This is a genomic window from Pseudomonas sp. YL2, assembly GCF_023063025.1.
Lineage (GTDB): Bacteria > Pseudomonadota > Gammaproteobacteria > Pseudomonadales > Pseudomonadaceae > Aquipseudomonas > Aquipseudomonas putida_A.
The window spans coordinates 16,305-128,919 of the sequence record NZ_JAJSLU010000020.1 but is presented as its reverse complement, the minus strand read 5'-3'; the positions used below and the strand labels follow the sequence as shown (position 1 = coordinate 128,919).

Here is a 112,615-nt window from a genome sequence, read left to right as displayed (position 1 = left end):
CCGCCTCTTCGCTCTGCCCCCCCCCCCCCCACAGGGGGATTGTGAAAGCCAAAAAAACCCCCGGCCTGACCACGGGGGCGGGGCTTTTGCGTTAGCGCGTGTTGCTTAGTTCGAGCTGACCGCCGAACGTGGCATCACTGGCTGGTTGTCGTTGGAAATGGTCACTTCCACACGACGGTTCATTGCACGACCGGAAACGCTGCTGTTATCGGCAACCGGGTATTCCTTGCCATAACCTTGAACCACGATGCGCGAAGGATCTACGCCCATCTTGATCAGAGCGACTTGTACCGAGGTGGCACGACGCTCGGACAGCGACTGGTTGTACGAAGCCGCGCCGGTGCTGTCGGTGTAACCCTCGACGATCACTTTGCGATCAGGGTTTTCCTGAAGGAATTGCGCCAGTTTGTTGATGTTCACCAGACCGCTGGATTTCAGGTCAGCCTTGTTGGTGGCGAACAGCACGTCACCGAAAGTCACCAAGGTGCCGCGATCGGTCTGCTTGGCGTTAAGGCTCTGCTGCAGTTGTTTGATCTGCTGATCACGAGCGTCCAGACGCGCTTGGGCACGTTGCGCGGCAGCGTTTTTCAGGTTGTTTTCAGCGGTGCGCAGGGCGATGGTCTGCTTGGCCACTTCCACGCGCTGGTTGGTCAGGTAGGCCAGTTGGTCAACCTTGGCTGCGTCTTGCTTGTCCAGATAAGCCTTGTCGGCCTTGTCCAGGTAGTCGCTGGCGTCCTTGGTTTCCAGGGCAGCGACTTTGCTTGCCTGTGGGTTGGCCTGCAGGCCGGCGTAGTTGGTGCGTGCCTGTTCCAGGTTCGGGTTAGGCGGAGTAGAGCAGGCAGCCAGGGCAACGCTTGCGGCCAGAAGAGCGGGGATCATCAGTTGCTTACGCATAATTTGTCGTCCTTTCTATCGATAAAAGTTTCAGCTTTGCGATTCGGGATGCGCGCTTACTGCACGGTGCGCTGACTTTCCTGACGCAGTTCCTGAACACCTTTCTGGGAATCCTTCACAGCCTGTTCGGCCTTGGCAGCCTGAGCCTTGCGTTCTGCTACGCGAGCGTCCCATTCGGCTTGCTCGGCGAGGGTGCGAGCCTGTTCATACTTCTTGTCGTGCATGGCAATTTCGGCTTGCTTGAGCTTGTCCTGAGCCTGCTTCATTTCCACTGCAGCGAACTCGGTACCACCGGCGCTGACGGCGCTGTTGACGGCCGATTGAGTCACGGCGTACTGCTCGGTCGGCGGGTTACCGGCGCAACCGGCCAGAACGAAGCTGGTACCGATAGCCAGAGCAGCCAGTTTCAGACCGCGCAGGTGGGAGAACGAGGTTTGGGTCTTCATGGTCTTCAACTCCATTGTTTAACTCCTGATAAAACCGAAAATCCATCCTGGTCGAGGAGCCGCAAGCGTCGTGTAAAAGCGCGTTTTTGAAACGCTCGTTCCAGGCGTGGTTACAGCTTCCGACCGGAGGCGTTTTTCAAAAGTTCAGAAAAGATGGCCTATCGCCAAATTTTTTTTTGACCAGACGGACAAGGCTCTAAACCGGGAACTTTGGAGGCGGGGAGAGGTACGCGCGGGGAAAAGTCAGACAACTTTTCAAAAGGAAACACGACCCTGTAGGAGTGAGCCTGCTCGCGATAGCATTGTGTCAGTCAGCATCAAAAGCTACAGATACACCGCTATCGCGAGCAGGCTCACTCCTACAGTTTGATCTTTGTTGTGTCAGTGCTTTTGCTTGCCGGCAGCGGCGGATAAATCCTGCAGATGCCGCCTCGACAGCGCCAGAAACCGCGGTGTCGGCCCGACATCTTCATACAGCGGATCACCTTCCTCATCAGTCGCCACCACCGTCGAGCCTTTCACATACGGCAGGCTCGCCTCGAACTCTTCGAGCGCGGCGCCGATCAGTTCGCCGAGCAGTTCTTCCGGGTGGCGTTTGGGGTACATCTCGGCGATCGCCGCCAGTCGCGCAGCGGCCTCGACGTCCAGATGAATCGTGTAGCCGGTGTCGGTCAGGCGACCCTTGGCGTTTTCTTCCCAATGCTGGGCGAGTTCACGAATTTTCATGATGACCTCATTTCGCGCCTGCTCGTGGCAGGCCTGGGTGAGTGTCCGGCGGGGCCGGCGGCAAGCCGTTGTACGGCTTACTGTTGAGACTAGCTTCAAGCCACAAGGTTTAAAGTCCCTTCGTCGTCTGCTTGTAAGAAGCGCCGTAGAGCGGCACTCTCTGGGCAAAGCATTCGTTTCTGCGCCGTCCCGATTACCGCTGGAGAACTGCTGATGACCGATATTGATGCACGCTTGCGCGAGGACGTTCACCTGCTCGGTGAGCTGTTGGGCAATACCATCCGTGACCAGTACGGCGAGGAATTTCTCGACAAGATCGAGCAGATCCGCAAGGGCGCCAAGGCCGACCGCCGTGGCTCGATGGACGCCGAACTCAGCGCCAGCCTCAATCAGTTGAGCGAAGACGAACTGCTGCCGGTGGCGCGGGCGTTCAACCAGTTCCTCAACCTGGCGAACATCGCCGAGCAGTATCAATTGATTCATCGCCGCGAAGAGTCGCAACCGGCGCCGTTCGAGTCTCGCGTACTGCCGGAACTGCTAGCGCGCCTGCGCAATGAAGGCCACAGCGCCGAATCCCTGGCGCGGCAACTGGCGCGCTTGGAAATCGAACTGGTGCTGACTGCCCACCCGACCGAGGTGGCGCGGCGCACGTTGATCCAGAAGTACGACGCGATCGCTGCGCAACTGGCCGCGCAGGATCATCGCGATCTGACCAGCGCCGAACGCGAACAGATCCAGAACACCCTGCAACGACTGATCGCCGAAGCCTGGCACACCGAAGAAATCCGCCGCACCCGGCCGACTCCGGTCGATGAAGCCAAATGGGGTTTTGCGGTGATCGAGCATTCGCTGTGGCAGGCGATTCCCAACCATATGCGCAAGGCCGACAAGGCGCTGTATGAAGCGACGGGCCTGCGCTTGCCACTGGAGGCGGCGCCGATTCGCTTTGCCTCGTGGATGGGTGGCGACCGCGACGGCAACCCGAATGTCACGGCCGCAGTGACCCGCGAAGTGCTGTTGCTGGCGCGCTGGATGGCTGCCGACCTGTATCTGCGCGATGTCGATCACCTGGCGGCCGAGCTGTCGATGCAGCAGGCGAGCGATGCGCTCAAGGCCAAGGCCGGCGACAGCGCCGAACCTTACCGGGCGGTGCTCAAGCAATTGCGCGAACGCCTGCGCGCCACGCGCAACTGGGCGCACGCCTCGCTGAGCGCAACAACGCCACCGCCAGCCGACGTGTTGCACAACAACCGCGATCTGCTCGATCCGCTGGAACTGTGTTTCAACTCGCTGCACGAATGTGGCATGGGCGTGATCGCCGATGGGCCGTTGCTCGATTGCCTGCGTCGGGCGGTGACCTTCGGCCTGTTCCTGGTGCGCCTCGACGTGCGCCAGGATTCGACGCGGCACAGTTCGGCAATGACCGAAATCACCGATTACCTCGGCCTCGGTCGCTACGAAGACTGGGACGAAGAGCAGCGCATCAGCTTCCTCACCCGCGAATTGAGCAATCGTCGCCCACTGCTGCCGGCGCATTTCAAACCGTCCGCCGACACCGCTGAAGTGCTCGCCACCTGCAAGGAAATCGCTGCCGCACCGGGCGCCTCGCTGGGTTCCTACGTGATCTCGATGGCGGGCGCCGCCTCCGACGTGCTGGCGGTGCAACTACTGCTGAAAGAGTCCGGCGTGCTGCGGCCGATGCGCGTGGTGCCGCTGTTCGAAACCCTCGCCGACCTCGACAACGCCGGGCCGGTGATGGAGCGTCTGTTGCTGCTGCCGGGCTACCGCGCGAGGCTGCAAGGCCCGCAGGAAGTGATGATCGGTTATTCCGACTCGGCCAAGGACGCCGGCACCACCGCGGCGGCGTGGGCGCAATATCGCGCGCAGGAGCGGCTGGTGGAGATCTGCCGCGAGCAGCAAGTCGAACTGCTGTTGTTCCACGGTCGCGGTGGCACCGTGGGCCGTGGCGGCGGTCCGGCGCACGCGGCGATTCTGTCGCAGCCGCCGGGCTCGGTGGCGGGGCGCTTCCGCACCACCGAGCAGGGCGAAATGATTCGATTCAAATTCGGCCTGCCGGACATCGCCGAGCAGAACCTCAATCTGTATCTGGCTGCCGTGCTCGAAGCGACGTTGTTGCCACCACCGCCACCGACGCCCGAATGGCGACACCTGATGGATGAACTGGCCGCCGATGGCGTCGCCGCGTACCGCGCCGTGGTGCGTGAAAATCCGCAGTTCGTCGAGTATTTCCGCCAATCGACGCCGGAGCAGGAACTGGGGCGCTTGCCCCTTGGCAGCCGTCCGGCCAAGCGCCGTGCCGGTGGGATCGAGAGCCTGCGGGCGATTCCGTGGATCTTCGGCTGGACGCAAACGCGGCTGATGCTGCCGGCGTGGCTCGGCTGGGAAACTGCGTTGAGCAAGGCGCTGGAGCGCGGCGAAGGCGAACTGCTCGGGCAGATGCGCGAACAGTGGCCGTTCTTCCGCACCCGTATCGACATGCTGGAAATGGTTCTGGCCAAGGCCGACGCTGACATCGCGCTGTCGTACGACCAGCGTCTGGTCGAGCCGGACTTGCTGCCGTTGGGCGCGCAGTTACGCGACCTATTGTCGCAGGCGTGTGCGGTGGTGCTCGGCTTGACCGGGCAGTCGCAGCTGCTGGCACATAGCCCGGACACCCTGGAATTCATCCGTCTGCGCAACACTTATCTTGATCCGCTACATCTATTGCAGGCCGAGCTGTTGGCCCGATCACGGCAGCAAAATGTCGAGCAGGGCAGCCCGGTGGAGCAGGCGCTGCTGGTGTCTGTGGCGGGGATTGCCGCCGGGTTGCGCAATACCGGCTAAGGTTTTTGCGGTGGCATCAGGCACCCGGTGCACAGGCCGGGTGCCGCTTTGTACACAGAGAGAAAGTGCGGTCAGGCGACAGTTAGTGATGGGGTTGCGACTTGGGTTACCGCGTCGCGAGGTCGCGGCGGGCGCCGGTTTCTCCGACTTTTGGCGTCTTGTGTGGGCGCAGCCTGCTGTGTATCTTGATCAGCCTTTGGCCGTTTGTGCGGCCACGACCCGTTTTTTAAGATTGGCCCAAAGAGGCGAATCCCGTTGTTTTCTATATAAAAAATTGAGGAGCACATCGATGCGCGTCATTCTGCTGGGAGCTCCCGGGGCCGGTAAAGGTACTCAGGCTAAGTTCATCACCGAGAAATTCGGCATTCCGCAAATCTCCACCGGCGACATGCTGCGTGCAGCGGTCAAGGCTGGCACTCCGCTGGGCGTTCAAGCCAAGAGCATCATGGATGCCGGCGGCCTGGTGTCGGATGACCTGATCATCGCGCTGGTGCAGGATCGCATCGCTCAACCAGACTGCGCCAACGGCTTTCTGTTCGACGGTTTCCCGCGCACCATTCCACAGGCCGAAGCGCTGGTAACTGCCGGTGTCGAGCTGGACGCCGTGGTTGAAATCGCGGTTGAAGACGAAGAAATCGTTCAGCGTATCGCCGGTCGTCGCGTTCACGAGGCCAGCGGCCGCGTTTACCACATCGTCTACAACCCGCCGAAAATCGCTGGCAAAGACGACATCACTGGCGAAGAGCTGGTGCAGCGCAAGGACGACACCGAAGAAACCGTGCGTCATCGCCTGTCGGTCTACCATTCGCAGACCAAGCCGCTGGTGGAGTTCTATCAGAGCCTGTCCGCCAAAAACGCTGGCAAGCCAAAGTACAGCCACATTCCGGGCGTTGGTTCGGTTGAAGCGATCACCGCCAAGGTGCTTGAAGCGCTGAGCTGAAAAAGCTGATTGGCTGCATCATCCACGGCCCGCTTGCGGGCCGTAGTTGTTTATACTGACGCACTTTTTCCCTCACCTGTTTTGGATACATCGATGAGCACCTTGCTGGCCCTGGACACCGCGACCGAAGCTTGCTCCGTTGCCTTGCTGCATGACGGCAAGGTCACGAGTCATTACGAGGTGATCCCGCGTCTGCACGCGCAGAAGCTGCTGCCGATGATCCAGCAACTGCTGGCCGATGCCGGCACCACGCTGCAAGCGGTGGACGCCATCGCGTTCGGTCGCGGGCCGGGTGCGTTTACCGGTGTGCGGATCGCAATCGGTGTGGTGCAAGGTCTGGCGTTCGCGCTGGATCGTCCGGTGCTGCCGGTGTCCAACCTCGCCGTCCTGGCGCAACGTGCGTATCGCGAACACGGCGTGAGCCAGGTCGCGGCGGCTATCGATGCGCGGATGGATGAAGTGTATTGGGGCTGCTACCGCGAAACGGCTGGCGAGATGCGTCTGGTCGGCGTCGAGGCGGTACTGCCGCCGGAAGTCGCGGCGCTGCCGGGCGATGCCAGCGGTGAGTGGTTCGGTGCAGGTACCGGTTGGGGCTATGGCGAGCGGATCGCGGTCAACCTCACCGGCTCCGATGCCGGCATGCTGCCTCACGCCGAAGACCTGCTGACCTTGGCGCGGTTTGCCTGGGAACGCGGCGAGTCGATCCCTGCCGATGACGCGCAACCGGTTTACCTGCGCGACAAAGTCGCCACCCCCAAGGCTCGCTGATTCACCACAAAACCTGTGGGAGCGGGCTTGCTCGCGAAGAGGCCATGTCAGTCTCTATCCAGGTGCCTGACACACCGATTTCGCGAGCAAGCCCGCTCCCACAGGTCCGGTGTTCACTTAAAGTCACTGCCAATCGTCAGTTTCCAACCCCGGGCTTTAAACCTTTTGCGCTTTATGTGTTCTAGTTATCACTCGGCAATTTGCTAAGTCGGTCAAGTGCCGCTAAATTGCCATCATCGATACCGAGCATGAAATTATGCGTATAGACGGCCTTTCCTCTCAGTCCTACCCCATCAAGCGCAAGCCTCGCAAAGGCAATGTGGCGCTGGATGAGTCCGTCGACGATATCGATGGCGAGCTGGAATTCCCGACTGAAGAGCAACTGGCCGCCCGCGCTGCCAAAGCCTCCGCACAACGCCTGGCCAATCTGCCCGCCCGTCAGCAAGACATGATTTATCACCGCGCCATGAGCAAAAGCGTAGCGATGGCCTTGGCCAGCTACCTGAGCACCGCCGGTTTTGTCGATTGGGATGCGGACGTGCTGGGCCTCGATCTGTACATCTGATGGATCTGCCTTACTACCTCGGTTGTCCGTCCTGGAGCGAAAACGCCTGGCGCGAGTATCTGTACCCCGAAGACGCCAAGACCTCCGACTTCCTCGCTCTCTACTCCCAAGTATTCAATGCCGTCGAAGGCAACACGACCTTCTACGCCAGCCCCTCGCCGGCCACCGTGCAGCGCTGGGCCGAGACCATGCCCGAACACTTTCGCTTCACCGCCAAGTTTCCCGGCGACATCAGCCACAGCGGTGATCTGCGCGATCAACTGACCGCCGCCGAAACGTTCGTAAACCTCCTCAGCCCGCTCGGCGAACGTGTTTCGCCGCTGTGGCTGCAATTGTCGAAAAGCTTCACCCCGCATCGTCTGCCGGAGCTGACCGCGTTCATCGACGCGCTGGACCGGCCACTGGCGGTGGAAGTGCGTCACGAGCAGTTCTTCGCCAAGGGCGAGAGCGAACGCCTGCTCAATCGTCTGCTGCTCGACCGTGGCGTGGAGCGCATCTGCCTCGATCCACGGGCGCTGTTCAGTTGCCTGTCGACCGAGTCTTCGGTGATCCACGCGCAATCGAAAAAGCCGCGGGTGCCGACGCGGCCGGCGGCGTTTACCCAGTTCCCGCAGGTGCGCTTTATCGGCCACCCGGAGCTGGAAGCCAATGATCCGTTCCTGGTGCCGTGGGTGACGAAAATCGCCGAGTGGATCGAAGAGGGCCGCACGCCGTACATCTTCCTGCACACCGCCGACAACGTCATGGCGGCGAAGCTGGCGCAACGTTTTCACGCACAATTGATGCAACGTTTGCCTGGCCTGCCATCCCTGCCTGAGCTATACAGAGAACCCGCCGCCGAGCAACTCGGCTTGCTCTGAAGGCGGATTTTTCCCCTGCCCAGGAGCCTGCCGATGGACGCCCACGCCCTTCAAGAACAAACCCGCAAAGCCCAGGCCTTCAAGGCCCTGCATGAAGGTGCGGGGATTTTCGTGATTCCCAACCCGTGGGATGCCGGCTCGGCGAAGATGCTCGCCAGTCTGGGCTATCAGGCGTTGGCGACCACCAGCGCCGGTCACGCGTTTTCCCAGGGCAAGGCTGACGGCGCCCTGAGTCTCGATGACACTTTGGCCAACGTCCGGGCGATTGTCGCGGCGACCGATCTGCCAGTGGCGGTGGACCTGGAAAACGGTTTCGCCGATGACCCGGCCGAGTGCGCCAAAAGCTTGCTGCGTGCGGCCGAGGCCGGCGCGGTGGGCGGTTCGATCGAAGATGCCACGGGCCGTGCCGACGCACCGATCTACTGCTTCGGACACGCCGTTGCACGCATCGAGGCCGCCGTCGCTGCGGTGCGCACGCTGCCATTTCCCTTCATCCTGACTGCCCGCGCGGAAAACTACCTGCACGGCAATCCCGATCTCAACGACACCATTCGCCGCCTGCAAGCCTTTGCCGAGGCGGGTGCCGACGTGCTGTATGCGCCGGGTCTGCGCAGCGCCGAAGAGGTGTTGGCGGTGGTGCGCGCAGTGGCGCCGAAGCCGGTCAATGTGTTGATGTCCGGCGGTTTGAAACTGACCGTACGGGAGTTGGAAGAAATGGGTGTGCGCAGGATCAGCACCGGCTCGGCGCTGGCCTTGGCAGCGTTCGGCGAGTTCTTCCGCGCGGCTGAAGAGATCCAGCAGCGCGGCACCTTCGGCTTTACGTCGCAGTCGATGCCGTACGCCAAGGCCAATCAGTTTTTCAAAGGCTGAGCATGGGTCGCTGGATCGCGCTGTCGCTACTGCTGATCATCGCGGGTGCCGTGTTCAGCGTCTGGCGCGGCTGGCTCGATGTGCCGGCCGAGTGGAACCCGTGGGCGCCGCTGGACGTGAAGGCCGCGCCGAACTGGCTGACCGGTTTCAAGCTGATGCGCCTGCGCGGCAATCCCGAATTATGCGCACAAGTCCTGAGCAACTCGGGTCTGCGCGTCACCGCGCAAGCCGACAGTCCCGATGCCAAGTGCCCGCTGATCGGCACCGTGCGCGTGCAGGGCGGCGAGGTGGCGCTGAGCGGCAGCTTCCTCGCCAGTTGCCCGCTGGCGGTGGCTTACGCGATGTTTGAACGGCATAGCCTGCAACCCGCCGCGCAATCTGTTTACGGGCAGAGGGTGGCGCGCCTTGATCACCTCGGCAGCTTTGCCTGTCGCAATGTCTATAACCGCGAGAGCGGGGCGCTCAGTCGGCATGCCAGTGCCGATGCGCTGGACATTGCCGGTTTTCGTCTGGCGGACGGGCGCAGCATCAGCGTGCTCAAGGACTGGCCGAAACAGAATCAGGATGCGCAGTTTCTGCGTCAGGTGCGCGATGGCGCCTGTGAGGCGTTCAGTGTGGTGTTGAGTCCGGATTACAACGCCGCCCACCGCAATCACTTTCATGTCGATGTCGGGCGCTGGAGCGTGTGTCGCTGAGGGATCAGGCGGCGAGGCGCAGGTTCTGCAGGACGATCGGGCGCGCCCAACCGTTATCGAAGTCCAAAGCCTTCTGCTGCTCGACGATTTCTTCCGGCGGGAACGGCGGATAAGGTTTTTGCAGCAGGTCGAGGTCGAATTCGGCAATCGGCAGGTACAGCGGCTTCTTCTGCGGCGCCGGGCCAGGCTCGGGAAGCGGCTGACCGTTGTTGATCACGATCGGGCGAACCCAGCTGCTATCGAAGTCCTGCTGCTCTTGCTGAGCCTTGAGTTCTTCTGGCGGGAACGGTGGGAACGGCTTGTCCAGCAGATCGGTTTCGAACTCGGCGATCGGCAGGAACAGCGGCTCCGGCGGACGCACTTCGGTCTCGACCACGTCGCACTGACGCTGTTCGACGATGTGCGCGTGCAGCTCGCTGCCCAGGGTCGGTTCTTCCGGGCTGTTCAGGTCAACCGGTGGAAAGGTGCCACAGGCTGGCACCACATCACTCGTCTGTTCGGCCAGAGCCTGGGCAAAGAAATCCTGCCACAGGTGACTGACGCCGCCCAATGCTTGAGTGTTATGACGGCTGAAGTCGCCCTTGGGCGAAATGTAGCCAATCGATGTGGGAAGAATGCCTGACATTTTTTTCGGTTGACGCTCAGCTCTGGCAAAATGCGCGTTGATTGGTTTATCGGCCACTTTTTGCCGATCCTTAACTTTTTTGAGCGTGTTTTCATGATTGAGCAACCCGCGGCCTGCCGCATCCATGTCCAGGCCCTCGGCCCGACGTTTGAAGCGCAAGCCGAGCAATGGGCCGAGCGCCTGGGCCTGCCGCTGCAGGAGGACGACGGCGAGTTCGCCTTGCAGGTCGGCGAGCAGGGTTTGCAGCTGCAACAGCTCGGCCCGGATGCGCCGGGACCGGTGCGGGTGGACTTTGTCGAGGGGGGCGCGGCGCACCGGCGTCTGTACGGCGGCGGCAGCGGGCAGATGATCGCCAAGGCGGTCGGCATCGCCCAAGGCGTGCGCCCTCGGGTGCTGGATGCCACGGCGGGGCTGGGCAAGGATGCGTTCGTGCTGGCCAGTCTGGGTTGCGAGATGAGCCTGATCGAGCGTCAGCCGTTGATCGGCGCGTTGCTGGAGGATGGTCTGGCGCGGGCGGCGGAAGATTTCGATGTGGCGCCGATTGTCGCGCGGATGAAGCTGCTCAAGGGCAACTCGATCGAGGTCATGCGCAACTGGGAGGGCGAGCCGCCGCAGGTGGTCTACCTCGACCCGATGTTCCCGCACCGCGAGAAAACCGCGCTGGTGAAGAAGGAAATGCGCCTGTTCCGGCCGCTGGTCGGGGATGATCCGGATGCGCCGGCATTGCTCGAAGCGGCGCTGGCCCTGGCGACACACCGGGTGGTGGTCAAGCGCCCGCGCAAGGCACCGTGCATCGAGGGGCCGAAGCCGAGCCATGGGCTGGTAGGCAAGTCGAGCCGGTATGACATCTACCCGAAGAAAGCGCTCAAGGCTTGAGACCGCGCCGCCCCCTCCGCGAGCAGGCTCGCTCCCACATTGGAATGCCTTTCAAATGTGGGAGCGAGCTTGCTCGCGAAGGGGGTAGACCAATCACCAGGTCTCTAGGGTCTGTAAGCCCGCATGAACAACCCCACCACCTCCTGCACATGACTCTCTGCCGCTTCTTCGCTCAGCGGCTCGCCGCAGCAATACAGCAAACGAAAATTCCCCGCACCCTTGAGCAGGCAGAAGAAATGCTCGGCCGCATTACGCGGCAGGTCGATGCTCAGCGCGCCGGTCTCGTCGATGCGTTTAAGCAGCCGTTCCATGCCTTGCACCATGCGCTCGGGACCGGCGTCGAAGAAAATCTGTGACAACTTCGGATCCTGCGTGCCCAGCGCCATCATCAAGCGATGCAGATTCACCGACTCGTCGCTGTTGATCAGCTGATGAAAGCCTCGGGCAATGTTCAGCAACACATTTTCCACGGGGATTCCGGCGGGCAATTCGAAGAACAACGGCGGTAACTGCTCCTCGCATTTGGCCATCACCGCGGAGGAGAACAGCGTCTCCTTGTCGTTGAAGTGGCTGTAAACCGTCAGTTTCGACACGCCAGCCTCGGCGGCGACTGCGTCCATGCTGGTGTTGGCGTAGCCGTGACTCAGAAACAGGGTTTTCGCCGCGTCGAGGATCGCCCGGCGCTTGGCCGGATCCTTCGGACGGCCCGGGCCGTTTGGAGCTGCAAGATTGTTCGACATTCTTCGCTTTTAATACTGGACTGGTGAGTTTGCTATTAATACCATACCGGCCAGTATAAATATTCCAAGCACCATTAGCGAAAGGTCCGTCACCATGTTCCGCCATGCGTTGTCGTTTGCCGTGCCAGTCAGCCTGGCTGTTTTATTGTCCGCATGCGGTCAGGAAGAGGCGACGCAAGTCAGCGTTCGACCGGCCATGGTGGTGCAGCCAGAGCCTTCGGCGCAGGCGATGGAAAGTTATCCGGGCGAGGTTCGCGCCCGTTACGAACCGGATCTGGCGTTTCGCATCGGCGGTAAAGTCAGCCGACGGCTGGTCGAAGAAGGCCAGCGCGTGAAGGCCGATCAGCCACTGGCCGAGCTCGATCCGCAGGATGTGCGCCTGCAACTGGAAGCCACCCGCGCACAGGTCGCTGCCGCTGAAGCCAATCTGAATCTGGTACGCGCCGAGCGTGACCGCTACAAAACCTTGATGGAACGGCAGATGGTCAGCCGTTCGGCCTACGACAACGCGGAAAACCTCTACCGTTCCGGCGAAGCGCGCCTCAAGCAGATCAAGGCCGAATTCAACGTCTCGACCAACCAGGCCAGTTACGCCGTGTTGCGCGCGCCGCAGGACGGCGTGGTGGCCAAGCGTTCGGTGGAAGTCGGGCAAGTGGTTGCCGCCGGGCAAACCGTGTTCACCCTCGCTACTGATGGCGAGCGCGAAGTGTCGATCAGCCTGCCGGAGCAGAGCTTCGGGCGGTTCAAGGTCGGCCAGCCAGTGACCGTTGAACTTTGGACGCAGCAGAACCAGCGCTTCGCCGGGCAGATCCGTGAACTGTCGCCGGCAGCCGACCCGAAATCCCGCACTTTCGCCGCGCGCATCTCGTTCACCAGCGGCAAAGTCCCGGCTGAGCTCGGGCAGAGCGCCCGGGTGTTCGTGCAATCGGCGGATGCTGTGCCGCTGTCGGTGCCGCTTTCGGCCCTGACTGCCGAGAACGGCGCGACCTACGTCTGGGTCGTCAACGCCAACAACACCCTGAAAAAGACCCCGGTGCGCATCGGCTCGTTCGGCGAGAAAAGCGTGCCGGTGCTCGAAGGCCTCAACGCCAGCGACTGGGTGGTGGCCGCTGGTGTTCACGTATTGCTCGAAGGTCAGCAGGTGCGGCCTGTGGATCGCTCCAACCGTGTGGTCAATCTGGCGGACAAGGAGTAAGTCCCGATGCGCTTCAACCTTTCCGAATGGGCGCTGCGTAATCGCCAGATCGTACTGTTCCTGATGCTTTTGCTGGCCATCGTCGGCGCCTTGTCCTACACCAAGCTCGGCCAGAGCGAAGACCCGCCGTTCACCTTTAAGGCCATGGTCATTCAGACCCGCTGGCCGGGGGCGACCGCGCAGGAAGTCTCGCGTCAGGTCACTGAACGCATCGAAAAGAAATTGATGGAAACCGGCGAGTACGAACGCATCGTGTCGTTCTCCCGCCCGGGTGAGTCGCAGGTCACGTTTATTGCCCGCGACTCGATGCATTCCAAGGAAATCCCTGACCTCTGGTACCAGGTGCGCAAGAAGGTCAGCGACATTCGCCAGACCTTGCCGCCGGATATTCAAGGGCCGTTTTTCAACGATGAATTCGGCACCACGTTCGGCAACATCTATGCGCTGACCGGCGACGGTTTCGATTACGCGGTGCTCAAGGACTACGCCGACCGCATCCAGATCCAGCTGCAGCGGGTCAAGGATGTCGGCAAGGTCGATCTGCTCGGTTTGCAGGACGAGAAGATTTGGGTCGAGTTGTCCAACGTTAAACTCGCCACCCTTGGCTTGCCACTGGCGGCCGTGCAGCAAGCGCTGCAAGAGCAGAACGCGGTGTCCACCGCCGGCTTCTTTGAAACCGGCAGCGAGCGTGTACAACTGCGGGTTTCGGGGAATTTTCAGACGGTCGAGGAGATCAAGAACTTCCCGATCCGCGTCGGTGACCGGACGTTCCGCATCTCCGATGTCGCCGATGTGCATCGCGGTTTCAACGATCCACCGGCGCCGCGCATGCGCTTCATGGGTGAAGATGCCATTGGCCTCGCAGTAGCGATGAAGGATGGCGGCGACATTCTGGTACTGGGCAAAGCGCTGGAAGGCGAGTTCTCGCGCCTGCAGAAAAACCTCCCGGCCGGCATGCAACTGCGCAAGGTGTCCGACCAACCGGCAGCGGTGAAAACCGGGGTCGGCGAGTTCGTCCAGGTGCTGGTCGAGGCGCTGGCGATCGTATTGCTGGTGAGCTTCTTCTCCCTCGGCGTGCGCACCGGCATGGTGGTTGCGCTGACCATTCCGCTGGTGCTGGCGATGACCTTCGCCTGCATGTATTACCTCGGCATCGGTCTGCACAAGATCTCGCTCGGCGCGCTGGTGCTGGCGCTGGGCTTGCTGGTGGACGACGCGATCATCGCCGTGGAAATGATGGCGATCAAAATGGAACAGGGCTTCGACCGGATCAAGGCTGCGAGCTACGCCTGGACCAGCACTGCGTTCCCGATGCTTACCGGTACGCTGATCACCGCCGCCGGCTTCCTGCCGATCGCCACCGCGCAGTCCGGCACTGGCGAATACACCCGTTCGATCTTCCAGGTGGTGACCATCGCGTTGCTCGCCTCATGGGTGGCAGCGGTGATGTTTGTGCCGTATCTGGGGGAAAAACTCCTGCCGGATCTGGCGAAGATTCATGCGGCCAAACATGGCACGACTGACGGGCAAGCCGACCCGTATGGCACGCCGTTTTATCAACGGGTTCGACGTCTGGTGGAGTGGTGCGTGGCGCACCGCAAAACCGTGATTGTGCTGACAGTGGGGCTGTTTATTGCGTCGGTGATGCTGTTCCGTTTCGTCCCGCAGCAGTTCTTCCCGGCCTCCAATCGACTGGAGTTGATGGTCGATCTGAAACTCGCTGAAGGCGCGTCGCTGGCCAACACCACGGCCGAGGTCAAACGCCTGGAGGCGATGCTCAAGGATCACGCCGGCATCGATAACTATGTGGCGTATGTCGGCACCGGCTCGCCGCGTTTCTACCTGCCGCTGGATCAACAACTGCCGGCGGCGAGCTTCGCCCAGTTTGTGGTGTTGGCGAAAAATATCGAGGAGCGCGAGACCCTGCGCACCTGGTTGATCGAGACCCTTAACGAGCAATTCCCGACCCTGCGTTCGCGGGTCACGCGTCTGGAAAACGGCCCGCCTGTTGGCTATCCGGTGCAGTTCCGCGTCACCGGTGAACACATCGAGGAAGTCCGTGCGCTGGCGCGCAAAGTGGCGGCCAAGGTGCGCGAGAATCCGCATGTGGTCAACGTGCACCTGGATTGGGAAGAGCCGAGCAAAGTGGTGTACCTGAACATCGATCAGGATCGTGCGCGGGCGCTCGGTGTGAGCACGGCCAATCTGGCGAAATTCCTCCAGAGTTCGCTGACCGGCTCGAGTGTCAGCCAGTACCGCGAGGACAACGAGTTGATCGAGATTCTGCTGCGCGGCACGGTGCATGAGCGCACCGAGTTGACGTTGCTGCCGAGTCTGGCGGTGCCGACCGATAACGGTCGCAGTGTGGCGCTGTCGCAGATTGCCACGCTGGAGTACGGGTTTGAGGAAGGGATCATCTGGCACCGTAATCGTCTGCCGACCGTGACAGTGCGTGCCGACATTTACGGCAAGGAGCAGCCGGCGACGCTGGTGAAGCAGATCGAGCCGACGCTGGATCCGATCCGTGCCGAATTGCCTGACGGGTATCTGCTGGATGTTGGCGGTACGGTTGAAGATTCGGAGCGTGGACAGAAGTCAGTGAATGCCGGGGTGCCGATGTTCATTGTGGTGGTGCTGACGTTGCTGATGGTGCAATTGCGCAGTTTCTCGCGCACGGCGATGGTGTTTCTGACGGCGCCGCTGGGGTTGATCGGGGTGGTGTTGTTTCTGATGGTGTTCCGCCAGCCGTTCGGGTTTGTGGCGATGCTGGGGACGATCGCGCTGTCGGGGATGATCATGCGCAACTCGGTGATTCTGGTGGATCAGATCGAGCAGGATATTGCCTCTGGTCTCAAGCCTTGGCAGGCGATTATCGAGGCGACGGTGCGGCGGTTTCGGCCTATTGTCTTGACGGCTTTGGCGGCGGTGCTGGCGATGATTCCTTTGTCGCGCAGTGTGTTTTTCGGGCCGATGGCGGTGGCGATCATGGGGGGGTTGATTGTGGCTACGGCTTTGACGCTTTTGTTTTTGCCTGCTTTGTATGCGGCCTGGTTCCGAGTGCGTCGCGACGCTTGATGGTTTTGGACTTGGCGGCCTTTGGGCCGACCAGGTTCTTGGGGTTTTGGGTTTATATCCGTTTCTTCGGGGGTTGCGGCTGGCGGTTTCGCCCTTACGGCGACTCCCTTTGGCAAACGCCCCAAAGGAAGCAAAGGTCTTGGCCCCGGCGTACGGCCCTCGCTTAGGCTCGGGTTCCTTCGTTGCGGGGTTCATCCGGGGGCATCGCCTCCGGTTTGCTTCGCTGCACCTCCTCTCGATGTGTTTGGCTGCGCCAAACGGTCGCTGCGCTCCCACCCCCGGATAAACCCCTCCACTCAGCCTGCCGAAGGGGCCGGCACGGCAAGATCAAGAGCTTTCGGCGAGCTGACACTCGGCCATTTGAGTGGTGAAAAGCATGCGGTTTGTCTGGACTGCTTTGCTTTTCTGTAGGAGTGAGCCTGCTCGCGATGGCGGCCTTCGAGCCGACCAATCTCCAACTGCCTGCACCCAATCCAAATGTGGGAGCTGGCTTGCCAGCGAAGGCGGCCTGACTGCCGACCAATCTCCAACTGCCTGCACCCAACCCCACTGTAGGAGTGAGCCTGCTCGCGATGGCGGCCTGACAGCCGACCAATTTCCCACTGACCGCAGCCAATCCCACTGTGGGAGCGGGCTTGCTCGCGAAGAGGCCCGCCCAGCCACCCAACCTCTTTGGTCTGTTTAAAAATGTTCCAGATAACCAGAACCTTCCCACAAGGTTTTCAGGTTGCCCGTCGGAAGCGCGATCTCTAGCCTGAGTCTGTCGCTGCAAAAATCAGCGACCGGGTTTCGCAGCCCGGTTAAACTTCAGACGCACAGCGTCCATCATCCGAAAGCGGGCGCTTTTTTATGCCTGTGTCATGGCGGTTGTGCGCGGGATACCTTCGGGTATGCCGGGTGCCTGAAGTCCCGGTCTGCGAACCTGCGTACAGCTGCCACCCTACATTCGTTTCGCAGCGAACGGTGGCGGCTCCACTACTTCAGGAGTTCCACCATGTTCAAACACACCCCGAATCCCCCCGAATCCGCACCCGAAACCACCCCCGAACGGCCAACCGACCCCGTCTCGCCCTACGCCTTCCTTGACTCGCGCAAGCTCCACGACGCAGCCCTGCGTGCGCTCGATCACTACCTCCTGCCCCAGCCTGAAAAACAGCCCAAACCCGTCACTCAGCCCAGCACAATCTTCACTGTTCTCCCCGAAGTCGATTCCGAGACCCTGCTGGCCCATGCCTGTGAAACGCTGGCCTCGGCCAATGTCATGGCCAGTGAGTTGGCGTTTACCCTGAGCGGCCCGACGTGCAGTCAGCTTCTCGGTATCCAGCAGATGATTTCGCTCGCGGAGCTGTCGGTTAACCGCGTCCTCGATCAAGTCGATCCGCAAGGCTGACACGCAACAAAAAGCCCGCTGACCTTCACGGGTTCAGCGGGCTTTTGCGTGCAACGGCAAAAATTACAAGGTGCCGAACACTTTCTTCGCCAGCCCCGTCGCTGCAGCAGCCGGATTCTTGCGGATGGTTTGTTCCTGTTTGCCGATCATTTCGAACAGGCCATTGAGCGCTTGTTCAGTGACGTAGTTTTCGACGTTGGCGCTTTTCGCATCCACCACGCCCAAGGTCGCGGCCTGGCCGGCGAAGGCGTTGTACTTTTGTGCGACGCCGACTTTGTCGGTGGCTTGTTTGACGATGGGCAGGAACTTGGCGCGGATCTGTTCGCGGCTGGTTTTGTCCAGGTATTGGGTGGCCGAGTCGGTGCCGCCGCTGAGGATGCCCTTGGCGTCGGCCACGGTCATTTTCTTCACGGCGTCGACGAGGATCGGCTGGGCCTGGGTTACGGCGCTTTCTGCGGCCTTGTTCATCGCGGTTTCGAGTTCGTCGACCTGGGCGCCCATGCCGAAGGCTTTCATCTTGCCGGCGACTTTGCCGAGTTTGCCCGGCAGTTCGATTTTCACTTCCGGGTTGTTGCTGAAGCCGCCCGGGGTGCCGAGTTGTTTGACGGCGATTTGCGCGCCTTGGGTCAGGGCGTCCTTGAGGCCGCCGGTGGCGTCTTGTTGCGAGAGGTCGCTGAGCGACAGTGCCAGGGCGCTGGCAGAGATCATCAAGCCCGCGCACAGGCCGGCGAAGCGAAGGGTAGGGCGGAGCATGGCAGCTTCCTTGAAAGACAATTAGCGAATGGCGTCGACGCGGATTTTCAGCGGCTGCGGATCGTTGCCGTCCAGTTTCACGGCGTGGTTTTCGGTGGTGATGAACATCAACTCGCCGTTGACTTCGATGCGCGCGCTGACCGAGTAGCGGTGGCCGGGTTTGACCTGGGCCGGATCGTAACTCAAGTGGAACGGCAGCGGCACCTGGCCTTTGGCCGGGCCTTTCTGTTCGTCGAGGACCACCGCCGGGGCGTCGGCCAGCGATACGTCCTGCAGGCTCACGCTCAAAGTCGCGCTCGGTGGCAGGGCGATGCGTTGCAGGTAGAACACTTCGCCGTCGAGGCCGACTTTGCCGGCGGGGGTGGTCGACTGGCAGGCGCTCAACAGGGTGGCTGCGGCGAGAAGGGTGAGTTTTTTCATCGGGGCCTCTGAGACGGTTGCGCCGGAAGAATCCCGGCGCCGAAGGAAATCTAGCGGATTTTGGTGCCAGCGTCAGTGAACAAACGTAAGGGTTTTTCCAGCCACTGCATCAATTTATGAAACGACAGCGCGCTTGTGCTGGGCATCGCGGGAGCCAGTTCGACTTGTTCAGGTGAGATCACAAGACGTTGATGGTAGCGGTTTTCAATACCCGTCAGTGCATAGCGTTTACCGGGTATAACGCTGTCAGGATCATATTTCAGATAAAAACCGGAGACTGACTGTTCGTCTTGTTTGACATGCACCAGCTCAACTTCGGGAGACTCTGCTTCATGCAGACTGATGGTGACCGCTTCTTCTGGCGCAACAATTTCGGCTTCTTGAGCCTCGACATATAGAAAACCGATCGGGCTCAGGTGCAGGGTTTGGCGATGGGGAGTGTTGTTGACAGTGACGAAGTAGTCCTGCTCGATCAGCAAGGGTATTTGGTCATGAAGGATCTGCACATTGACTTGGTACCTGACGCCTACATCGCCGTAGTGATGAGGGAAGTCAAATTTCCAGCCGGCGTCGAAGATCGCAGCACGGTGCCAGTCCTTGATGTTAACAGGCGATTGGGAATTGAAAACTTTGACGCTGACAATGGTTTCATTGACACCATCGGCAGGTGCGTGGAATTCGGGCGGTAGACGGAAGTCCAGGATTACTGTGCAAGTTTCTTCGTTTAACAGGCTCATCTCGATATCCGTATCGTGATTGGTGGAGTGAGCCTATTAATCCATGAATCAACTAACGGGGCCATTGAAGTGCGGGCCCGTTAGTTGTCAGCAAGTTTCAGACTTGTGGTGTATCCGCTGTTTCGGCGGCATCTTCACTGCGATGCAAGGCCACTTGACGAATCGACAGACGAATCTCCGCCGGCAACACGCGTTTGGCAGCGCCTTCGGCCAGTTCGCCGAGCAGTTCGTGGTAGCTCAACTTCCCGGCTTCGTCGCGACGCAGCACGTCGAGGTCGAGCAGGGTCTGGATGAAGTGGCGGAACAGGCTCTTGTCGAAGAACTCCGGGGCGTTCAAACCGTGGAGGATCGACAGGCGCTGGGCCATGACCGTGCACAGATCCTCCAGCTCTTCGGCGCTGATGCTGTTCTGGCCGCTGTTGAGCAGCAGGGACACGGTCATGTAGAAGCGCTGCAGGGTCTGCGCGATGCTTTTCGACAGCAGGGTCAGCAGCACAAAGTGCCGCGAACTTGGCGCCGGACGCATGTACACGTCCTTCTCGAAACGCAGCAGGCCTTGCTCGACGAACGCTTCCAGCCATTGCTCGACCACGCCGTCCAGTTCCTCCAGGCTCCAGCGAATGAACAGCTCCGATTGCAAGTACGGATACAATGCGCGGGTGTAGCGCAGGATCTGCTCGCGGCTCATGCGCGAGGTGCTCTGGAAGAAGCTCGCCAGCAGCGCCGGCAGGGCGAAGATGTGCAGCACGTTGTTGCGGTAGTAGGTCATCAGGACGGCGTTCTGCTCGTCCAGATAGAGAATCTTGCCCAACGCATCGTTCTGTTCGGACAGCAGATCCATGTCCTTCACATGCTCGATCAGCGCACGGCCATCGCCTTCCGGCAGGGTCGTGTGCGGCGAGTAAGGGACTTTGCGCAGCAACGCCAGATACAGGTCCAGCACCCGCGCCATGGCTCGATCGTCCAGCGCCAGGCGGGTGGTCGACAGCAGCGCCAGCGCCACCAGGTTGACCGGGTTGATCGCCGCTGCTTCGTTCAAGTGCTGCGCGACTTTCTCGCCAAGGCGGTTGGTGGTCTCGTTGAGCCACGCCGGTTTGTACTGCGGGCCGAGTTCCTGCTGGCGCCAGTCTGGCTGTTCGCTGTCGAGGAATTCCGCGAGTTTGATCGGCTCGCCGAAGTTCACCGCGACCTGACCGAAGCGCTGCTTGAGCGCACCGATGACTTTGAAGATGTCGAAGATCGACTCTTTCTTCTTGCTCGCGCCACGCAGTTCGCCAAGGTAAGTACGGCCTTCAAGAACGCGCTCGTAACCGATGTACACCGGCACGAACACGATCGGCATCCGCGATGAGCGCAGGAAGCTGCGCATCGTGATCGCGAGCATGCCGGTTTTCGGTTGCAGCATGCGCCCGGTGCGCGAGCGGCCGCCCTCGACGAAGTACTCGACCGGGAAACCTTTGGTGAACAGGGTGTGCAGGTATTCGTTGAACACCGAGGTGTACAGCGGATTGCCCTTGAACGTGCGGCGCATGAAGAACGCGCCGCCACGGCGCAGCAGGCTGCCGATCACCGGCATGTTGAGGTTGATCCCGGCGGCGATGTGCGGCGGGGTCAGGCCGTTGCGGAACAGCAAGTACGACAGCAACAGATAGTCGATGTGGCTGCGGTGGCACGGCACGTAGATCACTTCGTGACCCTGGGCGACCTTCTGCACGCCTTCGATGTGGTTGACCTTGATCCCGTCGTAGATCTTGTTCCAGAACCAGCTCAGCACCACTTCGAGAAAACGGATCGCGGTGTAGGTGTAGTCCGAGGCGATCTCGTTGCCGTAGCGCAGGGCCTGGGCCTTGGCTTTTTCCGGGGAGATGTTCTCGCGTTCGGCTTCGTCGAGGATCGCTTGCTTGACCAAGGGCTGGTTGAGCAGGCCCTTGACCAGATTGCGCCGGTGGGAAATGTCCGGGCCGATGACAGCGGCTTTGAGGTTGCGGAAATGCACGCGCAGGATGCGCTGGGCCATGCGTACGGTTCGTTCGTGGCCCTTGTTGTGCTCGATCAGTTCGCGCAGGTGAATCGGCGCGGAGAACTGCACGCGGGTCTTGCGCCCCAGAACGATGATGCTCAGCAGCCGGCGCAGCCGCCCGGTGACCGCCCAGCTGTCGGCGAACAGCAGCTTCCACGGACTGTTTTCGCTGTCCGGCGACTGGCCCCAGAACACGCTGACCGGAATGATCTGCGCGTCTTCGGCGGCGTTCTGGGTCAGGGCGCTGACCAGACGGGTCAGGGTCGGCGGTGCGCCGCGCTTGTCCTGACGACCGAGCCAGTCCGGATCCGGCGTCAGGTAGAAAAACGCCGCCGGTTCGATCAACGGCCCCACCGACACCGGCAGCACCGGACGCGGCAGACCGGCCTTGGTGCACTCGGTGTCGACCACCGCCAGATCGGTGAGCGAAGGGTTTTGCAGGACGTAGAACACCGGACGACTGCGGTCGAGGTTGAGGGTGAACGACGACTGGTTGATCGTCTCCGAGCGAACCCAGAGGTACAACAGTCGGCGCAAGGTGCCAAACACAAGACGGCGGAACGGGGAACGGGTCATACGGCTTCTGCGTGAGTGAATAAAACCGAGCGTTTGCTCGGGAGGTCGACAGTTTGCCGTATTCACCGAAAATCGGCAAAAAAGCGGCGAAGTAATCTCCTGTTGAGACTTTTTGCGCCTGTCATATACTCGGCAATCTGTCGCCGGGGCCCTTTATGGACGTCGGGCGCAGGCTGACGTTCCGCAAAGGCTTTCCTGCGAAAAGCCTGTTCAATAATAAAAAAGGAGTATGAACAGATGGCAACACGTGAAACCGGCAATGTGAAGTGGTTCAACGACGCCAAGGGCTACGGCTTCATTCAGCGCGACGACGGGGTGGACGTGTTCGTGCACTACCGCGCGATCCGTGGCGAAGGGCATCGGTCGCTGACTGAAGGTCAGCAGGTTGAGTATGCGGTGGTGACGGGGGAGAAGGGTTTGCAAGCAGAAGACGTTGTAGGCCTGTAATACAACCCTTCAAAACACCCCAAAACCAAATGTGGGAGCGGGCTTGCTCGCGAATGCGTCGTGTCATTCAGCACATCTGGAGCTGATACACCGCATTCGCGAGCAAGCCCGCTCCCACATGGGATATGTGTTGCCCGGGATTACGCGGTTTTCCAGGTGATCTCTTCTTCACCGTCGGCGCTGATGCGAATCCAGCGATCAGCCGTTTCCTCACCCTCTTCCTCGACCCACGTGCCCGGTGCGCAACGCACCTCGACGTTCAGCGCGGCAAAGGCTGCACGGGCGCAGGCGATGTCGTCGTCCCATGGAGTCGCATCGCTTTCCAGGTACAGGCTGTTCCACTTGCCCACGGCTTTCGGCAACCAGGTCACCGGGATGTTGCCGGCCTTGCACTTGTAGGTCTGACCTTTCTGTACCCAGTCGCTGCACGGGCCCAGAGCCTCACCGAGCCAGGCGGAAATCGCCTTGTGGTCGACGTCGGCGTCTTTCAGGTAAATCTCGATATCCGGTTGGCGCATGGATGTCCTCACTGCGGGTCTGAAAAATCCATTCGCGGATTTAGCCGGCCCCGGGCACTTGCCCGAGACCAAAAGTTATTGAAGAACGAAATAATCGTAGCGCATCGATACGGTGGTCACGAACGGCTCGGCCTGTTCGATCACGGCGGCGCGGCGTTCGGCACTGGCGCGCCAGCCGTGGGGCGTCATCGCCAGCAGGTTGGCGCGATCCTCGGGCTTGTCCAGCGTCAGTTTGAATTCCAAGGTTTCGCTGTGCGCCAGCGCCATGCCTTCGGGCACCAGGGCCAGATGCTTGTCGTCGGTGTACTCGCGCACTTCGTCGTACAGGCGTTCGCGCAGTTCCATAAGGTGGCCGCTGGTCGGACCGACCTTCATCAGGCCGCCGCCGACGCTGAGCAGGCGCTTGGCTTCTGCCCAGTCCAGAGGGCTGAAAACGCTGGCGAGAAACTGGCAACTGCCCGACGCCAATGGCACGCGGGCCATGCTGGCGATCAACCAGGTGATTGCCGGATTACGCTTGCAGGCGCGTTTGACCGCCTCGCGGGAGATGTCCAGTGCGTAGCCATCGGCGTCCGGCAAAGCTTCGGCGATTTGTGCGGTGTAGTAACCCTCGCCGCAACCGATATCGACCCAGCGTGCCGGCGCATAACTTGCCGCCAGTTCGGCCAGACGCTTGGCCACCGGCGCGTAATGCCCGGCATTCAGGAAGTCGCGGCGCGCCTCGACCATCGCCTGATTGTCGCCAGGGTCGCGACTGTTCTTGTGCTGCACCGGCAACAGATTCAGGTAACCCTGACGCGCACGGTCGAAGCGGTGGCCGGCGGGGCAGACCACGCCGTTGTCGACGCTGTTCAGCGGTTCACTGCAGATCGGGCACGCGAGCATCAGGCGAGCAACTTGATCAGGGTCTGGTAATAGATCTCGGTCAGCACGTCGAGATCGGCCGCCAGTACGCGCTCGTTGACCTGGTGAATGGTCGCGTTGACCGGGCCCAGTTCAACCACTTGGGTGCCCATGGTCGCGATGAAACGGCCATCGGAAGTGCCGCCGCTGGTCGACGCCTTGGTCTCGCGGCCGGTGATGTCCTTGATGCTCGACGACACCGCGTCGAGCAGCGCGCCCGGCTCGGTGAGGAACGGCAGGCCGGACAGCGCCCAGTCGATGTGCCAATCCAGATTGTGTTTGTCGAGGATGTCGGCCACGCGTTTCTGCAGGCCTTCGACGGTGGATTCGGTGGAGAAGCGGAAGTTGAACACCGCCACCAGATCACCCGGGATCACGTTGGTCGCGCCGGTGCCGGAGTTGAGGTTGGAAATCTGGAAACTGGTCGGCGGGAAGAAATCGTTGCCGTGATCCCAGTGCTCGGCGGCCAATTCGGCCAGCGCCGGGGCGGCGAGGTGGATCGGGTTCTTCGCCAGATGCGGGTAGGCCACGTGACCCTGCACACCGCGCACGGTGAGCTTGGCACCCAGCGAGCCGCGACGACCGTTTTTCACCACGTCACCGACCAGTGTGGTGCTCGACGGTTCGCCGACGATGCACCAGTCCAGACGTTCCTTGCGCGCCACCAGACGTTCCACCACAGCCTTGGTGCCGTGGTGCGCCGGGCCTTCTTCGTCGCTGGTGATGAGGAACGCGACCTTGCCCTTGTGGTTCGGGTAGTCGGCGACAAAGCGCTCGGCGGCGACGGTCATCGACGCCAGGCTGCCTTTCATGTCCGCTGCGCCACGGCCGCAGAGCATGCCGTGTTCATCGATCACCGCGTTGAACGGGTCGATCTGCCAGGCGGTCACCGGACCGGTCGGCACCACGTCGGTGTGGCCGGCGAAGCACAGCACCGGGCCGTCGTCGTTGCCGTGGGTCGCCCAGAAGTTGTCCACGTCCTCGATGCGCATCGGCTCGAGGGTGAAACCGGCATCGCCCAGGCGCTGCATCATCTGCTTCTGGCAATCGGCGTCGACCGGCGTCACGGACGGACGGCGGATCAGGTCGATGGCGAGTTGAAGGGTCGGCGAAAGGTCGGCGTGGGCCGTCATGGAAAACTCCGGAGTCATGAATGTGGGCGCGGACTGACTGTAGGGGGGGGCACGAGGGAACACTCGGGAGTGGTGATGGGGGGGGCGGCCTGTGGGTGGGAGTGAGCGTGCTCGGGATTGGGGTGTGTCAGTCAACTTAAACATTGATTGTTACACCGCAATCGCGAGCAGGCTCACTCCTACAGGGGATAGTGTTCGGTCAGTCAGACCGTTATCACGCCAAGCCCCGCAAAATGGCGGTTATCTTAAAGCAAAACGGCGACCATTGGCCGCCGTTTAGTGGATCAAAGAGGAATTAGACGACAGGCGCCGGTTCAGGCGCTGTCGCAGGTTTTGGCAGCGACGAGAGGAACGCCATGATCAGCGCGGCCAGGTATGGCAGCGACTGCACCAGCAGCATTGCGACCCAGAAGCGCATGTCGTTGCTCGGAATGCCCTGCACCAGGTAGATCCCCAGCGCCGCGCCCCACAACAGCAGCATGATGAACAGCTCTTCACGCGCTTCGGAAATCGCCACCCAGAAACCATGGTTGTCGGCGTTTTTCGGCGTGCGGAAGAACGGAATGCTGCTGGTGAAGAAGCCGTACAGCACCGCTTTGGCGATGGTGTGCGACAACGCCAGGCCAGCCAGTGCGGCGCAGAACGCATCCTTGAGGTTCACGCCCACGGCGCGACGGTAGAGGAAGATGATCTTGCCGACCTTGAACACGAACAGCGCCAGCGGCGGGATTGCGAAAATCAGCAGCGGCGGATCGACCCGTTGCGGCACGATGATCATCGCCGCCGACCACAGCAGGGCGCCGACGGTGAAGAAGATGTTCATACCGTCCGCGACCCATGGCAGCCACCCCGCGAGGAAGTGGTAACGCTGGCCACGGGTCAGTTCGGTGTCCTTGCCGCGCAGCAGGCTGCGGGTGTGGCGCTTGATGATCTGGATCGCGCCATAGGCCCAGCGGAAACGCTGCTTCTTGAAGTCGATGAAGGTATCCGGCATCAGACCCTTGCCGTAGCTGTCGTGGTAATACGCCGCCGACAAGCCTTTTTCGAACACGCGCAGACCGAGTTCGGCGTCTTCACAGATGCACCAGTCGGCCCAGCCCAGCTCTTCCAGAACCGAACGCCGGGTCATGGTCATGGTGCCGTGCTGAATGATCGCGTCGCGGTCGTTGCGGGTGACCATGCCGATATGGAAGAAGCCTTTGTATTCGGCGTAGCAGAGCTTCTTGAAGGTGCTTTCGTTCTGGTCGCGGTAATCCTGCGGTGACTGCACCACGGCGATTTTCGGATCGGCGAAGTGCGGCACCATGTGCTTGAGCCAGTTCGGATGCACGCAGTAGTCGGAGTCGATCACCGCGATCACTTCGGCGTCCTTGGCGGTGTGCGGAATCAGGTAGTTCAGCGCACCGCCCTTGAACCCGGCCAATGGCGCAACGTGGAAGAACTTGAAACGCGGACCAAGAGTCGCGCAGTAGTCGCGCACCGGCTCCCACACGGCCTGGTCTTTGGTGTTGTTGTCGATGATCAGGACTTCATAGTCCGGGTAATCGAGGGCGGCCAGGGCGTCGAGGGTCTGTTTGACCATCTCCGGCGGCTCGTTGTAGCACGGTACGTGGATCGAGACTTTCGGTCTGTAGTCCGAATCGCCCACCACCGGCAGGAATTCACGCCGGCGCTTGTGGGTCCAGACCGCCTCGGCCAGTTCATGCGCTTCGGTCAGCAACACGATAAACACCCCGAGCGCACCCAGTGCCAGGAGGAAACCCACCGTCAGGCTGAACCACGTGCTGTATTGCTGGCTGTAGTCGTAACCGATCCACACCAGCACCGAACCGCAAAGGAACGCGATAAAGGTCAGGAAGGTGCGGCCACGCTGGCGCAGGGCCGAGCCGTCGATCATCAGCAGGGTCAGCGACAGCAACGCCAGCACCACCGAACCGATGGCCAGCACGCGCCATTGCGGGATGGCGACGACCGGGCCTTCGAAGTTGAATTTCTGCTGGCGCGCGGCGTTGAACACGCCCCAGTAGGCGCCCACCGAACCTTCGTCACTGGCCTTCCACGGCTGGTCGAACGCTTCGATCACGAAGTAGTTGAAGCCTTGGCGGTTGAGCTTGTTGACCAGTGTGCGCAGGTAGATCGCCTGATCCGCTGGCGACGCGTCGGCGCCACCGCGCATGCGCCCGTTGCTCGGCCAGCCGACTTCGGACAGCAGCAGCGGTTTTTTCGGGAACAGCTTTTTCAGGTCGCGGGCGCGGTCGAAAACGAACTGCCCGGCCTTGTCGACCGGAATGAATTCCCAGTACGGCAGCACGTGCGCAGCGATCAGGTCGACGTGCCTGGCCAGTTCCGGGTGTTCTTCCCAGACGTGCCACTGCTCGGAGGTGGTCACCGGCACTTTCACCGCTGCGCGCACCCGATCCAGCAGCACGCTCAGTTGCTCGGCAGTGATTTCCTTGCGGAAGATCGCTTCGTTACCGACCACCACGCGAACCACGCTGCGCGAGGTGTTAGCCAGTTCGATGGCGCGCTGGATTTCCCGCTCGTTGCGCTCCTGATCGGGGCTGATCCAGATCCCGAGGGTCACGCGCAGACCGAACTCTTCCGCCAGTTTCGGGATGTCCTGCAGCGAACCGTCGACCGAGTAGATGCGGATGTTGTCCGTCAGCTTGCTCATGATCTCCAGGTCGCGGCGCATTTCGTCGTCAGTCGGATACTGATCCTTCTGTGGGAATTGGCCCTGCTGGAATGGCGAATAAGAGAAACCGGAGATCTGCTCCGGCCAGTTGGGCGCGGAGACCGGGCGGTTGATCAGCGCCCAGAAACCGGTGAACAGGGCGGCGATTGCCAGAACCACCACCAGGTTGAGACCAAATTTACGCGATGACATAGCTATTTCGGGTTCCAAAGGCTGTGGAACGAAGGAACGGATCGGCTTACGCCAAAAGGGCGCGAATCCTACACCGGCAGTTCACTGCTCGTACACCGGGCAGGGAAATGCCCGACATTGGGCAGTCCAACCTGATTTAAGTTCTTTAGTAACAGCTTGTAAGAGAAAACTTTGTTGCTTAGTTATAGCAATTCCCAGTGGCGAGGGAGCTTGCTCCCGCTGGACTGCGAAGCAGGCCGCTTTCAAAGGGCCGCTTCGCGACCTGGCGGGAGCAAGCTCCCTCGCCACAAGGCTTGCGCAAAACGGCTGCGTTCACCGTTCATAGCGTCAAAGATGCTCTTGGCCGCCGACGGCCCTATAATGCGCGCCGGTTTTTGGGGTAATGGTCATGAGTACAGAAGATCCGCGGTTTGCAGGCATCGCCCGTTTGTATGGCATCGAGGGCCTCGAGCGCCTGCGTGCGGCCCATGTGGCGATTGTCGGCGTCGGTGGCGTCGGTTCCTGGGCGGCGGAAGCCATGGCCCGCTGTGGCGTGGGTGAGATTTCGCTGTTCGACCTCGATGACGTCTGCGTCAGCAACGCCAACCGCCAGTTGCACGCGCTGGACAGCACCGTCGGCAAACCCAAGGTCGAAGTGATGGCCGAGCGCCTGCGCGGGATCAATCCGGATTGCACCGTGCATGCGGTGGCGGACTTCGTGACGCGCGACACCATGGCCGAGTACATCACGCCGAACATCGACTGCGTGATCGACTGCATCGACGCGGTCAACGCCAAGGCTGCGCTGATCGCCTGGTGCAAACGTCGCAAGATTCAGATCATTACCACTGGCGGTGCCGGTGGGCAGATCGATCCGACGCTGATTCAGGTCTGCGACCTCAACCGCACGTTCAACGACCCGCTGGCCTCGAAAGTGCGTTCGACGTTGCGTCGCGACTATGGCTTCTCGCGCACAGTGACTCGCCATTACAGCGTGCCGTGTGTGTTCTCCACCGAACAACTGCGCTATCCGAAGCCGGACGGCAGCATCTGTTTGCAGAAGAGTTTTGTCGGCGACGGGGTGAAGCTCGACTGCGCCGGCGGGTTTGGCGCGGTGATGATGGTCACGGCGACGTTCGGCATGGTCGCGGCGACCAAGGCGGTGGACAAGATTGTGGCGGGTGTGCGGCGCCCGGCGGATCGGGTCAAGCCTCAGGTTTGATGCTGGGGCTGAAGACCTCATCGCGAGCAGGCTCACTCCTACAGGGGGACGCATTCCAATTGTAGGAGTGAGCCTGCTCGCGATGGCTGCGAAGCAGCCGCTTTATTTAGCCAACTTATTCATCCGCTGGAGCACGGCATTCAAGCCATTACTGCGCGACGGCGACAACTGCCGCGAAAGTCCCAGCTGATTGAACCAATCGGGCAGATCCACCTGCTGCAACTCGGCAGCGCTCAAGCCGTTGACTCGCAACAGCAGCAACGCCACCAACCCACGAATCATTCGCGCATCGCTGGCAGCGCTGAACTGCCAGTGACCGTCCTGCAACTCACCCACCAGCCACATTTGACTCTCACAGCCATGCACCCGGTTGGCTTCGCATTTGTCCGCGTCTTTCAGCGGCGGCAGACGATCGCCAAACTGCATCAGCAACCGCGCGCGTTGTTCCCAACCGGCGGCATTCTGAAAGGTCTGCAGCGCTTCGGCGGCGGCGAGCGGCAGGCTCATCGCAGCAACTCCAGGGCCTGATCCAGCGCTTCGAAGAAACGCTCCAGATCCTCGGAGTCGTTGTACAGCGCCAGTGACACGCGAATAGCCCCGGCCAGTTCGAAGCTTTTCAGCAACGGCATGGCGCAGTGATGCCCGGCGCGCACGGCGATACCTTGCTCGGTCAGCAGGTGCGCCAGATCGGCGTTGTGCACGCCCTCGACGACAAAACTCGCCAGCGCCAATTGCGGCTTGCCCAGAAGACGAATGCCGTTGCGCGCGGCCAGGCCTTGCAGCAGGTAGGCGTGCAGCGCCGCTTCATGGGCCGACACCGCGTCCTGATCCAGCCCGGCCAAATAGTCGAGGGTCGCGCCGAGACCGATCACGCTGGCGATCGGCGGCGTGCCCGCCTCGAAACCCAACGGGGCAGGGCGAAAGCGTGAATCATGATAGTTGGCTTCCAGCACCATTTCGCCGCCGAACTGCCATGGCTGCAGTTGCTCAAGCGCCTTGTTGCGCCCGAACAGCACGCCGAGACCATCGGGGCCGTACAGCTTGTGGCTGGAAAACACATAGAAGTCACAACCCAGCGCCTGCACATCGTGGCGACCGTGCACCACACCCTGGGCGCCATCGACCACGGTCAGCGCGTTGTGCGCCTTGGCCATCGCCAGCAGCGCCGGCAATGGTTGCCAGGCGCCGAGCACGTTGGACAGCTGACTGACCGCCAGCAAGCGAGTGCGCGGGGTGATCAGACGCACAGCGGCGCCGAGGTCGATCACGCCGTCGGCGTCCAGCGGCAGGATCACCAGTTTCAGCTCGCGACGCTGCGCCAGTTGCTGCCACGGCAGCAGGTTGGCGTGATGCTCCAGGGCGCTGATGACAATTTCATCGCCCGGGTGGAAAAGATGTTCCAGGCCATAGGCCAGGAGATTCAGCGCACTGGTGGCGCCATGGGTGAAGATGATCTGCCCGCTGTCACCGGCATTCAGCCACTGGGCAACCTTGAGCCGACTGTCTTCGAACGCCTGCGTCGCGTGCGCGCCGGGCAGATGCTGCGCACGGTGCACATTGGCTGCGCCGTTGGCGTAGTAATGCGTCAGTGCGTCGAGCAGGGCCTGGGGTTTTTGCGTGGTGGCGGCGTTGTCCAGATAGGTCTGGTCTTGCCGTTGCAGGGCGGCGATGGCCGGAAAGTCGGCGCGCCACGGGGAGGGAATCATCACAGTTTTCAGCCCTGGTGAAGAGGGGCGGGATGTACGCCGAACCTTGTGGGAGCGGGCTTGCTCGCGAATGCGTCCTGTCAGTCAATAAGTTGCTGAATGACACTACGCCTTCGCGAGCAAGCCCGCTCCCACAGGGGGGGATCATGTGGCTGCTTAGTTGTGAGCGTGCAGCGCTTCGTTCAGCTCGATCGCCGATTTGTGGGTCTTGCACTCCACGGCACCGGTTTCCGAATTGCGACGGAACAGCAGGTCGGTCTGACCGGCCAGCTCGCGCGCCTTTACAACCTTGACCAGATTGTTGTGCTCGTCCAGCAGCGCCACCTTGGTGCCGGCGGTCACGTACAGGCCCGACTCGACGGTGTTGCGGTCGCCCAGCGGGATACCGATACCGGCGTTGGCGCCGATCAGGCAGCCTTCACCCACCTTGATCACGATGTTGCCGCCGCCCGACAGGGTGCCCATGGTCGAGCAGCCGCCGCCCAGGTCCGAACCCTTGCCGACGAACACGCCAGCGGACACGCGGCCTTCGATCATGCCCGGGCCTTCGGTGCCGGCGTTGAAGTTGATGAAGCCTTCGTGCATCACGGTGGTGCCTTCGCCCACGTAAGCGCCCAGACGCAGACGTGCCGCGTCAGCGATACGCACGCCGGCCGGAACCACGTAGTCGGTCATTTTCGGGAACTTGTCCACCGAGAACACTTCCAGCAGCTCGCCGCGCAGACGCGCTTCCAGTTGCAGTTCGGCCAGTTCGCTCAGGTCGATTGCACCCTGGCTGGTCCAGGCCACGTTCGGCAGCAGCGGGAAGATCCCGGCCAGGCTTACGCCGTGTGGTTTGACCAGACGATGCGACAGCAGGTGCAGCTTGAGGTACGCCTCAGGCGTCGAGGTCAGTTGTGTGTCTTCGGCCAGCAGGGTGGCGACCAGTGGCTTGTGGCTCTCGGCCAGACGGGTCAGCAGCTTGCCTTGAACGGCGTCGATGCCTTTGACCGCTTCAGCCAGTTGCGCAGCCTGCGCAGTGGTGAAGGTGATGGCCTGGTTGCCTTCGGTGTAACCGAGGATCGGCGCAACAGCGGCGACCAGTTCGGCCGACGGGTTGAGCAGTGGCTGAGCGTAGAACACTTCCAGCCAGGCGCCTTGACGGTTTTGCGTGCCGACACCAAAGGCGATGCTGAACAGAGAGTTGGACATGTGAATACCTCTAGCAATAAGTGACGGGCTGCTTACTTGAGTGCGGCCGCGTAGATGTCTGGCTTGAAGCCAATCAGGGTTCGGTCACCGAGATCGAGCACTGGGCGCTTGATCATCGAGGGTTGAGCGAGCATCAGTTCGATGGCTTTCGACTGGTCGAGATCGGCTTTACGTTCGTCGTCGAGTTTGCGAAAGGTCGTGCCTGCACGGTTCAACACCGTTTGCCAGCCGTGCTCGTCACACCATTGGGTCAGGTGCTCACGGTCGATACCGGCGGTTTTGTAATCGTGGAAGTCGTAGCTGACAGCGTGTTCATCGAGCCAGGTGCGCGCCTTCTTCATGGTGTCGCAGGCTTTGATGCCGAAAAGGTGCAACGTTTTACTTGAAACGGTCAAGGAATCGCCCCCTTTACAGGTGCTGGAAAAAAATGGTGTCGGATTATGCCATGACCAAAGCGTTTCGTCGGCCACGGTTGTCGTAACGCTGCAAAACCTGTGGGCGCGAGCCTGCTCGCGAAGGGGCCATGACAGGCAATATTTCTGTTGAAGGAGACACCGCATTCGCGAGCAGGCTCGCTCCCACAGGGGTAGTGCGACATAGGTGCAAACGCCAGACGCATCCTAAGCGGCTAATATGGCAGTTCAACGCTGTCGATTGTCTGAGATTTCCGCTTTATGCAAACCGCTTATACCGTCCTGATCCTGCTGATGCTGGTCAGCGTTTCGCGGCTGGTCGGACGGGTCGTCCCGCTGCCGCTGCCCCTCGTGCAAATCGCCGCCGGTGCCTTGCTGGCCTGGCCGACACTGGGCCTGCACGTCGCGCTGGACCCCGAATTGTTCCTGTTTCTGTTCCTGCCGCCGCTGCTGTTTTCCGACGGTTGGCGCATGCCCAAACGCGAGTTCTGGCATCTGCGCGGGCCGATCCTGACGCTGGCGGTTGGCCTGGTGCTGTTCACCGTGGTCGGCGCCGGGTACTTCATTCACTGGCTGTTGCCGAGCATTCCGCTGCCGGTGGCCTTCGCGCTGGCGGCCGTGCTGTCGCCGACCGACGCCGTGGCGGTCTCGGCGATCTCGCAGAACCGCTTGCCGACACCGCTGATGCATATCCTGCAAGGCGAGGCGTTGATGAACGATGCCTCGGGTCTGGTGACGTTCAAGTTTGCCTTGGTGGCGGCGGTGACCGGGGTGTTCTCGCTGGCCAATGCCAGCCTGACGTTCGTACTGGTGGCGGTCGGGGGCTTGGCCGTCGGCGTCGCGCTGAGCTGGCTGGTCGGGCGCTTGCGCGCGTGGATGATTGCCCGGGGCTGGGACGATCCGGCCACTCACGTGGTGTTCATGTTGCTGCTGCCGTTCGCCGCCTATGTGTTGGCCGAGCGACTGGGCGCTTCGGGGATTCTTTCGGCTGTCGCGGCGGGGATGATGCAGAGCTGGCTCGATCTGCTGCCGCGGCAGACCAGCACCCGGCTACTCAATCGCAGCGTCTGGTCGCTGCTTGAGTTTGCCTTCAACGGCCTGATCTTTCTGCTGCTGGGTCTGCAATTGCCGGACATCATCAAGGCCGTGGTCAGCCACGAACCGACGTTGTGGCCGACGCTGATGTACCGTGGCCTCGACGTGGTGGCGATTTTCCTCGCGCTGGTGCTGTTGCGCTTTATCTGGGTGCAGAGCATCTGGCGTTTGTCGGTGCTGCTGCGACGGCTGCGCGGCAAGGGCGACCTGACGCAAGTGCCGACCGCGCGATCCTGCTGGTTGCTGACTGTCGGCGGAGTGCGCGGGGCGGTGACGCTGGCCGGTGTGATGTCAGTGCCGATGTTGATGGGGGCCGAGGCGTTCCCCGAGCGAGATCTGCTGATTTTCATCGCCGCCGGGGTGATTCTGTTGTCGCTGATTTGCGCCTGCATCGCCCTGCCGTTGCTGCTGCGTGGCATCGAGAAAAGCCCGGACGACAAACGTCGTCAGGAAGTGCGCGACGCCTGGCGCAAGACCGCCGAGGCGGCGATCCACGCGCTGGAAACCGAAGAGGTCGGCCCGCAGGATGCGGCGCAGGCCGCGCTCTCGGCGGAACTCAAGGCTCGGATCATGTCCGAGTATCGTCATCAGCTCGACGTGTTCAATGATTCGGCCGAAGCCCAGGCGCTGGCGTTCCAGATGGATCTGCTGGAACGCCGCTTGCGCTTGAAGGCGTTGCGGGCGCAGCGCCTGGAGTTGTATAGCCTCAGTCGTCAGCACCAGATCGGTGATGACGTGTTGCGTGAGGTATTGGGTGAGCTGGATTTGAGTGAGGCGAATCTGGGTCAGGTCAAATAGCCTGACACGGACCTGATGCGCTCACTCACTCGCGGGGCAGGGATAAGCGTTCGCCATGAAGATTTTGTCCTTTTCGCTGAGATCCAGATTAATGAAGAGCTGGAAGTCTCCGATGGTCCAGGACTGGCTGATGCGATAGTGCATGATCGACTTTGGATCGTATTCCGAATAAATGCTTTCGTCGGGATTGCCGCGGTCAAAGTACCAGTCGTGCAGGCGTTTGCGCGTCACGCTGGCCTGGGAGTCGTCTTCTTCCGGGTCGGCGGTGATTCCAAATTGTGCATAAATGGCTGGCTTGTCCCAGGGAATATCTGCCGTGGGATTGGTCTGTTCATGCTCCGCGCCCAGCATGTGACCGAACTCATGCATGACATTGGCTGCGAAGTAACGTGGCAGACTCGGATGCGGCCACAGTGTCATGGTCGGCTCATCGGGGTGTAGCAGAGCATCCGTACCTATCCGGGAGGAAAACGTTCCTTCCTGACTGAGTATGCGGATGTCGCCCACTTCACCTTCGACGAAATCGAATTTCAAGTTGATGTGCGGCAACCAGTTGCTGGCAGCGGCAATGGTCGCGTCCTTGAATTCCTGCGTGCCGTTGAGGAAGGCGATGCGAAGTGTGCTGCCGGGAGTCCAGAATTTTGCCGGATTGTTTTTAGCCCACATTTTACTGAACCTCCGAAGTGCATTTGATGGTGCGGGAGGTGCGTGTGGTTTCGGTTTTTTTGTTTGGTTGAGGCCGGGTTGAGTGCATAACTGAACATCCATGTTTTCGTTCGTTATATGTAACTTCTCGGATTGCTTGTTGTTCCCGGAAAGTCGCTTTGAATGAAGGATGCTAGTTGCTGCGCCTGAGCAAGTAAATTCGATATGTGTACGATTTTATGACGGGTTACCGTGCCAACAGAACTGGCACGGTAAAGATGTGACTCAACGTGGGTAAATCAACCGCATGAGCTGTTTGTCTTTATCACTGATTTCGCGATTGATCGGATTCGCCCAATTGCCAAGCGTCAAATTGTTAGGGATCGGATGGTGCATGATGGATTTTCGATCGTATGGCAAGTAAAGCGCGTCGGCATCGTCAAAAGGCGTAAATATATTGTCGTCAACTTCGCCTCGCGACAGTGGATTCATCGGTCTGTTCTGGTAGTAGTTGTAAACATTTTCTTTGTTCCAGGGGATTTGCGCCTTGGGGTGCTGGTGTTCGTGCATCGCGCCAAGTGCGTGGCCAAACTCGTGAATGACGACCGTCTCGAAGTCTTCGTGTTCGGGGTCGATGCCAAGGTTCATGGTTGGCGTGTCAGGAAACATATCCAGTGCATCGGTACCCAGAAATGAACTGTTCACCACACCCTCGGTGGCGATTCGAATCTCACCCTCTACGCCTTCAACGAACTCAAACTTCAAACTGATATAAGGAAGCCATTTTCCCGCGGCGGCAATGATTTTATTTTTGTGTTCCTGAGTTGGGTTATCCATGAAAGCTATTTTCAGAGTGTGTCGGCTTGGCCAAAGTTTGTCGTAGTGCACCAATGAGCGTTTTTTTCGGCTGTTGTTGAGGGCGCTGGATTTGAGTTCTTTAGCCGGTTTTTGCAGCGTGCAATATTGAAAGTTGTCCATGCTTTGTCTTGCTCCTTGATTTGTCTTTTTAGTTGTTTCGCGCATGCAAAAAACCACTGCGCGAGATTAAGCTTCGGGCAGTGTCTGGAGTAGTCGTAAAGTGGTTTTAAATGTAACTTGAGGGGTATGTCCGTGCCAGATGACTGGCACGGATATTAAAAACTCAGTGTTGGCGGGTGATGAAGTCGCGGATCCGTTCTGCAGCTTCAACACATTCAGCCAAAGGCGCAACCAGTGCCATGCGCACGCGCCCGGCGCCCGGATTCACGCCGTCGACCTCGCGCGACAGATACGAGCCTGGCACGACAGTCACATGTTCCTGCTCGAACAGGTCGCGGCAGAATGCGGCATCGTCACCGGCCACGTTCGGCCAGAGGTAGAAGCTGCCGTCCGGACGCTGTACGTCCATCACCGGGCTGAGAATTGCCAGCACTGCGTCGAACTTCTCGCGGTACAGCGCACGGTTGGCGCGTACATGCACTTCGTCATTCCACGCCGCAACGCTGGCCAGTTGGGTTTGCACCGGCATCGCGCAGCCGTGGTAGGTGCGGTACAGCAGGAAACCCTTGAGGATATCCGCGTCACCGGCGACGAACCCGGAGCGCAGGCCCGGCAGATTGGAGCGCTTGGACAGGCTGTGGAACACCACGCAACGCTTGAAGTCCTTGCGGCCCAGTTCGACGCAGGCGCTGAGCAGGCCCGGCGGCGGGGTCTGTTCGTCGAAGTACAGTTCGCTGTAGCACTCGTCGGCGGCGATCACAAAGTCGTATTCGTCGGCCAGGGCGATGAGTTTTTTCAGTACATCAACCGGGATCAGTGCGCCGGTCGGGTTGCCTGGCGAGCACAGAAACAGGATCTGGCAGCGTTTCCAGATGTCCGGTGACACGGCGTCGAAATCCGGGTTGAAGCCGTTTTCATCCAGGCACGGCAGGTAGTGCGGCTTGGCCCCGGCGAGGAACGCTGCGCCTTCGTAGATCTGATAGAACGGGTTCGGGCTGACCACCAGTGCATCGTCGCCACGGTTGACCACGGTCTGGGTGAAGGCGAACAGCGCTTCGCGGGTACCGTTGACCGGCAGCACATTACGCGCCGGATCGATCCAGCCGCTCGGCACGCCGAAGCGACGTTCGCACCAGCCGGCGATGGCTTCGCGCAGGGCCGGGATGCCGAGGGTGGTCGGATACACCGCCATCTGATCCAGATTGTTCGCCAGCGCTTCGGCGACAAAGCTTGGCGAACGATGTTTCGGTTCGCCGATCGACAGGGCGATCGGGCGTTTGTCCGGGTTCGGCGTGACCGTGCCAAGCAGCGCGCGGAGTTTTTCGAACGGGTAGGGCTGGAGCTGGTTCAGAGCGTTGTTCATGGGGGGCCTCGGTCAATGTGGGAGCGAGCAAGCCCGCTCCCACAGGGGGGAATTGCTGGATCAAATACTGATGCGCGAAAGCTTGATATCCGGTTCCTGATTGACGCTCAGTTGCTCGACGATTGCGTCCTGCAGGCGACTGCACAGCAGCGGGTCGGAGAGCGGCTGGTTGTGAGCGTCGGTGATGAAGAACACGTCTTCTACGCGTTCGCCCAGGGTCGCAATCTTGGCGTTCTGCAGCGACAGGTCGAACTCGAGGAAGATCCCGCCGATCCGTGCCAGCAGGCCCGGGCGATCAGGGGCGGTGAGTTCCAGCACCGTCACCGGACGCTGAGCGTCGTTGTGGATCGTTACCTGCGGCGCGAAGGCGAAGTGCTTGAGCTGGCGCGGCACCCGGCGCTGAATGATTGTCGGGTAATCGTCCGGATTGCGCAGCGCTTCGGTCAGGCCATCGCGAATCTGTTTGACCCGGGCCGGGTTGTCGCCGATCGAGTCGCCGTCGGTGTCGAGCACGATGTAGGTGTCGAGGGTGAACTGGCTGCTCGAAGTGATGACCCGGGCGTCGTGAATGTTCAGGTTGAGCTGGTCCATCGCGGCCACGGTCACGGCGAAGAAGTCGTGCTGGTCGGGGGCGTAGATGAAGATCTGCGTGCCGCCCTCGAACTCGCGCTGGGTGGTTTCCTTGATCAGCACCAGCGGACCGCCATCGGCCGGCTGCTGCAGGATCGCGTCACTGTGCCAGGCCACGTCGCCGGCGGTGTGACGCAGGAAATAGTCATCGCCCAACTGCGCCCACAACTGCTCGACGTCGTCCGGATCAGTGCCGCCGCGCACGAGGATGTCCAGCGCCGCGCTCTGGGTCTGACGGATCTGCTCTTCGCGATCCACCGGATTTTCCAGGCCACGGCGCAGAGCGCGTTTGGTCTCGGTGTAGAGCTGGCGCAAGAGGCTGGCGCGCCATGAATTCCACAGCGTCGGGTTAGTCGCGTTGATGTCGGCCACGGTCAGCACGTACAGGTAATCCAGCCGGGTCTCGTCGCCGACGGCCTGAGCGAAATCGTGGATCACCTGCGGGTCGGACAAGTCCTTTCGCTGGGCGGTGGTCGACATCACCAGGTGGTTCTGCACCAGCCAGACGATCAGGCGGCTGTCCCACAGGGGCAACTGATGGCGCTGGCAGAACGCTTCGGCATCGACCGCGCCGATGTCGGAGTGGTCGCCATGCCGGCCTTTGCCGATGTCGTGATACAGGCCGGCCATGTAGATCAGTTCGGGCTTGGGCAGTTTGGCCATTAGCTTGGCGGCCAACGGGAATTTTTCCGACACCTGGGTGTACTGCAACTTACGCAGGTGCTTGATCAGGTTCAGCGTGTGCGCATCGACCGTATAGATGTGGAACAGGTCGTGCTGCATTTGGCCGACGATGAAGCCGAACTCCGGCAGATAGCGCCCGAGGATGCCGTAGCGGTTCATCCGGCGCAGGTTGCGGTGCACGCCGATCTTGCACTTGAACAGCTCGATGAACAGGCTGGTGTTGCGGATATCGTTGCGGAAGTTGTCGTCGATCAGGTGCCGGTTCTCGCGCAGCAGACGAATGGTGTCAGCGCGCACGCCTTTGATTTCCGGTTGCTGGGCCATCAGCACGAAGATCTCGAGCATGGCGAACGGCGTGCGGCGGAACACGTTGTCGTTGCGTGCTTCGATGTAGCCGTCGTGCAACTGGAAGCGCGAGTTGATCGGCTGCGGCGGTGCTTCGTCTTCCGGGGCGAGGATGACTTCCTCGAAGTGCTGGATGATCAGGTCGCTGAGCTGGGCGATGCTCATGACCACGCGGAAGTACTGCTGCATGAAGTTTTCGACGGCCTGTTTGGCGTCGTCGCCTTCAAAACCGAGCAGGCCGGCGATGGTCCGTTGATGATCGAACAAGAGGCGGTCTTCCGAGCGCCCGGCGAGCATGTGCAGGGCGTAACGCACTTTCCAGAGGAATTCCTGGGACGACGCCAACAGGGCGTTTTCGCTCTCGACCAGGAAACCTTCACCGGCGAGGGCGCGCAGGTTCAGGGTGCCGTACTGACGCCGGGCCACCCACAGAATCGTCTGGATATCCCGCAGGCCACCGGGCGAGCCTTTGACGTTGGGTTCCAGGTTGTATTCGGTGTCGTTGTACTTGTGGTGACGGGCCTTTTGCTCGGCGCGTTTGGCCAGGAAAAACTCCTTGGCCGGCCACATGTGCGCGGTGCTGGTGACATCGAGCATGCGCTGGCGCAGGCGTTCGGGGCCGCAGATGGTGCGGCTTTCCATCAGGTTGGTGACCACCGTCAGGTCGGCGCGGGCCTCTTCGGCGCATTCGTCGACCGAGCGTACGCTCTGACCGACTTCCAGGCCGATGTCCCACAGCAGCGTCAGAAAACGCTCGATGGAATCGCGGAAGACTTCGTGATCGGCGCTGTCCAGCAGGATCAGCAGGTCGATGTCGGAATAGGGGTGCAACTCACCCCGGCCGTAGCCGCCGACCGCGACCAGTGCGATATCGGCGTCTTCGCTCCAGTTGAACTGCTCCCAGGCTTTTTGCAGGATGTTGTCGACGAACCATGCACGGTCTTCGATCAGTCGGCGGATGTCGCGGCCGCTGCGAAAACGCGTGTCGAGGACCTCGCGCGCCTGGCGGATCGCCTTCTTGAACGCCGCGATGGGACTCGCTTTCAGGGCCAGTTCAGCCTGGAACTGGCCGCGGTCGAAGAGTTCGGGATCCACCTGCGGCATCGATTGGCTTTCCTTCTATAGGGCTGGGAGCGTTCTTGGGATCAGGCCGAGACGCGCGGGATAGTGTCGTCGGCGCGCAGGGTGAAAATCTCGTAGCCGGTGTCGGTCACCAGCAGGGTGTGTTCCCACTGCGCCGAGAGTTTGCGGTCCTTGGTGATGGCGGTCCAGCCGTCGCCCAGTACCTTGGTGTCGGCCTTGCCCTGGTTGATCATCGGTTCGATGGTGAAGGTCATGCCGGCCTTCAGTTCCATGCCGGTGCCGGCGCGACCGTAATGCAGGATCTGCGGCTCTTCGTGGAACACCTTGCCGATGCCGTGGCCGCAGAACTCGCGAACCACCGAGAAACCGTTCTTTTCCGCGTGCTTCTGGATGATTTCACCGATGTCGCCGAGGCGGCAGCCAGGTTTGACGATTTCGATCGCCTTGTACATGCATTCCTGAGTGACCTGCGACAGGCGTTCGGCCCAGACCGGCACTTCGCCAACGTGGAACATGCGGCTGGTGTCGCCGTGGTAGCCGTCCTTGATCACGGTGACGTCGATGTTCAGCGTGTCGCCATTCTTCAGCGGCTTGTCATTCGGGATGCCGTGGCAGACCACGTGGTTGATCGAGGTGCAGATCGACTTCGGGTAGCCCTTGTAGTTGAGCGGAGCAGGGATGGCCTGCTGCACGTTGACGATGTAGTCGTGGCAGATCTGGTTCAGTTGATCGGTGGTCACGCCCGGTTTGACGTGTTCGGCAATCATTTCCAGCACATCGGCGGCCAGTTTGCCGGCGACACGCATGCCAGCGATGTCCTCGGGGGTTTTGAGGTTGACGGTCATACAGGCTCTCTCTGCGCTCGGCGGCGCTTGCTGATACGGATAGGGTGGCAGGTGTGGGATTTGCGACCCTGAAAAACGCGATTCTACCAGACGAAAGGAGCAAATCCGCGCCTGCGTGCATTGCGTCTGTCTATACAATGGTGCGCTTGAAGGCGATTCCAAGGGGGCTGAGCCCATGTCCTTGGTGCGATTGCAGATTCCGGGTTCCGTTTCTGTGCACCCTGTGGTATAAAATGCGCCGCTTTCCGGGGATACCCCGAAAAGCTTAAATCCACACACGTGTCGACACGATGACCTGGGTGCTTTTGGCTTTATGCCACTGGTTGGTCATTGGGATACGTGGAGGCCAAACCCGACTTATTAAGGAACTATCATGTCCCAAGTCAACATGCGCGATATGCTGAAGGCCGGTGTGCACTTCGGTCACCAAACCCGTTACTGGAATCCGAAAATGGGTAAGTACATTTTCGGCGCGCGTAACAAGATTCACATCATCAACCTTGAAAAAACCCTGCCAATGTTCAACGAAGCTCTGACTTTCGTAGAACGTCTGGCCCAGGGCAAAAACAAGATTCTGTTCGTCGGCACCAAGCGTTCCGCTGGCAAGATCGTTGCTGAAGAAGCAGCACGTTGCGGTTCGCCGTACGTCGATCACCGCTGGTTGGGCGGCATGCTGACCAACTTCAAAACCATTCGTGCTTCCATCAAGCGTCTGCGTGACCTTGAAGTTCAAGCCGAAGACGGTACTTTCGCCAAGCTGACCAAGAAAGAAGCGCTGATGCGCTCCCGTGACCTGGAAAAGCTGGATCGTTCGCTGGGCGGCATCAAGGACATGGGCGGTCTGCCAGACGCACTGTTCGTGATCGACGTTGACCACGAGCGCATCGCGATCACCGAAGCCAACAAGCTGGGCATCCCGGTCATCGGCGTTGTCGATACCAACAGCAGCCCGGAAGGCGTTGACTACATCATCCCAGGCAACGATGACGCAATCCGCGCTATCCAGCTGTACATGGGTTCGATGGCTGACGCAGTGATCCGTGGTCGCAACAATGTTGCTGGCGGCACTGTTGAATTCGCAGCTGAAGAAACTCAGGCTGCAGCTGAGTAATCGACGCCCTGGCGTTGACTCAGTAAGCAAAAAGGGGGCTTGGCCCCCTTTTTGCCACCTCGAAAACCGTTTGTTGGCGCCCACTTGTGGCAGCGCACCTCCTGCATTTGTAACGTGCAGCAGCTACAAGGTGTTTCGGGAAGAATTGAACGCCCGTTCGATCGGGTGGAATGGTTGAAAACCTATCCAAGAGGAATTTGAAAATGGCAGCAATTACTGCAGCGTTGGTTAAAGAACTGCGCGAGCGTACCGGCGAAGGCATGATGGACTGCAAGAAAGCCCTGGAAAAGGCTGACGGCGACATCGAAAAAGCCATTGATGACATGCGTGCTTCGGGCGCGATCAAGGCTGCGAAAAAGGCTGGCAACGTTGCCGCTGAAGGCGCAATCGCAATCAAGGACGACGGTAAAGCTGCCGTTATCCTGGAAGTGAACTCGCAGACCGACTTCCTGGCTCTGCAAGACGACTTCAAAAACTTCGTCGCTGCCAGCGTTGAAAAAGCTTTCGCTGACAAGCTGACCGACGCTGCTCCGCTGATCGCTTCGCAAGAAGCTGCTCGCGAAGCACTGGTTGCCAAAGTAGGCGAGAACGTCAACATCCGTCGTCTGGCCCGTATCGAAGGTGACGTTGTCGGTTCTTACCTGCACGGCAACAAGATCGGTGTCGTTGTGGCTCTGAAAGGCGGTGACGTCGAGCTGGCCAAAGACATCGCGATGCACGTAGCTGCCAGCAACCCTGAGTTCCTGCTGCCTTCGCAAGTTTCGGCTGAAGCGATCGAGCGTGAAAAAGCTGTGTTCCTGCAGCTGAACGAAGAGAAGATCAAAGGCAAGCCAGAAAACATTGTTGAGAACATGGTCAAAGGCCGTATCAGCAAGTTCCTGGCAGAAGCAAGCCTGGTTGAGCAGGCGTTCGTCAAGAACCCTGAAATCAAGGTTGGCGAGCTGGCCAAGAAAGGCGGCGCAGAAATCGTTTCCTTCACCTACTTCAAAGTAGGTGAAGGCATCGAGAAGCCGGTCGACAACTTCGCTGAAGAAGTTGCTGCCCAGCTGGCTGCCGCCAAGCAATAAGACGGTTTTTCAACTGTCGCCCGAAAGAGGCTGCCCGCTCACGCGCGCAGCCTCTTTTCAGATGGGGTTACCATTTTTTAATTGGTTTCCACTGGGAACTGACTTACAAAGCCAGGTTCCGATGGCGCTGAAGCAGCGCCAAGCTAGAGTGAACGGCAGCTGTAAAACAGCTTGCACAGAATTTTTTAAATACGCCGCAGGAGAGATTCGCAATGGCTCAGCAGGGCAGTGGTTATCAGGCTCGCTATAAACGCATTCTACTCAAGCTTAGCGGCGAGGCCCTGATGGGCTCGGAAGAGTTCGGGATCGATCCAAAAGTGCTGGATCGGATGGCGCTGGAAGTCGGCCAACTGGTCGGCATCGGCGTACAGGTCGGTCTGGTGATCGGCGGTGGCAACCTGTTCCGTGGTGAGGCCTTGAGCAAGGCTGGCATGGATCGGGTGACAGGCGACCACATGGGCATGCTGGCCACTGTGATGAACGCCCTGGCCATGCGCGATGCGCTGGAACGTGCCAATATCTCGGCCATCGTGATGTCGGCCATTTCCATGGTTGGCGTGACCGATCACTATGATCGCCGCAAAGCCATGCGCCACCTGAACTCCAAGGACGTGGTGATCTTCGCCGCCGGTACCGGTAATCCGTTCTTTACCACGGATTCGGCAGCCTGCCTGCGTGCCATCGAAATCGATGCCGACGTCGTGCTGAAAGCGACCAAGGTTGATGGCGTTTACACCGCAGACCCGTTCAAAGACCCGCATGCCGAGAAGTTCGATCATCTGACTTATGATGAAGTGCTGGATCGCAAGCTGGGCGTGATGGATCTGACTGCTATCTGCCTGTGCCGCGATCACAAGATGCCGCTGCGCGTATTCAACATGAACAAGCCCGGCGCCCTGCTGAACATTGTGCACGGCGGCGCTGAAGGGACTTTGATCGAGGAAGGCCAACAATGATCAACGAAATCAAGAAAGACGCCCAAGCGCGTATGCAGAAATCCCTGGAATCTCTGAACCACGCGTTCGGCCAGATTCGTACCGGCAAGGCTCACCCGAGCATTCTCGGCAGCGTCATGGTGCCTTACTACGGTACTGATACCCCGCTGAGCAGCGTCGCCAACGTCACCGTGAAAGATTCGCGTACCCTGCAAGTCGTGGCCTTCGAGCGCAACATGCTTGCTGCCGTCGACAAGGCGATCCAGAGCGCCGGTCTGAACCTCAATCCGACCAACCTGGGTGAGTTGCTTTTGATCCCGATGCCTGCCCTCACCGAGGAAACGCGCAAGGGCTTCACCAAGCAGGCCCGTAGCGCAGCGGAAGACGCGCGTGTTGCCGTGCGCAATATTCGTCGTGACGCATTGGGTGAGCTTAAAAAGCTGGTCAAGGACAAGGAAATCAGTGAAGACGAAGAGCGTCGTGCCATCGCTGATATCGATAAGCTGACCAAGGAATCCGAGGCCCAGATCACCAAGGCCACGGACGAGAAAGAAAAAGACCTGATGGCCGTATAAGGGTCGAGCTTTTAATGGACAAGACCAAGCAGTCTGCGCCGTCCGCGGTGCCGCGCCATGTCGCGATCATCATGGATGGCAATAATCGCTGGGCGAAAAAACGCTTTATGCCGGGTGTCGCCGGGCATAAGGCCGGCGTGGATGCTGTGCGGGCAGTGATCGAGGTGTGCGCCGAGGCCAAGGTCGAAGTGCTCACCCTGTTCGCCTTTTCCAGTGAAAACTGGCAGCGCCCGGCCGATGAAGTCAGTGCCTTGATGGATTTGTTCTTCAAGGCGCTGCGTCGTGAGGCCAAGCGTCTCAATGACAACAACATCAGCCTGCGCATCATCGGCGATCGCTCGCGCTTTCATCCTGAGCTTCAGGCGGCGATGCGCGAGGCCGAGGCCATGACCGCTGGTGCCAACCGCTTCATCTTGCAGATCGCCGCCAACTACGGCGGTCAGTGGGATATTGCCCAGGCGGCGCAGCGTCTGGCGCGTGAAGTCCAGGCCGGGCATCTGCGTCCGGAGGACATCACCCCGGATCTGCTGCAAACCTGTCTGGCCACCGGTGATCTGCCGCTGCCGGACCTGTGCATCCGCACCGGTGGCGAGCACCGCATCAGCAACTTCCTGCTGTGGCAACTGGCGTATGCCGAGTTGTACTTCTCCGACCTGTTCTGGCCGGACTTCAAACACGAAGCCATGCGCACTGCGCTGGCCGATTTCGCTTCACGCCAGCGTCGCTTCGGTAAAACGAGCGAACAGGTTGAAGCTGGAGCCCGGGTTTAATGCTTAAACAACGAATCATCACTGCGCTGATCCTGCTGCCGATCGCCCTGTGCGGGTTTTTCCTGCTCGAAGGCTCCGGTTTCGCGCTGTTCATCGGTCTGGTCGTAAGCCTGGGCGCCTGGGAATGGGCGCGCCTGGCTGGCTTTACCGCACAGTCGTTCCGTGTCGGCTATGCCGCTGTCGTCGCGCTGATGCTGTTCGTCATGTACGTCCTGCCGGGCCTCGCCCCTTGGGTGTTGGGCGCTTCGGTGTTGTGGTGGGCGGTAGCGACGTACCTGGTGCTGACGTACCCGCGCTCGAGCGAGCACTGGTCTACGGCGGCCACCAAACTGGTGATCGGCTTGCTGATCCTGTTGCCGGCCTGGCAAGGGCTGGTGCAGATCAAACAGTACCCGCTGGGTAACTGGCTGATCATGGCGGTGATGGTGCTGGTCTGGGGTGCCGACATCGGTGCTTACTTCTCCGGCCGTGCTTTCGGCAAGCGCAAGCTGGCGCCGCAAGTCAGCCCGGGTAAGAGCTGGGAAGGCGTTTATGGTGGCCTGGCGCTGAGTCTGGTAATCACCGCGATCGTCGGCCTGGTTCGCGACTGGACGGTGGCTGAGCTACTCAAGGGCCTGATCGGCGCTGCATTGATCGTATTCATTTCGGTGGTGGGCGACCTCACCGAAAGCATGTTCAAGCGCCAGTCCGGCATCAAGGACAGCAGCAACCTGCTGCCCGGTCATGGCGGTGTGCTTGATCGCATCGACAGCCTGACCGCTGCGATCCCGATTTTTGCCGTACTGCTGTGGATGGCTGCACCGTGAGCCGCCCGCAACAGATCACTGTTCTGGGGGCGACCGGTTCGATTGGCCTGAGCACCCTGGACGTCATCGCTCGGCATCCCGAGCGTTATCAGGTTTTCGCCCTGAGCGGCTTTACCCGCCTGAGCGAGTTGCTGGCCTTGTGCGCTCGGCATGTGCCGCAGTTTGCGGTGGTGCCTGAAGTGGCTGCGGCGCGTGGCTTGCAGGACGACTTGCGGGCTGCCGGGCTGTCCACTCGGGTGCTGGTGGGGGAAGAGGGCCTGTGCCAGGTCGCCTCCGCCCCTGAAGTTGATGCTGTGATGGCGGCCATTGTCGGCGCCGCGGGCCTGCGCCCGACGCTGGCGGCGGTGCAGGCCGGGAAGAAAATTCTCCTGGCCAACAAAGAGGCGCTGGTGATGTCTGGCGCGCTGTTCATGCAGGCCGTGCACAAGAGCGGTTCGGTGTTGCTGCCGATCGACAGCGAACACAACGCGATCTTCCAGTGCATGCCGCAGGATTTTGCCCGTGGACTGGGTGCGGTCGGCGTGCGGCGGATTCTGCTGACGGCTTCGGGCGGTCCTTTCCGGCAGACGCCGATGAGCGAGCTGGCGCATGTTTCGCCTGATCAGGCGTGTGCGCACCCGAACTGGTCGATGGGTCGCAAGATCTCAGTGGACTCGGCCAGCATGATGAACAAGGGCCTGGAGTTGATCGAGGCCTGCTGGCTGTTCGATGCCAAGCCGTCGCAGGTCGAGGTGGTGATCCATCCGCAGAGTGTGATTCACTCGCTGGTCGACTATGTGGATGGCTCGGTATTGGCGCAGTTGGGCAACCCTGACATGCGCACGCCGATTGCCAACGCACTGGCCTGGCCTGAGCGAATCGACTCGGGTGTGGCGCCGCTGGATCTGTTTGCCGTTGCGCGCCTGGATTTCGAGGCGCCGGACGAACAGCGCTTCCCTTGTCTGCGCCTGGCGCGACAGGCGGCGGAGGCCGGCAACAGTGCGCCGGCCATGCTCAATGCGGCCAACGAAGTGGCAGTCGCGGCGTTTCTCGACGGACGCGTTGGTTATCTGGAAATCGCGAGTATTATCGAGGACGTGCTGAACCTCGAGCCAGTGGTTGCGCTTGAGGATCTGGACGCGGTGTTTACCGCGGACGCGAAAGCGCGGATTCTGGCCGAACAGTGGCTTGATCGTCACGGCCGATAGCCGTTGCAGACCCATGGCTTCACGCGGCACTGAACAGGATTGCGGAGAAAGTAGATGAGCGCGCTCTATATGATTGCCGGCACCCTGATCGCTTTGGGTGTACTGGTCACCTTTCACGAATTCGGCCACTTCTGGGTCGCGCGTCGCTGTGGCGTCAAGGTTTTGCGTTTTTCCGTAGGCTTCGGCATGCCCCTGCTGCGCTGGCACGACAAGCAGGGCACCGAGTTTGTCGTCGCCGCGATTCCGCTGGGTGGCTACGTCAAAATGCTCGATGAGCGTGAAGGCGAGGTGCCAGCCGATCAGCTTCATCAGTCCTTCAATCGCAAATCGGTTCGCCAGCGCATCGCTATTGTCGCGGCGGGACCGATCGCCAACTTCCTGCTGGCCCTGGTGTTTTTCTGGGTGCTGGCGATGCTCGGCAGTGAGCAGATCCGTCCGGTCATCGGTGCCGTCGAGTCCGGCAGCATCGCGGCCAAGGCCGGTTTGAGTGCCGGTCAGGAAATCGTCGCCATCGATGGCGAGCCGACTTCCGGCTGGGCGGCCGTCAATTTGCAGTTGGTTCGTCGTCTTGGGGAAAGCGGTTCCCTGCGATTGCTCGTGCGCGAGCAGGGCTCTACCGCTGACACGCCGCGCGAACTGGCGCTGGACCACTGGCTCAAAGGGGCTGATGAACCCGATCCGATTCGCTCGCTGGGTATTCGCCCATGGCGCCCGGCGTTGCCGCCGGTGCTGGCCGAGCTCGATCCAAAAGGTCCGGCGCAGGCCGCTGGTCTGAAAACCGGCGACCGCCTGTTGTCGCTCGATGGCCAGGCGCTGGGTGACTGGCAGCAAGTGGTTGATACCGTTCGTACGCGTCCTGATACCAGAATCTTGCTGCGCGTCGAGCGCGACGGTGCTCAAATCGACGTCCCGGTGACCTTGGCTGCGCGTGGCGAAAGCAAGGCGCCGAGCGGTTATCTGGGTGCTGGCGTGAAAGCAGTGGACTGGCCGCCGGAAATGATCCGCGAGGTCAGTTATGGCCCGTTGGCCGCAATTGGCGAGGGTGCCCGGCGTACCTGGACCATGAGCATCCTGACGCTGGACTCACTGAAGAAAATGCTGTTTGGCGAGCTCTCGGTAAAAAACTTGAGTGGGCCGATAACCATTGCTAAAGTGGCGGGCGCTTCTGCCCAGTCGGGCGTTGCTGATTTCCTGAATTTCCTTGCTTATCTGAGTATTAGCCTGGGGGTTCTGAATTTGCTGCCCATTCCTGTACTGGATGGGGGGCATTTGTTGTTTTATCTGATTGAGTGGGTGCGTGGTCGCCCCTTGTCGGATCGGGTGCAAGGTTGGGGGGTGCAGATCGGTATCAGTTTGGTGGTCGGAGTGATGTTGCTTGCTCTGGTCAATGATCTGGGTCGACTGTAAAGCTTCGCTGAATTGCGAATCTGCCGCATTTTGCGGCAGTTTGTTTATTGCCAGTTGGAATAAGAAAGGACTTCATGAAACGTCTGCTGCTAACTGCGGTTCTCACCGTATTGATGATCGCCGAAGTTCACGCCGAGTCCTTCACTATCTCTGATATTCGCGTCAATGGCCTCCAGCGGGTCTCCGCGGGTAGCGTCTTTGGTGCCTTGCCGTTGAACGTCGGCGAGCAGGCGGATGATCGTCGCCTGGTGGAATCCACTCGTGCGTTGTTCAAAACCGGTTTCTTTCAAGATATCCAGCTGGGCCGCGAAGGCAACGTTCTGGTGATCACGGTCGTCGAACGTCCGTCGGTCGCCAGTATCGAGATCGAAGGCAACAAGGCGATCTCCACCGAAGACCTGATGAAGGGCCTCAAGCAGTCCGGTCTGTCCGAAGGTGAAATCTTCCAGCGCGCCACCCTCGAAGGTGTCCGTAACGAGCTGCAACGTCAGTACGTTGCCCAGGGCCGTTACTCGGCGACCGTCGACACCGAAGTGGTCTCGCAGCCGCGCAACCGCGTCGCGCTGAAAGTGAAGATCAACGAAGGCACCGTGGCGGCCATCCAGCACATCAACGTGGTGGGTAACACGGTCTTCCCTGATGACGATCTGATCGACCTGTTCGAGCTGAAAACCACCAACTGGCTGTCGTTCTTCAAGAACGACGACAAGTATGCCCGTGAAAAACTCTCCGGTGACCTGGAGCGCCTGCGTTCCTACTACCTGGACCGTGGCTACATCAACATGGATATCGCTTCGACCCAGGTGTCCATCACCCCGGACAAGAAGCACGTCTACATCACCGTCAACATCACCGAAGGCGAGAAGTACACTGTTCGTGACGTCAAGCTCAGCGGTGACCTGAAAGTGCCTGAAGACCAGGTCAAGTCGCTGTTGCTGGTGCAGAAAGGCCAGGTGTTCTCGCGCAAGCTGATGACCACCACCTCCGAACTGATCACCCGCCGTCTGGGTAACGAGGGTTACACCTTCGCCAACGTCAACGGCGTACCTCAGCCGCATGACGACGATCACACTGTGGACATCCTGTTCGCCGTCGATCCGGGCAAGCGTGCCTACGTCAATCGCATCAACTTCCGTGGCAACACCAAGTCCGAGGACGAAGTGCTGCGTCGTGAAATGCGTCAGATGGAAGGTGGCTGGGCTTCGACCTACCTGATCGACCAGTCCAAGACCCGTCTGGAGCGTCTGGGCTTCTTCAAGGAAGTGAACGTTGAAACGCCGGCTGTACCGGGTGTCGACGACCAGGTTGACGTGAACTACGCCGTTGAAGAGCAGGCCTCCGGTTCGATCACCGCCAGTGTCGGTTTCGCCCAGAGCGCCGGTCTGATCCTCGGTGGTTCGATCACCCAGAACAACTTCCTCGGTACCGGTAACCGTGTGAGCGTGGGCCTGACCCGCAGCGAATACCAGAGCCGCTACAACTTCGGCTACGTTGACCCGTACTGGACCGCCGATGGCGTGAGCCTGGGTTACAACGCGTTCTATCGCACCACCGACTACAAAGACCTCGACGTCGACGTAGCAAGCTATGCGGTAGACAGCCTGGGTGCCGGCGTCAACGTTGGCTACCCGATCAGCGAGACTTCGCGTCTGACCTTCGGTCTGTCCGCTCAGCAGGACAAGATCAAGACCGGTCAGTACACCGTTGACGAGATCTTCGACTTCGTTAACAAGGAAGGCGACCAGTACCTGAACTTCAAGGCATCGGCCGGTTGGTCCGAGTCGACCCTGAACAAGGGCGTACTGCCGACCCGTGGTCGTTCGCAGAGCCTGACGCTGGAAACCACGATTCCGGGCAGCGACCTGTCGTTCTACAAACTCGACTACCGTGGTCAGTTGTTCCAGCCGATCACCGAAAACTACACCCTGCGTCTGCACACCGAGCTGGGTTATGGCGACGGTTATGGTTCGACCGACGGCTTGCCGTTCTATGAAAACTACTATGCTGGTGGTTTCAACTCGGTACGTGGCTTCAAGGACAGTACTCTGGGGCCGCGCAGTACTCCGAGTCGTGGTACCAATCCGGGTACTTCGGTTGACCCGGATCAGGATCCGCTGCCGTTCGGTGGTAACGTCCTGATCCAGGGCGGTGCCGAGGTTCTGTTCCCGCTGCCGTTCGTCAAGGATCAACGCTCCTTGCGTACCTCGGTATTCTGGGACGTGGGTAACGTTTTCGATTCGCAGTGCAAGGACACCACCAACGCAAATGGCTCGACGTCCAACACCAAGTGTAACGACATCAGCCTGAGCAACATGGCCAGTTCCGTTGGTGTGGGTGTGACCTGGGTCACCGCACTGGGTCCTCTGAGTTTTGCTCTGGCGATGCCGGTCAAGAAACCGGATAACGCTGAAACTCAAGTGTTCCAATTCTCCCTCGGCCAGACGTTCTAAGCGTCTGACCCAAGATAACGACAATGGATTTTGTAGGAGTGCATCGTGCGTAAGTTGACTCAATTGGTTCTCCTGGCCTCCGTACTGGTGGCAGGCCCGGCGTTCGCCGACATGAAAATCGCCGTTCTGAACTATCAGATGGCACTGCTGGAGTCCGACGCGGCCAAGAAATACGCCGTGGATGCCGAGAAGAAGTTCGGTCCGCAACTGACCAAGCTCAAGACGCTGGAAAGCAGCGCCAAGGGCATTCAGGACCGTCTGATGGCCGGTGGCGACAAGATGCAGCAGGGCGAGCGTGAGCGTCTGGAGCTTGAATTCAAGCAAAAGGCCCGTGACTTCCAGTTCCAGTCCAAGGAACTGAACGAAGCCAAGGCAGTTGCCGACCGCGAAATGCTCAAGCAACTGAAGCCGAAACTGGATAGCGCAGTGGAAGAAGTCATCAAGAAAGGTGGTTTTGACCTGGTGTTCGAGCGTGGCGCAGTGATCGATGTCAAACCTCAGTACGACATCACGCGCCAGGTTATCGAGCGCATGAATCAGCTGAAGTAACCCATGACCGTGACTATCAAGCTCGGCCAGTTGGCCGAGTTCCTCGGCGCCACCCTGCGTGGCGACCCCGAGACGCAAATTACTGGGCTAGCCACCTTGCAGGAGGCTGGCCCAGCTCAGTTGAGCTTTCTGGCAAATCCTCAATATCGCAAATACCTGGCAAGTTCCCAGGCGGCTGCGCTATTGCTCAAGGAAGCCGACGCCGAAGGTTTTGCCGGCAACGCGCTGGTGGTGCCGGATCCTTACCTGGCTTACGCCCGTATCTCCCATCTGTTCGATCCCAAACCGAAAGCCGCTGCGGGCGTTCATCCCACGGCGGTGATTGCACCGGATGCGGTAGTTGATCCAAGCGCCAGCATCGGTCCGTTTGTGGTGATCGAGGCCGGTGCGCGCATTGGTGCGCAGGTCACCCTGGGGGCCCATTGCGTCATCGGTGCCCGCAGTGAAATCGGCGAGGGCGGCTGGCTCGCTCCGCGGGTGACGCTGTACCACGACGTGCGCATCGGCAAGCGTGTAGTGATCCAGTCCGGTGCCGTTCTCGGTGGTGAAGGCTTCGGTTTTGCCAACGAGAAAGGTATCTGGCAAAAGATCGCCCAGATCGGCGGCGTGACCATCGGCGACGATGTCGAGATCGGCGTGAATACCGCCATCGACCGTGGCGCGCTGGCAGATACCGTGATCGGCAACGGCGTGAAACTCGACAACCAGATCCAGATCGCGCACAACGTCCAGGTCGGTGATCACACCGCCATGGCGGCCTGTGTCGGTATCTCCGGCAGCACCAAAATCGGCAAGCACTGCATGCTCGCCGGTGGTGTCGGCCTGGTGGGGCACATCGATATTTGCGACAACGTTTTCTTGACCGGGATGACCATGGTGACCCACTCGATTACCGAGCCAGGCGCCTATTCTTCCGGCACAGCCATGCAACCGGCGGCCGAATGGCGCAAAAGCGCGGCCCGCATCCGTCAGCTCGATGACCTCGCGCGACGTTTGAAGCAACTGGAAAAGCGCGTCGGGGAAGTGACCCCCGGCAGCAATGCTTCATCTGATGGCTGATACCATTTCCATATCAAGTGTGCACAGCCTCTAGACTGCCTCCTTGATTTGCTAGAGGAGTGCGCGTCAGTCGCGCTCCCAATCTTTACATAGGCTTCCCCCCGAAATGATGGACATCAACGAGATTCGCGAATACCTGCCTCACCGTTACCCGTTCCTGCTGGTGGACCGGGTGGTGGAACTGGACACTGAAGGCAAGCGCATTCGCGCCTACAAGAATGTCAGCATCAATGAGCCATTCTTCAACGGCCACTTCCCGGCGCACCCGATCATGCCGGGCGTACTGATCATCGAAGCGATGGCCCAGGCTGCCGGGATCCTCGGTTTCAAAATGCTCGACGTGAAACCGGCCGATGGCACCCTTTACTACTTCGTCGGTTCCGACAAGCTGCGTTTCCGTCAGCCGGTGCTGCCGGGTGACCAGTTGATCCTGGAAGCCAAGTTCATCAGCTGCAAGCGCCAGATCTGGAAATTCGAATGCCAGGCTTCGGTCGACGGCAAGCCAGTCTGCTCGGCTGAAATCATCTGTGCGGAACGCAAGCTATGAGTTTGATTGACCCTCGCGCAATCATCGATCCGTCGGCCGTTCTGGCTGACGGCGTCGAGGTCGGCCCGTGGTCGATCGTCGGCGCAGGTGTGGAAATCGGCGAGGGTACTGTGATCGGACCGCATGTGGTCCTCAAAGGCCCGACCCGCATCGGCAAGCACAACCGCATCTACCAGTTTTCCTCGGTAGGCGAAGACACGCCGGATCTGAAGTACAAAGGCGAAGAAACCCGTCTGGTGATCGGTGATCACAACGTCATTCGCGAAGGCGTGACGATTCACCGTGGCACCGTGCAGGACCGTTCGGAAACCACGCTGGGCGATCACAACTTGATCATGGCCTATGCCCACATCGGGCATGACAGCGTGATCGGCAACCACTGCATCCTGGTCAACAACACCGCGTTGGCCGGGCATGTGCACGTTGACGATTGGGCGATCCTTTCCGGTTTCACCCTGGTGCATCAGTACTGCCACATCGGCGCCCACAGTTTTTCCGGCATGGGCACCGCCATCGGCAAGGACGTTCCGGCGTTCGTGACCGTGTTCGGCAACCCGGCCGAAGCGCGCAGCATGAACTTCGAAGGCATGCGCCGTCGTGGTTTCAGCGAAGACGCGATTCACGCGCTGCGCCGCGCTTATAAGACCGTGTATCGCCAGGGCCTGACCGTGGAGCAAGCGTTGGCCGAATTGGCCGAACCTGCTGCGCAGTTCCCGGAAGTTGCGCTGTTTCGTGACTCGATCCAGTCGTCGACTCGCGGCATCACCCGCTGATCATGGCCAGTCTGCGTATTGCGCTGGTGGCGGGCGAAGCTTCCGGCGACATTCTGGGCGCCGGCCTCATGCGCGCCCTCAAGGCTCAACATCCGGCAGTCGAGTTCATCGGTGTCGGCGGTCCGTTGATGCAGGCCGAGGGCCTGACGTCTTATTTCCCCATGGAACGTCTGTCGGTCATGGGGCTGGTGGAAGTCCTTGGGCGGCTGCGCGAGTTGCTCAAGCGCCGCAAGGACCTGATCGCCACGCTGATCGCCGAGAAACCGGATGTGTTCATCGGCATCGACGCTCCCGATTTCAACCTCAACATCGAACTCAAGCTGCGTCAGGCCGGGATCAAGACCGTGCATTACGTCAGCCCTTCGGTGTGGGCGTGGCGCCAGAAGCGTGTGCTGAAGATTCGCGAAGGCTGCGATCTGATGCTCACCCTGTTGCCGTTCGAAGCAAAATTTTACGAAGAGCAGGGCGTGCCAGTGCGGTTCGTCGGTCATACGCTGGCCGATACCATTCCGTTGCAGGCCGATCGCGCCGCAGCGCGTGCCGAACTCGGCTTGCCCGACGGGCCGCTGGTGGCATTGATGCCCGGCAGTCGCGGTGGTGAAGTCGGCCGTCTCGGTGCGCTGTTCCTGGATACTGCCGAACGTCTGCGGGCCATGCGCCCCGGGCTTCGCTTCGTCATCCCGTGCGCCAATGCCGAGCGTCGCGCTCAGCTCGAAGAGTTGCTGGTTGGCCGCGACTTGCCAGTAACCCTGCTCGACGGCAAGTCGCATCTGGCCTTGGCGGCGTGTAACGCGGTGCTGATCGCTTCGGGCACGGCGACGCTTGAGGCGTTGCTGTACAAGCGGCCAATGGTCGTTGCGTATCGCCTGGCACCGCTGACCTTCTGGATTCTCAAGCGCATGGTCAAGAGCCCGTACGTGTCGCTGCCGAACCTGCTGGCCCAGCGTCTGTTGGTGCCGGAATTGTTGCAGGATGATGCGACAGTCGAGGCCCTGGCCCAGACACTGTTGCCATTGATCGAAGGCGGCGAAGAGCAGACCCGAGGCTTCGACGAGATCCACCGCACCCTGCGGCTGGATGCTTCCAATCAGGCGGCGGATGCCGTCCTCAACCTGATCGGTCAGAAACAATGAGCAAGACGATGCAGATGGGCCTGGATTTCACCCTGGTCGCCGAAGTCGAAGAACTGGTGGCCGGTGTCGACGAAGTCGGTCGTGGCCCGTTGTGCGGCGCAGTGGTGACGGCGGCGGTGATCCTCGATCCGAACCGGCCGATCCTCGGCCTCAACGACTCGAAGAAACTCACTGAAGCCAAGCGCGAGAAGCTCTACGACGAGATCATCGAGAAATCCCTGAGCTGGTGCATTGCACGCGCCGAAGTCGAGGAAATCGACGAGCTGAACATCCTCCACGCGACCATGCTCGCCATGCAACGCGCAGTGGCCGGGCTGCATATTCAGCCGAAACTGGCGATGATCGACGGCAACCGGTGCCCGAAACTGCCGATGCGCGCCGAAGCGGTGGTGCAGGGTGACGGCAAGGTACCGGCCATCGCTGCCGCGTCGATTCTGGCCAAAGTCAGCCGCGACCGTGAAATGGCTGCATTCGAATTGATCTACCCGGGGTACGGCATCGGCGGTCATAAAGGCTACCCGACGCCCGTTCATCTGGAAGCGTTGGTGCGCCTTGGCCCGACCCCGATTCACCGGCGCTCCTTCGCCCCGGTGCGTCAGGCTTACGAGGCGCTCGAAGGCCTGACGCAGGTTTAGGCGCAAGGCTGATGTTTTGTTCGAGGCCCGGTACAATCCGGGCCTTGTTGTCTCTATGTAACTGGACAGGATCACTATGCCGGCTTCATTCGTTCATCTACGCCTGCACACTGAATACTCCCTGGTCGACGGGCTGGTGCGGATCAAGCCACTGGTCAAGGCGCTGACCGGCATGAACATGCCGGCCGTGGCGGTCACCGATCAGAACAACATGTGTTCCCTGGTCAAATTCTATAAAAACGCCATGGGCGCCGGCATCAAGCCGATCTGCGGTGCCGACCTGTGGCTGTCGAACAAGGATCCGGACGGGCCATTGAGCCGGATCAGCCTGTTGGTGATGAACGCCAAGGGTTATCGCAATCTCACCGAGCTGATCTCGCGCGGCTTCATCGACGGCCAGCGCAACGGCATGATCATCATCGAGCGTGAATGGGTCGCCGAGGCCAACGAAGGCCTGATCATGCTGTCCGCCGCCAAAGAAGGCGAGATCGGCATGGCCATGATCAGTGGCAACCCGGACGAAGCCGAAACGCTGGCGCGCGAATGGATGGCGGTGTTCCCGGATCGTTTCTATCTGGAGATCCAGCGCACCAATCGTCCCAACGACGAAGAGCAACTGCACGGTGCCGTGGCCCTGGCCGACAAGCTCGGCGCGCCGCTGGTGGCGACCAACGACGTGCGCTTCATCAAGCAGGAAGACTTCGCTGCCCACGAAACCCGCGTGTGCATCGGTGAGGGCCGCGCCCTCGACGATCCGCGGCGTTCGAAGAATTACAGCGACCAGCAATACCTCAAAAGCGCCGAGGAAATGGCCGAGCTGTTCAGCGACATTCCCGACGCGATCGAAAACACCGTCGAGATCGCCAAGCGCTGCAACATCGACGTGAAGCTGGGCAAGCACTTCCTGCCCGACTACCCGATTCCCGATGGCATGACCATCGACGAATATTTCCGCAAGGTGTCGTTCGACGGTCTGGAAGACCGCCTCAGCGTATTGCTGCCCAAGGACACCACCGAAGACTATGAGGCCAAGCGTCAGGTCTATGTCGACCGGCTGAATTTCGAGCTGGATATCATCATCCAGATGGGCTTCCCCGGTTATTTCCTGATCGTGATGGACTTTATCCAGTGGGCCAAGAACAACGGTGTGCCGGTGGGCCCGGGCCGTGGGTCGGGTGCCGGCTCGCTGGTGGCCTATGTGCAGAAGATCACTGACCTCGATCCGCTGGAATACGACCTGCTGTTCGAACGTTTCCTTAACCCGGAACGGGTCTCGATGCCCGACTTCGACGTCGACTTCTGCATGGACGGTCGTGACCGGGTGATCGACTACGTGGCCGAGAAATACGGTCGCAACGCGGTAAGCCAGATCATCACCTTCGGTTCCATGGCCGCCAAGGCTGTGGTGCGCGACGTGGCGCGGGCCCAAGGCAAGTCATTCGGCCTGGCGGATCGTCTGTCGAAGATGATTCCGTTCGAAGTCGGCATGACCCTGGAAAAAGCCTACGAGCAGGAGGAGATCCTGCGCGACTTCATCAAGGTCGATGAGGAAGCGGCGGAAATCTGGGAGATGGCGCGCAAGCTTGAGGGCGTGGTGCGTAACGTCGGCAAGCACGCCGGTGGTGTGGTAATCGCCCCGACCAAGCTGACCGACTTCTCGCCGATCTATTGCGACGAGGCTGGCGATGGTCTGGTGACCCAGTTCGACAAGGACGACGTCGAGGCGGCCGGTCTGGTGAAGTTCGACTTCCTCGGCCTGCGGACCCTGACGATCATCGACTGGGCGCTGAAAACCATCAACCGTGACCGCGCCAAGGTCAACGAGCCGCCGCTCGATATCGCGTTTATCCCGCTGGATGACAAACCGACTTATCAGCTGCTGCAAAAAGCTGAAACCACCGCGGTATTCCAGCTCGAATCCCGGGGCATGAAAGAGCTGATCAAAAAGCTCAAGCCTGACTGTCTCGAAGACTTGATCGCACTGGTGGCCCTGTTCCGTCCGGGCCCGCTGCAATCGGGCATGGTGGATGACTTCATCAACCGTAAGCACGGTCGCGCCGAATTGGCTTATCCGCATCCGGATTACCAGTATGAAGGCCTGCAGCCGGTACTGGCGCCGACTTACGGCATCATTCTGTATCAGGAACAGGTGATGCAGATCGCCCAGGTCATGGCCGGTTACACCCTCGGTGGTGCGGACATGCTGCGTCGGGCGATGGGTAAGAAAAAACCCGAGGAAATGGCCAAGCAGCGCGGCGGCTTTATTGAAGGTTGTGCGTCGAACAATATCGACGCGGATCTTGCCGGTAACATTTTCGACCTGGTGGAAAAATTCGCCGGTTACGGCTTCAACAAGTCCCACTCCGCTGCTTACGGCCTGGTGTCGTACCAGACTGCCTGGCTGAAAGCCCACTACCCGGCGCCATTCATGGCGGCGGTGCTTTCGGCGGATATGCACAACACCGACAAGGTCGTGACCTTGATCGAGGAAGTGCGCACGATGAAGCTGCGCCTCGACGCGCCGGACGTGAACACTTCGGAGTTCAAGTTCACGGTGAACGACGAAGGCCGCATCGTGTACGGCCTGGGCGCGATCAAAGGTGTCGGTGAAGGTCCGGTGGAAGCGATTACCGAGGCTCGTCAGGCCGGTCCATTCAAGGATCTGTTCGACTTCTGCGCCAGGGTCGACCTCAAGCGCATCAACAAGCGCACGCTGGACGGTTTGATCCGCAGCGGCGCGCTGGATCGCCTCGGGCCGTACTTCCATGACGAGCAGAAGGCTTATCAGGCCAACATCGACCGCAACCGCGCGGTGCTGTTGGCGGCGATGGAGGAGGCGATCAAGTCGGCCGAACAGACCGCGCGCACCCGCGACAGCGGCCATGCCGACCTGTTCGGCGGGCTGTTTGTCGAGGAAGATGCGGACGTCTACGCGACGCACCGCAAGGCCAAGGAACTGACCCTCAAGGAGCGGCTCAAGGGTGAGAAAGACACTCTGGGCCTGTACCTGACCGGTCACCCGATCGACGAGTACGAAGGCGAGATTCGCCGTTTCGCCCGGCAGCGCATCATCGACCTGAAACCGGCCCGCGACACACAAACCGTGGCCGGGATGATCATTGCCCTGCGGGTGATGAAGAACAAGAAGGGCGACAAGATGGGCTTTATCACCCTCGACGACCGCTCGGGGCGGATCGAGGCGTCGCTGTTCGCCGATGCGTTCCACTCCGCGCAGTCACTGCTGCAGACCGACGCGATGGTGGTGGTCGAAGGCGAGGTCAGCAACGACGACTTCTCCGGCGGCCTGCGCCTGCGGGTCAAACGGGTGATGAGCATGGAAGATGCACGGACCAATCTGGCCGAGAGCCTGCGCCTGAAGCTGCACACTCAGGACTTGAAAGGCGATCAGCTACGCTGGTTGGGTGAGCTGCTCAAGCGTCACCGCGGGGCGTGCCCGATCACCATGGAGTACACCAGCCCCGATGCGAAGACCTTGCTGCAGTTTGGCGAGACCTGGCGAATCGACCCGGCGGATGCGTTGATTCAAGCCCTGCGTGACCAGTTCGGGCGAGACAACGTCTTCCTCCAATACCGTTGACCGGCAAGTGCCATCATTGCGCTTGCCCACAACCTGAATTTTTAATCTCGACCTCAGCGCGCCTCTCCCTTAAGGTAGGGCGCGAATAGACAACCGGCCGGCCCAAGCTCATTTGGGACACGACCCAAGACGGACGCCTATGAACCCGAATTTTCTAGATTTCGAACAGCCGATCGCCGACCTGCAAGCCAAGATCGAAGAGTTGCGCTTGGTCGGTAATGACAATTCGCTGAATATCGGCGATGAGATCTCCCGCCTGCAGGACAAGAGCCGCACGCTGACCGAAGACATCTTCGGCAAGCTGACCAGCTGGCAGATCGCACGCCTGGCGCGTCACCCGAAACGCCCGTACACCCTCGACTACATCGAGCACATCTTCACCGAGTTCGACGAACTGCACGGTGACCGTCACTTCTCCGACGACGCGGCCATTGTGGGCGGCGTTGCACGTCTGGAAGACCAGCCGGTGATGATCATCGGCCACCAGAAGGGCCGTGAAGTGCGCGAAAAGGTACGCCGCAACTTCGGCATGCCGCGTCCGGAAGGCTACCGCAAGGCCTGCCGTCTGATGGAGATGGCCGAGCGCTTCAAGATGCCGATCCTGACCTTCATCGACACCCCGGGTGCTTACCCGGGCATTGACGCTGAGGAGCGTAACCAGAGCGAGGCTATCGCCTGGAACCTGCGCGTGATGTCGCGTCTGAAGACCCCGATCATCGCCACCGTCATCGGTGAGGGTGGTTCCGGTGGTGCACTGGCGATCGGTGTCTGCGATCAGCTGAACATGCTGCAATATTCGACCTACGCGGTGATCTCGCCGGAAGGTTGCGCTTCGATTCTGTGGAAAACCGCCGAAAAGGCACCGGATGCCGCTGAAGCGATGGGCATCACCGCTGAGCGTCTGAAAGGCCTGGGTATCGTTGACAAGGTGATCGGCGAGCCTCTGGGCGGCGCCCACCGTGATCCGGCCGCTGCCGCTGCGTCGATCCGTGCCGAGCTGAGCTCGCAACTGGCGATGCTGAAGAAGTTCGACAACGAAGCGTTGCTCAAGCGTCGTTACGATCGTCTGATGAGCTACGGTCTCTGACAGATCTCGCAATACCCAATGTGGGAGCGGGCTAGCTCGCGAAAGCGGTATAACAGTCGACAGATGTGTTGATTGTTGAAACGCCTTCGCGAGCAAGCCCGCTCCCACATTTGATTTGGGCAAACAGTTAGATAGGGGTCAGTCCGTGAGTGATCTGCCGTCCCGGCTTCTGCTGAACGTTGCAGCCTGGCGCAATGCCAGGACCTGGCGCGTGGCTTTCTCCGGTGGTCTCGATTCCACCGTCCTGCTGCATCTGCTGGCCCATCTCGCCCAACACCATTCCCTGCCGGCGCTCAGCGCCATCCATATCCACCATGGCCTCCAGGCTGCGGCTGATGCGTGGCCGGCGCATTGTCAGTCGGTCTGCGATGCGCTGGGTGTGCCGCTGCACGTGATGCGGGTGACGGTGCAACCCGGCGCCAGTCTTGAAAGGGCGGCGCGGGAGGCGCGGTATGCGGCGTTCACCTCGCTGACCGAGGCCGGGGATTTGCTGCTGACCGGGCAGCACCGTGATGATCAGGCCGAAACCCTATTGTTTCGTTTAATGCGCGGTGCCGGCGTGCGCGGACTTTCGGCGATGCCGGCGCAGCGACCGTTGGGGCAGGGCACGCTGGTGCGGCCATTGCTCGACGTCACGCGCTCCGAGCTTGAGGCTTACGCCCGCGTGCATCAGTTGCACTGGATCGAAGACCCGTCAAACCAGGATCGGCAGTTCTCGCGCAACTACCTGCGCCATCAGGTGCTGCCGTTGCTCACCGCGCGCTGGCCGCAGGCGCAGGCGAGCATGGCCCGCAGCGCGGTGCACCTGCGTGAGGCGCAAGGCCTGCTCGATGAGCTGGCGCAGCTCGATCTCGCGCAAGCCGCCACGCCGAGCGAGTTTTCATGGCTGGGCCTACCGTCGCTGGAGCTGGCGCCGCTGACGAGTCTGTCCGCCGCTCGTCAGCGCAATGCACTCAGCCACTGGCTCGAACCGCTGACCCAGTTGCCCGACACTGACCATTGGTCGGGTTGGGACGACCTGCGTGGTGCTGCCAACGATGCATCCCCGGTCTGGTGTCTGGCCGACGGTGAGCTGCATCGCAGCGCCGGCCGGGTATGGTGGTTGAGCGGAGGCTGGCTGCGCGCGCCAGCGGTCAGCGTCGAGTGGCCTGACCCGTCGACGCCGCTACGCTTGGCGAATAACGGGCGTGTCATGTTCAGCGGGCAGACTCCCGTCGGGCCGCTGCGCATTGGCTATCGGCAGGGCGGCGAGCTGATGCATCTGGCGGGGCGCGGCCACCGCGATCTCAAGCGCCTGCTCAATGAGCGCGCGGTGCCGGGCTTCGTCCGTGGCAGATTGCCGCTGCTGTTTCGCGGCGCAGAATTGCTCGCCGTGGCGAACCTGCCGGGCCTTGACGGGCAGGGGCCGGACGGCTGGACATTGCATTGGCAGCCAACAGACGAAGATCAAGGTTTGAGATGAAAGGGGCATTCCGGTAGACTACGCTCCCTTCTTGATACAACTTCTGTGGATTCGCCTGAATTGCAGGAGTTGCCGATTACCAAGCAGTCTTTGCTGGGCGATTCCAAAAAATGTGTAGCGAGCAACGTACCGGTGTTTCATCTGCCGGTCTGTCCCAACGCGGCGGTTTTTTTGAAAGGTGCACTGTGATTAATGCAGGTGATCGGGGGCTTCGGCCTTCCTTCGCTTTCCCCGGCGGCTCGTACCGCTTTAACGCAGACTTCTAGGGTTTTTCATGACGCGCTACATATTCGTCACGGGCGGTGTTGTTTCTTCATTGGGGAAAGGCATTGCCTCGGCTTCATTGGCGGCCATCCTGGAGGCGCGGGGGCTTAAGGTCACCATGCTTAAGCTGGATCCGTACATCAACGTCGACCCGGGCACCATGAGCCCGTTCCAGCACGGTGAAGTGTTCGTCACCCACGACGGCGCCGAGACCGACCTGGACCTGGGCCACTACGAGCGGTTCATCCGCACGACCATGACCCAGAACAACAACTTCACCACTGGCCGTGTCTACGAGCACGTGCTGCGCAAAGAGCGCCGTGGTGACTACCTGGGTGCAACCATCCAGGTGATTCCGCACATTACCGACGAAATCAAGCGTCGCATCATCAAGGGTGCCGGCGATGCCGACGTGGCCCTGGTGGAAATCGGCGGTACCGTTGGCGACATCGAATCGCAACCGTTCCTCGAAGCCATCCGTCAACTGCGTGTGGAAGTCGGTTCCAAGCGCGCGATGCTGATGCACCTGACGCTGGTTCCGTACATCGCCACCGCTGGCGAAACCAAGACCAAGCCAACCCAGCACTCGGTAAAAGAGCTGCGTTCGATCGGCCTGCAGCCAGACGTGCTGATCTGCCGCTCCGACCATCCGGTGGATGTGTCGTCGCGTCGCAAGATCGCACTGTTCACCAACGTTGAAGAGCGTGCGGTGATCTCCCTGGAAGACGTCGACACCATCTACAAGATTCCGGCCGTGCTGCACGCTCAGGGTCTGGACGATTTCGTCGTCGAGCGTTTCGGCCTGCAATGCAATGGCGCCGACCTGTCCGAGTGGGAAAAGGTCGTCGATGCCAAGCTCAATCCAGAGCACGAAGTGACCATCGCGATGGTCGGCAAGTACATGGAACTGCTGGACGCCTACAAGTCGCTGATCGAAGCGATGAGTCACGCCGGCATCACCAACCGTACCAAGGTCAACCTGCGTTACATCGATTCCGAAGACATCGAGAACCAGGGCACTGCGCTGCTCGAAGGTGTCGACGCGATCCTCGTTCCGGGCGGCTTCGGTCTGCGCGGCGTGGAAGGCAAGATCACTGCCGTTCAGTACGCTCGTGAAAACAAGGTGCCGTACCTGGGCATCTGCCTGGGCATGCAAGTGGCGGTTATCGAGTTCGCCCGTAACGTGCTGGGCTGGAAAGACGCCAACTCCACCGAGTTCGATCGCGCCAGCGGCCATCCGGTCGTGGGTCTGATCACCGAGTGGGAAGACGCCACCGGCGCGGTTGAAGTGCGTACCGAAGCGTCCGATCTGGGCGGCACCATGCGCCTCGGCGCTCAGGAATGCCTGCTCGAAGCCGGCTCCAAGGTGCACGATTGCTACGGCAAGGACGTGATCGTTGAACGTCACCGTCACCGCTACGAAGTGAACAACAACCTGCTGCCACAAATCATCGAAGCCGGCCTGAAAATCTCCGGTCGCTCCGCTGATGCCGCGCTGGTTGAAGTGGTCGAAGCGCCGGATCATCCATGGTTCGTCGCTTGCCAGTTCCACCCGGAGTTCACCTCGACGCCACGTGACGGTCACCCGCTGTTCAGCGGTTTCGTAAAAGCTGCGTTGGCTCAACACCAGAAGAAGGCGTAACCCGATGGCACAGAAGATCATTCGCGTTGGCAACATCGAAATCGCCAACGACAAACCCATGGTGCTGTTCGGCGGCATGAACGTGCTGGAAAGCCGTGACATGGCCATGCAGGTTTGCGAGGAGTACGTGAAGGTCACCGAGAAACTCGGCATCCCTTACGTGTTCAAGGCCAGCTTCGACAAGGCCAACCGGTCTTCTGTGACTTCGTATCGCGGCCCTGGCCTGGAAGAGGGCATGCGCATCTTCCAGGACATCAAACAAGCCTTCGGCGTGCCGATCATCACCGACGTCCACGAGCCTGATCAGGCCGCGGTCGTCGCTGAAGTCTGCGACATCATTCAGCTGCCGGCCTTCCTGTCGCGCCAGACCGATCTGGTTGTGGCGATGGCCAAGACCAACGCTGTGATCAACATCAAGAAAGCCCAGTTCCTCGCGCCTCAGGAAATGAAACACATCCTGAACAAGTGCGTGGAAGCGGGTAACGATCAATTGATCCTCTGCGAGCGCGGTTCGAGCTTCGGCTACAACAACCTCGTGGTTGACATGCTCGGCTTCGGCATCATGAAGCAGTTCGAGTACCCGGTATTCTTCGACGTGACCCACTCGCTGCAAATGCCTGGCGGTCGTTCCGACTCCGCCGGCGGTCGCCGCGCCCAAGTCACCGATCTGGCCAAGGCCGGCATGAGCCAGTCGCTGGCCGGTCTGTTCCTCGAAGCGCATCCGGATCCGGACAACGCCAAATGCGACGGCCCTTGCGCCTTGCGTCTGGACAAACTGGAGCCATTTCTGGCCCAGCTCAAAGCCCTGGACGAACTGGTGAAGAGTTTTCCGACGGTAGAAACCGCGTAAAGCTCATTTCTCCGGTAAAGTACCGCACGATTTGTCGCACATGCCCTCGGGCATGTGCGTTGTCGTCTGCAAGCTGCCCGCTGCACACCACTTGCCGACGGTCAAAAGATTTCCTCTAGCTGCGTCGTTTTCGTCAACTTTGGAGTGTTTACAACAATGGCAAAAATCGTCGACATCAAAGGTCGTGAAGTTCTCGACTCCCGTGGCAATCCCACCGTGGAAGCGGACGTGCTTCTCGACAACGGCATCATCGGCAGCGCCTGTGCGCCTTCCGGTGCATCCACTGGCTCGCGTGAAGCGCTCGAGCTGCGTGATGGCGACAAGAGCCGTTACCTGGGCAAAGGTGTGCTCAAGGCGGTAGCCAACATCAACGGTCCGATCCGCGATCTGCTGCTGGGCACCGACCCAAGCGACCAGAAAGCCCTCGACCACGCGATGATCAAGCTCGACGGTACCGAAAACAAGGCAACCCTGGGCGCCAACGCCATCCTTGCCGTATCCCTGGCTGCGGCCAAGGCGGCTGCACAGGACCAGGATCTGCCACTGTACGCACACATCGCCAACCTGAACGGCACCCCGGGTGTGTACTCGATGCCGGTTCCGATGATGAACATCATCAACGGTGGCGAGCACGCCGATAACAACGTCGACATCCAGGAATTCATGGTGCAGCCGGTTGGCGCCAAGACGTTCTCGGAAGGTCTGCGCATGGGCACCGAGATTTTCCATCACCTCAAAGCTGTGCTGAAGGCCCGTGGCCTGAGCACTGCCGTTGGCGACGAAGGCGGTTTCGCACCGAACCTGGCGTCCAACGAAGACGCGCTGAAAGTGATCTCCGAAGCAGTGGCCAACGCCGGTTACAAGCTGGGCACCGACGTGACCCTGGCGCTGGACTGCGCGGCCAGCGAATTCTACGAAGACGGCAAGTACAACCTGTCCGGTGAAGGCCAGGTGTTCACCGCTGAAGGTTTCGCCGATTATCTGAAAGGCCTGACCGAACGTTATCCGATCATCTCGATCGAAGACGGTCTGGACGAGTCCGACTGGGCTGGCTGGAAGATCCTCACCGACAAGATCGGCGAGAAGACCCAACTGGTCGGCGACGACCTGTTCGTGACCAACACCAAGATCCTGAAAGAAGGCATCGATAAAAAGATCGCCAACTCGATCCTGATCAAGTTCAACCAGATCGGCACCCTGACCGAAACCCTGGAAGCCATCCAGATGGCCAAGGCTGCCGGTTATACCGCGGTGATCTCGCACCGTTCGGGCGAAACCGAAGATTCGACCATCGCCGACCTGGCCGTGGGCACTTCGGCTGGCCAGATCAAGACCGGTTCGCTGTGCCGTTCCGACCGCGTTTCCAAGTACAACCAACTGCTGCGTATCGAAGAGCAGTTGAATGGCAAAGCCAAGTACAACGGTCGCTCCGAGTTCCGCGGTTAAGCAGTAGATGGTAAAAAGACACCGGATTGTGTCGGAAAAGTCGTGACAGCGATGGATTTGCCACTAATCTGATGCCTTACATGCACAAGCCTGGATCTTCCAGGCTTCGTGCTATCAGACGTTTCAAAGTTTTGGCGTGGCTGTCTTTTTTCACTGGATACCTGATATTCGATGCGCAGTCCTTACTGGTTGTTTCTCGTTTTGCTCTTGCTGCTGGCCGGTCTGCAGTACCGCCTGTGGGTGGGCAATGGCAGTCTGGCGCAGGTCGCCGAGCTGAAGCAGCAGATTGCTGATCAGCACGCCGAGAACGAAGGCCTGCTGGAGCGCAATCGGGTGATGGACGCCGAAGTCAGCGAGTTGAAAAAAGGCATGGAGACCGTTGAAGAACGGGCTCGCCATGAGCTGGGCATGGTCAAGGACGGTGAAACCCTTTACCAGCTCGCGCAATGATCGATTCTCTGCCGGCCTTCTGGGCCGTGATTCCTGCCGCGGGCGTCGGTGCCCGAATGGCCGCGGACCGTCCCAAGCAATATCTGCAACTGGGCGGGCGCACAATTCTCGAACACAGCCTCGGCTGTTTCCTTGATCACCCTAGCCTCAAAGGGCTGGTGGTCAGTCTGGCGGTTGATGATCCTTATTGGCCAAACCTGGCTTGCGCCAGCGACTCGCGGATTCAGCGGGTCGAGGGCGGCACGGAGCGTTCCGGGTCGGTGCTGAACGCTTTGCTGCATTTGCATGCGCAGGGTGCCGATGACGATGACTGGGTGCTGGTGCACGATGCGGCACGGCCCAACCTGAGTCGCGACGATCTCGACAAGTTGCTGGTTGAACTGGCGGATGATGCCGTCGGCGGTCTGCTGGCCGTGCCGGCGCGCGATACCCTGAAGCGGGTCGACAAGCACGGTCGTGTGCTTGAAACCGTGGATCGCAGCGTGATCTGGCAAGCCTATACGCCGCAGATGTTCCGTCTCGGTGCCTTGCATCGGGCGTTGGCCGACAGTCTGGTGGCGGATGCGGTGATTACCGATGAAGCCTCGGCGATGGAGTGGGCCGGTCTGGCGCCGCGCCTGATCGAAGGGCGGGCGGACAATCTCAAGGTCACCCGGCCGGAAGACCTGGAGTGGTTGCGTCAACGTTGGGCTAACCGTCGCTGATTGCTGTGGCGCTTGTTCGATCGCTTTCGCGAGCAAGCCCGCTCCCACCCTTGAATTGCGCCGAACACAAATTTTGCATTCACCGCCGATCCCCTGTGGGAGCGAGCTTGCTCGCGAAGGCGGTCGCACGGACAACCCATCACTCAGCCCCGATACTCCGGCCGCTCGGCCAATCCTTCCTTCAAGAAATCCACCAGCTTGCGCACCTTCGGCGACAAATGCCGCTGCTGTGGATACAACGCCCACACCGCCGTATTCGGCGGCTGATGCGCCTCCAGCAGCGAAATCAGCGCACCACTGTGCAAATGCTCCAGCACGTAATAGTCCGGCAACTGACACAGGCCTACCCCTTGTAGCGCCGCATCCAGCACTGCTTGCCCACTGTTGCAGCGCCAGTTTCCCTGCACGCGCTGGGAAAATTCCCGGCCGTTCTGTTCCAGTTGCCACAGATCCGAACTGCCGATCAGGCAATTGTGCCGGCTCAGTTCCGACAAGCTGTGTGGGCGGCCATACCGTTCCACGTAGGAAGGAGACGCGCACAGGTACATCCGACGCGGCGCCAGGCGGGTGGCGACCAATCGAGAATCCTGCAATCGGCCCAGACGGATCGCCAGATCCAGTCCCTCATGCACCAGATCGAGTTGGCGGTTACTCAGCTCGATATCAACGCGCAGTTGCGGGTATTGCCCCATGAACCGCGTCACCAACGGCACGATAAACCGCTCGCCATAGGCCACGGCGCAGGTCATGCGCAGCATGCCTTTCGGTTCGCTGGTCAGGTCGCCGACCGCGCGCAGGGCTTCTTCGCGACCGTCCTGCAGGCGCTGACAATGCTGCAGAAAGGTCTGACCGGCTTCGGTCAGGGTCACACGACGGGTGCTGCGGTAGAGCAGGCGCGTCTGTAATCGATCCTCCAGCCGTACGATTTGTCGACTGATGTGTGAGGAAGAAACCCCAAGGCGTTCGGCCGCAGCGGTGAATTGGCTGCATTCGGCGACGGCGACGAACTCGTCGATACCTTCCCAGCGGTTTTCGGACATTTGATTATCCCTGTACAGCAATAATATTTTGCATTTGTCCGGATTATTAATCAGTTGGCGCTGAACTACACTGCCGGTCTGGTTTTTTATTCATTGGATTCACTGGAGAGTCAGCATGATCAAGTCGCGCGCCGCCGTTGCCTTCGAGGCCAAGAAGCCGCTGGAAATCGTAGAAGTCGATGTGGCCATGCCCAAGGCCGGTGAAGTGTTGCTGCGCGTGGTGGCTTCCGGGGTTTGCCACACCGATGCCTACACCCTGTCCGGTGCGGATCCGGAAGGCATCTTCCCGTCGATCCTTGGCCACGAAGGTGGCGCGATCGTTGAAGCCATCGGCGAGGGCGTCACCTCGGTCGCCGTCGGTGACCACGTGATTCCGCTGTACACCCCGGAATGCGGCCAGTGCAAATTCTGCAAGTCGGGCAAGACCAACCTGTGCCAGGCGATTCGCGCCACTCAGGGCAAAGGCCTGATGCCGGACGGCACTTCGCGCTTTTCCTACAAGGGCCAAACGATTTTCCACTACATGGGTACTTCGACGTTCTCGGAATACACCGTACTGCCGGAAATCTCCGTGGCGAAAATCGCCAAGGATGCGCCGCTGGAAAAGGTCTGCCTGCTCGGTTGCGGTGTAACCACCGGTATCGGTGCGGTGATCAACACCGCCAAGGTCAAGCCGGGTGACACTGTGGCGATCTTCGGTCTGGGCGGCATCGGTCTGTCGGCCGTCATTGGTGCAGTGAAGGCCAAGGCCGCGCGCATCATCGCCATCGACATCAACCCGGCCAAGTTCGAGATCGCCAGGCAGTTGGGCGCCACCGATTGCGTCAACCCGAAAGACTTCGATCGTCCGATCCAGGAAGTGATCGTCGACATGACCGATGGCGGCGTCGACTTCTCCTTCGAATGCATCGGCAACGTGCAACTGATGCGCGCGGCGCTGGAATGCTGCCACAAGGGCTGGGGCGAATCGGTGATCATCGGTGTTGCCGGTGCCGGTCAGGAAATTTCGACCCGTCCGTTCCAGCTGGTGACCGGTCGCGTCTGGCGTGGTTCGGCATTTGGCGGCGTGCGTGGTCGTACCGAGTTGCCAAGCTACGTTGACATGGCGCAGAGCGGCGAGATCCCGCTGGATACGTTCATCACTCACACCATGGCTCTGGAAGATATCAACAAGGCCTTCGACCTGATGCACGAAGGCAAGAGCATCCGCACCGTTATTCATTTCTGATCATTCGCGACGCCACGGCTACAGACCTTGAAGGTTTATAGCCGGTGCCGCGTAGGAGTCTTTACATGAGTCTGGAAAATATCTCCTGTCAGAAAAGTTTCGGCGGCTGGCACAAGCGCTATCGCCACCGTTCCGACGTGCTCGGCTGCGACATGGTGTTTGCCGTGTATTTGCCGCCGCAAGCGGAGCAGGGCGGCAAGCTGCCGGTGCTGTATTGGCTGTCCGGCCTAACCTGCACCGACGAGAACTTCATGCAGAAGGCCGGGGCGATGCGCATGGCCGCCGAACTCGGTCTGATCATCGTCGCGCCGGACACCAGTCCGCGCGGCCCGGATGTGCCGGGTGATCCAGATGGCGCCTGGGATTTCGGTCTCGGTGCCGGGTTCTACCTGAATGCCACGCAGGAACCGTGGTCGCGGCACTATCGGATGCATGACTATGTCGTGCAGGAATTGCCTGCACTGGTTGAAGCGCATTTCCCGGCGTCGGACAAACGCAGCATCAGCGGCCACTCCATGGGCGGTCACGGTGCACTGGTCTGCGCGCTGCGCAACCCGGGGCGTTATCAGTCGGTGTCGGCGTTTTCGCCGATCAACAACCCGATGGATTGTCCGTGGGGGCAGAAAGCATTCTCCCGCTATCTGGGCGAAGACCGTTCCAAGTGGAAAGAATGGGATGCCTGCGCGCTGATTGCTGAAGCCGACGAGAAACTGCCGTTTCTGGTCGATCAGGGGGATCGCGATGACTTCCTCGCCACGCAGCTCAAACCCGAAGCCCTGCAACAAGCTGCAAAACAAGCGGGTCATCCGCTGACGCTGCGCCTGCAACCGGGCTACGACCACAGCTATTTCTTCATCTCAAGCTTCATTGACGACCACTTGCAGCATCACGCACGCGCCCTGCGCGGTTAATGCAGGTAGAATCACGCCCTGACAAAAATCGGGGCGTTTTTTTATGCGTATTGGCCACGGCTACGATGTTCACCGTTTCGCTGAAGGCGATTTCATTACTCTGGGCGGCGTGCGTATTGCACACGGCTTCGGGCTGCTCGCTCATTCCGACGGTGACGTCCTGCTGCATGCCTTGAGCGATGCCTTGCTCGGCGCGGCCGCGCTGGGCGATATCGGCAAGCACTTTCCGGACACCGACCCGCAATTCAAGGGCGCCGACAGCCGTGTGCTGCTGCGGCATGTGGTCGCGCTGATCCACGCCAAGGGTTGGAAAGTCGGCAACGTCGACAACACCATCGTCGCTCAGGCACCGAAAATGGCCCCGCATATCGAAGCGATGCGCGCGTTGATCGCCGCCGATCTGCAAGTTGAACTGGATCAAGTGAACGTGAAAGCTACCACCACCGAAAAGCTCGGCTTTGTCGGTCGCGAAGAAGGCATCGCCGTGCATTCCGTTGCCTTGTTGCTGCGCGCATGAACGAACTGCAATTGCTTGGCCCGCGGGCCTATGGCGAACCACTCGGCACTGCGGTTCTGAAAGCCATCGCCGAAGATTTTCAGGTCGATGAAGTGCTCGACATCCCGTTCAGCGGCGATGGTGAGCACCTGTGGATCTGGGTCGAAAAACGTGGCCTGAACACCGAAGAAGCCGCGCGCCGAATTGCCAAGGCTGCCGGCGTGCCGTTGCGCACCGTCAGTTATGCCGGGCTCAAGGATCGTCAGGCGCTGACCCGCCAGTGGTTCAGTGTGCAACTGCCGGGCAAGGCCGACCCGGATCTCTCGGCGGCGGAAAACGACACGCTGAAGATCCTCAAGACCACGCGCCACAAGCGCAAGCTGCAACGCGGCGCGCATTCGGCGAACGGCTTCACCTTGCGCCTGACCCAGTTTGCCGGCGACAAGGATGCGATCGAGCAGCGTCTGCAACTGATCGCCAAGCAAGGCATTCCCAATTATTTCGGCGCCCAGCGTTTCGGCCATGACGGCGGTAACGTCGTTGATGCGCGTGCCTGGGCGGCGCGCAAGGCATTGCCCGAGCAGCGCAATGTGCGTTCGCGGCTGCTGTCGACGGCGCGCAGTTTTCTGTTCAATCAAGTGCTGGCGGCGCGGGTTGCCGACGGCACCTGGCAGCAGGCGCAGGTCGGCGATCTGCTGGCGTTCACCGACAGCCGCAGTTTCTTCCCGGCGGGTGTTGCCGAATGCAGTGACCCGCGTCTGGCGATTCTCGACCTGCACCCGACCGGTCCGCAGTGGGGCGAAGGTGACTCACCGACCGCTGGCGCTGTCCATGATCTGGAGCAGGGGATTGCCGAGCGTGAGGCGGATCTGCGCGATTGGTTGATCAATGCCGGAATGAGCCACGAACGTCGCATCCTGCGGCTGCCCATTGGCGGGTTGTCGTGGCATTATCCCCAGCCTGACATTCTGCAACTGGAATTCGTCCTCCCGGCCGGATGCTTCGCCACCGTATTGGTGCGCGAACTCGTTGATCTGGTGCCGGTGGGGCAGACGGACAGCCCATGCGTATTCTGATTTCTAACGACGATGGGGTAACCGCACCCGGTCTCGCCGCGCTTTATGCTGCGCTGGCGGATTACACCGAGTGCGTGGTTATCGCCCCGGAGCAGGACAAAAGCGGCGCCAGCAGTTCGCTGACGCTCGACCGTCCGTTGCACCCGCAATACCTGGCAAACGGTTTCATCAGCCTCAACGGTACGCCGACCGACTGTGTGCACCTGGGCCTCAACGGCCTGCTGGAGCGCGAGCCGGACATGGTGGTTTCCGGGATCAACCTCGGTGCCAATCTGGGCGATGACGTGCTGTATTCCGGCACCGTGGCGGCTGCCCTCGAAGGGCGCTTTCTCGAGCGCCCTTCGTTTGCGTTCTCGCTGTGCTCACGACAGGTGGACAACCTGGCGACAGCCGCACATTTCGCGCGCAAACTGGTCGAGGCCCACGCCGGGCTGGACCTGCCGCCGCGCACGGTGCTGAACGTGAACATTCCCAATCTGCCGATCGACCATATTCGCGGCATTCAGTTGACCCGTCTGGGCCACCGCGCCCGGGCCGCGGCGCCGATGAAAGTGGTCGACCCGCGTGGCAAGGCCGGCTACTGGATTGCTGCGGCCGGTGATGCCGAAGACAGCGGCCCGGGCACTGACTTTCATGCGGTGATGCAGGGGTATGTGTCGATCACGCCGTTGCAGCTCGATCGCACTTTCAATGATGCCTTCAGAAGTCTCGACGGCTGGCTGGAGGAACTGCGCTGATGGCTCGTGAACACGAAGACAGACTGCGCAGTGGCATCGGCATGACGTCGCAGCGCACCCGTGAACGTCTGATCCAGCGGCTGTATGAAGAAGGCCTGTCCAACGCCAAGGTGCTGGAAGTGATCCGCCGTACGCCGCGTCATCTGTTTGTCGATGAAGCGCTGGCGCACCGTGCCTACGAAGATACCGCACTGCCAATCGGCCACAACCAGACCATCTCCCAGCCTTATATGGTGGCGCGCATGAGCGAGCTGCTGCTGGAGGCGGGATCGCTGGACAAGGTGCTGGAGATCGGTACCGGTTCGGGTTACCAGACCGCAGTGCTGTCGCAACTGGTCGAGCGGGTATTTTCGGTCGAACGCATCAAGGTCCTGCAGGATCGGGCCAAGGAACGCCTGGTCGAACTCAACCTACGCAACGTGGTGTTCCGCTGGGGCGATGGCTGGGAAGGCTGGCCGGCGCTGGCGCCGTACAACGGCATCATCGTCACCGCAGTCGCGACTGACGTGCCGCAGGCCTTGCTCGATCAACTGGCACCGGGTGGGCGGATGGTGATTCCGGTTGGCTCGGGGGAAGTGCAGCAACTGATGCTGATTGTGCGTGAAGAACACGGCTTTTCCCGTCACGTATTGGGAGCCGTGCGCTTCGTGCCATTGCTCAATGGCCCGCTGGCCTGAGCATTTATTTGCGGGCGCTGAATTCCTCGCGCTGGCCTGTGTCTTACATCGGCAGCGATGGTTTAAACGCTACGAATTGTCCAAGGGCAAACGTGTGCGTGAAGCGTTTTCGCATCTTTAACGGTAAAGCCTGTTCGGCCCGTTATACTTGCGACACTACTTGCCGCGATTCGGCATTCCACATATTTCAGCCACCACAAAGGGAGCGGCGGGTGAGTCTCACAGTCATTGCGCAGCGTATGGGTAACACGAGCTTTCAGCGCCTGGTGACTGGCCTTGTATTGAGCACCCTGCTGGTCGGTTGCTCCAGCACCAAATCGAGCAACGTGCGGGTGGTCGATCGCAACAGCGCGGCGGCCCAGCGTCCGGCCGTCACGACCGGGCAGTATGTAGTCCGTCCGGGCGATACGCTGTTTTCCATCGCTTTTCGCTACGGCTGGGACTACAAAGCCCTCGCGGCCCGGAACAATATTCCTACGCCGTATACGATCCATCCGGGTCAGACAATTCGCTTTGACGGGCGCACTGGTTCAACACCGACGGCCGTAGTGAGCAACAGCAGTTCCGCGCCATCATCGTCGAGCAAAACCACGGTAATCCGACGCCAGGCGAATGGCACGACGACCACCACCGTGACCGGCTCCGGGGCAGCTGCTGCGGGGGCTGCACCGTCCGTCGCGAACAAATCGGCCCCGGCTCCGATGCCTCCACCGGGCCCGGCCCCGACCGGCTGGGGATGGCCATCTAATGGCATTCTGATTGGAAAATTCTCTTCAAACGGTAGTTTGAATAAAGGAATTGATATCGCCGGAGATTTGGGACAGCCTGTTTTAGCTGCGTCTGATGGGACGGTGGTTTACGCCGGGAGTGGCTTAAGGGGCTACGGTGAATTAGTCATCATCAAACACAGCGAAACCTACGTCAGTGCCTACGGACATAACCGCAGGCTGTTGGTACGGGAGGGGCAGCAGGTCAAGGTCGGACAGACAATTGCCGAAATGGGGTCCACGGGTACAGACCGGGTGAAACTGCATTTTGAGATTCGCCGCCAAGGTAAACCTGTAGATCCGCTGCAGTTCCTGCCCAAACGTTGATTTGAGGCCAGCCTGTTCCGTCGCGTAGAGGGGACAGGCTCCAGCGCTGCCAAGGATAAAGGCGTCGCTTGAGCTTGGGGTCGAACTCACCAAAGGACTATAACAATGGCTCTCAGTAAAGAAGTGCCGGAGTTTGACATCGACGATGAGGTTCTCCTTATGGAGGCCGGCATCGATTCGGAATCTTCGATGTCGAATGATGAAGGGGCTGCTCCACCTTCCGTTCGTTCCAAATCCAGACAATCCGCTTCACTTAAACAACACAAGTACATCGACTACACTCGGGCACTCGATGCCACGCAGCTGTATCTCAACGAAATCGGCTTTTCACCACTGCTCTCCCCGGAGGAAGAAGTTCATTTTGCGCGTCTGTCGCAAAGTGGCGACCCTGCCGGGCGCAAGCGCATGATTGAAAGTAACCTGCGGCTGGTCGTGAAGATCGCCCGGCGTTACGTCAATCGGGGGCTGTCGCTGCTGGATCTGATCGAAGAGGGTAACCTCGGCCTGATCCGCGCAGTGGAAAAGTTCGATCCCGAGCGCGGCTTCCGCTTCTCGACCTACGCGACCTGGTGGATCCGTCAGACCATCGAGCGCGCGATCATGAATCAGACCCGGACCATCCGGTTGCCGATCCATGTGGTCAAGGAGCTCAACGTGTACCTGCGGGCCGCACGGGAGCTGACGCAGAAGCTCGATCACGAACCTTCACCCGAAGAAATCGCCAACCTGCTGGAAAAACCGGTGGGCGAGGTCAAGCGCATGCTCGGCCTGAACGAGCGGGTTTCTTCGGTCGATGTCTCGCTGGGTCCGGATTCGGATAAAACCCTGCTGGACACCCTGACGGATGACCGTCCGACCGATCCATGTGAACTGCTGCAGGATGACGACCTGTCGCAGAGCATCGATCAATGGCTCTCGGAACTGACCGACAAGCAGCGCGAGGTGGTCGTACGCCGCTTCGGTCTGCGCGGCCATGAGAGCAGCACGCTGGAAGACGTAGGCCTGGAGATCGGCCTGACCCGGGAACGGGTGCGGCAGATCCAGGTGGAGGGCCTCAAACGCCTTCGCGAAATTCTCGAGAAGAATGGCCTGTCGAGCGAGTCGCTGTTTCAGTAAGCGCCTCACACGCCTGCCGCAAGAAGCCCCGACTGGTTCGGGGCTTTTTTATTGCTCGGATATTGGCTGATGACTGTCTGTGGCGAGGGAGCTTGCTCCCGCCGGGTTGCGCAGCAACCCCAAAAATTCATGAGCGCTACGCACTCAAGCGGGAGCAAGCTCCCTCGGCACAAAGTTCATTGCCGGACAAATGGTCAGCATTTCCATCGTTTGTAGTCTCGCGGTGTAAGCCTTGGCTTACTCTTTCGTAAGCGTTCCCTATTTTTGCAGGACGGTAGACGTCGACTGCTGCCGAGAGTCGTATTTAACCGATTGATTTATATGCTTATTTTTTAATGTGAAGTGCTTATTACAGCGACTTTCACCCCGCGGGGCCGATTGCTCTGGGCAGGGAACTCTTTAGTATCAGCACTGTGTCGACGGACAGACACGCCCTTCAAGGAAGAGGGGAACGGACATCGCAGGACGCGATTCATCAGGACGATAAAAAGGAATACAGGGAATAGGGAAAAAATGTGGGCGGGTCAAACCGCCCCTTTTTTTGCCTGTAGAAAAGTAAAACCCGAAAAAGCAAAAAGGCCCCAAGGGGCCTTTTGGTAACGCGCGACAGATCAGCGTTCGAGGTCTTTGATCTTGCCTTTGACGCCATCCCACTCTTCGGCATCCGGCAGCGATTCTTTCTTCTCGGTGATGTTCGGCCAGATTTCGGCCAATTCAACGTTCAGTTGAATGAACTCCTGCATATCCTCCGGAACTTCATCCTCGGAGAAAATCGCGACGGCCGGGCATTCCGGTTCGCACAGGGCGCAGTCGATGCACTCGTCCGGGTGAATCACCAGGAAGTTCGGGCCTTCGTAAAAGCAGTCCACCGGACAGACTTCTACGCAGTCGGTGTACTTGCACTTGATGCAGTTGTCGGTGACGACGAAGGTCATTTCTAATTTTCTCCTCAGGCGGCGGCAGCGTAGCCCCTTCACGGTTGGGGTCGCCAGGTTCGGGAGCGATGTCTGCCAGCCAGGCTATTAGCCAGCAGCATCCCAAACCGCGCGAGATTCTAACAGCTTGAAGCCATTTGCGTTATATCCGGTTCTTCGCTGCTTAGATCCGGTTCTTAAGTGCATATAACAATTCGAGCGCTCGACGCGGGGTCAGGTCATCGAGATCCACTTTGGCCAACTCATCGAGCACCGGGTGCGGCAGGCTGGCGAACATGTCGCTCTGCTGCGGAACGGCCGGTTTGCCTTTGACGGCAGGCTTGGGCGCTTCATGCGGCAATGCGGTGTCTTCCAGTCGGCTCAGGTGCTCACGGGCCCGCACGATCACTTCACTCGGCACGCCGGCCAGTTGCGCCACCGCCAGGCCGTAGCTCTGGCTGGCAGGCCCCGGCAACACGTGGTGCAGGAACACGATGCGCTCGTTGTGCTCAGTGGCGTTGAGGTGCACGTTGGCCACCAGCGGCTCGGCTTCCGGCAACACGGTCAGTTCGAAATAGTGCGTGGCAAATAGAGTATAGGCACGCAGATGCGCCAGACGCTCGGCGGCCGCCCATGCCAGCGACAGACCGTCGAAGGTGCTGGTGCCGCGCCCAACTTCGTCCATCAGCACCAGACTGCGCTCGGTGGCGTTGTGCAGGATGTTGGCGGTTTCGCTCATCTCGACCATGAAGGTCGAACGGCCACCGGCCAGGTCATCGCTGGAACCGATTCGGGTGAAGATCCGGTCCACCAGCGACAACTCGCAACTGGCCGCCGGCACGAAGCTGCCGATATGCGCCAGCAGCACGATCAATGCGGTTTGGCGCATGTAGGTGGATTTACCACCCATGTTCGGGCCGGTGATCACCAGCATCCGGGTGTTGTCATCCAGGCTCAGGTCGTTGGCCACGAATGGCGTAGTCAGCACTTGCTCGACCACCGGGTGACGCCCTTGGGTGATGCGCATGCACGGCTCGCTGACGAAGCGCGGGCAGTTCAGATCAAGGTTCAGCGCACGCTCGGCAAGATTGCTCAGCACGTCCAGCTCGGCCAATGCGCCGGCAGTGTCCTGCAACGGTGGCAACTGGCTGATGAGATCTTCCAGCAGCGCCTCGTAGAGCATTTTCTCGCGAGCCAGGGCACGGCTCTTGGCCGACAGCGCCTTGTCTTCGAATTCTTTCAGCTCAGGCGTGATGAAGCGCTCGGCGCCCTTGAGCGTCTGGCGCCGGATGTAATCGGCTGGAGCCGATTCGGCTTGCTTGCTCGGCAGTTCGATGAAGTAGCCGTGAATGCGGTTGTAACCGACTTTCAGGTTGGCCAGACCGGTGCGGGCCTTTTCCCGGGCTTCCAGATCGATAAGGAACTGGCCGGCGTTTTCGCTCAGCGATTGCAACTCGTCGAGTTCGCTGTCGTAACCGGTTTTCAGCACGCCGCCGTCGCGGATCACTGCTGGCGGGTTGTCGATGATGGCTTTTTCCAGCAGCGCCGCCAGTTCCGGATAGGTGCTGGTGGTGGTCGCCAGGCGTTGCAGGTGCGGTGCTTCGAGGTCGGTCATCGCCACTTGCAGTTGCGGCAGGGCACCGAGAGCATCGCGCAGACGCGCGAGGTCACGGGGGCGCGCATTGCGCAGGCCGATCCGCGCCAGAATCCGCTCGATGTCGCCGATTTCCTTGAGCTGCGGCTGCAGCTTTTCGAAGCGGTAGCCGTCGAGCAGGCAAGTGATCGAGGTCTGCCGCGCCAAAAGCACGGTCAGATCGCGCAGCGGACGGTTCAGCCAACGGGTCAGCAAACGGCTGCCCATTGCGGTCTGGCAGCGATCAACCACTGATTGCAGGGTGTTGTCGCGACCACCAGCCAGGTTAGTGTCGAGTTCGAGGTTGCGGCGGCTGGCGCCGTCGAGCACCACGGTATCGTCCAGACGCTCATGACGCAGGCTGCGCAGATGGGGCAGGGCGGTGCGCTGGGTTTCCTTGGCATAGGCCAGCAGGCAACCGGCAGCGCCGATGGCCAGGGTCAGGGTTTCGCAACCGAAGCCTTTGAGATCTTGCGTGGAAAACTGCTGGCAGAGACTTTTCAGCGCCGAATCACGCTCGAAATCCCACGGCGCGCGACGACGCACACCACGGCGCTTTTCCGCCGGCAGGTCTTTCGGCCAATCGTCCGGGATCAGCAGTTCCACCGGGTTGACTCGCTCCAGCTCCGCCAGCAGGTTTTCCCAGCCCTTGATCTCGAGCACAGTAAAGTTGCCGCTGGTGATGTCCAGCACTGCCAGACCGAACAGGCGCTCGTCGCCTAGCACGGCGGCAATCAAGTTGTCGCGGCGTTCATCAAGCAGCGCTTCGTCGCTGACCGTACCCGGGGTGATGATGCGCACCACCTGACGTTCCACCGGGCCCTTGCTGGTGGCCGGATCGCCGACCTGCTCGCAGATCACCACCGACTCGCCGAGCTTGACCAGTTTCGCCAGGTAACCTTCCGCCGCGTGGTATGGAATCCCGCACATCGGAATCGCTTGCCCCGCCGACTGGCCGCGCGCGGTCAGAGTGATGTCGAGCAACTTGGCCGCCTTCTTCGCGTCTTCATAGAAGATCTCGTAGAAGTCGCCCATGCGATAGAACATCAGCTGATCCGGGTGCTGATTCTTCAGGCGCCAGTATTGCTGCATCATCGGGGTGTGGGAGGACAGGTCGGAGACGGCTTTATTCATCGGATTGTCAGGTAACTCGTTAAATGATGTAGGGCAAAAGCGAGGGCAACCGCCGGGCTTTTCCGCGATGGGCGCAAGATTACCATGGGCGGTCGGCTCGACGCAGGCATGACGGCCGGCTGACACTTTTTGCGTTTAATTGTGATTTATGCACGATTTATGCAAATCAGCATTTGTCTTCGGAAAAAACTTCAAGCACTATGCGCGTTATGCAAAAACGCAACGTATCCTCCGTCTTAAGAGCACTGCTCGACCAGCACGGGATCTCCCCCACGGAGCTCCACCGTCGCACCGGCGTGCCTCAATCAACGCTCTCGCGGATTCTCAGCGGGAAGATCGTCGATCCTTCGGATAAACACATCTCGAAGATCGCCGAATACTTCAATGTGAGCACTGATCAATTACGTGGCCGCGCCGATGTCGCGATCGCGACCGGTGGCGCGCGCGATGACGTGCATGCGGAACTCAAGGACATAAGCCTGTGGGACGACGATACCCCTGTCGATGACGACGAGGTGTCGGTGCCCTTTCTTCGTGAGGTTGAATTGGCTGCTGGATCAGGAAGATTCGTCATCGAAGAGAGCGAACGCTCTAGCCTGCGCTTCGGCAAACGCAGCCTGCGCCATAACGGTGTGCAGTTCGACCAGGCCAAATGCGTGACGGTGCGCGGTAACAGTATGATGCCGGTGTTGCGTGATGGCGCCACGGTCGGGGTGAACGCTGGCAAGTGCGGAATCGGCGACATCATTGATGGCGACCTGTACGCGATCAATCACAACGGTCAGTTGCGCGTGAAGCAGCTCTATCGCCTGCCGACCGGTATCCGTCTGCGCAGTTTCAACCGCGATGAACATCCGGACGAGGACTACAGCTTCCAGGATATGCAGGACGAGCAGATCGTCATCCTCGGTCACGTCTTCTGGTGGGGCATGTACGCCCGATAGATTTTCACCCGTCAAAGAAACCCGCCTCCTAGCGGGTTTTTTTTCGCCTGAATAAAACCCTCGAGCCCTTGATTTATGCGGCCTGCATGCGTTCGTGCATTTCCTTCGCATAAATAAATGCATTTATGCATTGACTGTATATGCATCCATGCATATTCTTGCCACCAAGCCGCTCGACAAAGCGGCTGGCAACAACAGCTCTTTAGTTCCACAAGAACAGGCAGCGATGAACCGGCCTCAACGGTTCAGAGGGTTGGCAACTGACCCGGGTGTGCAGCGTAAAGCACCAAGAGCAGTTATCCGGCGGGCAGGGACCGCGGTCGGAAAAACAATTTGAATGGACTCGTACCGCGCCAGTAGCGCCGAAAAGTCAGCTTCCTTCTCGAAAACAGGATTTGAAGGAAGGCGAAGGAGCGCATTACTGAAAAGCCCGGCGTAATGCCGGGCTTTTTGGAATGCCTACCCGGGCAGGAACTGAAAAGCCGGGATGCCGGCAATCAATCAGGATGATGAGCATGAAGAAGTACGCACGTGTCGTCGAAGGCAAAGTCGACAACATTTTTGAAACCGCTAACCCGATCACCGAAGAGTTTCCGGCGAACCAAGTCTGGGTGGATGTCAGCGCATTGCCCAAGATCGACTATTCCTGGAACGCGGTGAACACCGACGGCGTCTGGACATTTACCGACAGCGATATGTGGGGGCAACCGTCCTCGTTGGCCATTCAAATGCGTAATGAAAGAGCTATTCGTTTCGACAAAGTCAACGCCACTCTGGCGTCGTCGGCGCTGGTGCAGAAGGTTGAGCTGGGGCTGGCCACGCCGGCAGAGGAAGCCGCACTGCTGGAATACAAGCAGTTCTTCATCGCGATGAGCAACGTCAACAAACAGCCGGGCTACCCGCTGACTGTTAGCTGGCCTCAAGTTCCATAAACAACGCTTGGCGCGCCCACAGCGTTCAGGCGCGGTGGACGCGAGATCGAAACACCAAGCGGTGAGTGTTGAAAAACTTAAACCAAGGAGAAACACATGAATCGATATGTCTTTATTTCATTGAGCACTTTCAAAGTTTATCGGGTACTCGATACTGATGAGGGGATGCCGACCAGTCCTCCCGATGGCGTGTGGGGGCAATGGGTGGATGCCACTGGAAATACCGAAGTTGTGGTCGGATGGAACGCTAGAATTGTCAACAATCAATGGGAGTTGCATGCACCCACCTATGAGGAGGTAGCCGCTGAAGTCAAAGTTCTTGCGATTGAGAGGTTGTCGGATGCCAGAGGCTGGCTGAGCATCAACCCGTTGGATTACAAGAAGGATTTGGGCATTGCAACGCCGGAGGAGGAAGCGGCGCTATTGGCTTATAAGCAATACGTCGTCGCGCTGTGCGATTTCAAGAATCAACCAGGTTACCCGTACACCATCATTTGGCCGACAGTGCCTTTTCCGCTGGTTTGAGTCGGCTGTGTGATTTTATTGGTCTGTATTACTCAAAAGCCCGGCCCCGCGCCGGGCTTTTTGGAATGCCTACCTGAAGAGACATCGCTTGAACCCGACATACATCACTCATCAACTGAAACCAGGAGGCGTGACATGACAAACGAGCAACAAGCGTTGGCGGACATGCCGATCTGGCTGGTCATCCTCCTCGCTGTAGTGGGCGGGGTGTCCGGCGAAATGTGGCGCGCCGACAAGGAGGGCGCCCGCGGTTGGTCATTGCTGCGGCGTCTGGCCCTGCGCTCCGGCGCCTGCATGATCTGCGGCGTCTCGGCGATCATGCTGCTGTATGCAGCAGGGCTTTCGATCTGGGCCGCCGGAGCCTTCGGTTGCCTGACCGCCATGGCCGGTGCCGACGTCGCCATCGGTCTGTACGAACGCTGGGCCGCCAAGCGCATCGGCGTCTGCGAAGTTCCCCCGCCGCGCGATCCCCAGTAACTCAACACTTTCCTGCCTCGCTGCAACTGATGCGGCGGGGCTGCGCGTGGACAATTGAAAAGGAGGTCATGCATGCCCGCACCGATCCAGCAGCCTTCGCAGCTGTTCACGGCGATGGCGACAACCCTGCGCAACAGCGCCGGCCTGAATCTGCAGGTTGGCAATCACGACGACTTCACCGCCCCCGGCGCTCAGGCCTGGGCATTGATTGACTTCGACCGTAATGCGCCCGGTGTGCGTGGCGCCGACGGACGTATCGCCCACGTCATGACGGTGTCGCTGCAAGTCATTCCGGCACTGTCCGCCAGTGCATTTGCCGCCTGCGATCTGATCGCCGTGCTGAAAAACCTGATCACCGACAACCGCTGGGGCCTGCCCGGTGCTCAATGTGATCTGCCGATGAACCTTGATGGTCTGCCGTCAGTGCTCATCCGCGCCGATCAGCAATACAAGGCGTGGACTCTGACTTTCACCCAGACCCTCTACCTCGGTCCGACGCTGCTCGACGACCCGCTCGGCACGCCGAAATTCGCCCGCACCTGGGAAGTAAGCAATATCGACGATCCGGACCAATACACCGCGCTGGAGGCCTGACCGATGTTCGACGCATTACTGCGCATGCAACTGGGGCCGATCATCGAGCGGCTGGCCGAGATGGAAGCGGAAATCGACGACCTGCACCGACGCGCCGAGAGTTTCTGTCGCATCGGCGTCTGTCAGGCAGTCGATGCCGCGAGCAACACTTGTCAGGTCAGCCACGGTGGACTGCTGACGCCCGCCATCAAGTTCTTCAACCCGAGCGCCGGAGCGCAGAGCGAATCGCGGATTCCGAGCGTGGGCGAGCAGTGCCTGCTGTTCAACTACGGCAGCGGTGAAAGTGGCGCGCAAAGCGTGGCGTTGTTCGGATTGAACAGTGACCGCTTTCCACCCACGGCGACGGTACCGACGCTGACGCGCCGGGTGCATGTCGACGGCAGCGAAAGCGGCTATGACGACGCTACGCACACCCTGCACTGGCAGAACGGCCCGGCCGCATTCAGTGGCTCTCGCGAATCGCTTGCACTGAGCATCGGCCCGGCGCAACTGACGATGACGCCACAGCTGATCAGCCTGCAACTCGGCGCCGTCGGCCTGAGCATCGACGCCTCGGGCGTGCACTTCAGCGGCCCATTGGTGGATCACCAGGGCCGCGTCATCAGCCCCTGAATCAAGAGCTTCCCATGATCGGAATCGATAGAGACTCCGGGGCCACGGTCGACGACTGGCTGCAGTTCGTGCAGCGCGCGACACGAGCCCTGACCACGCCGCTGGGCACCCGGCAAAAAAGGCCCCTTTATGGCTCACTGATCCCCACGCTGCTGGGGCAGAACCTCGGTGACGACGTTCTGCTTATGGCCCAGAGCCACGCGGCTCAGGCGTTCTACAACGCGCAGAACGGGATCAGCGATTTTCAGCCGAGCGTGATCGTCGCCAGCCGTAAGGGCGCCGGTCTGCTGCTGCGTTTCGCCGGCACCTGGAAAAACCGTCAACAGACATTCGAGGTCGTGACATGAGCATGTTGATCCCCGGCCAGAATCAGTTGGCCGAACCGGCGCTGATCACCGTCGACGCCTTCGAAGACCTGCTCGCCGAGTTCAAGACCTTCGTCGTCGAATACGTCGGCGCCCGGGCGCCGGACAGCGCAGCGAAACTCAAGACCAGCCTCGATAACGAAAGCGAACTGCTGACCCTGGCGCTTGAGGCTTTCTGCGTGCGTCTGCAAACCCACGAACGCAAATACAACGCCCGCATCAAGCAGATGCTGGCGTGGTGGGCCACTGGCAGCAACCTCGACGCACGGCTGGCGGACATGGGCCTGGAGCGGCAGTTGCTCGACCCCGGCGACCCGGCGGCATTTCCGCCGGTACCGCCGATTTATGAAAGTGATGACGACGCCCGGCTGCGCTATTACCTGGCGCCGCATGCCCCGGCTGCGGGTTCGCGAATGCAGTATCGCCGCGAGGTATTCACCCTCGGTGAACGGCCAACGGTGAAGGTCGAATCCAGCGATGGCGGTGTGGTGAACGTCACCTACACCTTCAACCCGGACGGCCTCGCGGCACAGGTCAAGGACGGCAACGGTCGGCGTACTGCGCCGGGCGAGGTGCAGGTCACGGTGTTGTCGCGAGACGGCGATGGCACTCCGTCTGCAGCGTTGCTTGACGGTGTACGTCAGCACTTCGCCCGCCCTGATGTGCGACCGGAAACCGACCTCGTCACGGTCAAGGCAGCCGACATTCAGCGCTACAAAATCCGTGTCGTGGCGAAGATCAATTCCGGTCCCGATTCGGGCCTGACCAAAGTCGCCGCGCAGCAGCAATTGCAGGCCTACGCCGACAGTTGCCATCGCCTCGAAGGGCGGGTCGATCCGAGCTGGATCGACTACACGCTGCACAGCGCCGGCGCCGTGCAACTGCAGATTCTTGAACCGCTGGCGCCGATCGTGACCACTGCGTTTCAGGCACCGTACTGCACGGCAGTCGAGGTCGAGGTGCTGACACTATGAGTGAGCCAACGCGTAGCCCGACCTTGTTGCCGGCCAACAGCTCGGCACTCGAACGTGGACTGGATCTGGGTTTCGGCGCACTGCTTGATCGCATCGCGCCGCCATTCCCCGAACTGATGAATCCGAGCGAAACACCGGTGGCGTTCCTGCCGTATCTGGCAGCGGATCGCGGTGTCGCCGAATGGAGCACCAGCGCACCGGAAGCGGAAAAGCGCCTGACCGTCGAACTGGCCTGGCCCACCGCGCGCCAGGCCGGTACTCGTAAGGCGCTGGAAAACGCAGCCAAGGGTTTGCAACTGCGCCCGGAAGTTCGCGCCTGGTACGAACAGACGCCGCCCGGCGTGCCTTACAGCTTCAGGGTGCGCGCTTTCAGCGATCAACCTTACAGCGCAGAAATCGACGCCCGTCTCGACCGTCGTCTGGCCGATGCCAAGAGCGAACGGGACATTCTCTCGGTAACGGTTGGCTTGAGTGCGTTTGGCAGTCACTCCATCGCCGCCGCGACCTTTTGCGGTGAGCTGACCACGGTTTATCCGGTGTTCATCGAAGGGCTCGAAACCTCGGGAGAGGCGTTCCTGGCTGCCGGCATGTACACCGTCGAAACATCCACTATTTATCCTCAGGGGGCCTGAATGGCTGACTATTACACCCTGCTCACCAACGCAGGGATTGCCTACGAAACGGCGTGCAAGGCTGCGGGCACACCGATCAAGCTGACGCAGATTTCTGTCGGCGACGGCGGCGGCTCGGTCTACAACCCGGCCGCGACCGCCACTGCGCTGAAGCGCGAAGTCTGGCGCGGGCCGCTCAACGCGCTGTTTCAGGACGAGAAAAATCCGAGCTGGCTGCTCGCCGAAGTCACCATTCCGCCGGACGTTGGCGGTTGGTACGTGCGTGAAGCCGGGTTGTGGACCGAAACCGGGATTCTCTACGCCATCGTCAAATATCCGGAGTCGTTCAAACCGGTGTTGGCCACGTCGGGCTCGGGCAAAGAGTTCTACATTCGCTCGATTTTCGAGACCAGCAATGCATCGCTGGTGACGTTGCTGATTGATGACACCGTGGTTAAGGCCACCCGTGCCTGGGTCATGAGTTACCTCGCCGAGGAACTCGGCAAACTCGATGGCAAGCAATCGGTGCGCGTCGCGGCCTCTACCAACATCGTGCTGAACGGTGCGCAACAGATCGACGGCGTGGCCGTGATTGCCGGCGACCGCATTTTGCTGGCGAACCAGACCCTGGCCAAGGATAACGGCCTGTGGATCGTGGCTAACGGTGACTGGGTGCGGGCGACTGATGCCAATACCAGCGCCAAGGTCACGCCGGGCCTGACGGTCATGGTGGAGGAGGGTACGGCGAACGGCGATTCGCTGTGGCACCTGACCACGAATGCGCCGATCACTCTTGGCACCACCGCGCTGACGTTCAAGATGTTGGCCGGGCGCACCGGGATTGCTGCCGGCACTTACAAGAGTCTGACGGTTGATGAATATGGCCGCGCGACGGCAGGTGCGAATCCTGAAACGTTGGCCGGTTTTGGCATCAAGGATTCCTACACCAAGGCGGAAGTTGAAGCGCTGATCGCCAAGGCCTCGGCGTTGCCGGTGGGTTCGATTGTTGCGTTCCCGGTGGATGCACCGCCGCCGGGTTTTCTGGAGCTGGATAACAGCGTCAAGAGCAGTGCGACTTACCCGGACTTGAGCGCTTATCTGGGAGGCAAGTTCAACAAGGGTGATGAGGGCGTCGGGAATTTCCGTTTGCCGGAAGCGCGTGGGGAATTTTTACGCGGTTGGGATCATGGACGGGGAGTCGACCTGGGACGTCAAGTCGGTAGCCTTCAGGCTGATGATTATAAAAGTCACAGTCACCGGTACTTTGACAGCGTAGCTGCAAACATTGACCCTTTTGGGGGTACGGGCGCTGGAGTTGTTAACGGTGTCGTAACACCTCCCGCTACGGGTGGGTATCTGGCAACTTCAGGGCCTGATTCAAACAATCTGACGTCGCCCACAACTACCGTCAATGCAGGGGGAAATGAAACTCGCCCACGCAACATCGCCGTCATGTGGTGCATCAAAGCCTGGAACGCCCCGGTCAATCAGGGAACCATCGATGTAGCCGCACTGGCCAAGGAAGTCGAACGGCTCAAATCCGCTGTTCCGGTGGGGGCCGTTCTGGCATTCCCGACGGGGATCGTCGCGCCGGGTTATCTGGAACTGGATGGCAGTGTGCAGAGCATTGCGACTTATCCGGATCTGGCGGCTTTTCTCGGTACCACTTACAACAAGGGAGATGAGGGCGCGGGCAACTTCCGCTTGCCGGATTCGCGCGGTGAGTTCTTGCGTGGTTGGGATCATGGACGTGGCGTGGATGCTGGTCGACAGATTGGTACGGTTCAACTGGATGCGATGCAGCGCCTGACCGGTGCGATATCTGCAGCAGACTCCACTGGAATGGGCCAGATACTCAACGGTGTGTACGGTGGGTCGAAGTCCGGCGTGTCAAAGGGCGTAAATGCTGCTGTTGATGCTTACACCTCCATAGATTTTGACAACGCCCGACAAGCCCGGACAGCAACAGAAAATCGTCCCCGCAACATCGCCGTCATGTGGTGCATCAAGGCCTGGAACGCACCGATCAATCAGGGAAACATCGACATCTCCGTGCTCTCTGAACAGCTACAACAGCTTTCGTTGAATGGACCCCTTGCAGGGGACATTCGAAACGCTCGGGTCTCGATTCCGCTTGCTGCTCCGACTGCGACATTCACAGCTTCCGAGATCGTTCTGGGAGATGGGAATGGGAAAAGGTTGGTTATTTCCAACTTCAACCAGAGCCTCAACCTGTCGGCTTCGGTCAAGGGCCTGGGGGCAATGGATGCGGGCGCAGCGCCGGTCAATGGGTTTGTCGCGCTGTACGCGCTTTACAGTCCTGCGTCCAAATCCACCGGCATTGTTGCCGTCAATGCCACAGCTACAATCGCTCCGAAACTGTTGGCGGGTGTTGCTCCTGATGGCTATACATTTTCCGCGCTTCTCAGCATTTTGCCGACGAATGCCAGCGCTCAGTTTGCTGTAGCTGAACAAGTTGATCGTCAGGTGTTTTATGGCGCTCAAGTGTTGTCGACAACCGTCTCGGTTTCGACTCTCACAGGGTTGTCGATCTCTGCCGCTGTCCCATTGAATGCCAAGTCGGTTTCCGGAAATTTTCAAGGCTCGGTGTCGGCCAATGGATACAGCATGGCGCTTGCCGGGTCGGCTGCCGCCATAGGTCTTCAGACCTTTATCGTGAACTTTACAGGAACCGGCGGCGGGTCATTTCTGGATGTTCCCTTGTTGTCGCCGCAAACGCTGTTTTATCGCCTGACCAGCGCTGGAACCTTTAGTGCTTTTGCGATCACGACGAATAGTTACAGATTTTGAGGGTGAACCCAGTGGAAGATAAATCACGCATAAACGTCATGTTCTCGGATGAAACTCAAACGAAGATCGTTGCGGTTTTTTCCTGCCCTCAAGATGAGGGAAATTACGCCAATCTGGGGGTGGTCGAACCGCAGGATCAACGCTATCTGACTTACATGTCGGAGTCTCCAGTTGATCCGCAGCTGAGCCCTTCACAGATAATTGCGTCCGAGAGATATCGTCGGGAAGGTCTCGGTATCGTTGTGGGATCAATGGCTATCGAAACATCTCGCGACAGTCAGGCGCTGATCGCCAGCACCGGTCTGTCCGCCATTCTCGACCCCGAGTACCGCTGCAACTTCAAAACCCTCAATGGTTTTGTCGAGATCGGCGCCGAACAGATTCTCGCCATTGCCAAAGCTGTAAGGGCGCACGTCCAGGCTTGCTTCGACCGAGAGCTTGAGTTGCTCCGGGCTATTGAAGCGGGCACCTACACAGACGAAATGCTCAAGGAAAGCTGGCCGGATTCTCTACCAGCGACATCCGTCTCGGCTCCCCAGTAAACGCCCCGCACCCCGGAGCGTTTTCTTGTCCGCTTAAAACCAATCAACACCCGCCAAGCCCCTCCCCACGAGGGGCTTTCCCGTTTATGGAGAAACGAAAAATGGCAACCCGCCAAACCTACACCGTGCTCGTTCCATTCCCCACCGGCGGTGGGCACTGGTCGAGCGTCGGTCAAGACCTTGATCTGCTCGACGTCGAGGCCAGTGCGCTGCACAGCGCCGGTCGACTGGAACTGAAAACACCCTCCACCCAGGCCAAAAAGGCCGCTGCCAAGAAGGCTGACTAAACATGGCTGAGGTTCTGAACTTCGAGCACAACGGCATTACCGTCAATGCCACTGAATCCCCCGAGGCCATGGGTGGCCTGGGTGACAACGTCATCGGTCTGGTCGGCACCGCGCCGAAAGCCGATCCGCTGATTCCGCGTAACGCACCGTTTCGCATCAACAGCTTCACCACTCATGCGCTGCTCGATCCGACCGGTTCGGAAGAGGGCACCCTTTATCACGCGGTTTACCAGATCCTCAAAGTGGTCAAGGTGCCGGTGTACGTGGTGATCGTCGAAGCGGGCGCAACCCCGGCCGACACTGTCAACGCGGTGATCGGCGGTGTTGAGCCAGCCACCGGCCGCAAACTCGGCCTGGCCGCACTGGGCAGCGTCCCGGAAGACCTGACCATCATCGGCGCGCCGGGCTTCACCGGCACCAAAGCGGTGGCCAGCGAGTTCGCCTCGTTCGGCAAGCGCATCAAGGCCCGTGTGGTACTGGACGGCAAAGACGCTTCGGTCGCTGATCAAGTGACTTACAGCCAGGAACTCGGCGGCGCTGATCTCGGTTTCGACCGCTGCCTGGTTGTGCACAACATGCCGGCTGTGTACTCGAAAGCGGCGAAGAAAAATGTCTTCCTCGCGCCGTCCAGCCTGGCGATTGCCGCGCTGGCCAAGGTCAAGCAGTGGGAGAGCCCGGGCAACCAGGTGACCTACGCCGAAGACGTGTCCCGCGTCGTTGAATACAACATCCTCGACACCTCCACCGAAGGCGATCTGCTCAACCGTTACGGCGTGAGCTACTACGCCCGCACCGTGCTCGGCGGCTTCTCGCTGCTGGGTAACCGCTCGATCACCGGCAAGTTCATCAGCTACGTCGGCCTCGAAGATGCGATCAGCCGCAAGCTGGTCAAGGCCGGCCAGAAAGCCATGGCAAAGAACCTGACCAAGTCGTTCATGGATCAGGAGGTCAAGCGCATCAACGACTGGCTGCAGACCTTGGTCGCCGACGAAACCATTCCTGGCGGCAGCGTCTATCTGCACCCGGAACTCAACAGCGTCGAGAAGTACAAGAACGGCACCTGGTACGTGGTCATCGACTACGGCCGCTACGCGCCGAACGAACACATGGTTTATCAACTCAACGCCCGCGATGAAATCATCGAGCAGTTCCTGGAGGACGTTCTCTAATGTTTACCAACCGCGTAAGACAGGCCATCGCGGCCACCCTGCAAGGCCTGCCGTTGTCGGCGACCGTTGAGGAGTTCACCCCGCCGAAAATCGATTTCGACATGGAAAGCATGACGGGCGGGCGCTTCATCGTTGAGGAAATGGCCAAGAGTGCCAAGGCTCTGAACGCCACGCTCAAGCTGCAAGGCACCGGTGCTGAAGTGTTGCTGGCGATGGGTGTGAAGCTGGGCGACGACATCCTGCTGAACGTGCGTGAAGCCGGTCAGGATCAGGACGGCAACACCTGGTTCACCTATCACACCATCGGCGGCAAGCTCAAAACCATGGGTGAAGACGCGATCAAGATGGGCGGCAAAGCCCTGACGACTCTGGAGTTCTCCTGCCGCACCTACAACCGCCTGGAAAACGGCATCCCGGTGATCGACATCGACGTGCGCACCCAGAAGTTCGTGCTCAACGGCGTCGACATCCTTGGTGATGCGCGCCGTGCGGTGCTGATGCCGTAAGCCTCGATACACCACAAACCCTGTAGGAGTGAGCCTGCTCGCGATGAGGTCAGCACAGGCAACATCAATGTGTCTGAAAGATCGCTATCGCGAGCAGGCTCACTCCTACAAGGGAATAGCGACACCCCCTAAAAAAGAATCACCAAGGAATTCATACATGTCGTGGATGCCACCCAAGCATGACCTGCTGTCGCCGATCACCGGTGACGACGGCGCGCAGATCGAGCAGATTCAGCTCAAGCCACTGTTCTACGCCGCACAGAAAGAAGCGCTGGAACGCGCCGGCGATGATGAAGACGATCAGTTCTTCGAACTGGCGCTGCTCGCCACCGGCCTGTCGGTCAAGGAGCTCGACCAGCTCAAACGCCCGGACTACGTGAGCATCGCCCAGTACGTGCACGAGATGTCGACCCGTCCGGCGTCGTACTTTCTGGAGCAGGTCGAGGACGCGGAAAAGCCCGCCGATCCTGACCAGGTGCAACTGCTGCAACCGCTCGCCGTGACCGGTCGCACCGTGACCTCGCTGTCGCTGGAAATGCCGGCACTGCGCGCCACCAAAGTGATGAAGAAACTGAAAACGGCCAAGGAACGCGCCGAGTTCATCACTGCCCACTGCACCGGTCTGATGATCCCCGATCTGGCCCAGCTGAGCGTGCCTGACTGGACGCAATTGCAGGTGCGCATCGACGATTTTTTAAACCAGCCGGCGGCCTACTTTCGGAACGCGACATCGAAGTAATCCTCGATATCGTCCCGCTCATTTACCCGGTAAGTGAAGCGGAGATTCTGGAATGGGACGCCGAAAAGGCGTTGCGCCGCTACGACATAGCGATCACTCGCCTTGGCGTGAAACAGGAGTAGAGCGGCATGGCAGAGAGTAAAAACGCGCTCATGTACGCCGGTGAGAGCACGGATTCCGCGAGCCGCAATATCGGCTTGACCACTGCAGCAACGGGCACGACTACAGCAGGCCTGGATCGGGATAAGGTCACCGATCTGAGGCAAGCGTTGAGCACGGCAAGTGACCGAATCGTTTCGCTGACTGCAGCCATCGATTCGCTGATCCTCACCTTGGCGACCCAACGTTCTTTGTCGAAGAGCGCGGTCAATGGCGACGGCGGATCTTCCGCGCAGAAGGCTGCAGACAAGGTAGCTGGCGCCGCCCCTCCCGAGTTGCTCAAAGCCGCTGTCGCGATGGACACAGCCGCTGCGAACCTGAGCGAAGTCGCTCGACTGACTCCGGTTCAGGGCAAGGAAATGGCTCAGGCAAGCCTGATCACGGCCAGTGCGCCGTTGGTGGCTGCCGGAGGAACCACCGGGGTTGAATTGCTCAATGCCGCGGCGTTGGGTGCCAAGGCGGGGATTGGCATCGACTTGCCCAATGCCTCGGACAAGCAGTTCGAACTGCTGAAGTTTGCCGATGACGCTGCGCTCACCGCGTCAGCATTCAAGGTGCCTGCGCTACAAGTCGCCGAGATGATGGCGGCCTGGCGTACCTCGATGAAACTGACCCGTGATCAGGCCATCGATCTGGCAGATGCGGCTCACCACTTGGGCAAAATGCCCGGAGATGTAAACGCGGCAGACATCGGCTCGGTGTTGCAGCATTCCGGCGACACGGCAATTGCTGCGGGGTTGCAACCCGAGCAAGCCGCAGCGCTGTCGGCAGCCTTGCTGAACACCGGAACGAAAGAAGGTGAAGCAAGCGTCGCGTTGAAGAGCATTTCCACAGCCTTGAGCAAGGGAGACCAGGTCTCAGTCGCCGAACAGGGTGCGTGGAAACAACTGGGGCTCGATCCCAAGGCCGTGTCTGCGGCGATGCGTGATCCGAACAAGGACAATGCGCAAGGTGCGTTGCTGACAGTGTTGGCCGCATTGAACGCCAGACCGCCAGAACAACGCGCAGTGTTGGCCAGGACGTTGTTCTCCGATGGCGGTGATGCTGCGCAGAAGCTCTCGCAAAACCTCGGCGAGGTTAATGAGACGTTCTGGCAGGTCAAGGACAAGCAGCGATACGCGACGTCGGAGCTGGGCGAGAAAGGGTCGGTAAAACAGGCTGCCCTGGCGCTTTCCGGTACTCAGCAAGGACAGCTGAATATTCTGAATGCCCGTAGCGAACGATTGGCCGTCGCCAAAGGCAACGCGTTGGCACCCACCAGCGATTCGCTGGCCTCTGCCGGGGTCGACAAGCTCAGTGAACTGACTGAAACCTATCCGAAAACTGCTGGCGTGGTGTTGACGGTGAGCGCGTTTCTCAAACCGTTGTTCGATCAAGCGCTCGATGCCATTGGCAGCGATATCAAAGGCCGGGTTGGCAAGAAAGTCGTGGATAAGGGCCTGTCCGTTTTCACCGGCGCCGCCACCGGCACAGCGGGGGCCGCCGCTGCTGGCAGCGGTTTGAAGATCCTCGAGCAAACTTCGCGGGTGCGGGCTCCGCTCCTGGAGTCGACCACCGCTGCCATGCGCCCTCTGTCACGCGCAATGCCCTGGCCTGTAAAAACTGTCGCTGCCCTCGCAGGCCTGGCGGCCGGGGTGGCCACTGGTGACGAAACCCAGATAGCCAAAAGCGTCGGCGCAGCGGGCGGTGGAATGGCCGGCGCTCTTGCAGGCTCTGCTTTCGGTGCGTCACTCGGAGCCTTGGGTGGCCCACCCGGCATGGCCATAGGCGGCCTTCTCGGTGGATTGCTTGGCGGTTGGCTGGGCAGTGAGGGCGGTTCCCTTCTGGGTGAAAAACTCGGCAGTACCCCACCGGACAAACTCGCAGCACCGGCTCAGGTCAGTCAGGCGCTGGCCAGCGCCCCGGCGCCCACCGTGCCAGCCCCCTACGCGCCCACAGTTCAGGTGTATTGCAGCGACCCGGGCAGTGTGGAAAAGATCGGTCAGTTGGTCGACTTTCACCTGAGATCCCAATTCAGCAACGAATTCATTCCACTGATGAACACCAACAGCCTCGCCACCCGCCGTGACGCAGCCCTGACCGATGGAGTCGACTGATGAAACAACAAATGGCTCTAGGCAGTTTCATCTTCGGCCTGTCGCGCAACTTTGCTTACAGCACGTTGGCGCGAAAGTCCGACGGTGGCTGGAGCGACATCCAGATCCTGACCAGCAAACCCAAGTCCAGTCAGACCGGGCAGAAAGCGGAATCGCTGACCATCAGCGGCACCTCGATGTATGCCGTGGCCATGGATCGACTCGATGAATTGCGCGCACTTCAGGCACAGCGTGTGCCGCTGCCGTTGATTGACGGTATCGGGCGCAACTGGGGTCTGTGGCGGATCAACAGCATCGACGAAAACCAGAGCGAGGTCATCGATGACGGCACCGCGATGGTGATCAAGTGGGTGGTCGGATTAACGGAGTTCAATAATGCGTAAGGTACGAAGCGTGGCCGGTGATTCAGTGAATCTGCTGCTCTACCGCGAAACCGGGCGCAGTGATGACGCCGCCGAAGAAGCTCTGTGGACACTCAACCCGACCCTGGCCGAACACGGCCCGATCCTGCCGGCGGGTGTTTGGGTCACGTTGCCGGAACTCGACTCGAAACCGGCCACGATCAAACCGCTCACGGCCTGGGATTAAGGAGGTTGCATGGCACTGGGTTTCACCCCGGCGGTAAGACTCTACGGGGCCCATTCGGCCCTGCTCAATCAACGCCTGATCAGTTGGGAACACATCGATGCAGCCGGTTTCGAGTCCGATCAACTGACGTTGACGATCGATCTTGAAGGCCTCGAAGGGCTGCCGGATCTGGGCGGGAAAATCGGCCTTGAGGTCGGTTATCTGGAGTCGGGAATGGTCGACAGGGGCCAGTTCAAAGTGACGCGCCTGACGCCGACGCTGTTCCCGTTTCGCCTGACGCTGGTGGCTACGGCGGCACCGTTCAGCAAGGATGACGAAACGGGCTTCAAGCAACGTCGCACGGCCAGCCATGGCCCGACCACCTTGGGTGCGCTGTTTCGCAAACTGGTTTCGAGCCATGGCTTTTCACCGCGCGTTGCGCCCGAGGTGGCGATGATCAGGATCGAGCACGTCGACCAGTCCAACGAAACCGACATGAGCTTTCTGACGCGCCTGGCGAAAAAGTACAACGCGGTGACCAAACCCTACAACGACGTGTACGTGCTGGCCCGTCCCGGCCAGACCAAATCGTTGTCGGGCCAGGTGTTGGCGGACGTGACCTTGTCGGTGACCAGCAACAACCGTCCCGGCGATCACGCGTTCGTCAGCGCCACGCTGGAGGAGTCTGCCCGCGAGCAGACCAAGGGTTGCAAGACCTGTTTCTGGGATGGTGCTGCCGGCGTGTTGCGCTGGGTTGAAACGGGGCTTGCGCCGTTCAAGACCCTGCGCCAGAAACAACCCAGCGAAGCCGATGCGATCGCCGTCGGCGAAGGCGAAGTGCGCAAGATGCTCCGGCAAAAATACAAGGTGAAAATCACCTGCCCCGGCAATCCACTGCTGGCCGCCGAAGGCCTTGTGCTGCTCGATGAGACCTGGCCCGACTTCATGCGTGGGCGCTGGTCGATCGAAAAAGTCACCGCCAGCGGCAATCGCGAGAACAGCTATCGCTGCGTGATCGATGCCGCGTGCCTCGACCCGAAAGCCGAAGCCAAGGACTGATTCCCCGCTTTGTCACTGCGATGAAGATCCCTGTGGGAGCGGGCTTGCCCGCGAAGAGGCCAACCCATTCAAAAGAGATGCCGGTTGATCCACCGCCATCGCTGGCAAGCCAGCTCCCACAGGTTTTGCAGTGTTCTGCAGACCGCTTTTCATTCAACTCTGGAACACCACCATGAAGATCACCCCGATCCTCACGCAGCTGCGTGGGCAATGCCCAAGCCTTGCCAACCACATTGCGGTGGGTGTCGATCTGGCCTTGCTGCAAGGCAATGCCGATCTGCCGACACCCTCGGCCCATGTTCTGCCCCTGGCGGATCTCGCCAGCACCAGCACCGCACAAAACCTCACCGCGCAACCGATCCGCGACCGCTTCGAAATCGTCTTGGCGCTCGACGCCAGCGACAGCACAAAAGCGCTGGATCTGTTGCACGACCTGCGCGCCGAACTGTGGCGCGCGCTGGTGGGATTCAAACCGGGCAATGACTACAGCGCCATCGTCTACGACGGCGGCGAGATGGTCTCGATCAACAGCAGCCGGGCCTTCTATCGGCTGCGCTTTTTTACCGAGTTCCAGCTCGGCCGCAATCTGCCGAGTCAGCCTGCGGAGAGTTGGCACGAACGTGAACTGGACGGTTTGTCGTCCTTTACCGGGGTCACCGTGCGGGTCGATGCGATCGACCCGGCCGACCCCAATCTGAAACACCCGGGCCCTGACGGGCGCGTGGAAATGACTTTCTCTGGAGACGTAACCCCATGAGCAATCGCATCACCGTACTGCCGGCCGCTGGCCGTGCCGTGCCTGACCCGGAAGCGGGCGATCTGCTGCCCAAAGAAGGCCGTGAAGTGCTGGACAGCGCCTGGTGGCGCCGACGTCTGGCCGACGGCGATATCACTCTCAAAACCGTAAAAGTCAAAGCACAGGGAGCCAAATAATGGCGATCGGATTCAGCAACATCCCTGCGGACATTCGTGTACCGCTGTTCTATGCCGAAATGGACAACTCGGCCGCCAATAGCGCGACTTCGGCCATGCGCCGTCTGATCGTCGCTCAGGTCAATGACAACATCGCCCCGACCGAAGTCGGCAAACTGGTGCTGGTCTCCAGCGTCGCGCTGGCAAAAAGCATCGGCGGTCAGGGCTCGATGCTCGCCTCGATGTACGAGACCTTCCGCAAGGCCGACCCGATCGGCGAGATCTGGTGCCTGCCGCTGCACAACACTGAAGGCGCCATCGCCAAAGGCGTGCTGACCCTGACCGGCACCGCGACTCAGGCTGGCGTGCTCAACTTGTACGTCGCTGGTGTGCGGGTGCAGGCCACCGTGGTCAACGGTGCCACCGCTGCTCAGGCGGCCACCGCACTGGCACAGAAAATCAACGCCACCGCCGATCTGCCGGTCAGCGCTGCGGCTGCCGAAGGTGTGGTCACCCTGACCGCCAAATGGACCGGCGACAGCGCTAACGACATCAGCCTGCAGTTCAATCGTCTGGGCAAGAGCAACGGCGAAGAAACCCCGGCCGGCCTGACCACCGCGATCACCGCCATGACCGGCGGCGCCGGTGTGCCGGATCAGGTCGCAGCTGTGGCTGCGCTGGGCGACGAGCCGTTCGAGTTCATCGCACTGCCGTGGTCGGATCTGTCGACCCTCAATACCTGGCAAGCAGTGATGGATGACAGCACCGGTCGCTGGTCCTGGGCCAAGCAACTGTTCGGTCACGTCTACAGCGCCAAGCGCGGCACCGTCGGCACCCTGGTTGCTGCTGGCCAGGCACGCAACGACCAGCACATGACCATTCAGGCGCTGGAGCCGGGCGTACCGCAACCGTTCTGGGTCCAGGCGGCAGCACTGGCTGCGCGCACCGCGGTGTTCATCTCCGCCGACGCCAGCCGTCCGACCCAAAGCGGCAGCCTGCCGGGTGTTGATCCGGCGCCGGCCAGCGAGCGATTCACCCTGACCGAGCGTCAGTCGCTGCTCAACTACGGCATTGCCACCGCGTACTACGAAGGCGGTTACGTGCGCATTCAGCGTTCGATCACCACCTACCAGAAGAACGCTCACGGTCAGGCCGACAACTCCTATCTGGACAGCGAAACCATGCACCAGTCGGCGTTCATCGTGCGTCGTCTGCAAAGCGTGATCACCAGCAAGTACGGCCGGCACAAACTGGCTTCCGACGGCACCCGTTTCGGCGCCGGCCAGCCGATCGTCACTCCGGCGACCATTCGCGGCGAGCTGATCGCGCAGTACGCCAAGCTGGAACTGGAAGGCCACGTGGAGAACGCCGAGCTGTTCGCCGAGCACCTGATCGTCGAGCGCGACGTACAGGATCCGAGCCGCGTGAACGTGCTGTTCCCGCCGGATTACGTCAACGGTCTGCGCGTGTTCGCACTGCTCAACCAATTCCGTCTGCAATACGACGACGCGGCCTGATCGCCGCGTTTGGCCGTAAGCATTCAGCCCACTCCGGTGGGCTTTTTTATTTGAAGGGAGTAACACCATGGGTCAAGTGATTGCAGGCACCTGCTACGTCAAAGTCGACGGTGCACAACTGACTATCAACGGCGGCTGCGAAGCCCCGCTGATGGCCGTCAAACGCGAAACCGTCGTACCGGGTTTCTACAAGGAAACCGACGTCGCGCCGTCCTTCAAAGTGACCGCGCTGCACACCGCCGACTTTCCGCTGAAGAAGCTGATCGAAGGCACCGACATCACCGTCACCTGCGAATTCAGCAACGGCAAAGTCTACGTGCTGGCCGGTGCCTATCTGGTCGAAGAGCCGGTTTCCAAGGGCGATGACGCCACCATCGAACTGAAATTCGAAGGCATCAAGGGGACCTGGCAATGAGCGGCGCCGTGAAGCTTCAGGTTGCGATCGAAGCTCACGGCGAGCCCCTGACCGAACTCGTCCTGCGCCGTCCGACGGTGCAGGAAGTGCGAGCGATCAAGGCGCTGCCGTACAAGATCGACAAAAGCGAAGAAGTCAGCCTCGACATGGACGTGGCGGCCAAATACATCGCCGTGTGCGCCGGCATCCCGCCGTCGTCGGTCAACCAGCTCGATCTGGCTGACCTCAACGCGCTGAGCTGGGCCGTTGCGAGTTTTTTCATGAGTGCGGCGTCGGAGCCATCACCGACCTGATCGCAGTCGCCTATGACCTGGCCTGGTTCTGGAAGGTTGACCCCGAACAGATGATGGCCAGGCCACTGGATGTGCTCCGCGAATCGCTGGAGCACGCGCAACGGATCAATGCGATGCAGCAGGTGCAGTGATGGCGAATACAAATTTGAGCCTGATCCCGCAGAACTTTCCCGTCACGGTCAACATGCTCGTGGTGCTCAAGGGCGCCGAGAAAATGGAGACCGAGATGAAGGGGCTGCGCGGCAAGGTCGCAGCATTCAAGAAAAGCATGGAAGACAGCGGCCTCGAGCCGCTGGACGTGGCCGGCTTCATTGCCGAAGGTGGTTTGCTCAAGCCGTTTCAGGACGGCATCAAAAAAGCCATCGAAGCGCAGGATGCGCTGGCGAAGAAAGCCAGGGCACTCAAGGGCCTTAAAGTGCCGAAGGTGGTCCAGGGGGAAACCTCGGCCAACCTGGAAAAATTCAACAAGGCGCTGGATAACATCTCGCTGAAAATCGGTCAGGCGTTGTTGCCGGCGGTTAACGGCATCGTCACGGCGCTGACACCGGTAATGACTTCGATTGGCCAGTTTGTCGCCAACAATCCGTATCTGGTCGAAGGGCTGGCGGCCGCTGCCGTAGCGTTTACGGTGGTCACGGTCGGGGCGATGGGGCTGGTCGCGGTGCTGGGGATTCTGACCTCGCCCATCGGGCTGATTGCGGCGGCTATCGCGGCAGCGGTGGCCATCATCGTGATTGGCGCACGGTTGATTACCAAAAACTGGGCGTCGATTTCCGGATTCTTCGGCAGGATGTGGGACTACGTTTCGACGAAATTCAACGCTGGAGTTGCGGCGACCACGCAGGCAATCGAATCGATGGGCGCATTGATCAGCAAAACGTGGGGAGAGATCAGCGCGGAATTTTTTGCCGGCGTCGACAGCGTCGTCAATATTTACAACGGCTTGGTATCGAAAGCGCAGGCAGCCACTGACAAGCTCGCGGCGGCCTTCGACTTCTCGCCGAGTGAGCTGTGGAACAAGGCGTTGGCGAAAGCCAGCAGCGTTGTCAGTGATTTCTTCGCCAGCACCATGGCGAATGCACAAGCAGGGATCGACAAGCTCAGGGCGAAGTTCGATTTCTCACCGCGTGAGGTGTGGAACAAGGCGTTGGCGAAGGCCAGTAGCGTTGTCAGTGATTTCTTCGCTGGCACCATGGCGGATGCGCAAGCGGGTATCGACAGGCTCAGGGCGAAATTCGATTTCTCGCCGAGTGAAGTGATGAGCAAGGCTTTTGCAACCGCGAGCAATGTCGTCAGTGATTTCTTCGCTGGCGCACAGGCCAAAGCTGCTGCCGGTGTGGACGCGCTCAAGGCGAAGTTCAGTTGGTCGCCAGTGCAGACGATTACTGACGCCTGGGGTTCGCTGAACAATGTGTTTGGCAATCTTGTTGGCGGTGTTGCCGATAACGCCGCGGCGCAGTGGGAGCAGGTTAAATCGATCTTCACGCAATCGCCGGTGGCGATGATTGAATCGGCATGGCAACCCTTGGCGCCGGTTTTTTCCGCGCTGTGGGACGTACTCAGGGCTGGAGCCCAGCCGTTGAAAGACGAGTTTCAAAACCTGTTTGGCAGCGCGCCTGTGGAAGCGGTCATGGCGAAGTGGAATGGCGTGAGCGCGTACTTCTCCGGTCTGTGGGCATCGTTGACCACGGATGCACAAGTGGTGAAGAGCTTCTTCGGCGATCTGTTCAGCCAGTCGCCGCTGGAGTCGATCCAGCAGAAATGGCAGCCGGTACTGACCTGGTTCAGCGACATGTGGAAAAACCTGCAAGGGATTTTCGGGCAGCTTAAAGAACTGTTCGGTGGCAATTTCTCCGGTGTCTTTGCAACCCTCACCGGTACCGCCCCGGCAGCGCCTGCCGGTGCCCCGAAGTTAAGCAGTTCGCTGCCACAAACCTCCAGCGCCCTGATCCAGCAAAGTGCCGCCAACAACCGCACGCAACTCGAGGGCGGCCTGACCGTGCGCTTCGAAAATGCACCGGCGGGGCTGCGCACCGATCAACCACAAAGCAATCAACCGGGCCTGGCGCTGTCTTCGCGCATCGGCTATCGCTCGCTGTCGGCAGGAGGTTCCAATGAACTGGCGTGACCGTTTGTTGCCGGCATCGTTTCGCGGTGTCGGATTCTGGATCGATCAGGCGAAAACTCCGGTCGGTCGCAAAGGTCAGTTGCACGAATACCCGCAACGCGACCTGCCGTATTTCGAGGATCTCGGCCAGCAGGCCAAGACCCACGACATCACGGCGTTCATCATCGGCGCCGATTGCCTGGAGCAGCGCGACAAGCTGCTCAAGGCCTTGGAGGCGGGCAGTGGTGAATTGGTGCATCCGTGGCTCGGACGCTTGCAAGTCAAGGTCGGCGAATGCGACATGACCCACACCCGCCAGGACGGCGGGCTGGTGACGTTCAGTCTGAAGTTTTACCCGGACCGGCCGCTGCCGTTTCCGACTGCCACGGTCAGTACGCAAAAAGTTCTGTTGGCCAAGGCTGACACTTTGCTGGGTTCTGCGGTGGCGCGTTTCGAGCAGGCGATGACGTTGATCAAGGCTGCGCGGATCGGCATCGCCAATCTGCGCAACAGCCTGACCGGCGTGTATGAGGTGATCAAAGAGCAGCTCAAACCGCTGATCGAGCAGTATCGGCAGATCACCGAACTGGTCAAAGCGGTCAAGGAGTTGCCCAAGGAAGTGGCAGCGGAGTTCAAGGGCTTGCTCGGCGATATCAAGGAGCTCAAGGCATTCGCGAAGGAGGGCTACCGTGGCGTGATTGCCGACGTGTCCCAACAACTCGAAGCCATCCGCAAGGCAGATGCGCCGAAGATCACCACCGGTAAGGACACCAACGCGGCGGCGCAAGCCATGGCCGATCTGGTGCAGGACACGGTGCTGGTCAAAGTCGCGCAATGGGTGGCGTCGATGCCGGTGGCGACTCCGGCGGTGAAGCTGTCGTCGACACCTTCGGTGGCGCATCAGGCGGATCAACCGGTGACTCGTCAGGAAGTGCCGGTGACCGAAGAAATGAAAGCACTGCAGAAGGCGGTCGGGGTGGCAATTGACCCGATGCTGGACAAGGCCGATCCCAAACATCACCAGGCAATTAACGATGTGAAGGAAGCGCTGATTGCGCATCTCAAGGCAGTGGCGTCATCCGGTGTGCGCCAGGTCACCAAATCGTTTCAGGAAAGCCTGCCGGCGCTGGTGGTGGCCTACAAGCAATTTGCCGATGCCACACGGGTGACTCAAGTGACGCAGAGCAACGCGATGAACCATCCGGGCTTTTCTCCCAACGACGTAAAAGTGTCCAGGGAGTGAGTCATGAGCGAGATGGATAACCATGTCACGCTGACCGTCAACAACATGGAATACGGTGGCTGGAAAAGTGTGGAAATCACCGCCGATCTTGAGCGCCAGTTCCGCACCTTCAAACTCGACATCACCTGGCAGTGGCCGGGGCAGACGGTGGATCAACGGATCAAACCGGGTGACCCGTGCGAAGTGAAAATTGGCCAGGACCTGGTGCTCACCGGCTACGTGTTCAAGGCGCCGATCAGTTATGACGGACGCCAGATCAGCTTGAGTATCGAGGGCAGTTCCAAGACTCAGGATCTGGTCGATTGCGCAGCCACCAACCGGCCGAACCAATGGCAGGAGCAACCGCTGCTGAGCATCGTCCAGGCTCTGGCGGCGGAATACTCGCTGTACGTGGTCAACGAAATTCCCGAGACCGCGCGGCTCGCCAAACACACCATCGTGCCGGGCGAAACAGTGTTCCAGTCGATCGACCGATTGCTCTCGCTGTTCCGGGTGTTTTCCACCGATGACGAGCAGGGCCGGCTGGTGCTGGCCAAGCCCGGTAGTGGTGGTCGGGCCAGTGACGCGCTGGAGTTGGGCAAGAACATTCTGTCGGCGAACGCGCCGATGGATCAGAGCCAGGTGTTTTCTGAATACCGAGTGATCGGTCAGCAGAAAGGCTCGGACAATAAGAGCGGGGCGGCTGTCAGCGAGGTTCAATCCAGCGCGGCTGATCTGAGCTTCAAGCGCCGACGCACCACGATCATCAACGAGGGCACCGCGCTGACGTTCGAGTTGGCCCAGCAACGCGCCCAATGGGAAAGCGCCACCCGCATGGGCCGGGCGCAGACCACCACCTATCAGGTGCAGGGCTGGCGTCAGGCCAATGGCGATCTGTGGCGCCACAACACGCTGGTGAAGGTCACGGATCCGGTACTCGGCTTTGACGGCGACATGCTGATTTCCAAAGTCACGTATTCGCTCTCGGCGCAGGGCTCGGTGACCACGCTGCAAGTGGCGCCACCGCATACCTTCGATCCTGATCCCATCCCACCGAAAAAAACCCAGGCCTGACACCCATTCCCTGTGGGAGCGGGCTTGCTCGCGAAAGCGTCGGCAGGTCCAACATCCCATTGACTGACCCACCGCTTTCGCGAGCAAGCCCGCTCCCACATTTTGTCCGTGTCGGGTCTGCTCCCTGAGGACAATTCATGAGCCTACTGACACGCCTGCTGGCGCGCGGCACTGTCGTGCTCGCCCATTCGGCATCCAAGCTGCAATCGCTGCAAATGCGCCTCACCGCCGGCGAGGTGAACGACGACATGGAGCACTTCGAACCCTATGGTTTCACCAGCAACCCGCTGGCCGGCGCCGAAGGCATCGTCACGTTTCTCGGCGGTGACCGGTCTCACGCCATCGCCCTGGTGGTCGCCGACCGCCGCTATCGCTTGCAGTCGCTGGCCTCTGGCGAAGTGGCGATCTACACCGACGAGGGCGACAAAATTCACTTCAAGCGCGGGCGGATCATCGACATCGAAACCGCCACCCTGAACATCCGCGCCAGCAGCGCGGTGAACTTCGACACGCCGGTGATCAACCAGACCGGCAAGATCGTTTCCAGCGGCGACCAACTCGCCGGCGGCATCAGCCAGATCAAACACGTGCACGTCGGCGTGCAGGCCGGTAGCGGCCAGACCGGTGCGCCGGCAGGAGGCAAATAATGCTTGTCAGCCAGAACCTCCACGCCGCACTGACTCGCGCCGTGCTCATCAGCCTGTTCACCTGGCGCCGCGCCGCCGATGACGACGCCCTCGACGACGAGGAGCGCTTCGGCTGGTGGGGCGACAGCTTTCCCACCGTCGCCGACGATCGCATCGGTTCGCGGCTGTGGCTGTTGCGTCGGGTCAAGCTCACCCGACAGACCCAGATGGACGCCGAGTTCTATGCCCGCGAAGCCCTGCAATGGCTGATCGACGACGGCCACTGCAGCGCCATCGACATCATCAGCGAACGCCTCGACGCCCAGCGCCTGAACCTGCGCACGGTCCTGACCCTGGCCGATGGCGAACGTCTGGACATCAACCCCGATAACAGTTGGCAGGTGATCTATGCCGTTTGAAACCCCTTCGCTGCCGGTGCTGATCAAGCGCACCCAAAGCGACCTGGCCGGCGATTCGCTGCGCCAGTCCGATGCGCAAGTGCTGGCCCGCACACTCGGTGGCGCGGCTTATGGTCTGTACGGTTATCTCGACTGGATCGCCGAGCAGATCCTGCCGGACAAGGCCGACGAATCGACCCTGGAACGCATCGCCGCGCTGCGCCTGAACCAGCCACGCAAACCGGCGCAAGTCGCCACCGGCAGCGTCAGTTTTACCGCGACCGCCGGTGCGGTGCTGGATGTCGACACGCTGCTGCAAGCGAGCGATGGCCGTACCTACAAAGTCACCGCCGCGCGCACCACCGTCAATGGCAGCAACACCACCACGATTGCTGCGCTCGACGCTGGCAGCCTCGGTAATGCCGACGCCGGTCTGGCGCTGAACCCGGTGCAGCCGATCGCCGGTGTAGTCGGCAACAGTTTTGTGGTGCTCGCGCCCGGCCTCAGTGGCGGCGTGGCGCGAGAAAGCCTGGAGTCGTTGCGCTCGCGGGTGATCCGCTCTTATCGCGTGATCCCCCACGGCGGTTCGGCCAGCGACTACGAAACCTGGGCGCTGGAAGTGCCGGGTGTGACGCGGGCCTGGTGTCGTGGCGGGGATGGTGGTTTGGGCATTGTCAGCCTGTTCATCATGCGCGATGACGATCCCCAGCCGATTCCCGGGGATGAACAACTGGCCGAAGTTCAGGCCTATATCGATCCGTTGCGTCCGGTAACAGCCGAGTTGCACGTGCTGGCACCGGAGCAAGTCTCCGTCACCTACAAAATGCGCTTGAACCCGGATACCAGCGCCGTGCGCGCGGCTGTGGAAGCGCAGCTGCGCGACTTGCACAACCGGGAAGCCGGTCTGGGCGAGACCTTGCTGCAAAGTCACATCCGCGAAGCAATCAGCAGTGCCACCGGCGAATACGACCACCAACTGTTTGCTCCCGTCGGCAACGTCGTGCCAACCGCCAACCAATTGTTGACCTTCGGGGGCTGCGTATGGGAGGCATAAGAACTCCGGCGCAATATCAGGCCCAGTTGCGCAACTTAATGCCGAGTGGTCCAGCCTGGGATCCAGAGCGAGTACCAGAACTGGATGCAGTGCTTGAGGGCATTTCTCAGGAGCTGTCACGCCTGGACGCCCGCGCCGTTGACCTGCAGAACGAAATGGATCCTGCCGGAGTCAGCGAGCTGGTACCGGACTGGGAGCGGGTCATGAATTTGCCTGACCCCTGCCTGGGACAGAAACCGTTGTTTGACGATCGGCGTCTGGCCGTGCGCCGACGATTGCTCGCAGTCGGCAGCCAGACCATTGGCTATTTCGTTGAAATTGCCCGAAGTCAAGGCTACCCCAACGCCAGTGTTACTGAGTTGAGGGCGCCGCGAATGGGGCGCTCACGTTTTGGTATCGGGCACTTTGGCAGTTGGCAGGCGCAGTTCATGTGGACCCTCAATACCGGCGGGCGGCAATTCATCGGCCGCCGTTTTGGCGCCAGTTACTGGGGCGAGCGCTTTGGCGTGAACCCGGGAAGTGCCCTGGAATGCCTTATCCACCGAAGTGCACCTGCGCATACCCACGTGCACATCAACTATGAATAGAGGTTAGAAGTATGGATTACCCAAGAAACACCCCCGGTGTCGGGCTGGTGAATGGACAGTTTGTGGACGAAAACCCGGTGGCGGGAACACCGGGGTCGTTGATCCCGGCGACCTGGGGCAATGCCGTTACGCAAGAGATCCTGAACGTGATCAAAGCGGCGGGGATGGAGCCACAGGAAGATGTTTCAACGCAGTTGCTGGAGGCCATCCAGAGTTTTGCTGCGCATGATTTCAAAAACTCGGTGCGGGTCGCGACAACGGGAGCGATTGCCCTCAGCGGCTTGCAAGACATCGACGGAGTACAACTTGCCGTAGCCGATCGAGTGCTGGTCAAGGATCAGCCCAATGCGTCGCAAAACGGTGTTTACGTGGTGGCTGTCGGCTCATGGTCGCGTGCAGTGGATGCGGCTCAAGACTATCAAGTGACCAGCAGTTTTATCATTGCGACCGATGACGGCGTAGTGAACAAGTCCCGTCTTTGGCAACTGACCACGCCGGGTCCAATCAAGGTCGGAACCACGGCGCTGACGTTTGAATTACTGGCGGGTTACACCGGGGTTGCATCCGGCGAATACCGCAAGGTCACGGTCAATGCACGCGGGCAGGTGACTGCCGGCTCTAATCCGACCACGCTTGATGGATACGGAATTGCGGATGCTTATACCAAAGTGGCTGCCAATAGTGCCTTTGTGAAACAAGGCACTGGTGCCGGGCAACTTGGCAATTCGGTCTCCATTGGCTGGGATGGCAAGAACATCCTGATCCAGGTAGATGCCACGAGTTTTGGCAACCTGTGGTGCTCGGCCAACTTTGATCCAGGCACCAAGGCCAACGTGTCGGACGTTTACAGCAAGGGGGCAACAAATGCCTTGCTGGACGCCAAGATCGGTTCGGATGCGTGTTCGGTGGCCGGTTTTGCAGGTGGTAGTTCCGCTTCGCCGTATATGCGAAACAAAAACAACAACGAAGTTGTGATGCTGGCGAAAACTGCCTCGACACTGGCTGGCTATGGCATCACAGATGGCATGACCCGTGCCGAGATCACCGGACAAGTCAATGCTCGAGTTCTGAGTGATGGCATTACTTGGGCAGGGTTTGCCAGTAACGACCCGAATCAGCCCTATATGCGGCGGACTTCCGATAACGGTGTTTATCTGCTGCAACCTCGTCTCGGGTTTACGCCGGTTCGCCAAGGCGGCGGAAACTTCCAGTCGACCAATACGGTAATGATTGGTTGGGCGGCTGATGGTACTTCTCTGCGCGCACAGGTCGATGCTACCGATCTGGGTAGCATCTGGACCGATGGTATCGGTAATCCCAAAGCGGTTGCCGCGCAATCGACCGCAGAGGCCGGGGTGGTCGGCTCTTATGCCTTGCTGGTCGTTGGCGGTGGTGGTGCTACAGGCACGGGGGGGCTCGCTGCCGGTGTCAATTGCCGGTTCACGGCCACCGACGGTACTGCCTGGGGCGGAGCACCTGCCGGCACTTGGCGAATTATGGGCGCTATCCGAAACGCGGACGGTGCCAGTCCGGACTCCACCACTCTATGCCTGAGAGTTTATTGAAATGATGACAATTCTGAGTGCACGTCAGCCTTGCTGGAACGACGTGGAACATACCTCGCTAAACCTGTTGGTTACCTTCGAAGAGACCAGGGACTCATTGGGTGAAGTGCCATTTACGGCTTCCCCGAAAGATCCTGAACCTCACGGTCGAGAGTTGTTTGAACGAGCGATTACGCTGGAATACGGCGACATCGCCGAACCTGATCAAGAGTCACTGAAAAATGCAGTACGAATGAAATCCTCCGGACTTTCAGCATTGGCCTCGTCGATGATCACGAAGTTGCAGGGTGACGTGAACACGCTTCAGGACTCCGTGGCACTGGGCATGGCAACGGACGCAGAAGTCACGCAATTGCCAACGACTCAGGCACAACTGGATCTTTGGAGAAAGTACCGGGTACTGCTTTCCAGGGTCGAAACTCAGCCCACTTTCCCTCGTGCGATCGATTGGCCACCGCAGCCTGATTGAATGCTTTTGTGCAGGAGCCGAGTGCGTCAGGCCTGGAAACTGTATGCAAGTCGCCAATGAAATTTGCTTATTGCAAATGCGTTCAAGGGACAGGACAGGCTGTGTGCGCGACTCGGCGTCGACTCAGTAATAGCCGGAGACAAAAATGGATTATCCAAAGAGTGTGCCCAATATCGGACTGGTCAACGGCAGGTTCGTGGATGAAAACCCTACAAGCGGAGCGCCGGGTTCGTTGATTCCCGCCGTGTGGGGCAATGGAGTAACGCAGGAGATTTTGAGTGTCGTGCAGGCAGCGGGTATTACGCCGGATGAGGCGGCCAATGATCAACTGCTTGGCGCACTTCGCAGTCCAGCGCTGTTTTTGACCGCCCCCCAGTTTGATAAAGGTCGGTCAGTAGCCACTGCTGAGTTTGTTCAACGTGCATTGGGCAGTTACGCAAGTGCACGTGGAATATCCACCGCAACGCAACTGTCGGTCGCTGATATCGGTTGCACGATCGGAATGGGAGGAACAATTGCCTATACCGTTACCTTACCTGACGCAGCCTCAGTACCGGATGGCGCGACGATTGGCCTGCACTGTCGCAACAGTGCCCCGGTCACCGTTGCCAGCAAAGCCGGAGCACAGATCAGTCCACAAGGCTCCTATTTGACTTCGATTGTGATGAACAGCGGAGAAAGTGCCAACTTTGTCAAAGAGAGCGGCATCTGGACGGTTTATGGAACGGCAAGCCTGAAATATGCCGCGCTGTTCTCCGGGCTTGTGAGTAACCCTGGGTATCAGAAACACGCCAGTGGGAATATCGATCAGTGGGGCTCGGGAGTATCGAATGCTGACGGTAATGTGTATGTGACATTTCCGATCCCGTTTCCGCGAGGCTACTTCTCAGTTGTGGCAACCCATTCGGGGGGCGACGCGGCGATGGTCGCAGTGACCGCGTTCAGCCAGCAGGGCTGCACGCTGAAAATCCGTAATTCTGCCGGTCAAGTGAGTGTGGGTTGGTCCGTGAACTATTTTGCAAAGGGTTATTAAATGAACACTTTCAATGTTTTGTTCAGCGCCAGCACGTGCAGCGCATATGTGCCGGGTATCAACTCGTCGGACATCCCTGACGACGTTATTGAAATTCCTCAGGGCTATTGGATTTCCCTGCTGCAGCAGCTGGCAGTCACTCCAAAAATGATTGGTGTGCGTGCCGACAATGGTTTTCCGATTCTGGTTGACCCGCCGCCGCCCTCGTCGGATGAAGCCGCTGCAGCCGAGCGCTCTTGGCGCACGGCACAATTGGTCGCCTCTGACTGGTTGGTGGCGCGCGACCGGGATGAACTTGAGGATGGCGACGGCACCACGTTGACCACCGAGCAGTACGCTCAATTGCAGGCTTATCGTCGTGCGCTGCGAGACTGGCCGCAAGGATCATTCTTTCCGTTCAGCGAGCACCGACCGGTGGCTCCGGGGTGGTTGGCTGCTGCAGGATGAAACAGTAGCAACTGATTAAAGCCACTATTGCCTGAAAACTCCGGAAAAAAATGGCTGGCAAGCATTCGCTCTTATCCATGATTCAATCGGAGCATCCAGGGAGGATTACGCATTATGCAAATAACCGAAGACAACCTTAAAACCATCATGCCCAACGCCCGCTCCCAAGCGGGCGTTTTTGTTTCTGCACTGAATAACGCAATGAATCGCCGACATATCGACTCGCCAAAACGTATCGCTGCGTTTCTTGCGCAGATCGGTCACGAGTCGGGCCAGTTGCAATACGTGCGCGAGCTGGGCAACAACCAGTACCTGAGCAAATACGACACTGGCACGCTGGCGTTACGTCTGGGCAACACGCCCGAGGCCGACGGCGACGGGCAGAAGTACCGCGGTCGCGGGCTGATCCAGATCACCGGGCGCAGCAACTATCGGCAGTGCAGCCTCGGCCTGTTCGGCGACGAGCGCTTGCTGTCCTTGCCGGAATTGCTTGAGCAACCGCAATGGGCAGCGGAATCGGCGGCATGGTTCTGGGAGCAGAACGGCCTGAACGATCTGGCCGACCGCGATCAGTTCAACAGCATCACCCGCCGAATCAACGGCGGGTTGAATGGCCTGCAGGATCGGCTGGATATCTGGGCGCGGGCGAGGGCGGTGCTATGTCCGTCTCCTGGCGCGTAGTCGGCGCTTTGTTGCTGGCTTTGGGGAGCGCTGCGCTGGCCTGGCAGTTTCAGGACTGGCGTTACGGGCGACAACTGGCGGAGCAGGCGCGGTTAAACGCCGACACTCTCAATCAGCTGAATGTGGCCGCAGCCAGCGCGCAGCAGGTCGAGCAGGATAAACGTCTGGCCCTTGAGCAACGCCTCGCGGCCAGTGAACAAACCCACTATCGAGCACTCAGTGATGCCCAACGTGATCAGGATCGCCTGCGCGATCGTCTTGCCACTGCTGATTTGCGCCTGTCAGTCCTCATCGACGCCGGCGACACTGCCCAAGGCTGCGGGGTGCCAGCCGCCACCGGCCCCGGCGGCGTGGATCATGCAGCCGTACGCGCCCGACTTGACCCGGCGCATGCTCAACGAATTATCGCCATCACCGACACCGGCGATCGCGGACTGATTGCCTTGCAGGCCTGTCAGGCCTATGTCAGAGCGCTGGCGCCCGAACATTTTGAATGAGTCTGTGTATTGAAAGCGCAACCGGGTCGTGTACGGTGGTAGTCATTCCATCCGATCCGGAGCGCACCGTGAAAGAGATCACTCAACTGGCTGCCGAGCTCGGCCGACGTTTGCAGTTGCTCAACGCCCACGTCACCACGGCCGAGTCGTGCACCGGTGGCGGAATTGCTGAAGCGATCACGCGGATTCCGGGGAGCTCGGCGTGGTTCGAGGCCGGTTACGTGACCTACTCCAACCGGCAGAAGACCCGGCAGCTGAATGTCCCCACCGAATTGTTCGGCACGGTGGGTGCGGTCAGTCGCGAAGTCGTCGAGGCGATGGTGCGTGGTGCGCAGAAGCACAGTCTGGCGCGGTTTGCCGTGGCGGTCAGCGGCGTGGCGGGGCCCGATGGCGGTACACCGAACAAACCGGTGGGCACGGTGTGGCTGGCCTGGGGCGTGGGCGATGCGGTTTCCAGTGAGGTTCAGCACTTCCCCGGCAACCGCGATGAAGTCCGCCGACAAACGGTGAAGGCCGCGCTAGAGGGGCTGTTGCGACTAGCGGCACGAGAAATCGAAAATCAGGGGTAGGCGATCCGCGAACGCTGTGGAATAATACTGGCTACTTATACAGGTGTTGGCCGTCAGGCCTTATTGATTACGTGAGGACTTTAATGGACGACAACAAGAAGAAAGCCTTGGCTGCGGCCCTGGGTCAGATCGAACGTCAATTCGGCAAGGGTGCCGTAATGCGTATGGGCGATCAGGACCGTCAGGCGATCCCGGCTATCTCCACCGGCTCTCTGGGTCTGGACATCGCACTCGGCATCGGCGGTCTGCCAAAAGGCCGTATCGTTGAAATCTACGGTCCTGAATCTTCCGGTAAAACCACACTGACACTGTCCGTGATCGCCCAGGCGCAAAAAGCCGGCGCGACCTGCGCATTCGTCGACGCCGAACACGCCCTCGACCCTGAGTACGCCGGCAAGCTGGGCGTCAACGTCGACGACCTGCTGGTGTCCCAGCCGGACACCGGCGAACAGGCACTGGAAATCACCGACATGCTGGTGCGCTCCAACGCAGTAGACGTGATCATCGTCGACTCGGTGGCGGCACTGGTACCGAAGGCTGAAATCGAAGGCGAAATGGGTGACATGCACGTGGGCCTGCAAGCCCGTCTGATGTCCCAGGCGCTGCGTAAAATCACCGGTAACATCAAGAACGCCAACTGCCTGGTGATCTTCATCAACCAGATCCGCATGAAGATCGGCGTGATGTTCGGCAGCCCGGAAACCACCACCGGTGGTAACGCGCTGAAGTTCTACGCCTCGGTCCGTCTCGACATCCGCCGTACCGGCGCGGTGAAGGAAGGCGACGAAGTGGTTGGCAGCGAAACCCGCGTCAAGGTTGTGAAGAACAAGGTGGCGTCGCCGTTCCGTCAGGCCGAGTTCCAGATCCTTTACGGCAAGGGCATCTACCTCAATGGCGAGATGATCGACCTGGGCGTGCTGCACGGTTTCGTCGAGAAATCCGGCGCCTGGTATGCCTATGAAGGCACCAAGATCGGTCAGGGCAAGGCCAACTCGGCCAAGTTCCTGGCAGACAACCCGGAAGTCGCTGCCAAGCTCGAGAAGCAGCTGCGTGACAAACTGCTGTCGCCAGCGGTGATCGCCGATTCCAAGGCTTCTGCGGTCAAAGAGACCGAAGACGACCTGGCTGACGCTGATATCTGATCGCAGCGATGACCACCGCCGTACTCGATACCCTCGTCGCGGTGCGGCGAACCGCCATGGACCTGCTCGCTCGACGCGAGCACGGTCGAGTCGAACTGACGCGCAAACTGCGTCAGCGCGGCGCTGAGGCGGAAATGATCGAAACAGCCCTCGACCGATTGACGGAAGAGGGGCTGCTTTCCGAAGCCCGTTACCTTGAAAGCTTTGTTTCCTACCGTGCCCGCTCCGGCTATGGCCCCTTGCGCATTCGCGAAGAGCTGGGTCAGCGTGGTTTGCAACGCGCCGATATCGAACTCGCCCTGCGTGAAAGCGGTATCGACTGGCAGGAGCAGCTTCGCGAGACGTGGAAACGCAAGTTCTCCGGACACTTGCCGATTGACGCCAAGGAGCGGGCCAAACAAGGCCGCTTCCTCGCCTATCGGGGTTTTTCGATGGAGATGATCAACCGCTTGTTCAGCGGCAGAAGCATGGACGATTAAATCGGTTTAAATAGAAACGGACCGCTATGGAAATAGCGGGGCGGCTTTTTTTCCTTCCAATTACCTTTGGTGGCTCCCGTGCGCGCTGGGGGGGCTGGGGGGGGGGGGGGGGCCTC

At 60.1% G+C, this 112,615-nt stretch carries 110 protein-coding genes; 85 read left to right on the top strand and 25 right to left on the bottom strand.

Features of this window, described 5'->3' with window-relative positions; genetic code table 11:
- Nucleotides 1–105: 105 nt before the first annotated feature.
- From LVD08_RS23960 to LVD08_RS23950, 3 genes are all read right to left on the bottom strand, one after another.
- A complete protein-coding gene (locus LVD08_RS23960) occupies nucleotides 106–894 on the bottom strand; it encodes an OmpA family protein (RefSeq protein WP_007964218.1) in 789 nt (262 codons plus the stop codon).
- A gap of 56 nt (nucleotides 895–950) precedes the next feature.
- Nucleotides 951–1,355: a DUF4398 domain-containing protein gene (locus tag LVD08_RS23955; RefSeq protein ID WP_007964219.1), complete on the bottom strand. Its 405-nt coding sequence runs from the start codon at nucleotides 1,353–1,355 to the stop codon at nucleotides 951–953.
- A 366-nt stretch (nucleotides 1,356–1,721) separates the two neighbouring features.
- Nucleotides 1,722–2,066, bottom strand: coding sequence for a hypothetical protein (locus LVD08_RS23950; RefSeq protein WP_003222064.1), 345 nt, complete (start codon nucleotides 2,064–2,066; stop codon nucleotides 1,722–1,724).
- Nucleotides 2,067–2,279: 213 nt separating this feature from the next.
- Between LVD08_RS23950 and ppc the strand changes: the two genes are divergently transcribed.
- The 7 genes from ppc to LVD08_RS23915 all read left to right on the top strand — a co-directional run bounded on the left by ppc (nucleotide 2,280) and on the right by LVD08_RS23915 (nucleotide 9,608).
- Nucleotides 2,280–4,910 (top strand): phosphoenolpyruvate carboxylase, encoded by a 2,631-nt coding sequence (ppc, locus tag LVD08_RS23945; RefSeq protein WP_096795809.1) that lies wholly within the window; start codon nucleotides 2,280–2,282, stop codon nucleotides 4,908–4,910.
- 289 nt (nucleotides 4,911–5,199) lie between these two features.
- Nucleotides 5,200–5,850 (top strand): adenylate kinase, encoded by a 651-nt coding sequence (gene adk, locus LVD08_RS23940; RefSeq protein WP_102900560.1) that lies wholly within the window; start codon nucleotides 5,200–5,202, stop codon nucleotides 5,848–5,850.
- A gap of 93 nt (nucleotides 5,851–5,943) precedes the next feature.
- Nucleotides 5,944–6,618 carry a tRNA (adenosine(37)-N6)-threonylcarbamoyltransferase complex dimerization subunit type 1 TsaB gene (gene tsaB / locus LVD08_RS23935; RefSeq protein WP_103368433.1) on the top strand — a complete coding sequence of 225 codons (675 nt, stop codon included), beginning with the start codon at nucleotides 5,944–5,946 and terminating at the stop codon, nucleotides 6,616–6,618.
- Between the two features lie 256 nt (nucleotides 6,619–6,874).
- Nucleotides 6,875–7,183: a hypothetical protein gene (locus LVD08_RS23930; RefSeq protein WP_003222071.1), complete on the top strand. Its 309-nt coding sequence runs from the start codon at nucleotides 6,875–6,877 to the stop codon at nucleotides 7,181–7,183.
- Nucleotides 7,183–8,043, top strand: coding sequence for a DUF72 domain-containing protein (locus tag LVD08_RS23925; RefSeq protein ID WP_247269415.1), 861 nt, complete (start codon nucleotides 7,183–7,185; stop codon nucleotides 8,041–8,043). The genes LVD08_RS23930 and LVD08_RS23925 overlap by 1 nt, the downstream gene beginning before the upstream one ends.
- Before the next feature lie 33 nt (nucleotides 8,044–8,076).
- On the top strand, nucleotides 8,077–8,913 hold the full coding sequence (locus LVD08_RS23920; RefSeq protein WP_247269414.1) for an isocitrate lyase/PEP mutase family protein: 837 nt from the start codon (nucleotides 8,077–8,079) through the stop codon (nucleotides 8,911–8,913).
- Between the two features lie 2 nt (nucleotides 8,914–8,915).
- On the top strand, nucleotides 8,916–9,608 hold the full coding sequence (locus LVD08_RS23915) for an extensin-like domain-containing protein (RefSeq protein ID WP_247269413.1): 693 nt from the start codon (nucleotides 8,916–8,918) through the stop codon (nucleotides 9,606–9,608).
- 4 nt (nucleotides 9,609–9,612) lie between these two features.
- On the opposite strand, the gene LVD08_RS23910 is transcribed toward LVD08_RS23915, so the two are convergent.
- Nucleotides 9,613–10,233 (bottom strand): energy transducer TonB, encoded by a 621-nt coding sequence (locus LVD08_RS23910; protein WP_247269419.1) that lies wholly within the window; start codon nucleotides 10,231–10,233, stop codon nucleotides 9,613–9,615.
- Nucleotides 10,234–10,326: 93 nt separating this feature from the next.
- On the opposite strand from LVD08_RS23910, the gene LVD08_RS23905 reads away from it, so the two are divergent.
- Nucleotides 10,327–11,109: a class I SAM-dependent methyltransferase gene (locus LVD08_RS23905; protein WP_274621277.1), complete on the top strand. Its 783-nt coding sequence runs from the start codon at nucleotides 10,327–10,329 to the stop codon at nucleotides 11,107–11,109.
- 104 nt (nucleotides 11,110–11,213) lie between these two features.
- Here LVD08_RS23905 and LVD08_RS23900 read toward each other — a convergent pair whose 3' ends face one another.
- Nucleotides 11,214–11,849 (bottom strand): TetR/AcrR family transcriptional regulator, encoded by a 636-nt coding sequence (locus tag LVD08_RS23900; RefSeq protein WP_247269412.1) that lies wholly within the window; start codon nucleotides 11,847–11,849, stop codon nucleotides 11,214–11,216.
- 94 nt (nucleotides 11,850–11,943) lie between these two features.
- Here LVD08_RS23900 and LVD08_RS23895 point away from each other — a divergent pair, with 94 nt between their 5' ends.
- The 3 genes from LVD08_RS23895 (at nucleotide 11,944) to LVD08_RS23885 (ending at nucleotide 17,509) form a co-directional block, all read left to right on the top strand.
- Nucleotides 11,944–13,044 carry an efflux RND transporter periplasmic adaptor subunit gene (locus LVD08_RS23895; RefSeq protein ID WP_247269411.1) on the top strand — a complete coding sequence of 367 codons (1,101 nt, stop codon included), beginning with the start codon at nucleotides 11,944–11,946 and terminating at the stop codon, nucleotides 13,042–13,044.
- A 6-nt stretch (nucleotides 13,045–13,050) separates the two neighbouring features.
- Nucleotides 13,051–16,119, top strand: a complete 3,069-nt coding sequence (locus LVD08_RS23890) for an efflux RND transporter permease subunit (protein WP_096795818.1) — start codon at nucleotides 13,051–13,053, stop codon at nucleotides 16,117–16,119.
- 994 nt (nucleotides 16,120–17,113) lie between these two features.
- A complete protein-coding gene (locus tag LVD08_RS23885; RefSeq protein WP_027611012.1) occupies nucleotides 17,114–17,509 on the top strand; it encodes a DUF6124 family protein in 396 nt (131 codons plus the stop codon).
- A 63-nt stretch (nucleotides 17,510–17,572) separates the two neighbouring features.
- On the opposite strand, the gene LVD08_RS23880 is transcribed toward LVD08_RS23885, so the two are convergent.
- The 4 genes from LVD08_RS23880 to plsB form a co-directional block, all read right to left on the bottom strand.
- On the bottom strand, nucleotides 17,573–18,262 hold the full coding sequence (locus tag LVD08_RS23880) for a DUF4197 domain-containing protein (RefSeq protein WP_103368423.1): 690 nt from the start codon (nucleotides 18,260–18,262) through the stop codon (nucleotides 17,573–17,575).
- 21 nt (nucleotides 18,263–18,283) lie between these two features.
- On the bottom strand, nucleotides 18,284–18,682 hold the full coding sequence (locus LVD08_RS23875; RefSeq protein WP_247269410.1) for a YbaY family lipoprotein: 399 nt from the start codon (nucleotides 18,680–18,682) through the stop codon (nucleotides 18,284–18,286).
- 50 nt (nucleotides 18,683–18,732) lie between these two features.
- Complete coding sequence (locus LVD08_RS23870; RefSeq protein ID WP_247269409.1) at nucleotides 18,733–19,419, bottom strand: hypothetical protein; 687 nt, start codon at nucleotides 19,417–19,419, stop codon at nucleotides 18,733–18,735.
- 97 nt (nucleotides 19,420–19,516) lie between these two features.
- Complete coding sequence (gene plsB, locus LVD08_RS23865; protein ID WP_247269408.1) at nucleotides 19,517–22,015, bottom strand: glycerol-3-phosphate 1-O-acyltransferase PlsB; 2,499 nt, start codon at nucleotides 22,013–22,015, stop codon at nucleotides 19,517–19,519.
- 237 nt (nucleotides 22,016–22,252) lie between these two features.
- On the opposite strand from plsB, the gene LVD08_RS23860 reads away from it, so the two are divergent.
- On the top strand, nucleotides 22,253–22,462 hold the full coding sequence (locus tag LVD08_RS23860) for a cold-shock protein (RefSeq protein ID WP_003222087.1): 210 nt from the start codon (nucleotides 22,253–22,255) through the stop codon (nucleotides 22,460–22,462).
- 140 nt (nucleotides 22,463–22,602) lie between these two features.
- Here the strand turns inward: LVD08_RS23860 and LVD08_RS23855 are convergent, their stop codons facing one another.
- The 4 genes from LVD08_RS23855 to LVD08_RS23840 form a co-directional block, all read right to left on the bottom strand.
- Nucleotides 22,603–22,980, bottom strand: a complete 378-nt coding sequence (locus tag LVD08_RS23855) for a hypothetical protein (protein ID WP_007964251.1) — start codon at nucleotides 22,978–22,980, stop codon at nucleotides 22,603–22,605.
- A gap of 75 nt (nucleotides 22,981–23,055) precedes the next feature.
- Nucleotides 23,056–23,865 (bottom strand): putative RNA methyltransferase, encoded by an 810-nt coding sequence (locus LVD08_RS23850; protein ID WP_098967444.1) that lies wholly within the window; start codon nucleotides 23,863–23,865, stop codon nucleotides 23,056–23,058.
- Nucleotides 23,865–25,016, bottom strand: coding sequence for a succinyl-diaminopimelate desuccinylase (gene dapE / locus LVD08_RS23845; RefSeq protein WP_027611017.1), 1,152 nt, complete (start codon nucleotides 25,014–25,016; stop codon nucleotides 23,865–23,867). Before dapE ends, LVD08_RS23850 begins: the two co-directional genes overlap by 1 nt.
- Nucleotides 25,017–25,311: 295 nt before the next feature.
- Nucleotides 25,312–27,903 carry a glycosyltransferase gene (locus tag LVD08_RS23840; protein WP_247269407.1) on the bottom strand — a complete coding sequence of 864 codons (2,592 nt, stop codon included), beginning with the start codon at nucleotides 27,901–27,903 and terminating at the stop codon, nucleotides 25,312–25,314.
- Nucleotides 27,904–28,285: 382 nt separating this feature from the next.
- Between LVD08_RS23840 and tcdA the strand changes: the two genes are divergently transcribed.
- Nucleotides 28,286–29,104: a tRNA cyclic N6-threonylcarbamoyladenosine(37) synthase TcdA gene (gene tcdA, locus LVD08_RS23835; protein ID WP_003222099.1), complete on the top strand. Its 819-nt coding sequence runs from the start codon at nucleotides 28,286–28,288 to the stop codon at nucleotides 29,102–29,104.
- A gap of 102 nt (nucleotides 29,105–29,206) precedes the next feature.
- Here tcdA and LVD08_RS23830 read toward each other — a convergent pair whose 3' ends face one another.
- The 4 genes from LVD08_RS23830 to LVD08_RS23815 form a co-directional block, all read right to left on the bottom strand.
- Complete coding sequence (locus LVD08_RS23830; RefSeq protein WP_247269406.1) at nucleotides 29,207–29,611, bottom strand: SufE family protein; 405 nt, start codon at nucleotides 29,609–29,611, stop codon at nucleotides 29,207–29,209.
- Nucleotides 29,608–30,813 (bottom strand): aminotransferase class V-fold PLP-dependent enzyme, encoded by a 1,206-nt coding sequence (locus LVD08_RS23825; RefSeq protein ID WP_095138346.1) that lies wholly within the window; start codon nucleotides 30,811–30,813, stop codon nucleotides 29,608–29,610. The genes LVD08_RS23830 and LVD08_RS23825 overlap by 4 nt, the downstream gene beginning before the upstream one ends.
- Before the next feature lie 153 nt (nucleotides 30,814–30,966).
- Complete coding sequence (gene dapD, locus LVD08_RS23820) at nucleotides 30,967–32,001, bottom strand: 2,3,4,5-tetrahydropyridine-2,6-dicarboxylate N-succinyltransferase (protein ID WP_085697324.1); 1,035 nt, start codon at nucleotides 31,999–32,001, stop codon at nucleotides 30,967–30,969.
- 32 nt (nucleotides 32,002–32,033) lie between these two features.
- Nucleotides 32,034–32,396, bottom strand: coding sequence for an ArsC family reductase (locus tag LVD08_RS23815; RefSeq protein WP_003222107.1), 363 nt, complete (start codon nucleotides 32,394–32,396; stop codon nucleotides 32,034–32,036).
- Nucleotides 32,397–32,675: 279 nt separating this feature from the next.
- Here LVD08_RS23815 and LVD08_RS23810 point away from each other — a divergent pair, with 279 nt between their 5' ends.
- Complete coding sequence (locus LVD08_RS23810; protein WP_027611022.1) at nucleotides 32,676–34,307, top strand: Na+/H+ antiporter; 1,632 nt, start codon at nucleotides 32,676–32,678, stop codon at nucleotides 34,305–34,307.
- 21 nt (nucleotides 34,308–34,328) lie between these two features.
- Here LVD08_RS23810 and LVD08_RS23805 read toward each other — a convergent pair whose 3' ends face one another.
- From LVD08_RS23805 to map, 5 genes are all read right to left on the bottom strand, one after another.
- The gene (locus tag LVD08_RS23805) at nucleotides 34,329–35,075 is read right to left on the bottom strand and encodes a hypothetical protein (RefSeq protein ID WP_247269405.1); all 747 of its coding nucleotides are present in this window, start codon (nucleotides 35,073–35,075) and stop codon (nucleotides 34,329–34,331) included.
- A gap of 162 nt (nucleotides 35,076–35,237) precedes the next feature.
- Nucleotides 35,238–35,930: a M12 family metallopeptidase gene (locus tag LVD08_RS23800; RefSeq protein ID WP_247269404.1), complete on the bottom strand. Its 693-nt coding sequence runs from the start codon at nucleotides 35,928–35,930 to the stop codon at nucleotides 35,238–35,240.
- A 163-nt stretch (nucleotides 35,931–36,093) separates the two neighbouring features.
- Complete coding sequence (dapC, locus tag LVD08_RS23795) at nucleotides 36,094–37,293, bottom strand: succinyldiaminopimelate transaminase (protein WP_115988116.1); 1,200 nt, start codon at nucleotides 37,291–37,293, stop codon at nucleotides 36,094–36,096.
- A 60-nt stretch (nucleotides 37,294–37,353) separates the two neighbouring features.
- On the bottom strand, nucleotides 37,354–40,056 hold the full coding sequence (locus LVD08_RS23790) for a [protein-PII] uridylyltransferase (protein WP_095138351.1): 2,703 nt from the start codon (nucleotides 40,054–40,056) through the stop codon (nucleotides 37,354–37,356).
- Nucleotides 40,057–40,097: 41 nt separating this feature from the next.
- Nucleotides 40,098–40,880 carry a type I methionyl aminopeptidase gene (map, locus tag LVD08_RS23785; protein ID WP_007964271.1) on the bottom strand — a complete coding sequence of 261 codons (783 nt, stop codon included), beginning with the start codon at nucleotides 40,878–40,880 and terminating at the stop codon, nucleotides 40,098–40,100.
- A gap of 373 nt (nucleotides 40,881–41,253) precedes the next feature.
- On the opposite strand from map, the gene rpsB reads away from it, so the two are divergent.
- The 23 genes from rpsB (at nucleotide 41,254) to ispD (ending at nucleotide 67,387) form a co-directional block, all read left to right on the top strand.
- A complete protein-coding gene (gene rpsB / locus LVD08_RS23780; protein WP_003222119.1) occupies nucleotides 41,254–41,991 on the top strand; it encodes a 30S ribosomal protein S2 in 738 nt (245 codons plus the stop codon).
- A 203-nt stretch (nucleotides 41,992–42,194) separates the two neighbouring features.
- Nucleotides 42,195–43,058, top strand: coding sequence for a translation elongation factor Ts (gene tsf, locus LVD08_RS23775; RefSeq protein ID WP_027611027.1), 864 nt, complete (start codon nucleotides 42,195–42,197; stop codon nucleotides 43,056–43,058).
- A gap of 212 nt (nucleotides 43,059–43,270) precedes the next feature.
- Nucleotides 43,271–44,014, top strand: a complete 744-nt coding sequence (pyrH, locus tag LVD08_RS23770) for a UMP kinase (RefSeq protein ID WP_003222124.1) — start codon at nucleotides 43,271–43,273, stop codon at nucleotides 44,012–44,014.
- A complete protein-coding gene (gene frr / locus LVD08_RS23765) occupies nucleotides 44,011–44,568 on the top strand; it encodes a ribosome recycling factor (RefSeq protein WP_047291868.1) in 558 nt (185 codons plus the stop codon). Before pyrH ends, frr begins: the two co-directional genes overlap by 4 nt.
- 14 nt (nucleotides 44,569–44,582) lie before the next feature.
- The gene (gene uppS, locus LVD08_RS23760) at nucleotides 44,583–45,338 is read left to right on the top strand and encodes a polyprenyl diphosphate synthase (protein ID WP_003222128.1); all 756 of its coding nucleotides are present in this window, start codon (nucleotides 44,583–44,585) and stop codon (nucleotides 45,336–45,338) included.
- Nucleotides 45,338–46,144 carry a phosphatidate cytidylyltransferase gene (locus LVD08_RS23755; protein WP_027611029.1) on the top strand — a complete coding sequence of 269 codons (807 nt, stop codon included), beginning with the start codon at nucleotides 45,338–45,340 and terminating at the stop codon, nucleotides 46,142–46,144. Before uppS ends, LVD08_RS23755 begins: the two co-directional genes overlap by 1 nt.
- Complete coding sequence (gene ispC / locus LVD08_RS23750) at nucleotides 46,141–47,331, top strand: 1-deoxy-D-xylulose-5-phosphate reductoisomerase (RefSeq protein ID WP_247269403.1); 1,191 nt, start codon at nucleotides 46,141–46,143, stop codon at nucleotides 47,329–47,331. Before LVD08_RS23755 ends, ispC begins: the two co-directional genes overlap by 4 nt.
- A 54-nt stretch (nucleotides 47,332–47,385) precedes the next feature.
- Nucleotides 47,386–48,738, top strand: coding sequence for a sigma E protease regulator RseP (rseP, locus tag LVD08_RS23745; protein ID WP_247269402.1), 1,353 nt, complete (start codon nucleotides 47,386–47,388; stop codon nucleotides 48,736–48,738).
- A 74-nt stretch (nucleotides 48,739–48,812) separates the two neighbouring features.
- The gene (bamA, locus tag LVD08_RS23740) at nucleotides 48,813–51,188 is read left to right on the top strand and encodes an outer membrane protein assembly factor BamA (protein ID WP_247269401.1); all 2,376 of its coding nucleotides are present in this window, start codon (nucleotides 48,813–48,815) and stop codon (nucleotides 51,186–51,188) included.
- Nucleotides 51,189–51,233: 45 nt separating this feature from the next.
- Complete coding sequence (locus LVD08_RS23735) at nucleotides 51,234–51,737, top strand: OmpH family outer membrane protein (protein ID WP_003222140.1); 504 nt, start codon at nucleotides 51,234–51,236, stop codon at nucleotides 51,735–51,737.
- Between the two features lie 3 nt (nucleotides 51,738–51,740).
- Nucleotides 51,741–52,796 (top strand): UDP-3-O-(3-hydroxymyristoyl)glucosamine N-acyltransferase, encoded by a 1,056-nt coding sequence (lpxD, locus tag LVD08_RS23730; RefSeq protein WP_123587100.1) that lies wholly within the window; start codon nucleotides 51,741–51,743, stop codon nucleotides 52,794–52,796.
- Nucleotides 52,797–52,902: 106 nt separating this feature from the next.
- Entirely contained in the window at nucleotides 52,903–53,343 is a 441-nt protein-coding gene (gene fabZ / locus LVD08_RS23725; RefSeq protein ID WP_003222142.1) for a 3-hydroxyacyl-ACP dehydratase FabZ, read from the top strand.
- On the top strand, nucleotides 53,340–54,116 hold the full coding sequence (gene lpxA / locus LVD08_RS23720; protein WP_007964278.1) for an acyl-ACP--UDP-N-acetylglucosamine O-acyltransferase: 777 nt from the start codon (nucleotides 53,340–53,342) through the stop codon (nucleotides 54,114–54,116). The genes fabZ and lpxA overlap by 4 nt, the downstream gene beginning before the upstream one ends.
- A gap of 2 nt (nucleotides 54,117–54,118) precedes the next feature.
- Nucleotides 54,119–55,249 carry a lipid-A-disaccharide synthase gene (lpxB, locus tag LVD08_RS23715; protein ID WP_135295057.1) on the top strand — a complete coding sequence of 377 codons (1,131 nt, stop codon included), beginning with the start codon at nucleotides 54,119–54,121 and terminating at the stop codon, nucleotides 55,247–55,249.
- A gap of 8 nt (nucleotides 55,250–55,257) precedes the next feature.
- Nucleotides 55,258–55,884 carry a ribonuclease HII gene (gene rnhB / locus LVD08_RS23710; RefSeq protein ID WP_027611036.1) on the top strand — a complete coding sequence of 209 codons (627 nt, stop codon included), beginning with the start codon at nucleotides 55,258–55,260 and terminating at the stop codon, nucleotides 55,882–55,884.
- 76 nt (nucleotides 55,885–55,960) lie between these two features.
- Nucleotides 55,961–59,482 (top strand): DNA polymerase III subunit alpha, encoded by a 3,522-nt coding sequence (gene dnaE / locus LVD08_RS23705; protein WP_097086450.1) that lies wholly within the window; start codon nucleotides 55,961–55,963, stop codon nucleotides 59,480–59,482.
- Between the two features lie 139 nt (nucleotides 59,483–59,621).
- The gene (locus tag LVD08_RS23700) at nucleotides 59,622–60,569 is read left to right on the top strand and encodes an acetyl-CoA carboxylase carboxyltransferase subunit alpha (protein ID WP_064586192.1); all 948 of its coding nucleotides are present in this window, start codon (nucleotides 59,622–59,624) and stop codon (nucleotides 60,567–60,569) included.
- A 145-nt stretch (nucleotides 60,570–60,714) separates the two neighbouring features.
- Complete coding sequence (tilS, locus tag LVD08_RS23695; protein WP_247269400.1) at nucleotides 60,715–62,031, top strand: tRNA lysidine(34) synthetase TilS; 1,317 nt, start codon at nucleotides 60,715–60,717, stop codon at nucleotides 62,029–62,031.
- A gap of 274 nt (nucleotides 62,032–62,305) precedes the next feature.
- Nucleotides 62,306–63,937 carry a CTP synthase gene (locus LVD08_RS23690; RefSeq protein ID WP_003222153.1) on the top strand — a complete coding sequence of 544 codons (1,632 nt, stop codon included), beginning with the start codon at nucleotides 62,306–62,308 and terminating at the stop codon, nucleotides 63,935–63,937.
- Nucleotides 63,938–63,941: 4 nt separating this feature from the next.
- Complete coding sequence (gene kdsA, locus LVD08_RS23685) at nucleotides 63,942–64,787, top strand: 3-deoxy-8-phosphooctulonate synthase (RefSeq protein ID WP_098967470.1); 846 nt, start codon at nucleotides 63,942–63,944, stop codon at nucleotides 64,785–64,787.
- Nucleotides 64,788–64,943: 156 nt separating this feature from the next.
- Nucleotides 64,944–66,233 (top strand): phosphopyruvate hydratase, encoded by a 1,290-nt coding sequence (eno, locus tag LVD08_RS23680; RefSeq protein WP_003222156.1) that lies wholly within the window; start codon nucleotides 64,944–64,946, stop codon nucleotides 66,231–66,233.
- A 171-nt stretch (nucleotides 66,234–66,404) separates the two neighbouring features.
- Entirely contained in the window at nucleotides 66,405–66,683 is a 279-nt protein-coding gene (ftsB, locus tag LVD08_RS23675; RefSeq protein WP_007964293.1) for a cell division protein FtsB, read from the top strand.
- Entirely contained in the window at nucleotides 66,680–67,387 is a 708-nt protein-coding gene (ispD, locus tag LVD08_RS23670; protein WP_027611041.1) for a 2-C-methyl-D-erythritol 4-phosphate cytidylyltransferase, read from the top strand. The genes ftsB and ispD overlap by 4 nt, the downstream gene beginning before the upstream one ends.
- A 143-nt stretch (nucleotides 67,388–67,530) precedes the next feature.
- Here the strand turns inward: ispD and LVD08_RS23665 are convergent, their stop codons facing one another.
- Nucleotides 67,531–68,427: a LysR substrate-binding domain-containing protein gene (locus LVD08_RS23665; protein WP_007964295.1), complete on the bottom strand. Its 897-nt coding sequence runs from the start codon at nucleotides 68,425–68,427 to the stop codon at nucleotides 67,531–67,533.
- 115 nt (nucleotides 68,428–68,542) lie between these two features.
- Here LVD08_RS23665 and LVD08_RS23660 point away from each other — a divergent pair, with 115 nt between their 5' ends.
- The 8 genes from LVD08_RS23660 (at nucleotide 68,543) to rpoS (ending at nucleotide 75,762) form a co-directional block, all read left to right on the top strand.
- Nucleotides 68,543–69,655 carry an S-(hydroxymethyl)glutathione dehydrogenase/class III alcohol dehydrogenase gene (locus LVD08_RS23660; protein WP_247269399.1) on the top strand — a complete coding sequence of 371 codons (1,113 nt, stop codon included), beginning with the start codon at nucleotides 68,543–68,545 and terminating at the stop codon, nucleotides 69,653–69,655.
- Between the two features lie 65 nt (nucleotides 69,656–69,720).
- Entirely contained in the window at nucleotides 69,721–70,566 is an 846-nt protein-coding gene (fghA, locus tag LVD08_RS23655) for an S-formylglutathione hydrolase (protein WP_247269398.1), read from the top strand.
- Nucleotides 70,567–70,609: 43 nt separating this feature from the next.
- Nucleotides 70,610–71,083 carry a 2-C-methyl-D-erythritol 2,4-cyclodiphosphate synthase gene (gene ispF / locus LVD08_RS23650; protein WP_027611044.1) on the top strand — a complete coding sequence of 158 codons (474 nt, stop codon included), beginning with the start codon at nucleotides 70,610–70,612 and terminating at the stop codon, nucleotides 71,081–71,083.
- Complete coding sequence (truD, locus tag LVD08_RS23645) at nucleotides 71,080–72,138, top strand: tRNA pseudouridine(13) synthase TruD (RefSeq protein ID WP_247269397.1); 1,059 nt, start codon at nucleotides 71,080–71,082, stop codon at nucleotides 72,136–72,138. Before ispF ends, truD begins: the two co-directional genes overlap by 4 nt.
- The gene (gene surE / locus LVD08_RS23640; RefSeq protein WP_247269396.1) at nucleotides 72,126–72,875 is read left to right on the top strand and encodes a 5'/3'-nucleotidase SurE; all 750 of its coding nucleotides are present in this window, start codon (nucleotides 72,126–72,128) and stop codon (nucleotides 72,873–72,875) included. The genes truD and surE overlap by 13 nt, the downstream gene beginning before the upstream one ends.
- 41 nt (nucleotides 72,876–72,916) lie before the next feature.
- Nucleotides 72,917–73,552: a protein-L-isoaspartate(D-aspartate) O-methyltransferase gene (locus LVD08_RS23635; protein WP_247269417.1), complete on the top strand. Its 636-nt coding sequence runs from the start codon at nucleotides 72,917–72,919 to the stop codon at nucleotides 73,550–73,552.
- A 212-nt stretch (nucleotides 73,553–73,764) separates the two neighbouring features.
- Nucleotides 73,765–74,646 carry a peptidoglycan DD-metalloendopeptidase family protein gene (locus LVD08_RS23630; protein ID WP_247269395.1) on the top strand — a complete coding sequence of 294 codons (882 nt, stop codon included), beginning with the start codon at nucleotides 73,765–73,767 and terminating at the stop codon, nucleotides 74,644–74,646.
- Nucleotides 74,647–74,751: 105 nt separating this feature from the next.
- Nucleotides 74,752–75,762 (top strand): RNA polymerase sigma factor RpoS, encoded by a 1,011-nt coding sequence (gene rpoS / locus LVD08_RS23625; RefSeq protein WP_007964304.1) that lies wholly within the window; start codon nucleotides 74,752–74,754, stop codon nucleotides 75,760–75,762.
- A gap of 611 nt (nucleotides 75,763–76,373) precedes the next feature.
- On the opposite strand, the gene fdxA is transcribed toward rpoS, so the two are convergent.
- Both fdxA and mutS read right to left on the bottom strand, forming a co-directional pair.
- Nucleotides 76,374–76,697, bottom strand: a complete 324-nt coding sequence (fdxA, locus tag LVD08_RS23620; protein ID WP_003222178.1) for a ferredoxin FdxA — start codon at nucleotides 76,695–76,697, stop codon at nucleotides 76,374–76,376.
- A gap of 163 nt (nucleotides 76,698–76,860) precedes the next feature.
- Nucleotides 76,861–79,443: a DNA mismatch repair protein MutS gene (gene mutS / locus LVD08_RS23615; RefSeq protein ID WP_027611048.1), complete on the bottom strand. Its 2,583-nt coding sequence runs from the start codon at nucleotides 79,441–79,443 to the stop codon at nucleotides 76,861–76,863.
- A gap of 209 nt (nucleotides 79,444–79,652) precedes the next feature.
- Here mutS and LVD08_RS23610 point away from each other — a divergent pair, with 209 nt between their 5' ends.
- The 40 genes from LVD08_RS23610 (at nucleotide 79,653) to recX (ending at nucleotide 112,499) form a co-directional block, all read left to right on the top strand.
- A complete protein-coding gene (locus tag LVD08_RS23610) occupies nucleotides 79,653–80,387 on the top strand; it encodes a LexA family transcriptional regulator (protein ID WP_027611049.1) in 735 nt (244 codons plus the stop codon).
- A 515-nt stretch (nucleotides 80,388–80,902) separates the two neighbouring features.
- Nucleotides 80,903–81,319: a tail fiber assembly protein gene (locus tag LVD08_RS23605; protein ID WP_247269394.1), complete on the top strand. Its 417-nt coding sequence runs from the start codon at nucleotides 80,903–80,905 to the stop codon at nucleotides 81,317–81,319.
- A 96-nt stretch (nucleotides 81,320–81,415) separates the two neighbouring features.
- On the top strand, nucleotides 81,416–81,844 hold the full coding sequence (locus LVD08_RS23600; protein ID WP_247269393.1) for a tail fiber assembly protein: 429 nt from the start codon (nucleotides 81,416–81,418) through the stop codon (nucleotides 81,842–81,844).
- Between the two features lie 135 nt (nucleotides 81,845–81,979).
- A complete protein-coding gene (locus tag LVD08_RS23595) occupies nucleotides 81,980–82,321 on the top strand; it encodes a phage holin family protein (protein WP_003222183.1) in 342 nt (113 codons plus the stop codon).
- 72 nt (nucleotides 82,322–82,393) lie between these two features.
- A complete protein-coding gene (locus LVD08_RS23590) occupies nucleotides 82,394–82,915 on the top strand; it encodes a hypothetical protein (protein ID WP_247269392.1) in 522 nt (173 codons plus the stop codon).
- A gap of 3 nt (nucleotides 82,916–82,918) precedes the next feature.
- Nucleotides 82,919–83,527, top strand: a complete 609-nt coding sequence (locus LVD08_RS23585; protein ID WP_247269391.1) for a phage baseplate assembly protein V — start codon at nucleotides 82,919–82,921, stop codon at nucleotides 83,525–83,527.
- 14 nt (nucleotides 83,528–83,541) lie between these two features.
- Complete coding sequence (locus LVD08_RS23580; protein WP_247269390.1) at nucleotides 83,542–83,874, top strand: phage baseplate protein; 333 nt, start codon at nucleotides 83,542–83,544, stop codon at nucleotides 83,872–83,874.
- Nucleotides 83,871–84,866, top strand: a complete 996-nt coding sequence (locus tag LVD08_RS23575) for a baseplate J/gp47 family protein (protein ID WP_103367840.1) — start codon at nucleotides 83,871–83,873, stop codon at nucleotides 84,864–84,866. Before LVD08_RS23580 ends, LVD08_RS23575 begins: the two co-directional genes overlap by 4 nt.
- Entirely contained in the window at nucleotides 84,863–85,498 is a 636-nt protein-coding gene (locus tag LVD08_RS23570; protein ID WP_247269389.1) for a phage tail protein I, read from the top strand. The genes LVD08_RS23575 and LVD08_RS23570 overlap by 4 nt, the downstream gene beginning before the upstream one ends.
- Entirely contained in the window at nucleotides 85,499–88,288 is a 2,790-nt protein-coding gene (locus LVD08_RS23565) for a phage tail-collar fiber domain-containing protein (protein WP_247269388.1), read from the top strand. It abuts the gene before it with no gap.
- Nucleotides 88,289–88,299: 11 nt separating this feature from the next.
- A complete protein-coding gene (locus LVD08_RS23560) occupies nucleotides 88,300–88,830 on the top strand; it encodes a DUF4376 domain-containing protein (RefSeq protein ID WP_247269387.1) in 531 nt (176 codons plus the stop codon).
- Nucleotides 88,831–88,931: 101 nt separating this feature from the next.
- Nucleotides 88,932–89,117, top strand: a complete 186-nt coding sequence (locus tag LVD08_RS23555) for a hypothetical protein (protein WP_007964321.1) — start codon at nucleotides 88,932–88,934, stop codon at nucleotides 89,115–89,117.
- A gap of 2 nt (nucleotides 89,118–89,119) precedes the next feature.
- Nucleotides 89,120–90,286, top strand: coding sequence for a phage tail protein (locus tag LVD08_RS23550; RefSeq protein WP_095188864.1), 1,167 nt, complete (start codon nucleotides 89,120–89,122; stop codon nucleotides 90,284–90,286).
- The gene (locus LVD08_RS23545; RefSeq protein ID WP_201135673.1) at nucleotides 90,286–90,792 is read left to right on the top strand and encodes a phage major tail tube protein; all 507 of its coding nucleotides are present in this window, start codon (nucleotides 90,286–90,288) and stop codon (nucleotides 90,790–90,792) included. The genes LVD08_RS23550 and LVD08_RS23545 overlap by 1 nt, the downstream gene beginning before the upstream one ends.
- A gap of 157 nt (nucleotides 90,793–90,949) precedes the next feature.
- Nucleotides 90,950–91,531 (top strand): phage tail assembly protein, encoded by a 582-nt coding sequence (locus tag LVD08_RS23540; RefSeq protein ID WP_247269386.1) that lies wholly within the window; start codon nucleotides 90,950–90,952, stop codon nucleotides 91,529–91,531.
- A gap of 128 nt (nucleotides 91,532–91,659) precedes the next feature.
- The gene (locus LVD08_RS23535; RefSeq protein WP_247269385.1) at nucleotides 91,660–93,786 is read left to right on the top strand and encodes a phage tail tape measure protein; all 2,127 of its coding nucleotides are present in this window, start codon (nucleotides 91,660–91,662) and stop codon (nucleotides 93,784–93,786) included.
- The gene (locus LVD08_RS23530) at nucleotides 93,786–94,169 is read left to right on the top strand and encodes a phage tail protein (RefSeq protein WP_047601251.1); all 384 of its coding nucleotides are present in this window, start codon (nucleotides 93,786–93,788) and stop codon (nucleotides 94,167–94,169) included. Before LVD08_RS23535 ends, LVD08_RS23530 begins: the two co-directional genes overlap by 1 nt.
- Nucleotides 94,162–94,374: a tail protein X gene (locus LVD08_RS23525; RefSeq protein WP_096795852.1), complete on the top strand. Its 213-nt coding sequence runs from the start codon at nucleotides 94,162–94,164 to the stop codon at nucleotides 94,372–94,374. The genes LVD08_RS23530 and LVD08_RS23525 overlap by 8 nt, the downstream gene beginning before the upstream one ends.
- Before the next feature lie 9 nt (nucleotides 94,375–94,383).
- On the top strand, nucleotides 94,384–95,412 hold the full coding sequence (locus tag LVD08_RS23520) for a phage late control D family protein (protein WP_247269384.1): 1,029 nt from the start codon (nucleotides 94,384–94,386) through the stop codon (nucleotides 95,410–95,412).
- A gap of 172 nt (nucleotides 95,413–95,584) precedes the next feature.
- Nucleotides 95,585–96,169 carry a phage tail terminator protein gene (locus LVD08_RS23515; RefSeq protein WP_247269383.1) on the top strand — a complete coding sequence of 195 codons (585 nt, stop codon included), beginning with the start codon at nucleotides 95,585–95,587 and terminating at the stop codon, nucleotides 96,167–96,169.
- Nucleotides 96,166–96,345 carry a DUF2635 domain-containing protein gene (locus LVD08_RS23510; protein ID WP_027611066.1) on the top strand — a complete coding sequence of 60 codons (180 nt, stop codon included), beginning with the start codon at nucleotides 96,166–96,168 and terminating at the stop codon, nucleotides 96,343–96,345. The genes LVD08_RS23515 and LVD08_RS23510 overlap by 4 nt, the downstream gene beginning before the upstream one ends.
- Nucleotides 96,345–97,841 carry a phage tail sheath subtilisin-like domain-containing protein gene (locus LVD08_RS23505; protein ID WP_247269382.1) on the top strand — a complete coding sequence of 499 codons (1,497 nt, stop codon included), beginning with the start codon at nucleotides 96,345–96,347 and terminating at the stop codon, nucleotides 97,839–97,841. Before LVD08_RS23510 ends, LVD08_RS23505 begins: the two co-directional genes overlap by 1 nt.
- 67 nt (nucleotides 97,842–97,908) lie before the next feature.
- Entirely contained in the window at nucleotides 97,909–98,256 is a 348-nt protein-coding gene (locus LVD08_RS23500) for a phage tail tube protein (protein WP_007964335.1), read from the top strand.
- The gene (locus tag LVD08_RS23495; protein ID WP_003222226.1) at nucleotides 98,253–98,549 is read left to right on the top strand and encodes a phage tail assembly protein; all 297 of its coding nucleotides are present in this window, start codon (nucleotides 98,253–98,255) and stop codon (nucleotides 98,547–98,549) included. The genes LVD08_RS23500 and LVD08_RS23495 overlap by 4 nt, the downstream gene beginning before the upstream one ends.
- Nucleotides 98,550–98,679: 130 nt before the next feature.
- Complete coding sequence (locus LVD08_RS23490; RefSeq protein WP_247269381.1) at nucleotides 98,680–100,677, top strand: hypothetical protein; 1,998 nt, start codon at nucleotides 98,680–98,682, stop codon at nucleotides 100,675–100,677.
- Complete coding sequence (locus LVD08_RS23485) at nucleotides 100,664–101,899, top strand: DNA circularization protein (RefSeq protein ID WP_247269380.1); 1,236 nt, start codon at nucleotides 100,664–100,666, stop codon at nucleotides 101,897–101,899. The genes LVD08_RS23490 and LVD08_RS23485 overlap by 14 nt, the downstream gene beginning before the upstream one ends.
- A 3-nt stretch (nucleotides 101,900–101,902) precedes the next feature.
- On the top strand, nucleotides 101,903–102,952 hold the full coding sequence (locus LVD08_RS23480) for a phage baseplate assembly protein (protein WP_183781429.1): 1,050 nt from the start codon (nucleotides 101,903–101,905) through the stop codon (nucleotides 102,950–102,952).
- 137 nt (nucleotides 102,953–103,089) lie between these two features.
- Nucleotides 103,090–103,599, top strand: coding sequence for a phage baseplate assembly protein V (locus LVD08_RS23475; protein WP_247269379.1), 510 nt, complete (start codon nucleotides 103,090–103,092; stop codon nucleotides 103,597–103,599).
- Nucleotides 103,599–103,997: a phage GP46 family protein gene (locus tag LVD08_RS23470; protein ID WP_007964342.1), complete on the top strand. Its 399-nt coding sequence runs from the start codon at nucleotides 103,599–103,601 to the stop codon at nucleotides 103,995–103,997. The genes LVD08_RS23475 and LVD08_RS23470 overlap by 1 nt, the downstream gene beginning before the upstream one ends.
- A complete protein-coding gene (locus LVD08_RS23465) occupies nucleotides 103,987–105,030 on the top strand; it encodes a baseplate J/gp47 family protein (RefSeq protein WP_123587014.1) in 1,044 nt (347 codons plus the stop codon). The genes LVD08_RS23470 and LVD08_RS23465 overlap by 11 nt, the downstream gene beginning before the upstream one ends.
- Nucleotides 105,018–105,617 (top strand): YmfQ family protein, encoded by a 600-nt coding sequence (locus LVD08_RS23460; RefSeq protein WP_123587013.1) that lies wholly within the window; start codon nucleotides 105,018–105,020, stop codon nucleotides 105,615–105,617. Before LVD08_RS23465 ends, LVD08_RS23460 begins: the two co-directional genes overlap by 13 nt.
- Nucleotides 105,618–105,628: 11 nt before the next feature.
- Nucleotides 105,629–107,182 carry a phage tail protein gene (locus LVD08_RS23455; protein WP_247269378.1) on the top strand — a complete coding sequence of 518 codons (1,554 nt, stop codon included), beginning with the start codon at nucleotides 105,629–105,631 and terminating at the stop codon, nucleotides 107,180–107,182.
- A gap of 1 nt (nucleotide 107,183) precedes the next feature.
- Entirely contained in the window at nucleotides 107,184–107,651 is a 468-nt protein-coding gene (locus tag LVD08_RS28070) for a tail fiber assembly protein (protein ID WP_274621276.1), read from the top strand.
- 145 nt (nucleotides 107,652–107,796) lie between these two features.
- Nucleotides 107,797–108,684 carry a gp53-like domain-containing protein gene (locus tag LVD08_RS23445; RefSeq protein WP_123587011.1) on the top strand — a complete coding sequence of 296 codons (888 nt, stop codon included), beginning with the start codon at nucleotides 107,797–107,799 and terminating at the stop codon, nucleotides 108,682–108,684.
- Nucleotides 108,685–109,131: a phage tail assembly chaperone gene (locus LVD08_RS23440; RefSeq protein WP_247269377.1), complete on the top strand. Its 447-nt coding sequence runs from the start codon at nucleotides 108,685–108,687 to the stop codon at nucleotides 109,129–109,131.
- 114 nt (nucleotides 109,132–109,245) lie between these two features.
- Nucleotides 109,246–109,812, top strand: coding sequence for a glycoside hydrolase family 19 protein (locus LVD08_RS23435; protein WP_115988093.1), 567 nt, complete (start codon nucleotides 109,246–109,248; stop codon nucleotides 109,810–109,812).
- Nucleotides 109,791–110,309, top strand: coding sequence for a lysis system i-spanin subunit Rz (locus LVD08_RS23430; RefSeq protein ID WP_247269376.1), 519 nt, complete (start codon nucleotides 109,791–109,793; stop codon nucleotides 110,307–110,309). The genes LVD08_RS23435 and LVD08_RS23430 overlap by 22 nt, the downstream gene beginning before the upstream one ends.
- A 68-nt stretch (nucleotides 110,310–110,377) precedes the next feature.
- On the top strand, nucleotides 110,378–110,878 hold the full coding sequence (locus LVD08_RS23425; RefSeq protein WP_096795871.1) for a CinA family protein: 501 nt from the start codon (nucleotides 110,378–110,380) through the stop codon (nucleotides 110,876–110,878).
- 83 nt (nucleotides 110,879–110,961) lie between these two features.
- A complete protein-coding gene (gene recA, locus LVD08_RS23420; RefSeq protein WP_003222269.1) occupies nucleotides 110,962–112,020 on the top strand; it encodes a recombinase RecA in 1,059 nt (352 codons plus the stop codon).
- 8 nt (nucleotides 112,021–112,028) lie between these two features.
- Nucleotides 112,029–112,499, top strand: a complete 471-nt coding sequence (gene recX, locus LVD08_RS23415) for a recombination regulator RecX (RefSeq protein ID WP_247269375.1) — start codon at nucleotides 112,029–112,031, stop codon at nucleotides 112,497–112,499.
- Nucleotides 112,500–112,615 lie beyond the last annotated feature (116 nt).

Excerpts from the sequence above, each read along its gene's own strand:
- LVD08_RS23520 (WP_247269384.1), top strand. The coding sequence starts at position 94,384 with ATGGCACTGGGTTTCACCCCGGCGGTAAGACTCTACGGGGCCCATTCG.
- LVD08_RS23605 (WP_247269394.1), top strand. The coding sequence starts at position 80,903 with ATGAAGAAGTACGCACGTGTCGTCGAAGGCAAAGTCGACAACATTTTT.
- LVD08_RS23880 (WP_103368423.1), bottom strand. The coding sequence starts at position 18,262 with ATGCTCCGCCCTACCCTTCGCTTCGCCGGCCTGTGCGCGGGCTTGATG.
- LVD08_RS23445 (WP_123587011.1), top strand. The coding sequence starts at position 107,797 with ATGGATTATCCAAAGAGTGTGCCCAATATCGGACTGGTCAACGGCAGG.
- dnaE (WP_097086450.1), top strand. The coding sequence starts at position 55,961 with ATGCCGGCTTCATTCGTTCATCTACGCCTGCACACTGAATACTCCCTG.
- mutS (WP_027611048.1), bottom strand. The coding sequence starts at position 79,443 with ATGAATAAAGCCGTCTCCGACCTGTCCTCCCACACCCCGATGATGCAG.
- LVD08_RS23700 (WP_064586192.1), top strand. The coding sequence starts at position 59,622 with ATGAACCCGAATTTTCTAGATTTCGAACAGCCGATCGCCGACCTGCAA.
- fabZ (WP_003222142.1), top strand. The coding sequence starts at position 52,903 with ATGATGGACATCAACGAGATTCGCGAATACCTGCCTCACCGTTACCCG.
- LVD08_RS23440 (WP_247269377.1), top strand. The coding sequence starts at position 108,685 with ATGAACACTTTCAATGTTTTGTTCAGCGCCAGCACGTGCAGCGCATAT.
- map (WP_007964271.1), bottom strand. The coding sequence starts at position 40,880 with ATGACCGTCAACCTCAAAACCCCCGAGGACATCGCTGGCATGCGTGTC.
- frr (WP_047291868.1), top strand. The coding sequence starts at position 44,011 with ATGATCAACGAAATCAAGAAAGACGCCCAAGCGCGTATGCAGAAATCC.
- rnhB (WP_027611036.1), top strand. The coding sequence starts at position 55,258 with ATGCAGATGGGCCTGGATTTCACCCTGGTCGCCGAAGTCGAAGAACTG.
- recA (WP_003222269.1), top strand. The coding sequence starts at position 110,962 with ATGGACGACAACAAGAAGAAAGCCTTGGCTGCGGCCCTGGGTCAGATC.
- LVD08_RS23465 (WP_123587014.1), top strand. The coding sequence starts at position 103,987 with ATGCCGTTTGAAACCCCTTCGCTGCCGGTGCTGATCAAGCGCACCCAA.
- dapE (WP_027611017.1), bottom strand. The coding sequence starts at position 25,016 with ATGACGGCCCACGCCGACCTTTCGCCGACCCTTCAACTCGCCATCGAC.
- dapC (WP_115988116.1), bottom strand. The coding sequence starts at position 37,293 with ATGAACAACGCTCTGAACCAGCTCCAGCCCTACCCGTTCGAAAAACTC.
- uppS (WP_003222128.1), top strand. The coding sequence starts at position 44,583 with ATGGACAAGACCAAGCAGTCTGCGCCGTCCGCGGTGCCGCGCCATGTC.
- LVD08_RS23810 (WP_027611022.1), top strand. The coding sequence starts at position 32,676 with ATGCAAACCGCTTATACCGTCCTGATCCTGCTGATGCTGGTCAGCGTT.
- dapD (WP_085697324.1), bottom strand. The coding sequence starts at position 32,001 with ATGTCCAACTCTCTGTTCAGCATCGCCTTTGGTGTCGGCACGCAAAAC.
- adk (WP_102900560.1), top strand. The coding sequence starts at position 5,200 with ATGCGCGTCATTCTGCTGGGAGCTCCCGGGGCCGGTAAAGGTACTCAG.
- LVD08_RS23535 (WP_247269385.1), top strand. The coding sequence starts at position 91,660 with ATGGCAGAGAGTAAAAACGCGCTCATGTACGCCGGTGAGAGCACGGAT.
- ftsB (WP_007964293.1), top strand. The coding sequence starts at position 66,405 with ATGCGCAGTCCTTACTGGTTGTTTCTCGTTTTGCTCTTGCTGCTGGCC.
- LVD08_RS23890 (WP_096795818.1), top strand. The coding sequence starts at position 13,051 with ATGCGCTTCAACCTTTCCGAATGGGCGCTGCGTAATCGCCAGATCGTA.
- LVD08_RS23555 (WP_007964321.1), top strand. The coding sequence starts at position 88,932 with ATGGCAACCCGCCAAACCTACACCGTGCTCGTTCCATTCCCCACCGGC.
- LVD08_RS23925 (WP_247269415.1), top strand. The coding sequence starts at position 7,183 with ATGGATCTGCCTTACTACCTCGGTTGTCCGTCCTGGAGCGAAAACGCC.
- LVD08_RS23955 (WP_007964219.1), bottom strand. The coding sequence starts at position 1,355 with ATGGAGTTGAAGACCATGAAGACCCAAACCTCGTTCTCCCACCTGCGC.
- tcdA (WP_003222099.1), top strand. The coding sequence starts at position 28,286 with ATGGTCATGAGTACAGAAGATCCGCGGTTTGCAGGCATCGCCCGTTTG.
- LVD08_RS23690 (WP_003222153.1), top strand. The coding sequence starts at position 62,306 with ATGACGCGCTACATATTCGTCACGGGCGGTGTTGTTTCTTCATTGGGG.
- fdxA (WP_003222178.1), bottom strand. The coding sequence starts at position 76,697 with ATGACCTTCGTCGTCACCGACAACTGCATCAAGTGCAAGTACACCGAC.
- LVD08_RS23920 (WP_247269414.1), top strand. The coding sequence starts at position 8,077 with ATGGACGCCCACGCCCTTCAAGAACAAACCCGCAAAGCCCAGGCCTTC.
- LVD08_RS23590 (WP_247269392.1), top strand. The coding sequence starts at position 82,394 with ATGCCCGCACCGATCCAGCAGCCTTCGCAGCTGTTCACGGCGATGGCG.
- tsaB (WP_103368433.1), top strand. The coding sequence starts at position 5,944 with ATGAGCACCTTGCTGGCCCTGGACACCGCGACCGAAGCTTGCTCCGTT.
- LVD08_RS23930 (WP_003222071.1), top strand. The coding sequence starts at position 6,875 with ATGCGTATAGACGGCCTTTCCTCTCAGTCCTACCCCATCAAGCGCAAG.
- LVD08_RS23525 (WP_096795852.1), top strand. The coding sequence starts at position 94,162 with ATGCGTAAGGTACGAAGCGTGGCCGGTGATTCAGTGAATCTGCTGCTC.
- LVD08_RS23435 (WP_115988093.1), top strand. The coding sequence starts at position 109,246 with ATGCAAATAACCGAAGACAACCTTAAAACCATCATGCCCAACGCCCGC.
- kdsA (WP_098967470.1), top strand. The coding sequence starts at position 63,942 with ATGGCACAGAAGATCATTCGCGTTGGCAACATCGAAATCGCCAACGAC.
- LVD08_RS23910 (WP_247269419.1), bottom strand. The coding sequence starts at position 10,233 with ATGTCAGGCATTCTTCCCACATCGATTGGCTACATTTCGCCCAAGGGC.
- lpxA (WP_007964278.1), top strand. The coding sequence starts at position 53,340 with ATGAGTTTGATTGACCCTCGCGCAATCATCGATCCGTCGGCCGTTCTG.
- LVD08_RS23470 (WP_007964342.1), top strand. The coding sequence starts at position 103,599 with ATGCTTGTCAGCCAGAACCTCCACGCCGCACTGACTCGCGCCGTGCTC.
- LVD08_RS23515 (WP_247269383.1), top strand. The coding sequence starts at position 95,585 with ATGAAGATCACCCCGATCCTCACGCAGCTGCGTGGGCAATGCCCAAGC.
- LVD08_RS28070 (WP_274621276.1), top strand. The coding sequence starts at position 107,184 with ATGATGACAATTCTGAGTGCACGTCAGCCTTGCTGGAACGACGTGGAA.
- LVD08_RS23540 (WP_247269386.1), top strand. The coding sequence starts at position 90,950 with ATGTCGTGGATGCCACCCAAGCATGACCTGCTGTCGCCGATCACCGGT.
- LVD08_RS23505 (WP_247269382.1), top strand. The coding sequence starts at position 96,345 with ATGGCGATCGGATTCAGCAACATCCCTGCGGACATTCGTGTACCGCTG.
- LVD08_RS23610 (WP_027611049.1), top strand. The coding sequence starts at position 79,653 with ATGCAAAAACGCAACGTATCCTCCGTCTTAAGAGCACTGCTCGACCAG.
- plsB (WP_247269408.1), bottom strand. The coding sequence starts at position 22,015 with ATGACCCGTTCCCCGTTCCGCCGTCTTGTGTTTGGCACCTTGCGCCGA.
- ppc (WP_096795809.1), top strand. The coding sequence starts at position 2,280 with ATGACCGATATTGATGCACGCTTGCGCGAGGACGTTCACCTGCTCGGT.
- LVD08_RS23600 (WP_247269393.1), top strand. The coding sequence starts at position 81,416 with ATGAATCGATATGTCTTTATTTCATTGAGCACTTTCAAAGTTTATCGG.
- fghA (WP_247269398.1), top strand. The coding sequence starts at position 69,721 with ATGAGTCTGGAAAATATCTCCTGTCAGAAAAGTTTCGGCGGCTGGCAC.
- LVD08_RS23460 (WP_123587013.1), top strand. The coding sequence starts at position 105,018 with ATGGGAGGCATAAGAACTCCGGCGCAATATCAGGCCCAGTTGCGCAAC.
- LVD08_RS23500 (WP_007964335.1), top strand. The coding sequence starts at position 97,909 with ATGGGTCAAGTGATTGCAGGCACCTGCTACGTCAAAGTCGACGGTGCA.
- truD (WP_247269397.1), top strand. The coding sequence starts at position 71,080 with ATGAACGAACTGCAATTGCTTGGCCCGCGGGCCTATGGCGAACCACTC.
- LVD08_RS23950 (WP_003222064.1), bottom strand. The coding sequence starts at position 2,066 with ATGAAAATTCGTGAACTCGCCCAGCATTGGGAAGAAAACGCCAAGGGT.
- lpxB (WP_135295057.1), top strand. The coding sequence starts at position 54,119 with ATGGCCAGTCTGCGTATTGCGCTGGTGGCGGGCGAAGCTTCCGGCGAC.
- LVD08_RS23660 (WP_247269399.1), top strand. The coding sequence starts at position 68,543 with ATGATCAAGTCGCGCGCCGCCGTTGCCTTCGAGGCCAAGAAGCCGCTG.
- LVD08_RS23495 (WP_003222226.1), top strand. The coding sequence starts at position 98,253 with ATGAGCGGCGCCGTGAAGCTTCAGGTTGCGATCGAAGCTCACGGCGAG.
- LVD08_RS23430 (WP_247269376.1), top strand. The coding sequence starts at position 109,791 with ATGTCCGTCTCCTGGCGCGTAGTCGGCGCTTTGTTGCTGGCTTTGGGG.
- pyrH (WP_003222124.1), top strand. The coding sequence starts at position 43,271 with ATGGCTCAGCAGGGCAGTGGTTATCAGGCTCGCTATAAACGCATTCTA.
- LVD08_RS23755 (WP_027611029.1), top strand. The coding sequence starts at position 45,338 with ATGCTTAAACAACGAATCATCACTGCGCTGATCCTGCTGCCGATCGCC.
- LVD08_RS23485 (WP_247269380.1), top strand. The coding sequence starts at position 100,664 with ATGAACTGGCGTGACCGTTTGTTGCCGGCATCGTTTCGCGGTGTCGGA.
- LVD08_RS23790 (WP_095138351.1), bottom strand. The coding sequence starts at position 40,056 with ATGCCGCAGGTGGATCCCGAACTCTTCGACCGCGGCCAGTTCCAGGCT.
- rseP (WP_247269402.1), top strand. The coding sequence starts at position 47,386 with ATGAGCGCGCTCTATATGATTGCCGGCACCCTGATCGCTTTGGGTGTA.
- LVD08_RS23530 (WP_047601251.1), top strand. The coding sequence starts at position 93,786 with ATGAAACAACAAATGGCTCTAGGCAGTTTCATCTTCGGCCTGTCGCGC.
- LVD08_RS23960 (WP_007964218.1), bottom strand. The coding sequence starts at position 894 with ATGCGTAAGCAACTGATGATCCCCGCTCTTCTGGCCGCAAGCGTTGCC.
- LVD08_RS23900 (WP_247269412.1), bottom strand. The coding sequence starts at position 11,849 with ATGTCGAACAATCTTGCAGCTCCAAACGGCCCGGGCCGTCCGAAGGAT.
- LVD08_RS23885 (WP_027611012.1), top strand. The coding sequence starts at position 17,114 with ATGTTCAAACACACCCCGAATCCCCCCGAATCCGCACCCGAAACCACC.
- LVD08_RS23915 (WP_247269413.1), top strand. The coding sequence starts at position 8,916 with ATGGGTCGCTGGATCGCGCTGTCGCTACTGCTGATCATCGCGGGTGCC.
- LVD08_RS23510 (WP_027611066.1), top strand. The coding sequence starts at position 96,166 with ATGAGCAATCGCATCACCGTACTGCCGGCCGCTGGCCGTGCCGTGCCT.
- LVD08_RS23475 (WP_247269379.1), top strand. The coding sequence starts at position 103,090 with ATGAGCCTACTGACACGCCTGCTGGCGCGCGGCACTGTCGTGCTCGCC.
- surE (WP_247269396.1), top strand. The coding sequence starts at position 72,126 with ATGCGTATTCTGATTTCTAACGACGATGGGGTAACCGCACCCGGTCTC.
- LVD08_RS23570 (WP_247269389.1), top strand. The coding sequence starts at position 84,863 with ATGAGTGAGCCAACGCGTAGCCCGACCTTGTTGCCGGCCAACAGCTCG.
- bamA (WP_247269401.1), top strand. The coding sequence starts at position 48,813 with ATGAAACGTCTGCTGCTAACTGCGGTTCTCACCGTATTGATGATCGCC.
- recX (WP_247269375.1), top strand. The coding sequence starts at position 112,029 with ATGACCACCGCCGTACTCGATACCCTCGTCGCGGTGCGGCGAACCGCC.
- rpoS (WP_007964304.1), top strand. The coding sequence starts at position 74,752 with ATGGCTCTCAGTAAAGAAGTGCCGGAGTTTGACATCGACGATGAGGTT.
- LVD08_RS23875 (WP_247269410.1), bottom strand. The coding sequence starts at position 18,682 with ATGAAAAAACTCACCCTTCTCGCCGCAGCCACCCTGTTGAGCGCCTGC.
- ispF (WP_027611044.1), top strand. The coding sequence starts at position 70,610 with ATGCGTATTGGCCACGGCTACGATGTTCACCGTTTCGCTGAAGGCGAT.
- LVD08_RS23635 (WP_247269417.1), top strand. The coding sequence starts at position 72,917 with ATGACGTCGCAGCGCACCCGTGAACGTCTGATCCAGCGGCTGTATGAA.
- LVD08_RS23490 (WP_247269381.1), top strand. The coding sequence starts at position 98,680 with ATGGCGAATACAAATTTGAGCCTGATCCCGCAGAACTTTCCCGTCACG.
- LVD08_RS23840 (WP_247269407.1), bottom strand. The coding sequence starts at position 27,903 with ATGTCATCGCGTAAATTTGGTCTCAACCTGGTGGTGGTTCTGGCAATC.
- LVD08_RS23800 (WP_247269404.1), bottom strand. The coding sequence starts at position 35,930 with ATGGACAACTTTCAATATTGCACGCTGCAAAAACCGGCTAAAGAACTC.
- LVD08_RS23575 (WP_103367840.1), top strand. The coding sequence starts at position 83,871 with ATGAGCATGTTGATCCCCGGCCAGAATCAGTTGGCCGAACCGGCGCTG.
- LVD08_RS23895 (WP_247269411.1), top strand. The coding sequence starts at position 11,944 with ATGTTCCGCCATGCGTTGTCGTTTGCCGTGCCAGTCAGCCTGGCTGTT.
- LVD08_RS23905 (WP_274621277.1), top strand. The coding sequence starts at position 10,327 with ATGATTGAGCAACCCGCGGCCTGCCGCATCCATGTCCAGGCCCTCGGC.
- LVD08_RS23870 (WP_247269409.1), bottom strand. The coding sequence starts at position 19,419 with ATGAGCCTGTTAAACGAAGAAACTTGCACAGTAATCCTGGACTTCCGT.
- rpsB (WP_003222119.1), top strand. The coding sequence starts at position 41,254 with ATGTCCCAAGTCAACATGCGCGATATGCTGAAGGCCGGTGTGCACTTC.
- LVD08_RS23565 (WP_247269388.1), top strand. The coding sequence starts at position 85,499 with ATGGCTGACTATTACACCCTGCTCACCAACGCAGGGATTGCCTACGAA.
- LVD08_RS23545 (WP_201135673.1), top strand. The coding sequence starts at position 90,286 with ATGTTTACCAACCGCGTAAGACAGGCCATCGCGGCCACCCTGCAAGGC.
- lpxD (WP_123587100.1), top strand. The coding sequence starts at position 51,741 with ATGACCGTGACTATCAAGCTCGGCCAGTTGGCCGAGTTCCTCGGCGCC.
- LVD08_RS23860 (WP_003222087.1), top strand. The coding sequence starts at position 22,253 with ATGGCAACACGTGAAACCGGCAATGTGAAGTGGTTCAACGACGCCAAG.
- ispD (WP_027611041.1), top strand. The coding sequence starts at position 66,680 with ATGATCGATTCTCTGCCGGCCTTCTGGGCCGTGATTCCTGCCGCGGGC.
- LVD08_RS23455 (WP_247269378.1), top strand. The coding sequence starts at position 105,629 with ATGGATTACCCAAGAAACACCCCCGGTGTCGGGCTGGTGAATGGACAG.
- LVD08_RS23665 (WP_007964295.1), bottom strand. The coding sequence starts at position 68,427 with ATGTCCGAAAACCGCTGGGAAGGTATCGACGAGTTCGTCGCCGTCGCC.
- eno (WP_003222156.1), top strand. The coding sequence starts at position 64,944 with ATGGCAAAAATCGTCGACATCAAAGGTCGTGAAGTTCTCGACTCCCGT.
- LVD08_RS23850 (WP_098967444.1), bottom strand. The coding sequence starts at position 23,865 with ATGCTCGCGTGCCCGATCTGCAGTGAACCGCTGAACAGCGTCGACAAC.
- LVD08_RS23805 (WP_247269405.1), bottom strand. The coding sequence starts at position 35,075 with ATGGATGTTCAGTTATGCACTCAACCCGGCCTCAACCAAACAAAAAAA.
- LVD08_RS23855 (WP_007964251.1), bottom strand. The coding sequence starts at position 22,980 with ATGCGCCAACCGGATATCGAGATTTACCTGAAAGACGCCGACGTCGAC.
- LVD08_RS23480 (WP_183781429.1), top strand. The coding sequence starts at position 101,903 with ATGAGCGAGATGGATAACCATGTCACGCTGACCGTCAACAACATGGAA.
- tsf (WP_027611027.1), top strand. The coding sequence starts at position 42,195 with ATGGCAGCAATTACTGCAGCGTTGGTTAAAGAACTGCGCGAGCGTACC.
- LVD08_RS23580 (WP_247269390.1), top strand. The coding sequence starts at position 83,542 with ATGATCGGAATCGATAGAGACTCCGGGGCCACGGTCGACGACTGGCTG.
- LVD08_RS23595 (WP_003222183.1), top strand. The coding sequence starts at position 81,980 with ATGACAAACGAGCAACAAGCGTTGGCGGACATGCCGATCTGGCTGGTC.
- LVD08_RS23585 (WP_247269391.1), top strand. The coding sequence starts at position 82,919 with ATGTTCGACGCATTACTGCGCATGCAACTGGGGCCGATCATCGAGCGG.
- LVD08_RS23550 (WP_095188864.1), top strand. The coding sequence starts at position 89,120 with ATGGCTGAGGTTCTGAACTTCGAGCACAACGGCATTACCGTCAATGCC.
- LVD08_RS23830 (WP_247269406.1), bottom strand. The coding sequence starts at position 29,611 with ATGAGCCTGCCGCTCGCCGCCGCCGAAGCGCTGCAGACCTTTCAGAAT.